Genomic DNA, 81,976 nt, shown 5'->3' with positions numbered 1-81,976 from the left:
GTAACGGCGATGGAGTGAGGGAACCCGACGCAGTCGGGCCGGATGATGGGGCAAGTTTTTTGGTTCCTTTTCACCGGGCTGGCGTTCCAGCGATTGGAAAAGGGACTCGCCCGGGTGGGCGAAACCAGAAACATCACCAGAGCTCGGCAATCAGCTGGACTCAAATCCTCTAGCAACACTTAACGCAGACAGAGCCAATTCATTCGCGGTGACCCGGGAACCGGGCCCTGCCGCTCCCCGGTCTCGGCGGGTCTTTCTTTGGGCGGCCGGGATGATGGGTTTCGCTGCGCTCTACGCCATCCTACGGGTCGTGTTGGGTGACTGAACGGCACGCGACGCCAGTGGTCGAGATGGAAACCCCCGACATCCGTGATGCGGCCCGCGATCCCGCCGGCTCATGGCTGTCGCCACTGGACAAGCGCCAAGGCCCAGCCATGCTGTTGGCTCGTCCCGCAGCCATTCGACAGGACTCTCCATGACCGACCTTTCCTCCTTCCCCATCACCCACAAGTGGCCCGCCCAGCATCCCGACCGCCTGCAGCTCTACTCGCTGCCCACGCCCAACGGCGTGAAGGTGTCGATCATGCTCGAGGAAATCGGCCTGCCCTACGAGGCGCACAAGGTCAGTTTCGACACCAACGACCAGCTGTCCCCCGAGTTCCTCTCCCTCAACCCCAACAACAAGATTCCCGCCATCCTCGACCCGGACGGCCCCGGCGGGCAGCCCCTGGCGCTGTTCGAGTCCGGCGCCATCCTGCTGTACCTGGCGGAGAAGAGCGGGCGGCTGATCCCCGATGACGCCGCCGGGCGCTACGAGGCCATCCAGTGGCTGATGTTCCAGATGGGGGGCATCGGCCCGATGTTCGGCCAGCTCGGCTTCTTCAATAAATTCGCCGGCAAGGACTACGAGGACAAGCGCCCGCGCGACCGCTACGTCGCCGAATCCAAGCGTTTGCTCGGCGTGCTCGACCGCCGCCTGCAGGGGCGCGAGTGGATCCAGGACGACTACGGCATCGCCGACATCGCCACCTTCCCCTGGGTGCGCAACCTGATCGGCTTCTACGAGGCCGGCGAGCTGGTGGGCATCGACGGTTTCGCCAACGTCACCCGGGTGCTGGAGGCCTTCCTCGCCCGCCCGGCGGTGGCCCGCGGGCTGAAGATTCCGGGGTGATCACCGCACCGCTTCCGGACGGTGCGCGCGCCGTCCGGGAAGACGTACACTGCCAAGCCCTACCCGGTTCCCCGCCCAAGCAGGTGCCAATGGACCCGAACACCCCCAAGCCCATCCACAGGCTGAACGAGCAAGGCTACGAGCTGCTGGTCAACGCCGTGGTCGACTACGCCCTGTACATGCTCTCGCCCGAGGGCGAGATCATCAGCTGGAACGCCGGCGCAGAGCGGATCAAGGGCTACAGCGCCGAGGAAGCCATCGGCCAGCACCTGTCGATGTTCTTCACCGAGGAAGACCGCGCGGCCAACCGCCCCGCCCATTTGATCGCCACCGCGCTCAATACCGGGCGTGCTCAGGACGAAGGCTGGCGGGTGCGCCGCGACGGCACGCGCTTCTGGGCCCTGGCGGTGATGGATGTGGTGCGCGACCACGACGGGCGGATCATCGGCCTGGCCAAGATCACCCGCGACATGACCGAGCGCCACGAGTCCGAGCTGCACCTGCAAGGCCTGCGCGCGCAGCTGTTCCAGGCGCAGAAGCTGGAAGCCCTGGGCCAGCTCACCGGCGGCATGGCCCACGACTTCAACAACCTGCTCACGGTGATCATCGGCGCCTCGGCGCTGGCCGGTCGCACCCAGGACCCCAAGCGCATCAAGGAACTGCTCGGCAGCATCCACGAGGCCGGCCTGCGCGGCAGCCACCTGACCCAGCACCTGCTCTCCTTCGCCCGCCAGCGCGACCAGCAACAGCAAGTGGTGCAGCTGGAAAACACCCTGCATTCGGCGCAGATGTTCTTCAGCCAGGCGCTGCCCAAGGGCATGACCCTGGAGCTGCAGCTGTGCCCGCCGCTGCACCCCATCCTGGTGGACCCGAGCCAGCTGGAGATGACTCTGCTCAACCTCATATTCAATGCCCGCGACGCCATGGAGCAGGACGGCAGCATCGTGCTGCGGGCGGAGAACCGCACCCTGACCGGCGAATGGGACGGGCTGACCGGAGAATTCCTGATCATCTCGGTGCGCGACAGCGGCAGCGGCATCCCGCCAGACGTGCTGCCGCGCATCTTCGAGCCCTTCTTCACCACCAAGGAGCTGGGCAAGGGCACCGGCCTGGGCCTGAGCCAGGCCTACGGCTTCGTGCGCCAGCATGGCGGCACCATACGCGTGGACAGCGAACCGGGGCGCGGCACCACCATGACCCTCTGCCTGCCGGCGCTGCTCTACCAGGCTCCCTGAAAGGTGCCGCCGCGCACAGGAACTACTTCAGAAGGCACGACTCTATCGCTGATAGTGACCCGACAGCGTAGAATCGGCGGGATCAAGGCCGACCCGCCCATGACCGGACGCAATGCGCAGTGCCGGCCAGCCAGGCTCCAGAGCAGGCACGTCGGCCCTCTCCAGCGAACATCCAGATGAGGCAGGCCAGAACTTGGAACAGCTAAAACGCCTTCAGAGCGGCATCGAGGGGCTGGATGCCCTGTTGAAGGGTGGCTTGGTTGCCGGCGCGTCCTACATCGTCCAGGGCCGTCCCGGATCGGGCAAGACCATCCTCGCCAACCAGATCGCCTTCAACCACGTGCGCGACGGCGGGCGTGTGCTGGTCGCCACGCTGCTGGCCGAAACCCATGAGCGACTGTTCCAGTTCCTCTCCACCCTGAGCTTCTTCGACGCCTCGCAGATCGGCGCGCAGATCCAGTTCGTCAGCGCCTTCGACACGCTGGAGAACGAAGGCCTGGACGAGGTGGTCAAGCTGCTGCGCCGCGAGATCAGCCGGCAGAAGGCCACGGTGCTGATCGTCGACGGCCTGCTCAATGCCCGCTCCAAGGCGGACACGCCGCTGGACACCAAGAAATTCATCGGTGAGCTGCAGGGCCACGCCGCCTTCGCCGGCTGCACTGTGCTGTTCCTCACCAGCGCCCGCCTCGACGACGGCAGCCCCGAGCACACCATGGTCGATGGCGTCATCGAACTGGGCGAAGAGCTGTTCGGTGCCCGCTCGGTGCGCCGTATCCAGCTGCGCAAGACCCGTGGCAGCGGTGCGCTGTCCGGCCTGCACGAGTGCGAGATCACCGACGACGGCCTGGTCGTCTACCCGCGCCTGGAAACCCTCTACAGCCGCCCCACGCACCCCGACAGCGCCGACCTGCAGCGCATCCCCAGCGGCATCGGTGGCCTCGACGCCCTGATCGACGGTGGCCTGGCACGCTCCTCGGCCACCCTGGTGATGGGCCCGGCCGGCGTCGGCAAGACCAGCCTCGGCATCAGCTTCCTCGCCCAATCCACCCCCGAGGAGCCCGGCCTGCACTTCGGCTTCTACGAGTCCCCCGAGCGCCTGCGCATCAAGGCACGCAGCATCGGCATCGACCTGCCGTCCCTGGAGGACAGCGGCGCCCTGCACCTGATGTGGCAACCCACCACCGAAGGCCTGCTCGACGGCCTCGGCGCGCGCCTGATCAAGACCGTGCTCGAGAAAGGCATCAAGCGCGTGCACATCGACAGCCTCGGCGGCATGGCCCGCGTTGCCAGCAACCAGTCGCGCCTGGTGGAGTTCTTCAGCGCCCTGATGAACGAGCTGCGCGCCCTGGGCGTCACCGTCCTCGCCACCTGGGAGATGCGCGACCTGTACAGTGCCGACATCAATGCCCCGGCACCGGAGCTGTCGAGCCTCGTCGATAACCTGGTGCTGATGCGCTACGTGGAAATGAACTCTGAACTGAAACGGCTGCTGTCCATTCTGAAGATGAGGGACAGCCGCTACGATCCGTCTCTGCTGGAGGTCGTTATCCATGACCATGGCATCGCACTCGACAAGGCGTTCAAGAACGCGACCGCCGTCATGTCGGGGGCGGCAACGCCCACTCTCGGCAACTGAAACACGCCAACCGGTCAGTGCCTAATGACAACGATCCTGGTAGTCGATGACGAGTATCTGATTGCAGACATCCTGGCCTTCGCGCTGGAGGATGAAGGCTACATGGTGGTCAAGGCCGGCAACGGCCGCAGGGGGCTGGAAGTTCTCGATCGCGAGCGCCCGGCCCTGGTCATCACCGACTTCATGATGCCGATCATGGATGGCCTGGAGTTCGCCCAGGCGATCCGTGCGCGCACGCAATCCCCGGACCTGCCGATTATCCTCATGAGCGGCGCCCAGGGCAGCGTCGGCCGCGACCGCGGCGACCTGTTCGCCGCCGTTTTCGACAAGCCCTTCGACATCAACGCCGTGATCGCCACGGTCGCGCAGCTGATCGGCCCCAGCGACGGCCAGGCCTGACACCCTCCGCTCCGTCCGCCGCCCATTGCCAGCGTCGCCCGTGTCCCGGAAACTGCCGGCTTTCAGCCCCAGCGGAGACCGCCGTGTCCACCCAAGAACTCGCCAGCGACCCCACCTGGGTCCAGATCTGCCAGGCCGTCGCCCTCGACCCGCAGCGCCGTTTCACCTCCCGCCAGGCCGTGCTGGGCAGCCCCGACGCACTCGAGGCCACGCTCTACCGCGCCGACCCGGACGATGATGACGCCGACGAAGAAGACCTCGGCGATGCCCGCGTACTGATCACCGGTGTCTTCCAGCCTCCCGCCGAATGGAGCGACAGCGAGCGCGAGGAATACTACGACGACAGCGACCCCGCGCAGTTCTTCAGTGCCCTGATCGAATGCATCGCCGCCCCCGCCAGCCGCACCTACTTCACCGCCGAAGCCGGCGACCAGGTGGCCGTGAACACTGCCGAGGGCGCCATCGAGATGTACTTCCTCTACGAAATCTTCGAAGACGAAGACGGCCACCACGCCGTACTCATCCGCGACACCGAAGCCTTCTTCTGAGGCGACGCAGCGGCGGCTTCAGGGCCGCCCTTTCGCGAATGAGTTCGCTCCCACAGGAGCCCCGGCGAGCCCGCGCGCAGACATTACCGACGCGCAGTTCGTAGGATGGGTAGAGCTCCGCGAAACCCATGCTGCCGACAGCCCCGCCCGAGCTCCCCTCCTCGTACGGTGCGCACCTACACCATCCAGCCCCGCCTCAAAACCTGTAGCTGTACTCCACCCGCATCTCGTTGTTGCGGCTCTCCGAGGCGATCTGCCCGTTGTAGCTGAGCTGCAGCTTGCCGTTCCGACCGATGTTCACCTCCACGCCGGCCTCGACTATGGCGGTGTCCTGGTCGATGGGCGTGCCCTGGGAGTTGAAGCCGCCGCCGGTCTCGCTGAAGGCCATGGAGGCTTCCGGGGTGTCGTCGCCGTAGGCGTGCTGCCAGCCCAGGCCTGCGCGCACCACCATGTCCGTTTCCTTGGCCAGGTTGATGTGCTTGGCCGCGCGTACGCCCAGGGTGCTGGTGGTGCTGTCTTCCTTCACCTTCGACTGCAGCCGCGCCACGCCGCCCTTCTCGTCGATGTCATCGGCCTCGTAGCGGGTGTGGGTCAGGTTCAGGTAGGGCTCGACGGTGGCCACGTCCAGGTCGAACAGATAGCCGGCCTCGCCGAACACCTGCCAGCTGCTGGCGTCGTAGTCGGCCTTGAGGTGATCGCTGAAACCGGGGAAGTCGATGTCGCGCTTGCTGTCCACTTGGTGCCAGCTGTAGAGCGCGCCGCCACGCAGGGTCAGGTCGCCTTCCTGGTAGCTGCTGTAGACGCCCAGGTGGTAGCTGTCGATGCTCAGGTCACTGTTGCGCGCATCCACCTTCACCGTGTCGTGGCTGTAGCCACCGGTGACACCGCCCCGCCATTTGTCGCTCAGGCGGCGGTCGTAGCCGAACATCATGCCGCTGGTGGAACGGTCGAGGCTGGCGCTGTTGTCGTCGCCATCCACCTTGCCCCAGCCACCCAGGGCATAGGCCCAGACCGAGTTGTCGCCATCGCCGTCGTCATCCAGGGCCAGGGGCATCAGCGGCATCGGGTTTTGCACCGAGCAGGTGCGCTGGCTGCTGCTCTGGCAGGTCTGGCGCATGCGCGCTTCCACCGCCTGGCGCACCATCAGGCTCTGGCTTTCCATGGCCGCCACCGAGCTGGCATAGGCCTCGCCGGAGAGCTGGTCGTAGGCATCCCGCGCCTGCTCGGCGTCGAGCCCGACGATGGCGTTGTACAGGGTGCCGCCACCGGCCTGCTCGATGGCCGCCGCCACCGCGCCCTGGTTCGGCGTCATCGCCACCGAGACCAGTCCCGTGGCGTTGCGCGCCAGGTCCAGGGTCACCGAATTGGCGCTGTAGTTCACCGAGGCCTGGAGGAAGGCAAAGCTGGGCAGCAGGGTCTGGTCGAAGGTGCCGTTCACGCCAGCGTCGGCGGTCAGCAGGGTCAGGGTGGTGGGCGCACCACCGTAGGCGACGTTTTGCACCTGCAAGGTGCCGCCGAGGTCGGCCACCTGAGTCACCGCCAGGCGGCTATTGTCCTGCGCGTTGAGGTTCAGCAGCAGGCGCGAAGTGGCCGCGCCGGTGTAGCTCCCGGTCACATTCAAGGTGCCGCTGCCGCCATAGCCAGGCGCCACGGTGCCGCTGCTGGCCAGGCTGCCGACGGTGCCGGTGCCGCCTACTTCAGCGCCCTGGGCCACGGCTACGGTGGCGTCCAGGCGATGGGTCTGGGCACTGGCGTCACCCACCAGTAGCGAGCCGGAATTCACCTGCACGGTGCCGGTGAAATGCTGGTTGTCGGTGATCAGCAGGGTGCCGCTGCCGTCCTTGATCAGGGTGCCGGCGCCCCACAGCATGCCGCCGAACACGCCGTCGCTGGCCTGGTTGAAGACCAGGGTGCCGTTGTTATCGATATCGCCCTGCAGGCTGGCGGTGCTGCCGCTCAGGGTGCCGGCGCTGATCAGGGTGCCGCCGGTGTAGCTGTTGGCGCCGGTTAGGGTCAGGTTGCCGCTGCCGGTCTTCAGCAGCGAGCCGGCCCCGGCGTAGATGCCGGCGTAGGTGCCGCTGCCGTTCTGGGCGAACTCCAGGGTGGTGCCGGCCGCGCCGACCACATTGCCCTGCAGGCTGCTGGTGTCGCCGCGCAGGGTGCCGCCCTGCAACGACGTACCGCCACCGTAGGTGTTGGCGCCGCTGAGCACCAGGGTGCCGCCGCCACGCTTGATCAGCGCACCGGTACCGGCGAGGGCCTGGTTGACGGTGAAGGTGTTGCCCGCGGCCTGGATATCGAAACCGCCGCCGTTGGCGCCCAGGGTGATGGTGCGGCCGGTGGATTGGTAACTGGTGCCGGCTACGCCGAGTACGCCGCCGTTGAGGGTCAGGCCGCCGCCGCTGGCGCCCAGGGCGCTGTCGTCGCTGACCTGAAGGGTGCCGCCACCGATGGTGGTGCCGCCGCTGTAGCTGTTGTTGCCGCTGAGCACCAGGGTGCCGGCGCCGGCCTTGACCAGCCCGGCGCTGCCGGCGATGTCCAGGCCCAGGCTGGCGCTGACGCCGTTGTCCACCAGGATGCGCGGCGCCCCGCCGGAGCCATCGGCGCTGGCCAGCAGCGAACCGCCGCTGCCCGCCACCAGCTGGTAGCCATTGGAGAGGAACTGCATGCCGGTGAAGGTCTGCGCGCCCTCCACCGTCACGGTGCCGCCGGTCCCGGCAAAGGCGGCGAAGTGCTCGTCCCAGCCATCGACGCTGTTGCCATTGGCATCGGTCCAGTTGCTCAGGCTGCTGTTCCAGGTGCCGGAGCCGCCATCGATCTGGTTGTTGCCGGTGCCGTCGCCGCCGTCCCAGAACTGGATTTCCCCGACGGTGCCCTGCAACAGAAGGTTGATCTGCCCGGCGATGGCGGTCTGCAGGGTGAAATCCCCGGCGCTGTAGCCCAGGGGCACGTTGCCATAGGTCAGGCCGTTGTCGGTGAGGTTGCCGCCGTAGCTGAACAGCCGATAGATGCCGGTGCCCAGGCCGCCGGCGTCGTTGATGTTGAGGGTGCCGTCCAGGGTCAGGTCGCCAGCCACGCTGATCAGGGTGGTGGGGCTGTTGGGCGTGCCCAGGTAGAAGTCCAGCTGGCTGCCGGCCACCAGGTCGAGGTCGCTGTTGAAGCTCAGCGGGGTCAGGTAGGTGCCCGCCACCAGGCGCGCGCCGTTATCGATGGTGACATCACCCGAAACCGAGCCACCGCCGCCCAGGGAACCGCCGGCGCCGATCACCAGGTCCGAGTTCAGGCTGCCTTCCACCAGCAGCGAGCCGCCGTTGATGTAGGTGCTGCCGCCGATGTTGCTGGTGCCGGTGAGGCTCAGGGCGCCGTTGCCCTGCTTGACCAGGTCGCCGTTACCGGACAGCCCGCCGGCATAGACGCCGTTGCCGCTCTGGTCGAACACCAGGGTGCCGCCGAGGTTGATCTGGATGTCGCCCTGCAGGCTGCTGCTGTCGCCGGTGAGGGTGCCGGCGTTGATGGTGGTGCCGCCGGTGTAGCTGTTGCCGCCACTGAGCAGCAGATTGCCGGTGCCATCCTTCACTACTGCGCCACTGCCGCTGATGCTGCCATTGAAGGTGCCGCTGGCGTTCTGGATGAAATCGATCAGGGTGCCGATGGCGGTGTCGATGTTGCCCTGCAGGCTGTCGCTGTTGCCGGCCAGGGTGCCCCCCTGCAGCGAGGTGCCGCCGCTGTAGCTGTTGTCGCCGGTGAGGGTCAGGGTGCCCGGGCCCTGCTTGACCAGGCCGCCGTTGCCGGTGATGTCGCCCTGCAGGGTGAGGTTCTGGCTGCCCAGGTCGGTGAGGGTGCCTTGCAGGCCGATGGCGTTGGTCAGCACCAGGTTGGGCGCGTTGCTGTCCAGCGCGGCATTGCCGGTCACCGTCAGCGCGCCGCTGCCCAGGGCGCTGTTGTCGCCCACCACCAGGGTGCCGCCGCCCAGGCTGGTGCCACCGGTGTAGGTGTTGGCATTGTTCAGCACCAGCACGCCGGGGCCGGACTTGACCAGGCTGCCCGCCCCACCGATGAGGCCATTGAGGGTCAGGTCGTGGCTGCCGGCGATGCCCATGGCACCGGCCAGGGTGATGGCGTTGCCCAGGGTCACGGCGGTATTGCTGTCCAGGCTGGTGCCGTTGGCGGCGATCAGCGCGCCGCTGCCCAGGGCGGTGTTGCTGCCCACCACCAGGCTGCCGCCATTGAGGTCGGTGCCGCCGCCATAGGTGTTGCTGCCGTTGAGCACCAGGGTGCCGGTGCCGTTCTTGTCCAGGCCGCCCGCGCCGCTGACGGTGCCATCCAGGGTCAGGTCGTGGCTGCCGACCAGGTTGAGGTCGCTGGCCAGGCTGATGGCGTTGAGCAAGGTCACCGCCGTGGTGCTGTCCAGTGCACCGCCGTTGACCAGCAGGGTGCCACTGCCGAGGGCGCCGTTGGCGCCTACCGCCAGGGTGCCGGCATTGAGGGTGGTGCCGCCAGCGTAGCTGTTGCCGGCGCCCAGGGTCAGGGTGCCGAGGCCGGACTTGATCAGTCCGCCGCTGCCGGTGACCACGCCGTTCAAGCTCAGGTTGTTGCTGCCGGGCAGGTTCAGGTTGCCCACCAGGTCCACGCCATTGGCCAGGGTCACCGCCTGCCCGGCATCCAGGCTGGTGCCGTCGGCGGTGTGCAGCACGCCGCTGCCCAGGGCGCCGTTGCTGTTCACCACCAGGGTGCCGGCGTTCAGCCAGGTGCCACCGCTGTAGCCGTTGCTGCCGGAGAGTTCCAGGGTGCCGCTGCCGGCCTTGACCAGGGAGCCGATGCCGCTCAGGGTGCCGGCCAGCCCCAGGTTCTGCGCACCGTTCACGGTGAGTGCACCGTTGAGCAGGATGGCATTGTCCAGCCCACCACCGTTGCCCAGGCTGAGATCGGCGCCGGCCTGCAGGGTACCGCCGGTGACGCTCAGGGCGCCGTTGCCAATGGCGTCGACATTGCCCAACACCAGGGTGCCGCCACCCAGGATGGTGCCGCCGCCGTAGGTGTTGATGCCATTGAGCACCAGGGTGCCGTTGCCCAGCTTGATCAAGCCGCCGGCGCCGGTGATGACCTGGCCGAGGGTGAAGACGTTGCCGGCATCGGCGATGTCCAGGGTGCCGCCCGCCGCATCCAGGGCGATATCACGGGCGGTGCCGGTGTAGCCGGTCCCGGTGATGCGCAGGGTGCCGCCGGCGAACTCCAGGTCGCCGCTGGCCGCGCCCAGGCGGGTGTCGGCATCCACCTGCACCACGCCGCCGCCGAAGCGGGTGCTGCCGCTGTAGCCGTTGTCACCGCTGAGGATCAGGGTGCCGCCATCGAGCTTGTTGAGCCGGCCGCTGCCGTCGATGTCCACCGCCAGGGTGGCGGTCAGCCCGCTGTTGACGCGCAGGTCGGTGGTGCCGCCGCTGCCATTCACCGCCACCAGGGCGCTGCCGGCATTGGCGCCGCTCAGTTGGTAGCCATCGGTGAGGAACTGCAGGCCGATGAAGTTCTGCTGGCCGTCGACGCTGACCACCAGCGGGCTGCCCACGCTGCCCTGCACCCCGCCGAACACGGCGAAGGTGTCCTGCCAATCGGTGGCGATGTTGCCGTTGCCATTGGTCCAGTTGGTGCCGGTGGTGCTCCAGGTACCGGCGCCGCCACCGATGCTGCCGGTGGGGCTGGTCTGGTTGCCGTTCCAGAACAGCACCTGGTTCGGTGCGCCCTGCACCAGTAGGTTGACCTGCTTGTTGAAGCCGGTCTGCAGCTCGTAGAAGTTGCTGGTCATCACCGGCGGCAGGCTGCCATAAGCCAGGCCGTTGTCGGTGAACTGGCCGTCGTAGGTGAACAGGGTGTAGACACCGAGGCCCATGGCACCGGCATCGGTGATGTTGAGGGTGCCGTCCAGGGTCAGGTCGCCGTTGACGTCGATCAGCGAGCCGCCGTTGGGCGCGCCCAGGTTGAGGTTCACCTGGGAGCCGCTGGAAAGCACCAGGTTGCCCACCGACAGGGTGCCGCGGGTCTGGTCGCCGGCGATGGTACCGCCGTTCACCGTCACGGTGCCGATCATGTTGCCGATGCCGCTGAGGGTGGCGCCGCTGGAGAGGTTGATGGCGCCGCTGGCCAGGGTGCCGTCCACCTGCAGGGTGCCGGCCTGGATGTGGGTGGGCCCGGTGAGCTCGCTGTTGCCGCTGAGCACCAGAGTGCCGGCACCGACCTTGTTCAGGGTGCCGGCGCCGTTAAGGGCCCCGGCGAACTGGCTGTTGCTGGCGCTGCCCAGGCTCAGCACCGAGGTGCCGGCGTTGGTCAGCTCCACGGTGCCGCTGCCGGTGAGGTTGGCCAGGGTTTCGGCACCGCCGATGCCCAGGGTCGCCCCACCGTCCACGCGCACCTCGTTGGCGCCGCTGACCACGCCGTTGCCGCTGGTCAGCAGGCTGCCGGCCAGCACGTCCACCAGGCCGGTGAAGGCGTTGCCATCCACCAGGGTCAGCACGCCGCTGCCGGACTTGGCCAGGGTGCCGCTGCCGGTGAGCAGGCCGGCATAGCTGCCGTTGCTGTTCTGGCTGAACTCCAGGCGCGCGCCGCTGGCGACATTGACGTCGCCCGGCAGGCTGACACTGGTGGCGTAGACAGTGCCGCCATTGACCAGGGTGCCGTCGCCGTAGCTGTTGGCGCCACCCAGGGTGAGGCTGCCGTTGCCTTCCTTGATCAGGGTGCCGGGGCCGGACAGCACACCGTTGAGGGTCAGGTTATTGCTGCCGGCCACCGTCAGGCTCAGGTCATTGGTGAAGAGGATGTCGTTGGCCATCACGCGCACGGCGCTGGCGTCGATGGAGCCGTTGCCCGTGACGGTGAGGCGGCCGCTGCCCAGGGCCAGGTCGTCGCCCAGCACCAGCAGGCCGTTGCTCAGGGAGGTGCCCCCTGCATAGCTGTTGGCGCCGTTCAGGTAGAGAGTGCCGGAGCCGCTCTTGATCAGCCCGCCAAGGCCGCTGATCAGGCCGTTGAGGCTGAGGTCGTCGGCGGTGTCGGTGGTCAGCTCGCTGCCGCTGGCGAGGGTGATGGCGTTGTTCAGGCTGAGGTTGCCGGTGCTGCTCAGAGTGGCGTCGGCGTTGACCGACAGCGCACCGGTGCCCAGCGCCGTGTCGGTGCTGATGCGCAGGTTACCGGCGTTGAGCTGGATGCCGTTGAAGTTGTTGTTGTTGCCGTTGAGTTCGAGGATGCCGCTGCTGTTCTTGATGAGCACGCCGGCGCCGCCGACGGTGCCATCGAGGATCAGGTCGTTGCTGCCGGTGAGGGTCAGGTCGCTGCCCAGGTAGAGGTCGTTGGCCAGCTGCAGGTTGCCGGTGCCGGTCAGCGACGAGGCGCCGAGGACCAGCAGCGCGCTGCTGCCCAGGGCGGCGTTGTTGCCCAGGGCCAGCGTGCCGCCATTGATCTGGGTCTGCCCGCTGTAGGTGTTGCTGCCGGTGAGCAGCAAGGTGCCGGTGCCGCTCTTGGCCAGGTTGCCGGTGCCGCTGATAGTGCCGCCGAGGGTGATGTCGCTGCCGCTGGCGGTGATCAGCGACAGGGTACGGTTGACCGCCAGGTCCACCGCGTTGGCCACGATGCGCAACCCGGCGGTGGCGTTGCCGAGGCTGGCGTTGCCGGTCACCGACAGGGTGCCGCTGCCCAGGGCGCCGTCGTTGCCCAGCAGCAGGCTGCCGCCGGCCAGGGTGGTGCCACCGGCATAGGTGTTGGCGGCGCCCAAGGTCAGGGTCGAGGTGCCCTGCTTGATCAGCGCGCCGGCGCCGTCGATGGCGCCGTTGAGTGCCAAGTCGTGGCTGCCCGGCAGGGTCAGGTTGGCGCCCAGGGTCAGGGTGTTGCCGAGGCTCAGCGCCTGGGTGCCATCAAGGCTGGCGGCGCCGCTGACCGTCAGGCCGCCGCTGCCCAGCGCAGCATCGTCCCCCAGTACCAGCTTGCCGGCGTCCAGGGTGGTACCGCCGCCGTAGCTGTTGGCGCTGCCCAGGGTCAGGGTGGCATTGCCCTGCTTGGTCAGCCCGCCGGTGCCGGCGATGGCGCCGTTGAGGGTGAAGTCGACGTTGCCCGGCAGGGTCAGCCCGGCGTTGAGCAGGATGCCGTTGGCCAGGGTGCGCGCGGCGCTGCCGTCCAGGGTCGTGGCGCCAGCCAGGGTGAGCAGGCCGCTGCCCAGGGCGCTGTCGCTGCCCAGCATCAACCCGCCGGCATTTACCGTGGTGCCGCCGGCGTAGGTGTTGGTGCCGTTGAGGGTGAGCAGGCCGGCGCCCGACTTGCTGAGGGCACCGTCGCCGCTGACCACGCCATCGAGCACCAGGCCATCGCTGGACGTAAGCGCCAAGGTGGCACCGGTACCCAGGCCGATGGCATTGGCCAGGCGGCTGACGCCGGCATCCACCAGCGCCGCGTTGCCGGTGACGCTCAGCGCCCCGGTGCCCAGGGCCAGGTCATTGCCCAGTGTCAGACTGCCGGCGCCCAGGCTGGTGCCACCGGCGTAGCTGTTGGCGCCGGAGAGGGTCAGGTCGCCGCTGCCAGCCTTGGTCAGGCCGCCCGCCCCGCTCAGGGGGCCGGAAAGGGTCAGGTCGAAGCCGCCGGCCAGGGTCAGCCCGGCGTTCATGCGGATGGCGTTGGCGAGAACGCGGTTGCCGGTGCTGTCCAGCAGGGTGGCCGCGTCCAGGGTCAAGGCGCCGCTGCCCAGGGCACCGTCGCTGCCCAGGCGCAGGGTGCCGCCGTCCACCACGCGGGTGCCGCCGGTGTAGCTGTTGCTGCCGGCCAGCACCAGGGTGCCGGTGCCGCGCTTGAGCAGGCTGCCGTCACCGCTGAGGGTGCCGCCCAGGGTCAGGGTGTCGCTGGTGCCGGTGAGGGCCGAGAGGCTGTGCCCCACGGCCAGGGCGATGGCGTTGGTCAGGCTGCGATCGCCATTGCTGCTGCCCAGGCTGGCGTCGCCGCTCACGCTCAGGGCACCGCTGCCCAGGGCGCCGTCGTCGCCCGCCAGCAGGGTGCCGCCGGCCAGGGTGGTGCCGCCGGCATAGGTGTTGGCAGAACCCAGGGTCAGGGTCGAGGCGCCCTGCTTGATCAGGCCACTGCCGCCGCTGATGACACCGGACAGGGTGAGGTCGCGGGTGCCGGGCAGGGTCAGCCCGGCATTGAGCACGATGCCGTTGGCCAGGCTCTGGCCGCCGCCGAATCCAGGCTGGAAGCACCACTGACGGTGAGCGCGCCGCTGCCCAGGCTGCCGTTGGCACCCAGCACCAGCGCGCCGCCCTGCAGGTCGGTGCCACCGCTCCAGGTGTTGGCGCCATTGAGGGTGAGCCGCCCGGCGCCTTGCTTGATCAGCTGCCCGGCGCCGTCGATCACGCCATTGAGAGCGGTGTCGTAGCGCCCCGCCAGGCTCAGGTTGGCGTTCAGGGTGAGGGCATTGGCCAGGCTCAGGGACGAGGCGGAGTCCAGTCTGGACGCACCGCTCACGATGAGCCCGCCACTGCCCAGGGCGCCATCGTTGCCCAGCACCAGGGCGCCGTCCTGCAGCTCGGTGATACCGGTGCGGGTGTTGACGCCGTTCAGGGTCAGCCGGGTCGAGCCCTGCTTGATCAGCCGGCCGTTGCCGCTGAGCACGCCATTGAGGGTGAAATCGACGTTGCCCAGCAGGCTCAGGTCGTCGTTCAGGGCGATGGCATTGCCCAGGGTGCGGGCGGCGCTGCCGTCGAGGTTGCTGGCGGCGGTCACGGTCAGCGCCCCGCTGCCCAGGGCGCCGTCGTTGCCCAGGCTGAGGGTGCCGCCGCCGAGGCCGAAGCCGCCGGCGAAGCTGTTGGCCTGGTTCAGCACCAGGGTGCCGGCGCCACTCTTGCTCAGGCCGCCGAGGCCGCTGACCAGGCCATTGAGGGTCAGGTCGCTGCTGGTCAGCAGGCTCAGGGTGGCACCGCTGGTGACACCGATGGCGTTGCCCAGGGTGCGGTTGCCGTTGACCCCGAGGGCTGCGTTGGCGGTCACCGCCAGGGCTCCCGTGCCGAAGGCCGAGTTGCTGCCCGCCACCAGGGTGCCGGCGTTGAGCTGAGTGCCGCCGCTGTAGCTGTTGGCACCGCTGAGCAGCAGGGTGCCGGCGCCGTTCTTGATCAGGCCGCCGTTGCTGCCGATGTTCTGGCTGAGGCTGAAGGTGTTGCCGGCGTCGACGATATCGAAGCCGCCACCACCGGCCTGCCAGGTGATGCCCCGAGCGGTGCTGGTGTAGCCGGTTCCGGTCACCCGCAGGATGCCGCCGTTGAAGGTCAGGCCGCCGGCGGCATCGCCCAGGGCTGCATCGCTGGCCACCTGCAGCACGCCCTCGCTGAGCAGGGTGCCACCGGTGTAGTCGTTGTTGCCGGTGAGGATCAGGGTGCCCAGGTCACGCTTGTTCAGCGAACCGCTGCCGGTGATGCGGGTGTTGATGGTCGCGGTGGCGGTGGGGTCCACACGCACCACCAGGCTGCTGCCCGCCGCGGCCAGGCTGCCGCTGCCATCGAGCACGTAGCCGTCGGTCATGAACTGCAGCCCGGTGGCGCTCTGCGGGCCCACCACGCTGACCGTGCCGGCGGTGCCGGTGAACACGCCGAAGCCGCTGTTCCAGACGCCCTGGCTGGTGCCGGCCTGGTTGGTCCAGGTCAGGCCGCTGGCCCAGATGCCGCTGCCGCCGCCGATACCCGGCGTGCCGTCGGCGCCGGCGTCCCAGAACGCCAGGCTGCTGCTGCCATCCTGCAGCACCAGGTTCACCAGGCCGCCACCGGCCTGGATAGTGGCCAGGTCGCCGAGCACCGAGGACGGCAGGGTGCCGATCTGCAGGCCGTTGTCCACCAGGGTGCCGCCGTATTCGATCAAGCGGTACACGCCCAGGCCGAAGTTGCTCAGGCCGCTGACGTTGAGGGTGCCGTCCAGGGTGAGGTTGCCGTCCACCCGCACCAGCGCCGAGTTTCCGGGCGCGCCGAGGCCGACGCTCAGGTGCGCGCCGGCATCCAGGTTCAGGCTGCCCACCTGCAGGGTCTGCCCCGCCAGGCCGTTGAGCGCGCCGCCGGATGCCACGTTCACCGCTCCGCCGATCACCCCGGTGCCGCCCAGGCTGCCGCCGTTGAGCACGTTCACCGCGCCGCCCAGGTTGCCGTTGACGTTGAGGGTGCCGCCGGACACCTGGGTCAGGCCGCTGAGGGTGCTGTTGCCGGTGAGGGTCAGGGCGCCGGTGCCGACCTTGGTCAGCCCGCCCGCACCGCCGATGGCGCCGGCGAACAGCGCGTTGAGGTTATCGCCGCCCAGGCCCAGGTTGGCACCGTTGCCGATGGTGACGGCGCCGCTGCCGGTGAGCGCGCCCATCACTTCGTTGCCGTTGACCTGCAGCGTGGTGCCGCTGCCCAGGTTGACCGCCAGGGTATCGGCCACCGCGTTGCCGCCGTTGAGGGCGAGGCCGCCAGCCTGCACATCCAGCCCACCGGTGAAGCTGTTGGTGCCGGAGAGGGTCAGCACGCCGCTGCCCAGCTTGGTAACCGCGCCGGTACCGGCGATGGCGCCGGCGTAGGTGCCGTTGAAGCCCTGGTCGATCACCACCTGGGCGTTGTTGAGGATGCTCGACACCAGGCCGCTGGCGTTGCCGCGCAGGATGCCGGCGTTGACGCTGAGGGTGCCGCTATAACTGCTCGGGTCGCCGGCGAGGATCAGCTGGCCGGCGCCGTTCTTGATGATCGCGCCGTTGCCGGAAAGCGGGCCGTCCAGGGTCAGGTCATGGCTGCCGGCCAGGGTCAGGTCGGCGCCGACGTTGATGGCATTGGCCAGCTCCAGCGCCGCGGTGCCATCGAGGCTGGCCGCGCCACTGACGTTCAGGGTGCCGCTGCCCAGGGCGCCATTGCGCCCAAGGATCAGCGCGCCGCCCCCCAGGTCGACGCCGCCGGCGAAGGTGTTGAGGCCCGAGAGGGTCAGGCTGCCGTTGCCCACCTTGGCCAGGCTGCCGCTGCCGGCGAGGTTGCCGGCCAGGGCCAGGGCGTGACCGGCGCTGTCCAGCGTCAGGGTGCTGCCCAGCTGTACGGCGTTGGCCAGGCTGTAGTCGCCGTTGACGCTCAGACGCGCGGCGCCTCCGACGTTCAGGGTGCCGCTGCCCAGGGCACCGGCGTTGCCCAGGGTCAGGCTGCCGGCGTTGAGGTTGACCCCACCGCTGAAGCTGTTGCTGCCATTGAGGGTGAGGTTGCCGGCACCGTTCTTCACCAGGTTGCCGACGCCGCTGACCACGCCGTTGAGCACCAGGTCCCGTGCGCCGGCCAGAGTCAGCCCAGCGCCCAGGGCGATGCCGTTGGCCAGGGTCAGGGCCTGGCTGGTGTCCAGGGTCGCCGCGCCAGTGACGTTCAGCGCACCGCTGCCCAGTGCGCCGTCGTTGCCCAGCAACAGGGTGCCGGCATTGAAGCCGACGCCGCCGCTGAAGCCGTTGTTGCCATTCAGGGCGAGCACGCCGCTGCCGGCCTTGCTCAGGCCGCCGCTGCCGTTCACCACGCCGTTGAGGGTCAGTTGCTGGTTGCCGTCGATGCTCAGCAGGCCGCCGAGGTTCACCGCATTGGCCAGGCTCACCGCCGTGCCGGCGGACAGGCTCGCCGCGCCGCCCACGTTCAGCGCCCCCGAGCCGAGGGCGCCGTTGTTGCCCAGCACCAGCCGCCCGGCGTTGAGGGTGGTGCCGCCGCTGAAGCCGCTGGCGCCGTTGAGGGTCAGGGTGGTGGTGCCGTTCTTCACCAGGCTGCCGCTGCCGTTGATCACCCCGCCCAGGGTCAGGTCGTTGCTGTCGGTGAGGGTCAGCACGTTACCCAGGCTGATGGCGTTGGCCACCGCCAGGGCACTGCTGGTATCCAGGCTGGCGGCGCCGTTCACGTTCAGCGTGCCGCTGCCCAGGGCCGTGGCGTTGCCCAGCAGCAGGGCGCCGGCATTGAGGGTGGTGCCGCCGCTGTAGCTGCTGGCGCCATTGAGGGTCAGGGTGGTGTTGCCGCCCTTCACCAGGCTGCCACTGCCGTTGATGGCGCCGTTGAGGGTGAGGTTGCTGGTGCCGGTCAGGCCGAGCGCGGCGTTGAGGGTGATGGCGTTGGCGATCACCCGGGCCGCAGCGCTGTCCAGGCTGGCGGCGCCATTCACCGTCAGGCGGCCGCTGCCCAGGGCCGAGTCGCTGCCCAGCACCAGGGAGCCCGCGGCCAGGCTGGTGCCGCCGCTGTAGCTGTTGTTGCCGCCCAGGGTCAGGCTGCCGGCACCGGTTTTCACCAGGCTGCCGCTGCCGCTGCCGCTGAGGTTGCCCGCCAGGCCCAGTGCGTGACCGGCGCTGTCCAGGGTGAGCGCCGCACCCAGTTGCACCGCGTTGGCCAGGCTGTAGTCGCCGCTGCCGGTGAGGGTGGCCGCACCGCCTACCGAAAGAATGCCGCTGCCCAGGGCCCCGGCGTTGCCGACGCTGAGGGTGCCGGCGTTGAGGGTCACGCCACCGGTGAAGGCGTTGGCCGCCCCCAGGCTGAGGGTATTGGTGCCGTTCTTCACCAGGCGCCCGCCGCCGCTGATGGCACCGTTCAGGCTCAGGTCGTTGCTGCCGCTCAGGGTCAGCGCATTGCCCAGGGTGATGGCGTTGCCCAGCGCCAGCGCCGCGCTGGTGTCCAGGCTGGCCGCCCCGGCGACGTTGAGGGCGCCGCTGCCCAGGGCACCGGCATTGCCCAGCACCAGGCCGCCGGCATTGAGGGTGGTGCCGCCACTGTAGGTATTGGCGCTGTTGAGGGTCAGGTTGGCGCTGCCGTTCTTCACCAGGCTGCCGGTGCCACTGACCACGCCGTTGAGGCTCATGTTGGCACTGCCACCCAGGCCAAGGGCGGCGTTGAGGGCGATGGCGTTGATCACCACGCGGTTGGCCAGGCTGTCGATGTTCGCCGCACCGGCCACGGTGACGGTACCGATGCCCATGGAGGCATCGCTGCCCAGCATCAGGGTGCCGGCGTTCAGCGTGGTGCCGCCGGAATAGCTGTTGAGTCCCGACAGGGTCACGGTGGTGTTGCCGTTCTTCACCAGCGAGCCGGTGCCGGCGATGGCCCCGGCGAGGCCGAAATCGGTGCTGCCATTGAGGGTCAGCGCGTTGTTCAGCAGCAGGCTGTTGCCGAGGGTCAGCGCCTGGCTGGCGGCCAGACTGGCCGCGCCATTGACGCTGAGCACGCCACTGCCCAGGCCGTTGGCGTTACCCACCAGCAGGCTGCCGGCGTTCAGCGCTACGCCGCCCTGGAAGCCGTTGGCACCGTTGAGCGCCAGGGTGCCGCTGCCGGCCTTGATCAGCGAGCCGGTGCCGCTGACGGTGCCGCCCAGGGTCAGGTTGGCCGTGCCGTTGAGGGTCAGTGCATTGCCCAGGGCGATGGCGTTGGCCACCACCCGCGAGGCCGTGGCGCTCAGGGTGCTGGCGCCGGTGACGCTGAGGCTGCCGCTGCCCAGGGCCTGGTCGTGGCCCAGCACCAGGCCACCGGCACTCAGCTGGGTGCCGCCGCTGTAGTTGTTGGCACCGGAGAGGGTCAGCGTATTGCTGTCGGTCTTGATCAGCGCGCCCGTGCCGTTGATCACCCCGGAGAGGCCGAAGTCCAGCGTGCCGCCGGTGGTCAGCCCACCCGCACCCAGGCTCACTGCATTGCTCAGCACCAGGCCCGCGCTGCCGGCCTGGATGCTGCCGCCATTGCCGGTGAGCACGCCGCTGCCAAAGGCGCCGGCGTTGTTGAAGATCACCAGGCCGCCGTTGAGCAGGCTGCTGCCGCTGACCGGCACGCCGCCCAGGGTCCAGGTGCCGCTGTTGACCCGCAGGCTGCCGAAGTTGATGTAGCGGGTGCCGTCGATCACGCCGCTGCCACTGATGCCGCTGCCGGTGCCGTTCACCGCGTTCTGCAGGATCAGCGTGTTGTTGCCGCCGGCACCGCCGTCGATCACCCCGGGCGCGGAGAAGCCCAGGCCGAGGCTGACGATGTTCAGCACGTTGAGGGCAGCGCTGCCGCCATTGCCCACCGAGGAACCGGTGACGGCGGTGAAGGTGTTGGTGCTGCCCGCCCCCAGGTTGACGCTGCCGTTGATCACCCCGCCATTGATGAAGTTGTTGCCGGCGGCGGAGGCCTGGAAGCCGACCCGGCCGTTCACCGTGCCGGTATTGACCATGTTCACCTGGCCGCCGCCATAGACCATCACCTGCGGCGTATCGGCCTGCAGCAACGTGACGTTGGCCAGGGAGTTGGCGCCGATGGTGCCGGCGTTATTGATGTTGGTGATCCCACCCGCGCCGTTCTGCACGCGCAGCGCGGTGCCGGAAAGCCCCAGCAGGTCGACGCTCAGGCCCACGGTGCCGTTGATCACCCCACCGGCCAGGTTGTTCACGGTGATGGTGCTGGCACTGGCATTGCCCATCACCACACCGTTGTTGAGCACCGACAGCCCCAGCAGGTTGGGGTTGATCAGCCCGGCATTGTTGAGGGTGACGTTACTGCCATTGAGGGTCAGCGCGATGCCCACCAGCCCGAGCAGGGCGGAGATCTGCCCGTTGCTGGTGACGTTGGTGGTGAGGCCACCCACGGCGCTGGCGAAAGGCAAGAGCGTGACGGGAGTGTCGCAGGTCACGGTGGTGCTGCCCAGGGGCAGGACGCAGGAGGCTTCGGCGGTACCCGCTGCCAACAGGAAGGGCAGCAGGAACAGGCAGGTGTACGGTGGCCGATTAACGGCGCGCATCCATGCGGCTTTATTGTTCAATTCCATCTGATACCCCGGCAGGGAAAGTCGACTTCCCGCGGACTGCCGGTGGACTGCTCAACTCACCTCTCGCGCTGCGTTTCCTGTTTGATTGGTCACATTCTCAACCTAGATAGGCTTTCCCCAAGCGCAAAGATTAATTGCGATCAGCGACGAGCGGTCACTTTGCCAGCATGGCAAAAAACGCTCTGGATCAAGCCCCCGTCCCGTTTCAAACGCCCGTCCCACAGGCCTTTCAGCGCCCCTTGCAGAACTGCAAAGCGGCCTTGCAGGGCTGTCCGTTCCGCTGGCGGCGGTTCACGGCAATCATGGCGCCGTGCTTTCGAAACAACCCCGAACGAACCGACACGACACCCATTAGAGAATCCCGAGGACACCACCATGAAACTGCAGACCAACCTGATCGCCGCCACCCTCGCCCTGTCCATCGGCAGCGCCTTCGCCGCCGGCAGCCCCGGCGTCGAACACAACACCCAGGCCTTCCTCGAAGCCCTCGAAGCCGGCAACGGCAAACCGCTGGAAACCCTCGCGCCGAAAGATGCCCGCGCCGTGCTGGTGGGCGCCCAGGCCGGGGTCAAGGTCGACCTCTCCGGCACCCGCGTCGAGAACAAGACCATCAGCATCAAGGGCCAGCCCCTGGAGCTGACCATCGTCCGCCCCGAAGGCGCCAAGGGTGACCTGCCGGTGTTCATGTTCTTCCACGGCGGCGGCTGGGTGCTGGGCGACTACCCCACCCACGAGCGCCTGATCCATGACCTGGTGGTGAACTCCGGTGCGGTGGCCGTGTACGTGAACTACACCCCCTCGCCCGAAGCCAAGTACCCCACCGCCATCAACCAGGCCTACGCGGCGACCCAATGGGTGGCCGAGCACGGCAAGGACATAGGTGTGGACAGCTCGCGCCTGGCGGTGGCCGGCAACAGCGTCGGCGGCAACATGGCGGCGGTGGTGGCGCTGATGGCCAAGGAACAGGGCACCCCGAAACTGCGCGCCCAGGTGCTGCTGTGGCCGGTGACCGACGCCAACTTCGAGACCGCCTCGTACAACCAGTTCGCCCAGGGGCACTTCCTCACCAAGCCGATGATGCAGTGGTTCTGGGACAGCTACACCACCGACCCGAAGCAGCGCGCCGAGATCCACGCCTCGCCGCTGCGGGCCACCACCGAGCAGCTCAAGGGCCTGCCGCCGACCCTGATCCAGACCGCCGAGTTCGACGTGCTGCGTGACGAAGGCGAAGCCTATGCCCGCAAGCTGGACGCCGCCGGCGTCGAGGTCACCGCCGTACGCTACAACGGCATGATCCACGACTACGGCCTGCTCAACGTGGTCAACCAGGTTCCGGCGGTGCGCTCGGCCATGCTCCAGGCCGGCGCCGAACTGAAGAAGCACCTGCAATAACCCACCCCGCCCACGCCCCCGGTCGCCATCCGCCTCCGGGGGCGCTCGCGCTTGCAGTCGGAGGCCCTCATGCACCCCGCCATCGCCCAGCCGGACGCCGCCCTGCTGACACCCGGGAACCACCTGCTGGTGCTGCTCGACCACCAGGCCCAGCCCGCCCTGGCCACCCGATCCCTCGACGCCATCAGCCTGCGCGACAACCTCGCCCTGCTGGCCAAGGCCGCCTGGCAGTTCGAGGTGCCGACGCTGATCAGCCGCCTCGACGCACCGGCCTTCGCCGGGGACCTGCTGGAGGAAATCACCGCCGTGTTCCCCGAACAGCCGGTGGTCAGCCGCCGCACCTTCAATGCCTGGGAAGACGCCGCCTTCATCGAAGGGGTCAACGCCATTGGCCGGCGCCGCCTGGTGCTGGCCGGGCTGTGGACCTCTACCAGCGTCACCGCCACCGCGCTCTCTGCGCTGGGCCAGGGCTTCGAGGTCTACCTGGTGGTGGATGCCGGCGGCGATGTCTCGCCCCTGGCTCAGGAGATGGCCCTGCAGCGCCTGCTGCAACGGGGCGTGCAGCCGCTCACCAGCCTGCAGTACCTGCTGGAGCTGCAGCGCGACTGGTCACGCACGGGCACCGCCGAGCGGCTACTGGATATCGCCCGCACCCACGCCGGCCCCTTGGGGTTGTGATGAGCTAGCCCGGCTTCAGCCCGGGAACGGCACATCACCGCGCAGGCGCGCCGCATCCCGCTCGAAGCATTCCGTCAGCCAGCGCGAGACCGCCTGGTAACGGCCGATGCGCCCGGCATCGCGGTGGCTCAGCAGCCACACCTCGCGGTGCAGCTCGGGCTCGGTGCCCAGGCGCCGCAAGCCGTGGCGCTCGCCCAGCAGGCAGGGCAGCAGCGCCAGCCCCATGCCGGTGGCGCAGGCCTGCACCAGGGTGCTCACGCTGCTCACCCGCAAGGGGCAACGCAGCGCTGGGGCCAGGTTGCTCAGCCACTTCATCTCCGGCATGCCGTCCAGCTCCTCGCCATAGGCCAGCCAGGGTTGCTCGCACCACTGCTCGCGGGTCAGCCCCACATGGCACTCGGCGCCATACACGGCGAAACCCAGGTCGCCGACCTTGCGCATCACCAGCGCGGCGTCGTCCTGGGGGCGCGCCAGGCGCAGGGCGAAATCCGCCTCGCGACGGGTGAAGGACAACGACTGGTTGGCCACCAGCAGCTGCAATTGCAGGTCCGGGTAGGTGCTGGCCAGGGCCGGCATGTGCTCCACCAGCCAGTGGCTGAAGAGGAAGTCGATGGAGGTCAGGCGCACCGCGCCGCCCACTTCGCTGGCCTCGCTGCGGGTGTCCAGCAGCATGCTCTGCACATCCCCCAGCACCCGCTCGGCATAGCTCAGGAACACCTGCCCCGCCTCGGTGGCGTGGTAGCGCGTGGTGTCGCGGATGAACAGCCGCGTCTGCAGGCTCTGCTCCGCCGCTGCCAGGCGCCGGCTCATGGTGGAGGGGTCGATGCCGAGGGACCGCCCCGCCGCACTCATGCTGCCGTGGCGGGCCAGCGCCAGAAGCAGGGGGATGTCGTTCCAATCGAAGTTCAAAGGGGCTCCAGAACCGGCCGCAGGTGGCCGGCCGCCCACGATATCAAGCCTCCCCCGTCGCCCCGCAAGGGGGGCGGTTGTATCGGTGTGACAAGATTTTCAACGACAGTCCGGGGAGGTCCGATCGCGAATGAATTCGCTCCCACAAGGGCGGCGGCGCTGCGCACCGCTTGGCGACTGACGTCGCCCCTACAAAAGCCCCACCCCCATGCGCGAGCATGAGCGCCGCCAGGAGCTTCGCGAGCAGAGCTCGCTCCTACAGGTTCAACGACTCAGCGACCGCGCCCGGCGAGCACGGCGGTGGCGCCCTGGGCCTTGCGGCAGTACCAGACCACGCGGCTGACGCCCCGGGTGATGGCGACATAGGCCAGGCGCAGGCTCTCGTCACGCATGGCCTGGTCGTAGCTGTTGCGGAAGAAGCCGCAGCGGGCATAGAGGGTGTTGCGCAGCGGGTGCGCCTCCGTGGGCAGGCAGTCGTCGACTATCACCGCCACCTCCGCCTGCAAGCCCTTGGCGCGGTGAATGCTGTAGGCCTTCACCGGCAGCGCCGGGTCCAGTTGCGCCTGGATGCTGCGCAGGGCTTCGTTGCGACGGCCGAGCAGGAGCACGGCGGTACGCTCGCCACTGCCACGCTCCTCGACATGGCGGCACTGGGCCTGGATGTCGGCGACCAGGTTCGGCAGCCCGGCGGCCAGGTCGAAGCCCTGCACCAGGCGCACGCCGTCCTCCGGCTGGGCCAGCTTCACCGCGCGGCTGCTCTTCTCCTGCTTGAAGGCGACGCCACCGAGTACCGCCTCGCCGTCGCGCACTACCGTTTCGATGGAGCGGTAGTTGGTTTCCAGCAAGAGCACCTTGCTCTTCTTCGCCTTGCCCTTGCCGGGGAAGTGGCGGTCGAAATCCATGAACAGCTCAGGCGAGCTGCCACGCCAGCCGTAGATGGACTGCCAGTCGTCGCCGATGGCCATCAGGCTCGGTGCCCGGCGCGAGCGTGCCAGCTGGCGGTGCACGGCCTGCAGCCACTGGACGATCTGCGGGGATATGTCCTGGAACTCGTCGATCAGCAGGTGCGTCAGCGGCTCCAGCAGCGCGGCGTCGAGGCTGCCGGCCGGCAGGCGCTGGGTGAGCTCGGCGAAGGCGTCGTTGAAGGTCATCGCGCCGCGCTCGCGCAACAGCGCCTGGAAGCGCGCCCAGAAGGGCTGCAGGGCTTCGATGAACAGTCGCTCCTGGGGCGGGCAAGTGAGCTTGGCCGGCTGCAACTGATCGATGCGCAGGCCGATGCTTTCGATGAACCCGGCCTGGGCATGGAAGGCTTCCGGCAGCGGCAGCGCGGTCAGCTCGCCGGCCAGGCGCAACGCATCACGGGGTGCCTGGCCGATGGTGGCGCCCTCCTCCTCCACCGGTTCGGACAGCCCCAGCAGGCGGTGCACCCGCTGGCGGAACCCGGCATCGGCGGCGTAGCAGGCCTGGTAGGCCTCCTCCAGCAGGCGCTGCTGGGCCGGGCGCAGGCGGCCGGCGGCGAGGGGATTGTCCGGCTCGGCGCTGGGGTCGCGGTCGTCCAGTTGCTCGAACCAGGCGGGGTTGCCCAGGGCCGCCTTGGCCAGCACGCCCATGGCCGAATGGAAGGTGCGCACGCACTGCCGCGCCTGGGCGGCGTCGAAGGTGAACTCCCAGAAGCCGAGCACCCGCTGCAGCTGGTCGCGCAGTTGCGCACAGGAGGCGTTGGTAAAGGAGATGACGGTGAGCTTGCCGGGCTCGATGCCCAGGTGGCAGAGCATGAACACCACGCGCAGCACCAGGGTGGTGGACTTGCCGGAACCGGCCCCGGCGAAGATGCGGGTGACCGGCGCGCGGCCGAGGATCATCGCCCACTGCTCGTCCGAAGGCGCAGCCACCACGCCAGCGGCCACGGCGGCGGCGACCTTCTCGCGCATGGCCTCGGCGGCACCGGCGCTTTGCCGCAGGGGGCCGCCGTAGATGCCGTCGTCCTGGACCTCAGCCGCCGGCGCAGCGACCCCGCCCGGTTCCTTGGGGGCGGATTTCTTGCCGCTCGAACGGCCCTTGGGCGTGCTGGTGGCACCCTTGCGGCCGCGCCCACGGGGCTTCTTCTGCGCCTGGGCGGCCATGGCCTGCGCAGCCTCGCGCTCTTCGCGCAGGTAGGCGGTGGTACGGGGGAAATAACGCGCCAGCGCTCCGGAGAGCAGCGACTTGTAGCGCTTGACGGCAGACAGCATCCAAAGGGTCCGGGAAAGCGAATAACGGGGCGCGATGATAAGGGCTTTGCCCCTGCGCCGTCAGTTGCTGGCCCCTGGCCAACCGGCGGCAAGGCCTTGCCCCGCGCCGGCAATGCGGCGCCGCGCACATTCCCGAGTAAAAGGCCGGAAGCCTTCTGCAGCGGGGCTTTCACGGATATGGCCCGATCCCTGCACCAAAGCGGCGCATCCTCTGCATCCAGGGAAAGGCCATGACCATCATCTCCAACAGCTCGCCGCTGGCGACCTACCTCGCCAGCGCCACCAAGCCGTCCACCACCGGCACCAGCGGTTCCACCTCCGGCACCACCACCGGCACCGAGGACAAGACGCCGCAGAAACCCGCCGATCCCATCGCCGAGCTGCGCCAGTTCGCCGCCAACCTGGTGGCCCAGGGGCGCGGCGGGCTGATGAACGCCATGGCCGGCAACACCAGCAACGTGCTGAGCAACGCCAGCGCCGCGACCAGGGCCGGGTTCAATGGCAGCAATGGCGCGCAGATGCAGCTGCCGGACGTCTCCACCATGGACCGCGACGACGCCGCCAAGATGCTGACCCAGGTGCAGAAGCTGCTCGACAAGGGCCTGGAAGGCGCCTTCTCCTTCGTCGGCGTGAACGGCGACAAGCAGACCAGCTCGCTGGAGACCTACCGCGACTGGCTGCAGGCCAAGGGCGGCATCAGCATCTACGCCTAGGCCTCAGCGCAGGGCCTCGGTCAGCAGCGGCAGGTAGCGCGGGTGCAGGGAGATGTCGTTGTGGCCCGCGCCGTCCAGCACCTCCAGCCGTGCCACGCCGGGGGCGAAGGCCGCCGCCAGGCGTTCGCTGCTGTCACGGGGGATGACCTGGTCGTCGCTGGCCAGCATCAGCAGCGTCGGCACGCGCAGGGCGCCGACGACATCCGCCGAGCGGTAGCGGTCCCGTAGCAACCCGCGCACCGGCGCCCAGGGGAAGCGTCCGGCGGCGACGTTCTCGATGCTGTCGTAGGGGGTGATCAGCACCAGCCGGCTCACCGGCCGCTTGCCCGCCAGTTGTACGGCGACGCCGGAGCCCAGGCTGCGCCCCACCAGCGCCACCTGCTCGTGGCGGTCGCGGATGTGGTCGTAGAGCAATTCGGCATCCCGCAGGATCAAGGCCTCCGACGGCTCGCCGGAGCTGCCGCCATAACCCGGGTAGTGCATCAGGTAGAGCGCGCGGTCGGGGAAGGCCTCAGCCAGTTGCTCCAGGTTCAGCGACACATCCTCGCCATTGCCACCGAAGTACAGCAGCGCCTGCGCGCCGGGCCGTGGCCGCACCGTGACCACCAGCCGCCCCTCTGGCACCGACAGCTCCAGGGTGTTCTCCGGCGCCTGCACCGCGCGGGGCTGGGGGAAGTAGAGGAGGTTGCGCTGGAACAGGAAGAGCGTGAAGCAGATGGCCAGGTAAAGCCCGGCGACGAGGGCGAGGGTTACGAGCAGGGTGCGCGTCATGGAGGGCTCCGAAGGTGTTCCCCCGCGCTGGGCGCGGGGGCGTTCTCAGCCTATCAGAAGCTGAAGTCCACCTTGGTCCACAGGGTGCGGCCGGGTTCCTTGATCGCCTCGGGCTCGGCGGGGAAACCGAAGCCGGCGTCACCGGCGAGGTTGAGGTGCTCGGCGTAGGCCTTGTCGAAGAGGTTGTCGACCCCGGCGCTGACCTTGATGTCGCGGGTCAGGCGGTAGGCGCCGTTGAGGGAGAACACCGCGAAGCCGCCGCTGCTGCCGAAGTCCTGCCCGACGACGTTGCCCTGCCCTTCGGCCACGCGATTCTGCGCGGCCACCACGCGCCACAGGGCGCCGGCGCTCCAGGCGCCCTGCTCGTAGGCCAGGCTCAGGCGCGCTTCCAGCGGCGGCATCTGCGGCAGCGCACGGCCGTCGGAACTGTTCTTGCCCCAGGCGTAGGCCAGGGTGCCGTCGGTCTTCCAGTTCTCGTCCAGGCGGTAGGCCGCGCCCAGTTCGCCGCCCATGATGCGCGCGTCGATGTTATCGGCCCGCGAGGTGTCGCCCATCATTCCCGGGGTGTAGGTGAAGAGGATGTAGTCGCGCACCTGGCCGACGTAGCCGGACGCCCAGGCTTCCAGGTCGCCCTCGCTGTACTGCACGCCGAAGTCCAGCTGGGTGGTCTTCTCCGGCTTGACCCCGTCGAAGGCGTTGCGCGAGCCGGCCGGGCCCTGGTTGGGCGAGTACAGCTCCCAGTAGTCGGGGAAGCGCTGCACATGGCCGAGGCCGGCATAGAGGGTGGTGGCGCTGTCCAGATCGTGCTCGTAGCGCGCGAAGCCGCTGGGCAGGGTGTCGGCGCGGGTGTCGCCGAAGGTCGGGTTGGCCATGCCCATCATGCCCAGGGTGCGGCGGTAGTCCTTGGCGTCGGAGCGGTCCAGGCGCGCACCGGCCACCACGCGGTCGCCCTCCTCCACGTACCAGGTCAGCTCGCCGAAGGCGCCGTAGCTGTGCATCAGCGCATCACGGCTGCGGGGGAACTGGTCGGCGTCGGTGAAGGTGCCGCTCATCATCGAATAGCGCGAGGCACGCTTGCGGTGCTCGCTGCGCATGGCGTCGAGGCCGGCCACCAACTCCACGTCGCTCCACTTGAAGGTGGCGGCCATGCGCGCGCCGAGGGTGCGGCGGTCCACCTGGGAGGCCATCGGCATGGGCATCGAGCTGCTCGGGTCGGGGTTGCGCAGGCGGAAGTTGTCCATCACGTGGTCGGCGTAGTTGTAGTAGACCTGCGCCTCCAGCTTGTCGAGCACGCCGCCGAGGTTGCTGCGCTCGAAGCGCAGGCCGAGGCTTTCGCGCAGGAACTGGCTGCCGTCCATGCCGCGCCCGGCGTAGCGGGACTCGCCGTTGCCACGCCCGGCGGAGAGCTCGACCAGGGTGTCGGCGTCCGGGGTCCAGCCGATGGCCACGTCGCCGTTCCACTTGTCCCAGCGCGAGGGCACGGTGTCGCCGTTGCCATCCTCGTAGTCGTCGGACTGGGAATGGTTGCCGGTGGCACGCAGGTAGCCGAGTTCGTTGCCCACGGCGCCGTCCAGCACGCGGTCGAAGCGGCCGTTGGAGCCGACCAGCAGGCTGGCATGGAGGCGGCTGCCCAGTTCGCCGAAACGCTCCGGCTCACGCTCGAACAATACGGTGCCGGCGGAGGCGCCCGGGCCCCAGAGCACGGTCTGCGGGCCCTTGATCACGGTGAGCTTGTCGAAGGTCTCCGGCGAGATATAGGAGCTGGGGGCATCCATGCGCCCCGGGCAGGCGCCGAGCATCAGGCCACCGTTGGTGCGCAGGTTGAGGCGCGAGCCGAACATGCCGCGCAGCACCGGGTCGCCGTTGGTGCCGCCGTTGCGGATGGCGGAGAAGCCGGGAATGGTCTTCAGGTAGTCGGCGCCGTCGCTGGCCGGCACCGGCTGCCGGGCCTCCTTCGGGTCGGTGACGATGGTCAGCGGCGAGCTCTGCTGCACCGCAGTGATGACGGTGGCGCTGACCTCGATCGGTTCGGCGGCGGGCGCGACGGGCGCCACGTGCTGCTCGTGGTCATGTTCATGGGCGACGGCGCCCGCGGCGAAGGCCAGGCCGGCGGCCAGGGCGAAGGCGTGGCGCCAGCGCAGGCGCGCGGCATCGGGCTGGAAGGTGAAGCGGCTGGAACGGCAGGGGACAGGCTGGTGCATGTGGATTCTTTCCATGATCTGAAATCGTTGGCGCCGTCACGCTCGGGCGACGGGCAGCTCGGGTCGGCGGCGTCAGCAGGACGGCCGCAGGCGCGGGGTTGTGATTTCAGAGGCAGGGAGAGGCGCGGGGATTGGCCGAGGGCCAGCAATAACGTGGGGGCGTGCGTGTGCGGCGGTCCCGGGGCGGGCGCGGAAGCTCACGGCGACGCTGGAGCCAGGACAGGCCGAGGAAGAAGAGGATGCCGAGGGTGACGGCGCTGCCCATCGGGCAGCTGAAACCGAGGCTGGAGAGCTGCGCCATGGCGCCGGACAGATCACCGTCGACGGAGGGCCCGTCGCTGCCGGTGGCCGAGCAGAAGGCGCCACCGAGCCCGCTGAGTTCCAGGCCCAATGCCTGGCCGTGGTGAATACCGCAGGCGAGCAGATTGAACAGGACGCAGGCATAGAGCATCCAGGCGATCAACGAGCGGTCGTGGCGGGCGGTTTTCATGGGCGGCGACTCTAGCACCGAAATTTCACGGCGAGAAAGCCGGCCCTTGTGGTGGATTGCCGCAGCCGATGTCGGATAGATCGCAGCAATCCGCTTGGCCGGAACGGCGTCACAACCGCTACAGTCGCACCTCCAATCCGCAGCGAGAACCCCGATGACCCGCCTCTACGATGCCCGCGGCAACCGCTATGTCGTCACCACGCCCGAAGCACTGCGCCAACTCGGTATCGCCGTGCCGCAGCAAGCCGCCGACGCGGCGCGGCAGCGTGCGCACTGGAGCGCCGCCGCCATCGAGGCCCTCTGCACCTGGCCCGAAGGCGAGCGACCACAAGGCGCCAAGGGCCATCGCTCGGACGGGCTGCTGGTGGGCCCCTTCGGTGACGCTTCGCCCTGGGACCTGCTGATCGTCAACACCGACGGCAGCCTGACCGAACGCAGCGGCAACGGCATGACCCTCTTCGCCCAGTCCCTGCTCGACGACGGCCAGGTCTTGCCCAACCAGGCCTTCGTCCTGCAGGTGCACCACGACAAGCCCGGCGGTGGCTCGCCGGTGGTCACGCCCATCGAGCCCGCCGAACGCGATGGGCACCCGGGTTTCTGGTTGCAGATGGGCGCACCGGGGTTCGGCCCCGAGTCGGTGGGTGCCGATGACGAGCATGTGGCCACCGCCGACTTCCACGGCCACCCGCTGAGCCGTGTCGACGCCCTGGCGCAGGTGAACCCCGAATGGCAGCGCAGCCAGTTCGTGCGCATCGGCAACCCCCACTGCGTGACCCTGCTGGACGACCCCGAAGCGCTGCCGACCATGCCCTGGCTGCGCGCCGCGGTGCCCCACGCGGCACTGGAGCGCATCGCCTACGCCGCGCCCATCGGTGCCGGCAACCCCTGCCCCGCCGGGGTCAACCTGCAATGGGCGGCACGGGCGGCGGATGGCGCCATCGAGGCACGGGTGTTCGAACGCGGCGAAGGGGCGACCGAATCCTCCGGCAGCAGCGCCTGCGCCGTGGCCAGTGCCGCCTGGAAGGCCGGGCTGGTGGCGGCCGGCGAGGTGCAGGTGCGCATGCCCGGCGGCACCGCGCCGCTGCGCCTGGAGCAACAGGGCGAGGCGCTGGTGGGCGTTTGGCTGTTCGGCGTGGGCACGCGGCTGGACGGCTGAGGCTCAGCCCGGCGCGGTGGCCTTGAGCCCGGCCAGCACCAGCTTCTGGTAGAGCTGCTCGCGCAGGCCGCTGGGCGTGTGCAGGTCCATGCGCTGCAGGTGGCGGGTGTAGTCGGCGGGCTCCGGCAGGTCGAACAGGGTGGCCATGCCCAGTTCGAGGATCTCGCTGAGCTTGAGCTTGCTCTTCAACCAGCGCAGGGCGCGCAGCAGGTCCTGTTCCTCGGGGCTGAAGTCGCAGCCCAGCGGGTATTCGGCGAACAGTCGGGGATGCTCGGCCTGCAGCGCCAGCAGGCGCCAGGGGGTGTTCTGCCGGTAGAGCGGGTCGAGAGTGAAGTCAGCGGGCAGCTTGCCGGCCTTCTGCGCCTCGGCGATCAGGCCGTCCTGGAAGCGCGAGTCGGCGATGCGCAGCAGCGCTTCGATCACCTCGGCGTCGCTCTTGCCGCGCAGGTCGGCGATGCCGTACTCGGTCACCACCAGGTCGCGCAGGTGCCGGGGAATGGTGGCGTGGCCGTACTCCCAGACGATGTTGGAGCTGGCCTCGCCGCCGGACTCACGCCAGCTGCGCAGCATCAGGATCGAGCGGGCGCCGTCCAGCTCGTGGGCCTGGGCGACGAAGTCGTACTGCCCGCCGACGCCGCTGAGCACGCGGCCGTCCTCCAGCTGGTCGGCGGCGCTGGCACCCAGCAGGGTGATGGTGAAGCAACTGTTGACGAAGCGCGCGTCCCGGCGCTGCAGGCGCTTGAGCTCTTCGTCGCCGTGCAGGCGGTTGACGTAGCTGATGGCGGTCATGGCGATGCGTGACAGCGGCTCGTCGCCCAGCTCGCGCAGGCGCTGGTAGAACGCCTCGGGGCCGAGGAAGAAGCCGCCATGGATCAGCACCCCGCCGCGCACCTGGCCGAGCTGCTCGACCAGGGCCGCGCGGGTGGCGGCGTCCTCCACATCAGGGCTGAGCCGGCGCCCATCACCCAGCAGCAGCTGGCCACCGTCGAGGCACACGGCCTCGCCGAGCAGGCCATGGCGCTGCAGCCAGGCGAGGCTTTCCCCATCCAATACGCGGGGCAGTTCGTCGAGCAGCCCATCGAGGTCGGTCACGGCGCCGTGGGGGTCCAGCACGCCGGCGTTGGCCAGGCGTTGCAGGCGCACATCGGGGTACACCGGGCGGCGCACCACGCCAGCCTCCAGCAGCACCAGCAGGCCGAGCAGGAACATCTCGCTGTTGGCGTAGAGCCCCTGGGCAAAGGGCGCCAGGCCGCCTTCGGCCTCCACCAGTGCTCCCCAGCGCTGGGGCACCTCCAGGGCGTCGAGCACCGCGCGGTAGCCGGCGTTATCCCCCTGGCGCGCCACCAGCGCGGCGGCCAGGCCGTCGGCCATGGCGCCGATGCCCACCTGCAGCGTGCCGCCGTCGCGCACCAGGGCGCTGGCGTGCAGGCCGATGGCATGGTCCTGCAGGCTCACCGGCATGTTGGGGGTGGAGAACAGGGTGCTGCGCTCGGGGGCGTCCAGCACCAGGTCGAACTCGTCGGCGTCGATCTCCGCATCGCCCGGCATATAGGGCAAGGCCTCGTGTACCTGGGCGACGGTGAGGATGGTTTCCCCCGCCGCGCGGCGACGGCGCAGGCGCGGCAGCAGGTCGAGGGTGATGTCGGGGTTGCAGCTGAGGCTGAAGCGCCCGGGGCTTTGCGGCCGCACGGCGACCATCTGCGCCACCAGGTTCAGGCCCTTGCGGTCGAGGTCCCGGGCCACCTGGCTGTAGTTGAGGCTGACGTAGCTCTGCTGGGCCAGGGGGTTGTCCAGCTGGCTGGCCGGCTGCAGGTAGAACTCCTCCACGCGGATATGCGCCGGCAGCTCGCCGCAACGCAGGTCGCTGAGGTAATCGAGTTCGAGGTAGTCGTCATACAGGCGACGCAGGAAGGGGCCGGAGAAACGCTGCTCCAGCTCGCTGGCCGGCTGCGGCTTGGCCAGGGACAGCGCGGTGTAGAGGGTCAGCTGACGCTCGGGCAGCGCCTTGACCCGCTGGTACAGCGCGTTGACGAAGCGGTTGGGCTTGCCCAGCCCCAGAGGGATGCCGAGGCGGATGGGGCCCTCGATCCGGCGCAGCACTTCATCCACGGCCTGTTCCAGCGAGCAGTTGGGCACCTGTCCTCTCCCTTGCAGATCGACGATGCAGGGTTGGACCGGCACGGCTGCGCTTTTACTCAACCCGTGGCGGGCTGCGATTCAAACGCTCGCTTGGATTGCGCTTTCCAGGAATTTTCAGGCAGCATCGACCGGGTGCTGGCATAGCACCTGCATTCTTACCAGCCCCAACCACCTACGCCGAGGCCTACTCATGCGCATCGTCCAAGCCACCCTGGAGCACCTGGACCTGCTGAACCCGCTGTTCGTCAAATACCGCGAGTTCTACGGCGAGCTGCCCTTCCCCGACTCCTCCCGCAAATTCCTCGAGAAGCGCCTGCGCCGCAAGGAGTCGGTGATCTACCTCGCCCTGGCCGATGACGACGACACCAAGATCCTCGGTTTCTGCCAGCTCTACCCGAGCTTCTCGTCCCTGTCGCTGAAGCGCGTGTGGATCCTCAACGACATCTATGTCGCCGAGGACGCCCGTCGCCAGCTGGTGGCCGACCGCCTGCTGCAGACCGCGAAGAAGATGGCCAAGGAAACCAACGCCGTGCGCATGCGCGTCTCCACCAGCGCCGGCAACGAGGTGGCGAAGCGGGTCTACGAGTCCATCGGCTTCCGTGAAGACAGCGAGTTCATCAACTACATCCTGCCGATCCACGAAGACTGATCCACCCGCCGGGCGCCCCTCGGGCGCCCAGGCCCCTCGCCACAGGCCGATGACCAGCGGCACCGTAACCCGCACCACCCGGTGCCGGGCGCCGGAGCCGCGGCCCTGTGCGCCCATCCAGCGGAAAACAATGGAAACAGTTGCAGCCTTCATGCTGGAACAGGTGGCGACGGATGCTCGCCGTTGTCACATCGCTTGCCCCTATAATGCCGCTCGCCCGGCAGAAGAGCCGCCGCCGCAGAATCGACAAGGCGCCCCATGGATTTCAACCTGCTCGACCTGATCCTCCATCTCGACGAATACCTGAACCTGTTGGTCAGCAACTACGGCACCTGGATCTACGCCATCCTTTTCCTGGTCATCTTCTGCGAGACGGGCCTGGTGGTGATGCCCTTCCTGCCCGGTGATTCCCTGCTGTTCATCGCCGGCGCCATCTGCGCCAACGGCGCCATGGACCCCATCGTGCTCGGCGCCCTGCTGATGCTCGCGGCGATCATGGGTGACAGCACCAACTACCTGATCGGGCGAACGACCGGCGAGCGGCTGTTCAACAAGCCCAATTCGAAGATCTTCCGCCGCGACTACCTGCAGCGCACCCACGAGTTCTACGATCGCCACGGCGGCAAGACCGTGACCCTGGCGCGCTTCCTGCCCATCGTGCGCACCTTCGCCCCCTTCGTCGCCGGCGTCGGCCGCATGCCCTACGGGCGCTTCCTGGCCTTCAGCGTCATCGGCACCATCCTCTGGGTCGGCGGCCTGGTGACCCTCGGCTACTTCTTCGGCAACGTGCCCTTCATCAAGCAGAACCTGTCCGTGGGCGTGGTCGTCATCATCCTGCTGTCTCTGGTGCCCATGTTCATCGGCGTGGTGCATCGCCACCTGCGCCCGGCCGACGCCAGCGACAGCACCGAGCGCCCGGGCTGAGCCCATGTGGTCCCTGCGCAACTGGCGCCGGCGCCGCACGCTGGCGCGCAACCCGGTCGCCGACACGCTCTGGGCCGAGGTGCGCCAGGCGCTGCCGATACTCGACGGCATCAGCGCCGAAGAAGACCAGCGCCTGCGCGAACGCAGCGTGCTGTTCCTCCACGACAAGCACCTGAGCCTGCTGGGCGACGTCCAGCTCGCCCCGCGTGACCGCCTGATCCTCGCCGCCCAGGCCCAGCTGCCGCTGCTGCACCTGGGGGAACTGGGCTGGTACCAGGGCTTCCACGAACTGGTGATCTACCCCGACGATTTCGTCAGCCCCCAGCGCCACCGCGACAGCGCCGGCGTCGTCCATGAATGGGACGCCGAGCACAGCGGCGAAGCCTGGCACCGCGGCCCGGTGGTGCTCGCCTGGCCCGGCGTGCAAGCCAGCGGCGGCTGGGAGGGCTACAACCTGGTGATCCACGAACTGGCGCACAAGCTGGACATGCTCAACGGCGACGCCAACGGCCTGCCACCGCTGCACCGCGACATGCGCCAATCCGACTGGGCCGAGGCCATGCAGGCCGCCTACGACGAAATGAACGCCCGCCTCGATGAAAACGAAGACGCCGAGCTGCCCATCGACCCCTACGCGGCGGAAGACCCGGCGGAGTTCTTCGCCGTCACCAGCGAGTACTTCTTCAGCGCCCCCGACCTGCTGCAGGCCGCCTACCCCGCCGTCTACACGCAGCTCGCGGCCTTCTACCGGCAAGACCCGGCCACGCGCCTGGCACGCCTGATCGACGAGCACCCGGACTATCGGAACACGACCAACGGATGAGCACGACGGCGTGGCGCCGCCCAATGAATGTGCATATAATCCGCCCACTTTTTTTGGCCCATTCCCAGGGAGTCGACCATGAGCTACAGCAAGATCCCGGCTGGCAAAGACCTGCCGAACGACATCTACGTCGCTATCGAAATCCCGGCCAACCACGCGCCGATCAAATACGAGATCGACAAGGACAGCGATTGCCTGTTCGTCGACCGTTTCATGGCCACCCCGATGTTCTACCCGGCCAACTACGGCTACATCCCCAACACCCTGGCTGACGACGGCGACCCGCTGGACGTGCTGGTCGTGACCCCGTATCCCGTCGCCCCCGGCGCCGTGATCCGTGCCCGTCCGGTCGGCGTCCTGCACATGACCGACGAAGCCGGCGGCGACGCCAAGCTGATCGCCGTCCCCCACGACAAGCTGTCCCAGCTGTACGTGGATATCAAGGAATACACCGACCTGCCGGCCCTGCTGCTGGAACAGATCAAGCACTTCTTCGAGAACTACAAGGATCTCGAGAAAGGCAAATGGGTCAAGGTCGAAGGCTGGGGCAATGCTGACGCTGCCCGCGCCGAAATCGTCAAAGCGGTTGCGGCTTACCAGAAGTGACTTGCGCAGGCTCTCTGAGGCAATGGCTGGTTCACGGCCCGCGTCTTTCGAGAGCCCTTCCACGGTAACCCCGTGGTAAAGACGATGTAAGAGAAAGCCCGGAGCAACTCCGGGCTTTCTCGTTTCTTGTCCCCATGAATCTCTCCAGACCGTCTCCCAAGCCCGCCGGGCCACAGCCACGGCGTTGCAGGCCACAAACCTGTGAGCCTGACCTGGAACAGGCCGCCCTCTTCCTCTAGCCACGCCGATTAGACTCGCGAGTGTCATGGACATTCACGCGGCTCACTAGGTGGCTTGATATGGACAGTGAAGAAAAGGCGATCCGGGATAACGCCATCGCCTTCGCCAAGGCGAACAAGAAACAGATCACCCGGCGCCTGACCAACCCTGAAATCTATCCTCCCGAAGACGATCCCGTTTCAGTGTTCATGGCGGGCTCACCTGGTGCCGGGAAGACGGAAGCCTCAATCGCACTGGTCAACCTATTCGCCGACACCCCCATCCTTCGCATCGACCCCGATGAACTTCGAAGTGAGTTCCAGGACTATGTCGGAGGCAATGCCTGGTTGCTTCAGGGGGCCGTCTCGATCCTGGTCGATAGAATTCTGGATGCCGCACTGGAGCAGAAGCAGTCGATGCTGCTCGACGGAACGCTGGCGAACGAGGAGCTAGCGATCAAGAACATCAGCCGGGCGCTGAAGAGAAAACGCTTCGTTCAGATTCTCTACGTTTACCAAGAACCCATGCTTGCCTGGCAGTTCGTCCAGGCCAGGGAAGCAACGGAGGGGCGAAGAATACGGCCAGAGCATTTCATCAGTCAGTTTTTCGCAGCGCGTGACGTGGTAAACGCCGTTAAGCTAAAGTTCGGCAAGGAAATACGCGTCGATTTACTACTGAAAAATAACGATAACTCAAGCCGGCTGTACAAAGCCGGGGTAGAAAAAATCGACTACCACATCCCGCAACGACATACGAAAGCGATGCTCGAAGAGATGCTGGGGATCAACCATGGAGCACATGATGGGCGAGACTAAAACCGCAGCGGACAAGGCCAAGAAATCGACAAGTGCGTTCTCGGATTTCATCCGAAATGCCAAGTCAGACGAAAAGAAACGCGTCTATGCGACGGTGCTTTCAGAAGCGTCCAAGCAGCAGAATGAAGTCATTGCAGCTGCCAAGGCCAAGGCTCTTTGAGTGCCACGCAATGCAAGCAGCCCCGCCCTGTGCGGGGCTTTTTCATCTTGATTGATCGGTTTTCCACAGGCTGAAACGCTGCAATCCCCTGTTGAAAGGCGTGACCAGCACGACATGTTTAGTCAGCCAACCCCGCGTCGAGTTATTTGTCCTGGGGCAATCCGGGAACTGGCGGCAGCAGAGCAGACTTGCTAAGATTCGCACCCGCTCAAGTGCTAACCCCTTGATGCCTAAAAGTTTCTAAAGGTGGTTGGGATTTACCAGAAGTAAACCCTGACACCCCCCTGAAAGCCGGCCACAAGCCGGCTTTTTTATTGCCTGCTCAGTGAGAGTCAGGCAAGTCATCGCTCCCCACGGAAGGAAGAGTCATGTCCGACGCATCGAAGATCATTGGATTTCTGCTCGTTGCAGCTGTCTCCATCTACTACGTCAAGGCGAAGACGGAGATCGAGCAAAGCTGGCCCAGGACGCAGGCGATAGTCACCGGCATGAAGGTGACCAGCTCGAAGGACCGAAGAGATCGGCGCGAGTACACGGCCACGCTGCTCTACAGCTATGAGGCACAAGGAACGCACCATTCCGCCGTCGACCTGAGCACTCCGTTTTCGCGAGAAAGCTCCGCAGAAGACGCAGCCCGTCGCTACCCCGTGGGTACGAAACTCGAGATCGCCTACGACCCGGAGCGCCCTGACCGCTCCCATGTCGTCCAGCCCGGCTTTTCCTCTGCAATTCAACTCTAGACGCGCGTCCGGCCGACGCGACGCGGTGTCCTGTCGGCAGTAGGGAAAGCCCGCCTGATGGAGAACGTTCCCATCTTCCATGGCTCAGGTTTCACCGGTCTCAATTCCCGGCCTGCGGCGAAGGATCGGAGCGGATTGTTACGCCATCCGAAAAAGCCCTTCTTCGGCACCTCGCTTTTTCCCCGGCGTGCCATGGTTTCTCATAGTGGCCATGAACCACCCGAAGAGGAAAACACCATGAAAGCCCTTGCCTGCGGCGCCACGGCGCTGCTGTTCGTGACCATCGCCAGCGGTGCCCACGCCAGCGAGTCGACCCAGGTCGAACCCTTCGTCTATGGCATGCACCTGGACGTGGCCAAGGTCGTGTCCATCGACGAGCCCCACCCGCTCACCTGCGAACTGGTGGAGGCGAAGATGACCTACGTCGACTCCCAGGGCGCGACCCATGCCGTGAGCTACACCAAGCAATCCGACGCCTGCTTCAACAGCTGAGCCCCCGCGCGATACGCCTCGCCCCACGGGCGAGCGGCCCCGGGGCCGGCCGGCGCATGATGGCCCCCACCTTTGCCTCGACGGCGCCCGCTGCGTAAGCTCCGCCCTTTTGCGCCGTTGCCATGACCCTCGCCGATATTCTCTTGCTGCTGCTCGCCGGCTTCGCTGCCGGCGGCATGAACGCCCTCGCGGGCGGCGGCACCTTCTTCTCCTTCCCCGCGCTGCTGGCTGCCGGCCTGCCGCCGGTGACCGCCAACGCCACCAATGCCGTGGCCCTGTGGCCCGCCAGTCTCGCCGCGAGTTGGGCGGCCCGTGACCAGTTGCGCCCGCTGGGCCGCTGGCTGCTGCCGCTGGTGGTGATCTCCCTGCTGGGCGGCCTGGGCGGTGGCCTGTTGCTGCTGGCCGGGGGCGACGAGGTGTTCCGCCGGCTGATCCCCTGGCTGCTGCTGGCCACCACCCTGCTGTTCGCCGCCAGCCCCTGGCTGAGCCGGCTGGTCAACCGCCAGCGCGAAGCCGGCGCCCTGCCCCGCCATGGCATCGCGGGCGGCATCGCGCATGCGCTGGTGGCGGTCTATGGCGGCTACTTCGGCGCGGGCATGGGCATCCTGCAGCTGGCGGCCTTCTCCATCGAAGGGCACCCGCTGCTGCGCGCCAATGCGCTGAAGAACCTGCTCTCCAGCACCATCTACAGCGTCGCCGTGGTCACCTTCGTGGCAGCGGGGCGGGTCAGCTGGGCGGAGCTGGCGGTGCTGTTGAGCGCCGCCAGTTGCGGCGGCTACGCCGGCGGCGCGCTGGCCAGGCGCCTGCCGAGCCGCTGGTTGCGCTGGCTGGTGATCGCCGTGGGGACGGGAATGACGGGTTACTACTTCATTACGGCGTAGGGTTCATCCTCACAGGCGTGTTTTCCACGTTCAACGAAGGGGATTCCGCCTCCTGCCGGAGCGACGGAAAAGCCCCGAAAACCATCCCGTTCATTTGCCCGCAAGGGCGCGGCTCTGCTAGTGTCCGCCCGTTCCGAACTGCCCTGAGATGCCCGCCATGGCCCGCAAGAAAGCCACCCCCGATTTCGAACAGTCCCTCGCCGACCTGCAAGCGTTGGTCGAGCGCCTGGAAAGCGGCGAGCTGTCGCTGGAAGACTCGCTCAGCGCCTTCGAGCAGGGCATCCGCCTGACCCGCGAATGCCAGGGTGCGCTGAGCCAGGCCGAGCAGAAGGTGCAGATCCTCCTGGAGCGCGACGGCGAGCTGGAAGAGGCCCCCTTCGAAGCGGACGAGCAGGCATGATCGCGGCCTACCAATCCCGCTGCCAGGCGCGTGTCGACGCCGCCCTGGAAACCCTGTTCGACGCCCCCCGCCCCGAGCTGCAACGCCTTTACGAGGCCATGCGCTACAGCGTCACCAATGGCGGCAAACGCGTGCGTCCGCTGCTGGTGTATGCGGCCTGCGAAGCCCTGGGTGGCGATCTCGACCGTGCCGACGGCGCTGCCTGTGCGGTGGAGCTGATCCACGCCTATTCCCTGGTCCACGACGACCTGCCGGCCATGGACGACGACGACCTGCGCCGGGGCAAGCCCACCACCCACAAGGCCTTCGACGAAGCCTGCGCCATCCTCGCCGGCGACGGCCTGCAGACCCTGGCCTTCGAAGTGCTGGCGGACCGCCGCCTCAACCCGCAGAACAGCGATGCGCGCCTGGCCATGGTCGGCACCCTGGCCCGTGCCGCTGGCCCCGCCGGCATGGTCGGCGGCCAGGCCATCGACCTCGGCTCGGTGGGCCTGCGGCTCGACCAGAAGGCCCTGGAAGTGATGCACCGGCACAAGACCGGCGCCCTGATCGAAGCCAGCGTGCGCCTTGGCGCCCTGGCCAGCGGCAATGCCGACGATTCATCGATGAAGTCCTTGCAGGCCTATGCCCAAGCCATCGGCCTGGCCTTCCAGGTGCAGGACGACATCCTCGACGTCGAGAGCGACACCGTCACCCTCGGCAAGACCCAGGGCAAGGACCAGGCCAGCGACAAGCCCACCTACCCCGCCCTGCTCGGCCTCGATGACGCCAAGGCCTACGCCCTGGAACTGCGCGACATGGCCCTGCACACCCTGCGCCCCTTCAGCGAGGCCGCCGAACCGCTGCGCGACCTGGCCCGCTACATCGTCGAACGACGCAGCTGATACGCCCCGGCCCCGCCAGGCCGGGGCCTTCCTGCCGGGCGTCCTACCCAAGCTTCAGCAACGCCCTACCCGCCTCCGCTGTTAACGTCGTCCAGGCCCTGCCCGACCCTCGGTCATCCAGCCTGGAGGCGACACATGAAGGCAATCGATATCCACGCGACACTCGAAGGCATCCGCAGCGGGCGGATCATGCCCCTGGAATACCCGGCCCAGGCGCTTACGCAACTGGTGCCCTTCCACCCCGGCGCGGGGGCCATCCATATCGGCAGCTTTTCCGGCGAGACGCCCTGGGAGCGCCACCCCGACGGCGACAAGCTGCTGCAGGTGCTGGAAGGCGAGCTGGACATCACCCTGCTCGCCGCCATCGGCCTATTGCAGGAGACGATCCGCGCCGGCTCCCTGCTGGTCGTGCCCCGTGGCCTCTGGCACCGGCTGCAGGGGCGCGACGCCGCCGTGCTGGCGGTGGTGCCGCGACACACCGAAAGCAGCACCCACTACCCGGCCCCGGCCAACCAGTCGGCCTGACCCCGGGCTGCCGGCCCGCCCCTCAGACGGGCTGGGCCAGCGCCTGGGCCGGCTCGTCGCGGCGCGCCTTGAGCAACCCCAGGCGAATCAGCAGCCAGGGCATCAGTGCGGCGACGAAGCCGCCCATCACCAAGCCACGGAACGCCTGCCAGGCCTGGCCATCGAGGGAGAAGGCAAAGCCGATGTGCTTGAGCCCCCACTGCAGGCCGATGAACGACAGCGCGCCGATGGTCGCCGCCAGCACCCGCCGCCAGGTCGCCACCTCCATGGAGAAGTCCAGGTGGCGATAGCCGTACAGCACCCCGATCATCAGTCCCGCCAGCAGCGGCACGTAGCTCGGCGGCTGGCCATGCCAGGTGAAATAGGCCAGGGCGGTGACCGCGATGATCAGCATCAGCAGCACCAGCGCCGGTATCTCGCGCCAACCCTGCCAGCGCTGCGCCAGGGCGAAGCAGCCCAGGGTCGCGGCCCCCAGCAGCGAGCCGCCGATCAGGTCCTCGACATCATGGGCGCCCAGGTACAGGCGGCTGAAGAGGATGCCCGCCACCAGGGTGCAGGCCAGCAGCCAGAACCACAGGCGGCGCACTTCCAGGGCCAGCCAGAACCAGATCACCACCGAGATCTGCGCGTGCCCGCTGGGCAGGCCGAAGCTCTCGCCCACCTCGTGGTCCATGCGCAGGGCGATGTCCGGGCGCGGGTCCTGCCAGTAATCCTTGAGCCAGGCGTTGAGCAGCGCGGTGATGGCCACCAGCACCAGCAGGCGGAAGAACACCGTGCGGTGCCAGGCCCAGTAGCCCAGGGGCAGGAAGAAGAGGATGAACTTCTCGTACCCCAGCAGGGTGAAGAAGCGCATCAGCGGCGTCAGCGCGTCGCTGCGCAAGGGCAGCACCCAGTCCAGGCTGTGCAGCAATTCGTTCATGGTCGTCCTTGAGGGCAGGGGAAGGTCGCCACAGATACTGCAGCCCGCGCCCGGCGGCAAGGTCCGATCAGGACAAAAGCCCTCACGACACGCGCAAGCTCCATCAGCCACCCTGAGAGAGGGGTATTCGTCAGGGCGAACATCGGTCCTGCAACGGGCGCGACTGTCTAGGATGAAGGCCATCCCGCGACACAACGACAAGACCAGCGCGAGGCCCCGATGAACCAAGACCAGTACCTGGCCACCCTGCGCCAGCTCCAGCACGACGCCTGGCCCACCGGCACCCCGCGCGAGCCGCAGCACCCCCTCGGCGAACGGCCGCTGACCGAATACCTGCGCGAATGGGCACGGCGCCAGCCGGGCAAGACCGCCCTGCACTTCTACGGCCACACCCTCGACTATGCGGAACTGGACCACCTCAGCGACCGCTGCGCCGCGCTGCTGGTGGAACTCGGCGTGCGCCCGGGGGACCGCGTCGCGGTGTTCATGCCCAACTGCCCGCAGTTGCACATCGCCTTCTGGGGCATCCTCAAGTGTGGCGCCGTGCATGCCCCGGTCAGCCCGCTGTCCAAGGGCCTGGAGCTGAGCTACCAGCTCAACGACAGCGGCGCCGAGGTGCTGCTGTGCTTCGACCAGTTGCTGCCGGTGGTGCGCCAGGTGCGTGGCGAAACCGCCCTGCGCCAAGTGGTCGCCACCAGCCTCAGCGAGCTGCGCCCGGCCACGCCGACCATCCCGGCGCCGGATCTGCTGTTCGCGCCCAAGGTCACGGGCGACGACTTCATCGACTTCTACCCCGCCCTCGCCGCCTGCAGCGCACCCACGCCTGCGCACCGCCCGCAGCTGGATGACATCGCCGCGCTGAACTACACCGGCGGCACCACCGGCCTGCCCAAGGGCTGCATCCACAGCCATGGCGACATGCTCTACACCTGCGCCAGCTTCGTGCCCACGGCGCTGGGCATGGACGAACACAGCATCACCCTCAACTTCCTCCCCGAGTTCTGGATCGCCGGGGAAAACGCCGGCCTGCTGTTCCCGGTGTTCGCCGGCTGCACCCTGGTGCTGCTGGCGCGCTGGGACGCCCAGGCCTTCATGGCCGCCGTGCAGCATTACCGCGTCAGCCACTGCGGCCTGCTGGTGGACAGCGCCGCCGAGGTGCTGGACCACCCCCGCGTGGGCGAATTCGACTTCGCCTCCCTGCGCCAGGTCGGCGCCATCTCCTTCGTCAAGAAGCTCACCCTCGACTACCGCCGCCGCTGGCGCGAGCTCACCGGCTGCACCCTGTTCGAATTCAGCTTCGGCATGACCGAAACCCACACCTGCGACACCTTCACCGCCGGCCTGCAGGACGATGACTTCGACCTGCGCGCCCAGCCCACCTTCGTCGGCCTGCCGGTGCCGGGCACCGAGTTCAAGGTCTGCGATTTCGACACCGGCGAGCTGCTGCCGCTGGGCAGCGAAGGCGAGCTGTGTCTGCGCTCGCCCTCCCTGCTCAAGGGCTACTGGCAGCGTCCCGAGGCCAGCGCCGAAGCCTTGCGCGGTGGCTGGCTGCACACCGGCGATCTCGGCGTGATCAGCGAGCAGGGTTTCATCCGCTACCTCGGCCGGCGCAAGGAGATGCTCAAGGTCAACGGCATGAGCGTGTTCCCCAGCGAGCTGGAAGCCCTGCTCGGCCAGCACCCGGCCATCCTCGCCAGCGCCGTGCTCGGCCGCCCGCACCCGGAGCGCGGCCAGCAACCCGTCGCCTTCGTCGTGCTCAAGCCGGGCAGCGACGAAACCGGCGCCAGCCTGGTCGAGTGGTGCAAGGCCTCCATGGCCATCTACAAAGTGCCGGACATCCGTCTGGTCGATTCCATGCCGATGACCGCCACCGGCAAGGTCAAGAAGAACGAACTGGAAGCATTGCTGTGAACCGAGCCATCACCCGCCTGCTGATCGCCAACCGTGGCGAAATCGCCATCCGCATCGCCCGTGCCGCCGCCGAGCTGGGCATCCCCAGCGTCGCGGTGTTCGCCGAGGACGACGCCGCCTCCCTGCACCTGCGCAAGGCCGACCAGGCCGTGGCGCTCAAGGGCCGTGGCGCGGCCGCCTACCTCGACATGCAGCAGCTGCTCGACGCCGCCCTGGCCAACGGCTGCGACGCCGTGCATCCGGGCTATGGCTTCCTCAGCGAGAACGCCGCCTTCGCCCGCCTCTGCGAAGGGGCCGGCGTGCGCTTCATCGGCCCGGCAGCCGACGCCCTCGACACCTTCGGCGACAAGGCCCGTGCCCGCGAACTGGCACAGCGCTGCGGCGTACCCCTGGCCGCCGGCAGCAACCGCGCCACCAGCCTGGAAGAGGCCCGCGCCTTCCTCGACAGCGGCCCCATCATGCTCAAGGCCCTGGCCGGCGGCGGTGGCCGCGGCATGCGCCCGGTGCGCGAGGCGGCCGAGCTGGAAGAGGCCTACGCGCGCTGCCAATCGGAAGCACGCGGCGCCTTCGGCAGCGACGCCCTCTACGTCGAGCGGCTGATCGAACAGGCCCGGCATATCGAGGTGCAGGTGGTCGGCGACGGTGAAGCGGTCAGCCACCTGTGGGAGCGCGACTGCAGCCTGCAGCGGCGCAACCAGAAGGTCATCGAAATCGCCCCCGCACCGGGGCTCGACCCGGCGCTGCGCCAGCGCATCCTCGACGCCGCCCTGACCCTGGCCGGCGCGGTTTCCTACCGCGGCATCGGCACCTTCGAATTCCTCGTCGACGACGCGCGCGGCGACTTCGTGTTCATGGAGGCCAACCCGCGCATCCAGGTGGAACACTGCATCACCGAGGCCGTCACCGGCGTCGACCTGGTGCAGGCACAGCTGCGCATCGCCGCCGGCGCCCGCCTCGCCGAGCTGGGCCTGGCGCAACCCGCCGCGCCACGGGGGGTTGCCGTGCAGCTGCGGGTCAACCTGGAAACCATGCAGGCCGACGGCAGTGCGCGCCCGGCCGGCGGCGTCATCAGCGCCTACGAGCCGCCCAGCGGCGCCGGCATCCGCGTCGACGGCTACGGCTACGCCGGCTACGCCACCAGCCCCAGCTACGACTCGCTGCTGGCCAAGGTCATCGTCCAGGGCGAGGACTTCCCCAGCGCCCTGCGCCGCGCCTACCGCGCCCTCTGCGAATTCCGCCTGGAGGGCGTGGCGAGCAACATCCACTTCCTGCAGAACCTGCTGCGCCGCCCGGAGCTGGCGGACAACCGCGTCAGCACCCGCTTCATCGAGCAGCACATCGCCGAGCTGCTGGCCCCGCAACAGACCGCCCACCCGCACCTGTTCGTCAGTGGCACCAGCGGCCAGGCCGCGCACAACGCCGTGGCCGACGTACCGGCCGGCTGCATCGCCCTGAACGCCCCCAGCCAGGGCGTGCTGGTGAGCCTGGACGTGGCCGAGGGCGACGCCATCGCCGTCGGCCAGGCCGTGGCGGTGCTGGAAGCGATGAAGATGGAATTCGTGGTCAAGGCCAGCCACAGCGGCATCGTCCGCGCCCTGCCGGTGGCCCCCGGCGACGCCCTGTTCGAAGGCGCCGCGCTGCTCTACCTGGAACCGGCAGAAGTGAGCGGCGATGCCGTGGCCAGCGAAGAAAGCATCGACCTGGCGCACATCCGCGCCGACCTCGCCGAGGTGCTCGAACGCCACGCCATCACCCGCGACGAGCGCCGCCCCGACGCCGTGGCGCGCCGCCGCAAGACCGGCCAGCGCACCACCCGCGAGAACCTCGACGACCTGCTCGACGCCGGCAGCTTCATCGAATACGGCGCCCTGGCCCTGGCCGCCCAGCGCCGCCGCCGTTCGCTGGAAGAACTGATCCAGCAAAGCCCGGCCGACGGCCTGGTGGCCGGGCTCGGCACGGTCAACGCCGCGCAGTTCGGCAACGAGGCCGCGCGCTGCATGGCCATCTCCTACGACTACACCGTGTTCGCCGGCACCCAGGGCGTGATGAACCACAAGAAGACCGACCGCATGCTCGGCCTCGCCGAACAGTGGCGCGTGCCGCTGGTGCTGTTCGCCGAAGGCGGTGGCGGCCGGCCGGGGGACACCGACTTCGTCGGCGTGGCCGGGCTGGATTGCCACACCTTCGTCGCCATGGCGCGGCTCTCCGGCCTGGTGCCGGTGGTGGGCGTCGTCTCCGGCCGCTGCTTCGCCGGCAACGCCGCGCTGCTGGGTTGCTGCGACGTGATCATCGCCACCCGCAACGCCAGCATCGGCATGGCCGGCCCGGCGATGATCGAAGGCGGCGGCCTGGGCAGCTTCAAGGCCGAAGAGGTCGGCCCCACCTCGGTGCAGGCCCCCAACGGCGTGATCGACGTGCTGGTGGAGGACGAAGCCGAAGCGGTGGACGTCGCCAAGCGCTACCTCTCCTACTTCCAGGGCACGGTCAGCGCTTGGCAATGCGCCGACCAGCGCGAGCTGCGCCATGCGATCCCCGAGAACCGCCTGCGCGTCTACGACATCCGCGCGGTGATCGGCCAACTGGCCGACGAGGGCTCGGTGCTGGAGCTGCGCCGCCAGTTCGCCCCGGGGATGATCACCGCCTTCATCCGCATCGAAGGCAAGCCCTTCGGCCTCCTGGCCAACAACCCCATGCACCTGGGCGGCGCCATCGACGCCCAGGCCGGCGACAAGGCCGCGCGCTTCATGCAGCTGTGCGATGCCTTCGACATCCCCATGGTCTCGCTCTGCGACACCCCCGGCTTCATGGTCGGCCCGGAATCGGAGAAGCACGCCACGGTGCGCCACGTCTCGCGCATGTTCGTCGCCGCCGCCAGCCTTTCGGTGCCCTTCTTCACCGTGGTGCTGCGCAAGGGCTACGGCCTGGGCGCCCAGGCCATGGCCGCCGGCAGCTTCCACTCCTCGATGTTCACCATCGCCTGGCCCAGCGGCGAGTTCGGCGCCATGGGCCTGGAAGGTGCCGTGCGCCTGGGCTTCGCCAAGGAGCTCGCGGCGATGGAAAACCTCGAAGAGCGGCAGAAGCTGTTCGACAAGATGGTCGCCAAGGCCTACCAGAACGGCAAGGCGATCAACATGGCCAGCTTCCTCGAGATCGACGCCGTCATCGACCCGGAAGAAACCCGCGCCTGGCTCCTGCGCGGCCTTAACACCGCCCCGAAACCCACCCCACGGGAAGGCCGCAAGCGCCCGTTCGTGGATACCTGGTAGGCCGAGCCAGCCCATCGCGAATGAATTCGCTCCCACAGTTCTGCACCGGGCTGGGCTGGGCTGGGCTGGGCTGGGCGTAGGGTAGATGGCGCTCTTTCCATCCACCAACGGGGCCCGGATCGACTCCGATGCCGAGCCCATAAAGCGCCACAAGGACTCGCCGGAAACACCGTGCGGCGGTGCGCACTGCACAGCCCTGCGTGGGAGCGGATTCATCCGCGAAAGGGCACGCAGTGCCCAACGCCCAAGCATCACACGGAAATTTCCCAAAGCCTCCGCAACCCCTTGTTCGCCTCCGCCCCGCTCCCTACGTTCACCCGGTCGCGGTCAATCCGCGACTGGGTTTAGCGACCCGTAACCACATGCGTGTTTTGCCTACGGTGTCGGCGGGAAACAACGGACGTTTCCCGTGGCACCGGTTTAGCGTGCGGTTTTCTAAACTGCACGCCCTCCATGGCAGACCGCACGGGGAGACCTTAGGGTCTGCCGGCCGTGGTCCGGTTCGCTAACCCCGTTGCGGTCTGCCACCCTTTCGTTTAGCGACGTAGGTGGCAGCTCCTTAACCGACCACGGGAGCTACACGATGCATGACGCCTACATCCCCACCACCTTCCTCCGCCATGACCGCCCCCTGCGCGGTGTGATGATCGACAACCAGCCCTGGTTCTCCACCTACGACTTCGCCCGCCTGCTGGGCCTGCACCATCCACAGGCCCTGCACCGCCGCCTCAAGCCACACGAAACCCGCCGCATCCGCCTGCACCGCCGCAGCGGTAGCGAAGAGACGATCGACGTGATGAACGAAGCCGGCCTCTACAAGGCGCTCATCCGCTTCGGCCACCCCGAATGCCAGCAGTTGGATGAGTGGCTCACCCGCGAGGTCATCCCCACCCTGCGCGACCAGCAAGACGCCCACACCCACGCCCCCCGCCGCGTATGGATCGGCTGGCAGAGCGAACGGCTGCTGTTGCTGGAATGGCAGGGCGAGTTGTGGATGCAGTGGGAGAAGGTGCCGCGTTACCTGGGGTTCTAGCGAGTACCAGGCTAATCCTCGGCAGCGTAGAGGCACCTTCGTAGGATGGCGTAGAGCGAAGCGAAACCCATCAACTCCGGGCACCGACCTGGCTCCAGTGCCGGGCCGGCAGCATGGGTTTCGCGGGGCTCTACCCATCCTACAAAGACACCGGGACACCGAGGCACCTCCGTAGGATGGCGTAGAGCGGAGCGAAACCCATCAATTCCGGGCACAGACCTGGCTCCGGTGCCGGGCCGGCAGCATGGGTTTCGCGGGGCTCTACCCATCCTACAGAGACACCGGGGCACCTAGGCGCTTCCGTAGGATGGCGTAGAGCGGAGCGAAACCCATCAGCCACAAGGTTTCAGGACGAATCGGTCACGCCCACCAGCCCCTGAGAGAGCACGGCGTTCTTAGGATGGACACGTCCATCCTCAGGCAAGGACGCCCGCCAATGACCGACTACCGCCGCGACCACACACCAGGCGCTACCTGGTTCTTCACCCTCAACCTGGCCGACCGCAGCAGCAGCCTGCTCACCGATCACATCGATCTGCTGCGGGCCAGCTTTCGCGCCGGCATGAAGCGCCACCCGTGGCGCATCGATGCCATCGTCATCCTCCCGGATCACCTGCACGCGCTGTGCACACTGCCACCCGGTGATGCCAACTACGGCCTGCGCTGGCGTCTGATCAAGAGCGGCTTCTCCCGGGCACTGCCCTATGGCGAGCCGCGCTCCGACAGCCGCAAGCACAAGGGCGAGCGCGGCATCTGGCAACGGCGGTTCTGGGAGCACCGCATCCGTGACGATAAAGGCTTCGCCCGCCATGTGGACTACATCCACCACAACCCACGCAAGCACGGGTATGTCGAGCGGGTGGTCGATTGGCCTTGGTCGTCCTTCCATCGCTACGTGAGGGAAGGCCTGCTGCCACAGGATTGGGCGGGGGGCGGAGAGGGGATGGAAGGCAGCATGGGGGAGCGGTGAAAGGACAGGCATCGACCATCAATGCATCTTCGTAGGATGGTGTAGAGCGAAGCGAAACCCATCAACTCCAGGCACAGACCTGGCTCAGGTGCCGGGCCGGCAGCATGGGTTTCGCGGTGCTCTACCCATCCTACGGCGGCGCTAATTCGTCTTCGTAGGATGGGTAGAGCTTGGCGAAACCCATCGTTGTTCAGTCGTAACCAATGCAGCGAAAGGGGAAACAAAAAAGGCCAGTCTCTCGACTGGCCTTTCTCTTATCTCACCCGATCACTCAGGAGTTGTTGCTCGGGAACGCGAACTGCGCGGCCTCGTGGCTGGCGCGTTGCGGCCAGCGCTGGGTGATGGCCTTGCGGCGGGTGTAGAAGCGCACGCCGTCCGGGCCGTAGGCGTGCAGGTCGCCGAACAGGGAGCGCTTCCAGCCGCCGAAGCTGTGGTAGCTGACCGGTACCGGCAGCGGCACGTTGACGCCGACCATGCCCACTTCGATTTCGTCGCAGAACAGGCGGGCGGCTTCGCCGTCGCGGGTGAAGATGCAGGTGCCGTTGCCGTATTCGTGGTCGTTGATCAGCTGCATGGCTTCTTCCAGGCTGCCGACGCGGACGATGCACAGCACCGGGCCGAAGATTTCTTCCTGGTAGATGCGCATGTCGGCGGTGACGCGGTCGAACAGGGTGCCACCGACGAAGTAGCCGTCTTCATGACCGGCGACGCGGTAGCCGCGGCCGTCCACCACCAGTTCGGCACCGGCAGCGACGCCGTCGTCGATGTAGCCGACCACCTTGTCGCGGGCGGCGGCGGTGACCAGCGGGCCCATGTCGAGGCCGCAGTTGGTGCCGGCACCGATCTTCAGGCCCTTGATCTGCGGGACGATTTTCTGCACCAGCGCATCGGCGATCTGGTCGCCCACGCACACGGCCACGGAGATGGCCATGCAGCGCTCGCCGCAGGAGCCATAGGCAGCGCCCATCAGCGCGCTGACGGCGTTGTCGAGGTCGGCGTCGGGCATCAGCACGGCGTGGTTCTTGGCGCCGCCCAAGGCCTGGACGCGTTTGCCGCGCTTGGTGCCTTCGGCATAGATGTATTCGGCGATGGGGGTCGAACCGACGAAGCTGATGGCCTTAACTTCCGGCGCTTCGATCAGGGCGTCCACGGCTTCCTTGTCGCCGTGCACCACGTTCAGCACGCCCTTGGGCAGGCCGGCCTGGTGCAGCAGTTCGGCGATGAGCAGGGTGGAGCTCGGGTCGCGCTCGGAGGGTTTGAGGATGAAGCAGTTACCGCAGGCGATGGCCAGCGGGTACATCCACAGCGGCACCATGGCGGGGAAGTTGAACGGGGTAATGCCGGCGACCACGCCCAGCGGCTGGAAGTCGCTCCAGGCGTCGATGTTCGGGCCGACGTTGCGGGTGTATTCGCCCTTGAGGATTTCCGGGGCGGCGCTGGCGTACTCGACGTTCTCGATGCCGCGCTTCAGTTCACCGGCGGCGTCTTCGATGGTCTTGCCGTGCTCTTCGCTGATCAGGCGGGAGATTTCCGCTTCGTTCTGCTCCAGCAGTTGCTTGAAGCGGAACATCACCTGGGCGCGCTTGGCCGGCGGGGTGTTGCGCCAGGCCGGGAAGGCAGCCTTGGCCGAGTCGATGGCCTGTTGCACGGTGGCGCGGCTGGCCAGGGCGACCTTGCGGGTGGATTCGCCGGTGGCCGGGTTGAACACGTCGGCCGTGCGGCCTTCGCCGGTAACGAGCTCACCGTGGATCAGGTGCTGGATGGTGCTCATGGTCATCTCTCTTGTAGGGCTTTGTCGGGGTGGTCCTGGGCGCGGGCAGCGGCTGCGCACCCGCCCTCTCCTCACGGGGAGAGGGGGGACGTCATTTGATTTCGGTTTCGATGAAGACGATTTCGTGGTCGCTGGCGTTGATCACATTGTGCTCGACGCCGGCCTTGCGGAAGTAGCTCTGCCCGGCCACCAGGGGCGCGCGTTTCTCGCCCTCCGGGGTTTCCAGCAGCAGGGTGCCGCCGGTCATGGGCACCACCACGTAATCGTGGCCGTGCAGGTGGCGACCGGTCTCGGCACCGGGGGCGAAGCGCCACTCGGTGACGATGACTTCGGCGTTGTCCACCTGCACGGTGGGCACGGCCTGGGGGCGTGCACTCATCAGTTGATGCCTTGCAGGGCCTGGCCGACGGCGTCGAATACGCGGTCGAGTTCTTCCGGCTTGGCGTTGAAGGTCGGCCCGAACTGCAGGGTGTCGCCACCGAAGCGAACGTAGAAGCCAGCCTTCCACAGGGCCATGCCGGCCTCGAACGGGCGGACGATGGCGTCGCCGTCACGGGGGGCCAGTTGCAGGGCACCGGCGAGGCCGCAGTTGCGGATGTCGACCACGTGCTTGGCACCCTTCAGGCCGTGGATGGCCCTCTCGAAGTGCGGGGCCAGGTCGGCGGCCTGCTGGATGAGGTTTTCCTTCTCCAGCAGCTCCAGGGCGGCGAGGCCGGCGGCGCAGGCGACCGGGTGGGCGGAGTAGGTGTAGCCGTGGGTGAACTCGACGGCGTATTCGGGCGTCGCCTGGTTCATGAAGGTCTGGTAGATCTCGCGGCTGGCGATCACTGCGCCCATGGGGATGGCGCCGTTGGTGATCTGCTTGGCCACGTTCATGATGTCCGGGGTCACGCCGAAGAACTCGGCGCCGGTGTTCTTGCCCATGCGGCCGAAGGCGGTGATGACTTCGTCGAAGATCAGCAGGATGTTGTTGGCGTCGCAGATTTCGCGCAGGCGCTGCAGGTAGCCCACCGGCGGCACCAGGGCGCCAGCGGAGCCGGCCATGGGCTCGACGATCACGGCGGCGATGTTCGACGCGTCATGCAGTTCGATCAGCTTCAGCAGCTCGTTGGCCAGCTCCACGCCGCCGGTCTCGGCCATGCCCTTGGTGAAGGCCAGGCCCGGTTGCAGGGTGTGCGGGAGGTGGTCGACGTCCATCAGTTGGCCGTACATCTTGCGGTTGCCGTTGATGCCGCCAAGGCTGGTGCCGGCGATGTTCACGCCGTGGTAGCCACGGGCGCGGCCGATCAGCTTGGTCTTGGTGGCCTGGCCTTTCAGGCGCCAGTAGGCGCGGGCCATCTTCACGGCGGTGTCGGCGCACTCGGAGCCCGAGCCGGTGAAGAACACGTGGTTCAGCTCGCCGGGCATCATCTCGACGATCTTCTCGGCCAGCTTGAACGACAGCGGGTGGCCGTACTGGAAGCCCGGGGAATAGTCGAGGGTGCCGAGCTGCTTGGCCACGGCCTCCTGGATTTCCTTGCGCGAGTGACCGGCGCCGCAGGTCCACAGGCCCGACAGGCTGTCGTAGATGCGACGGCCCTGGTCATCAATCAGCCAGCTGCCTTCGGCGGCCACGATCAGACGCGGGTCACGCTGGAAGTTGCGGTTGGCGGAGAACGGCATCCAGTGGGCGTCCAGCTTCAGCTGGCTGGCCAGGGAGGGGGTGGAGGTCTGCGGCATGTTCATTCTTGTCTGCCTCGCGATGGGGCGTGGGTTGTGGGGGAGAACCCGGTGGTTCTTGCAGTCGACATTGCCACGGGCATAAAGTCATGAAAATTCAACTTTTCATATCTTCAGATCACGGACCACTAAACTGATGAGCACCCGTCGCCCGGAAGCCCTGGCCCAGGTCAGCGACTTCGATATCCGCCTGCTGCGCATCTTCCGCAGCGTAGTCGAGTGCGGTGGCTTCTCCGCCGCCGAGAGCGTACTGGGCATCGGCCGCTCGGCCATCAGCCAGCAGATGAGCGACCTGGAGCAGCGCCTCGGCCTGCGCCTGTGCCAGCGTGGCCGCGCCGGCTTCGCCCTGACCGAGGAAGGCCGCGAGGTGTACCACTCCTCGCTGCAGCTGCTCAGCGCCCTGGAGAGCTTCCGCACCGAGGTCAACGGCCTGCACCTGCACCTGCGCGGCGAGCTGAACATCGGCCTCACCGACAACCTCGTGACCCTGCCGCACATGCGCATCACCCATGCCCTGGCGCGCCTCAAGGAGCGCGGGCCGGACGTGGTGATCAACATCCGCATGACCCCGCCCAGCGAGGTGGAACAAGGCGTGCTCGACGGCCGCGTGCACGTGGGCGTGGTGCCACAGACGGTGGCGCTGTCGGGGCTGGAGTACCAGCCCCTGTATGACGAGCGCTCGCTGCTGTACTGCGCCGTGGGCCACCCGCTGTTCTACGCCGACGACGCCCAGCTCAGCGATGCGCGCCTGAACGAACAGGAGGCCATCGCCCCCACCTTCCGCCTGCCGGCCGATATCCAGGCCCACTACCAGGCGCTGCATTGCACCGCGAGCGCCTCCGACCGCGAAGGCATGGCCTTCCTTATTCTCACCGGGCGCTACATCGGCTACCTGCCGGACCACTACGCCACCTTCTGGGTGCAGCAGGGCCGCCTGCGCGCGCTCAAGCCGAGCAAGCGCTTCTACGACCTCAGCCTCGCCACCGTGACCCGCAAGGGCCGCCGCCCGCACCTGGTGCTGGAGAGTTTCCTGGAGGCATTGGCTGCGACGGGCTGAAGACGTGTTCACCTGCAACACCGCCTGGTGGACCGGTGAAGCGGGGTCCACCCTACGATTCCGCGCGGGCCGAGCCATAGACCGTAGGGTGGACATCGCTCTTTATGTCCACCAGCGGAGCCGAACACCCGAGTGCAGCCGCAGCGCCGCTCGGTGGACCGGTGAAGCGGGGTCCACCCTACGAAACCGCATGCGCCGGGCAAGGCCTTGAACCTGTGTACGCCACGCCCAGCAATGAAGCGGGCGACACCGATTTGGTGCAGGAGAAACCCTTCGGTCATCCCCAGCGCAGCCGACGCGCCTATTCCGTAGCGCCCGCCAACCCTGGGCCTTGCAGGGTGGAAAGTGGAAAAACCTGCGCACCTGGTCAATTTTTTGCAATAGCCCGGCATCTGCCCCGGCGAGCCGCTCTGGTTCGCCGCCCCAACCTGCCGAGGCCAGCATGCACGCTGAAGAAGAACGCAACTCCGAACTCATCTACGGCCTGGACGACAAGCCGAAACCGCTGCTGGCGTTCTGCGCCGCACTGCAGCATGTGCTGGCCAGCTTCGTCGGCATCATCACCCCGCCGCTGGTGATCGGTGGCGCGCTGGGGCTGGGGGCGCACCTGCCCTACCTGATCAGCATGGCGCTGATGGTGTCCGGCGTCGGCACCTTCCTCCAGGCGCGGCGCCCATTCGGCATCGGCGCGGGGATGATCTGCCTGCAGGGCACCAGCTTCGCCTTCCTCGGTGCGGTGCTGTCGGCGGGCTTCCTGGTGAAGAGCCGCGGCGGCAGCCCGGAAGACATCCTGGCGATGATCTTCGGCGTGTGCTTCTTCGGCGCCTTCGTGCAGATCGTGCTCAGCCGCTTTATCGGCCACCTGCGCCGGGTCATCACCCCGCTGGTCACCGGCATCGTCATCACCCTGATCGGCGTCAGCCTGATCAAGGTCGGCATCACCGATATCGGCGGCGGCTTCAAGGCCCCGGACTTCGGCGCGCCGGGCAACCTGGCCCTGGGCGGCCTGGTGCTGGCGACCATCATCCTGCTGAACCGCTCAAGCAACCCCTGGGTGCGCCTGTCGTCCATCCTCATCGGCCTGGCCGTGGGCAGCGTGGCCGCCTTCTTCAGCGGCAAGCTGGTGCCCCAGGCGCTGCCCGACCTACCCCTGGTGAGCGTGCCGGTGCCCTTCAGGTTCGGCTTCAGCTTCGACTGGACGGCCTTCATCCCGGTGGCGCTGATCTACCTCATCAGCACCATCGAGACCGTGGGCGACCTGACCGCCAACTGCATGATCTCGCGCAAACCGTTCAAGGGCCCGGAATACGAGGCGCGGCTCAAGGGCGGGGTGCTGGGCGATGGCGTCAGCTGCATGCTGGCGGCCACCTTCAGCGCCTTCCCCAACACCACCTTCGCCCAGAACAATGGGGTGATTCAGCTCACCGGCGTCGCCAGCCGCCATGTCGGCCTGTACATCGGCGCCGTGCTGTTCGTGCTCGGCCTGTTCCCGCTGATCGGCGCGGTGCTGCAGCAGATACCCAAGCCGGTGCTGGGCGGCGCCACCCTGGTGATGTTCGGCAGCGTGGCGGCGGCGGGCATCCGCATCCTCGCCCAGGCGCCGCTGGACCGCCGCAGCCTGCTGGTGATCGCCGGTTCCTTCGGCGTCGGCCTGGGCATCGCCGCGCAACCGACCCTGCTGCACCAGATGCCGCAACTGGTGCAGAACCTGTTCGACTCGGCCATCACCTGCGGCGGCATCACCGCCATCATCCTGAGCCTGGTGCTGCCGGAAGAGAAACGCGCCAACCGGACGGACGGTGTCGCCGAGCGCGCCTGAACCACGCCGCGCCAGGCCCGGGGCGATGCCTGGCGCGGTGCACGGCACGAAAAAACCGACCCATCATGGTGCAGGCCCGACAAAACCTGTGGATAACCTGACCGCCGCAACAGTTTTGGCTTGTCGACCGCCCCGCGCTTGGGTTATCAGTGCATTCGCCCGCTTCCTGACCCCTCTGGATGACCTATGACTGTCCTGGTCCCCGCCCATAGCCCCAGCTCCACCGGCAAGCCTGCCGGCCGCATCCGCCAGAAGAACGAAGAGACCATCCTCGCCGCTGCCGAGGAGGAGTTCGCCAAGCACGGTTTCAAAGGCACCAGCATGAACACCATCGCCGTGCGTGCCGGGCTGCCCAAGGCCAACCTGCACTACTACTTCAGCAACAAGCTGGGGCTGTACGTGGCGGTGCTGAGCAACATCCTCGAACTGTGGGACAGCACCTTCAACACCCTGACCGTGGACGACGACCCCGCCGAGGCGCTGGCCCGCTACATCCGCGCCAAGCTGGAGTTCTCGCGGCGCTTCCCCCTGGCCTCGAAGATCTTCGCCATGGAAGTGATCAGCGGCGGCGCCTGCCTGGAAAAGTATTTCGATCAGGACTACCGCGACTGGTTCAAGGGCCGCGCGGGGGTGTTCGAAGCCTGGATCGCCGCCGGCAAGCTGGACCCGATCGACCCGACGCACCTGATCTTCCTGCTCTGGGGCAGCACCCAGCACTACGCCGACTTCGGCTCGCAGATCTGCCGCGTCAGCGGCCGCAAGCGCCTGACCAAGGACGACTTCGAAGTGGCCGCGCAGAGCCTCACCCACATCATCCTCAAGGGCTGCGGCCTGACCCCGCCGACACCCGCCAGCTGATGCCCTTCACCCTTGCCGCGCCCTGCGAATACCGCGAGGAAATCCGCAAGAGCCGCTTCATCGCCCTCGCCGCGCCGGTCACCAGCGCGGCCGAGGCGCAGGCCTTCATCGCCGGCGCCAGCGACCCCGCCGCCTCGCACAACTGCTGGGCCTGGAAGGTGGGCGCGCAGTATCGCTTCAGCGACGACGGCGAACCCGGCGGCACCGCCGGGCGCCCCATGCTCGCGGCCATCGAGGGCCAGGACATGGACCAGGTCGCGGTGCTGGTGATCCGCTGGTACGGCGGCATCCAGCTCGGCACCGGCGGCCTCGCCCGCGCCTACGGCGGCAGCGCCGCCAAGTGCCTGCAAGGCGGCGAGCGCCTGCCATTGCTGCGCCTGTCGCACTTCCGCTGCCACCTGGCCTTCGCCGAACTGGCACTGTTCAAGGCACGCCTGGCCGACTTTCAAGTGCAGCTCGAAGGCGAGGACTACGACGCCGAAGGCGCCTGGCTGCAACTGGCCCTGCCGGAGGCACAGCGGGAACCGCTGCAACGCCTGCTCGGCGACATCAGCCGTGGGCGCAGCCAGCTCGCCGCCATCGAGGACGACACGCCATGACCGGCAAGCTGCGCATCCACTCGCCGGCCATCCACTATTTCGACATGGTGCGCCGCTGCAACTCCATCCGCGAGGCGGCGCGCCGGCTCAACGTCGCCTCCTCGGCGGTGAACCGGCAGATCCTCAAGCTGGAGGACGAGATCGGCGCGCCGCTGTTCGACCGCCTGCCCGCCGGCCTGCGCCTGACCCCGGCCGGGGAGATCCTCACCCGCCACGTCACCGTGGTGCTGCAGGACGTCGAGCGGGTGCGCTCGGAGCTGGATGCCATGCAGGGCCTGCGCACCGGCCACGTGGAGATCGCCACCGTCGAAGGGGTGACCATCGACCTGCTGCCCCGGGTGCTCAAGGCCATGCATGAGCGCTACCCACGGGTCACCATCGGCGTCACCGCCATGGGCTCCCAGGCCATCCCCGAGGCGGTGCTGAGTGGCGCCGCCGACCTCGGCCTGGCCTTCTTCCTGCCCCGCAGCGCCGAGCTGCAACAGCTCAGCGTCGGCCACTTCCGCCTCGGCGCCATCGTGCCGCGCGGGCATGCGCTGGCCTCGCTGCACGAGGTGAGCTTCGCCACCTGCGCCGAGCACGGGCTGATCCTGGCCAAGCAGGAACTGTCCATCCACCACCTGCTCGGCCCGCTGCAGAAACGCCTCAACCTGCCCGGCAAGCCGGCGCTGGAAAGCAGCTCGGTGGAGCTGGCCCGGCAACTGGTGAAACGCGGCATGGGCGTGGCCTTCCAGACCCGCATCGGCATCGAGGCCGACCTCGAGGCCGGCGACCTGGTGCACCTGCCGCTGACCGACAACGGCGGCATCTTCAACGACCTCGGCCTCTACGTGCGCGGCGGCCGCTACCTGCCCGTGGCGGTGGATGCGCTGGCACGCCAGCTGACCGAGGAAATCACCCTGCGTGAGCGCGAAGAGCGGCCACCACCCCGCAGTGCGCCCGGCAACCGGCCGTAGGCCGCATTCCCGACTATCTTTTTCATGACCCTCCCCATCGGGCCTCTCGACGGGGCGCCCGGCTGCAGCCCGCGCGCTAGAGCCATCGGCTTTTGCGGTTTGTACACAATCCCGCTAAAGCCCTGAAAATACTGACTTTTGAGTCAATAACGTGATGCCGAATCGGCATCGGGATGCTCTACATTCTGTTCTTTGGTGATCAATCCGGATGTGCTGATACTGCGCCCCTCGGTGCCCGAGCCAAGGCATCGAGACCCCAGGAACAGGAGCCATAACAATGAAAAAAGCACTGCAGGGAGCCACGGTCGCTCTCGCCCTCTTCTCGGCCGGCGAAGCGGCCGCACTGGAATGGATGAACAACAGCGTCGGCTTCCGCTACGGCCAGCAGTTCACCAACCCGAACAACCCGAACAAGTTCGCCAAGCGCATCTACAGCTTCACCCACGCCAGCGGGTACCAGTACGGCAGCAACTTCTTCAACCTCGACGTCTTCCTCTCCGACAACCGCGACCCGCGCAAGGGCACCGACCACGGTGGCAGCGAGGTCTACGCGGTGTACCGCCACCAGCTGTTCGCTTCGCGGGTGTTCGACCAGAAACAGGGCGACGGCCTGATCAAGGACTACGCCTTCACCGCCGGCTTCGACGTCAACCGCAACAACAACCGCGCCTCCTCCAACAAGCGCGCCATCGTGTTCGGGCCGACCCTCAAGTTCAACACCGTCGGCGTGCTCGACCTGAGCCTGCTCTACTACCGCGAGCGCAACCAGACCGGCATCCCCGGCGCGCGCCACGAAGAGATGACCTTCGACGGCACCTACAACCTCAACCTCACCTGGCTGCGCCCCTTCCAGATCGGCGACCACGCCGCCAAGTTCCAGGGCTACATCAACCACGTGGGCGAGAAGGGCGAGGACTACAACAACAAAGACACCGCCGCCGAGACGCTGATGCGCACCTCGCTGATGGTCGCCGCGCGCCCGGGCAAGAACATCAAGCCCAACCTCTGGTTCGGCGTTGGCTACGAGTACTGGCACAACAAGTTCGGCGTCGACGGCGGCCGTGGCAGCCGCACCTCCACCCCGACCCTGAACATGGAATTCAGCTTCTGACCCGCCGCCCGGCGCCACTCGGTGCCGGGCCCTCCCCCCGCGACACGACTGCCCCCTGCTCCCGGGCTGAAGCCCGGGCTACCGGCTTCCCTGAGGCACGGGACTTCGTGGACCCCGCTTCACCGGTCCACCGTGCGGTGTCTCAGCCGTCCACACCGCCACGTCCCTTATCCCCACAACGTTGGGCCGCGCTGCGCTTGGCGCCAACCTACGGGAGTGTCCGGAATCCGCCTTGTAACCACCCACATAAAGCGTGGACAAGCCTGTGGATAACCTTTTGAGCAATCGCCCGGGGCGCCGCCGGCCGCCGCTTCGCCGGGGCTGCTCGTTTCGTGACCAGTGCGCGCGAGGCCCCGTGTCTACCGCGTAAGCACCTGAAGGGTCTAGCTTTATTTTCACCTGCCAGAAACCCGGGCGCCGGGATACCGGCGCGGTGCACCGCCATTGTCCACACGGGCCGTGGACATTCCTGTGGATAACCTTGGGAACAACTTCTCCGCGCCAGTGGCCACGGGCGCTGCGGGGCGGTGGTCGAAATTCGTCCAATAGCCGCTGCGCCATCGGGAGCCACGGTGCCCCGAAAGCGTGCAGGAAAATGCCCCGGCAATGCCCATCGACGGCCGCGTTTCCCCCGCTTCGCCCAGCCACGCGAGCCCGCGCGGGCCTTCCTGACCCGGTGGCCAGCTTTTTGCTTTGTCTGGCCAGCTCTCTTTCCGGGAAAGACCACGATGAACAGCCCCACTCCCCCACCGCGCCTGGAGATGCTCGGCATCACCAAGCGCTACCCCGGCTGCCTGGCCAACGACCGCGTCGACCTGCGCATCGAGCCCGGTGAGATCCACGCCTTGCTGGGCGAGAACGGCGCCGGCAAGAGCACGCTGATGAAGATCATCTACGGCGTGGTGCAGCCGGATGCCGGCGAGATCCGCTGGCAGGGCGAGGCGCTGCGCGTGCGCGACCCGGCCCAGGCCCGCGCCCTGGGCATCGGCATGGTGTTCCAGCACTTCTCCCTGTTCGAAACCCTGACCGTGGCCGAGAACATCGCCCTGGCCCTTGGGCGCGAGGCCGGCACACCCAAACAACTGGAGCCGCGCATCCGCGAGGTGTCCCAGCGCTACGGCATGGCTTTGGAGCCCGGGCGCCTGGTGCACGCGCTGTCCATCGGCGAGCGCCAGCGGGTGGAGATCGTCCGCTGCCTGATGCAGGACATCCGCCTGCTGATCCTCGATGAGCCCACCTCGGTGCTCACCCCGCAGGAGGCCGACGAGCTGTTCGTCACCCTGCGCCGCCTGGCCGCCGAGGGCTGCAGCATCCTGTTCATTAGCCACAAGCTGGGCGAAGTGCGCGCCCTCTGCCAGAGCGCCACGGTGCTACGTGGCGGCCGCGTCTCCGGCCACTGCGTGCCGGCCGAATGCAGCGACCTGGAACTGGCGCGGCTGATGGTGGGCGACGCCGAAGGCCTGGCCGCCAGTTACCCCAAGGCCAGCGGCGGCGCGCCCTTCCTCAGTCTGCTGGGGCTCGACTGGCATAACCCGGACCCGTTCGGTATGTCGCTGAAGCACCTCGGCCTCGATGTGCGCAGCGGCGAGATCGTCGGCATCGCCGGGGTCGCCGGCAATGGCCAGGACGAGCTGCTCGCCCTGCTCTCCGGCGAGCGCCGCCTGCCCGCCACCCAGGCCGGTGCCATCCGCTTCGCCGGCCAGCCGGTGGGCCAGTTGCCGCCGGACGCCCGCCGCGCCCGCGGCCTGGCCTTCGTCCCCGCCGAGCGCCTGGGCCACGGCGCGGTGCCGGACATGAGCCTGGCCGACAACGCCCTGCTCACCGGCTTCCAGCGCGGGCTGCTGAGCCGGGGCATGATCCGCCGCGGCCAGGTGCTGGCCTTCGCCAACGAGATCATCCAGCGCTTCGCGGTGAAGACCCCGGACGCCCACACCGCCGCCCGCAGCCTTTCCGGCGGCAACCTGCAGAAATTCATCCTCGGCCGCGAGATCCTCCAGCAACCGAAGCTGCTGGTGGCCGCCCACCCCACCTGGGGCGTGGACGTGGGGGCCGCCGCCGCCATCCACCGCGCGCTGATCGCCCTGCGCGATGCCGGCGCGGCGATCCTGGTGATCTCCGAAGACCTCGACGAGCTGTTCCAGATCAGCGACCGCATCGGCGCCCTGTGCAGCGGCGAGCTGTCGGCGCTCAAGCCCGTGGTCGCCACCAGCCCGCAGGAGGTCGGCCGCTGGATGGCCGGCCAGTTCGATTCGACCCAAGCCGCCTGAGCGCCCGGAGCCTTTCATGTTGCTATCCCTGGAACCCCGCACGCAGCAGTCGCGCGCGATGCTCCTGCTGTCCCCGGTGCTGGCCGGCCTGCTGACCCTGGCCTGTGGCTCGGCGCTGTTCGTCGCCCTCGGCCATGACCCGCTGGAAACCCTGCACGCCCTGCTGGTGGCGCCCATCAGCGACCTCTACGGCATCTCCGAACTGCTGGTGAAGGCGCTGCCCATCCTGCTCTGCGCCCTGGGCCTGGCGGTGGCCTACCAGGCGCGCATCTGGAACATCGGCGCCGAAGGCCAGCTGCTGCTGGGCGCCCTGGCCGGCAGTGCCGTGGCGGTGCACATCATCGACTGGGAAAGCCGCTGGGCCCTGGCCCTGGTGCTGGCCGCCGGCATGCTCGCCGGTGCCGCCTGGGGTGGCCTAGCGGCCTGGTTGCGCACGCGCTTCAACGCCAACGAGATCCTCACCACCATCATGCTCAACTACGTGGCCCTGAACCTGCTGCTCTATGCGGTGCACGGCCCGCTGAAGGACCCGGCCGGCTTCAACTTCCCCGAGTCGGCCATGTTCGGCGATGCCTCGCGCCTGCCGCCGGTGGTCGAGGACCTGCGCCTGCACATCGGCCTGTACTTCGCCCTGTTCGCCCTGGTGGCGGTGTGGGTGCTGCTGCACAAGAGCTTCCTCGGCTTCCAGATCAAGGTGCTGGGCCTGGACAAGCGCGCCGCCGGCTTCGTCGGCTTCCGCGAGAAGCGCCTGGTGTGGCTGGCGCTGCTGGTCAGCGGCGGCCTGGCAGGCCTGGCCGGCGTCGGCGAGGTCACCGGCCCCATCGGCCAGTTGGTGCCGCAGGTGTCGCCGGGCTACGGCTACGCGGCCATCACCGTGGCCTTCCTCGGCCGCCTCAACCCTTTCGGCATCCTCGTCGCCGGGCTGCTGATGGCGCTGCTCTACCTGGGCGGCGAGAACGCGCAGATGGCTCTCAACCTGCCGCAATCCATCACCCAGCTGTTCCAGGGAATGATGCTGTTCTTCCTCCTCGCCTGTGATGTGTTGATTCTCTATCGGCCACGCTTCGCGTGGAGCTACAAGCTTCAAGTGGCAAGCGCCAAGAAGAGTGCCACCGCATGAGTCACCCCCACACCCGTTCTTCAACTTGTAGCGTGCGGCTTGCCGCTCGAGGCTTCCTTCCATGGACATCGATCTAATCACCAACATCCTCTACGCCATGGTGCGCTGCGGCACGCCGCTGCTGCTGGTCGCCCTGGGCGAGCTGGTGTGCGAGAAGAGCGGCGTGCTCAACCTCGGCCAGGAAGGGATGATGCTGTTCGGTGCGGTGGTGGGTTTCATCGCCGCCATCAGCACCGGCAACCTGTGGCTCGGCGTGCTGCTGGCGATGGCCGCCGGCATGCTGCTGTCCGCCCTGTTCGCCCTGGTGGCCCTGGGCTGCAACGCCAACCAGGTGGCCACGGGCCTGGCGCTGACCATCTTCGGCATCGGCCTGTCGTCCTTCGTCGGCGCCGCCTGGGTGGGCAAGCCGCTGTCCGGTTTCGAGCCGGTGGCCATCCCGCTGCTCAGCGGCATTCCGCTGCTGGGCAAGATGCTGTTCAGCCAGGACCTGATGGTCTACCTGTCCTTCGCGCTGTTCGGGCTCATCGCCTGGGCGCTGCTCAAGAGCCGCATCGGCCTGGTGCTCCAGGCCGTGGGCGAGAACCCCGACGCGGCCAGCGCCATGGGCCTGCCGGTGCTGCGCGTGCGCACCCTGGCGGTGCTCTTCGGCGGGGCCATGGCGGGCATGGCCGGAGCCTACCTGTCCCTGGCGTACACGCCGATGTGGGCGGAGAACATGACCGCCGGGCGTGGCTGGATCGCCCTCGCCCTGGTGGTGTTCGCCAGCTGGCGGGTGTTCCGCGTGCTGCTCGGCGCCTACCTCTTCGGCCTGGCCAGCATCCTCCACCTGGTGGCCCAGGGCGTCGGCCTGGCCATCCCGGCCAACCTGCTGGCGATGCTGCCCTACGTGGCGACCATCCTGGTGCTGGTGCTGCTCTCCCGCGATGCCGTGCGCACCCGCCTGTTCGCCCCCGTGTCCCTGGGCCAGCCGTGGAAGGGTGGGCACTGACCTGAGATCACTCCCGGGCTGAAGCCCGGGCTACAGGGTTGGCCCGTGCGAAGCGTAGCCCGGACTTCAGTCCGGGAAGCCCAGGCACACGCACCCAATAAACGGCTACTCTTGCCGGTCTTCACATGCAGAGGACCGCACATGAGCAGCACACAAACCGCATTGATCATCGGCGCCTCCCGGGGCATCGGCCTGGGCCTGGTCAAGCAGCTGCAGGCCGCCGGCTGGCAGGTCACCGCCACCGTGCGCAACCCGCAGGGCGCCGGCGACCTGGCCGCGCTGGAGGGCGTCGAGGTGAAAACCCTGGACCTGGACAGCGTCGCCGGCCTGGAGACCCTGGCCGGTGAGCTGGACGGCCGCGCCTTCGACCTCATCCTGGTCAACGCCGGTGTCTACGGCCCGGTGCACCAGTCCGCCGTGCAGGCCACCGAGGCCGAGATCGCCCAGCTGTTCCTCACCAACGCCGTGGCCCCCATCCGCCTGGCCCAGCGCCTGCGCGACAACCTGCTGCCCGGCGGCACCCTGGCCTTCATGAGTTCGATACTGGGCAGCGTGGCCGGCAACGACGCCGGCGGCCTGTCGCTGTACCGCGCCAGCAAGGCCGCGCTGAATACCATGACCCGCAGCCTGGTGGCCGAATGGGGCGACGCTTCGCCCACGGTGCTGAGCCTGCACCCGGGCTGGGTGAAGACCGACATGGGCGGCGAGTCCGCCGAGATCGACGTCGGCACCAGCGTCCAGGGCCTGGTGCAGCAGATCGAGGCCTTCGCCGGTCGTGGCGGCCATCACTACATCGACTACCAGGGCCAGACCATTCCCTGGTGACGCACCAGCAGGCGGCGGGCAGCGCTCGCCGTGCACCATCCGCGCTCGCGGATGGTGTGCAACACCTGCTGCGAGGGGCCTGGCACGCGGCTTTGCGCGCGGCTTGTCCAGTTGGTCAATTTTTTGCAATCGCCTGGTCAGCCCACAGGGCACAGCAAAGAACAACAGACCAGGAGCCCCATCCACCATGTTCGATTCCAAGAAGAACCTGCTGCGCACGCTCGTCGCCGCCATCGGTTTCAGTGCCACCCTCGGCGTTTCCGCCGCCGACCCGCTGAAGGTCGGCTTCGTCTATGTCGGCCCCATCGGCGACCACGGCTGGACCTACCAGCACGAGGAAGGCCGCAAGGCGCTGGTGGCCAAGCTGGGCGACAAGGTCGAGACCAGCTTCGTCGAGAACGTCGCCGAGGGCGCCGATGCCGAGCGGGTCATCCGCAACATGGCCAAGGGCGGCTACGACCTGATCTTCACCACCTCCTTCGGCTACATGAACCCCACCGCCAAGGTGGCCAAGCAGTTCCCCAAGGTCACCTTCGAGCACGCCACCGGCTACAAGCAGGACAAGAACCTCGGTACCTACCTGTCGCGCTCCTACGAGGGCCGCTACGTCGGCGGCTACCTGGCGGCGAAGATGACCAAGAGCCACAAGATCGGCTACATCGCCTCCTTCCCCATCCCGGAAGTGATCCGCGACATCAACGCCATCCAGCTGGCCCTGAACAAGTACGACCCGCAGGCCGAGATCAAGGTGGTCTGGGTCAACTCCTGGTTCGACCCGGGCAAGGAAGCCGACGCCGCCAACGCGCTGATCGACCAGGGCGTGGACGTGGTCTTCCAGCACACCGACAGCCCGGCGCCGATCCAGGCCGCCGAACGCCGTGGCGTGTACTCCGTGGGCTACGCCTCGGACATGGCCCACTTCGGCCCGAAGGCCGTGCTCACCTCCATCGTCAACAACTGGGGGCCGCACTACATCCAGGCCGCCGAAGGCGTGATGGCCGGCACCTGGAAATCCCAGGACTATTGGGGCGGCCTGGCCGAGGACACCATCCAGCTGCCCATCAGCGACCTGGTGCCGGCCGACGTGAAGGCCGAGGCGGAGAAGATCATCGCCAGCATCAAGAGCGGCGAGTTCCACCCCTTCACCGGCCCGATCAAGGACCAGAGCGGCGCCATCAGGCTGGCCGACGGCGTGACCGCCACCAACGCCGACCTGGCCGGCATGAACTACTACGTCGAAGGCATCAAGGCGGAACTGCCGAAGTAAGCGAAGCCCCTCTCCCCCACCGGGGAGAGGGTGTTCTCCCACAGGATCCAAGGATCACCCGATGAACCAGCTCCCCATCATCGACATCGCCGCGCTCTACGGTGATGACCACCAGGCCTGGCAGCAGGTCGCGGCGCGCATCGACGCCGCCTGCCGCGACTGGGGCTTCTTCTACATCACCGGCCACGGCATCGCCTCCGCGCGCATCGAGGCGCTGCTGGCGGCGGCCAAGGCCTTCTTCGCCCAGCCCGAGGCGGAGAAGCTGAAGATCGACATCACCCGCACCGCGCACCATCGCGGCTACGGCGCCATCGCCACCGAGCAGCTCGACCCGAGCAAGCCGAGCGACCTGAAGGAGACCTTCGACATGGGTTTCCACATGGACGCGAACCACCCCGAGGTACTGGCCGGCAAGCCCCTGCGCGGCCCCAACCGCCACCCCGAACAGGCCGGCTGGGCGCCCTTGATGGAGCAGCACTACGCCGACATGCAGGCCCTGGCACAGACCCTGCTGCGGGCCATCGCCCAGGCCCTGGGCATCGACCGCGAATTCTTCGACCAGCGCTTCGCCGAGCCCATCAGCGTGTTCCGCATGATCCACTACCCGCCGCGCCACACCGCCAGCTCCGCCGAGCAACAAGGCGCCGGCGCGCACACCGACTACGGCTGCGTCACCCTGCTCTACCAGGACGACGCCGGCGGCCTGCAGGTGCAGGACGTGCGCGGCCAGTGGATCGACGCGCCGCCGATCGCCGGCAGCTTCGTGGTCAACATCGGCGACATGATGGCGCGCTGGAGCAACGACCGGTACAAGTCCACCCCGCACCGGGTCATCAGCCCCCTTGGCGTGCACCGCTACTCCATGCCCTTCTTCGCCGAACCGCACCCGGATACGGAAATCAGCTGCCTGCCCAACTGCTCCAGCGCCGACAACCCGCCGAAATACCCGGCGGTGACCAGCGCCGAGTACCTGCTTTCGCGCTTCGCCGACACCTACGCCTACCGCCGCGAAGAAACCGCCTGAGCGCCTGGGCGATTGCCGTTCGCCAGGGGCCGCCGGGTGGCCCCTGGGGCAACACCGTTCGGGCGGCTGCTCGGCGAAATCCTGTCCGGGAAGTTAAACTTGCAGGCGACCTTGCCTGATAACGAGAAACCACCATGTACGACTGGCTCAATGCCTTGCCCAAAGCCGAACTGCACCTGCACCTGGAAGGTTCGCTCGAGCCCGAGTTGCTGTTCGCCCTGGCCGAACGCAACAAGGTCACCCTGCCCTGGCACGACGTCGAAACCCTGCGCCGCGCCTACGACTTCGGCAACCTGCAGGAATTCCTCGACCTCTACTACGCCGGCGCCGATGTGCTGCGCACCGAGCAGGACTTCTACGACCTGACCTGGGCCTACCTGCAACGCTGCAAGGCGCAGAACGTGATCCACACGGAACCCTTCTTCGACCCGCAGACCCACACCGATCGCGGCATCCCCTTCGAAGTGGCGCTCAACGGCATCCGCCATGCCCTGGACGACGGCCGCAAGCAGCTCGGCATCAGCAGCGGGCTGATCCTCAGCTTCCTCCGCCACCTCTCCGAAGACGAAGCGCAGAAGACCCTCGACCAGGCGCTGCCCTTCCGCGACGCCTTCTTCGCCGTGGGCCTGGACAGCTCCGAGATGGGTCACCCGCCGAGCAAGTTCCAGCGCGTGTTCGACCGTGCCCGTGGCGAAGGCTTCCTCACCGTCGCCCATGCCGGCGAGGAAGGCCCGCCGGAATACATCTGGGAGGCCCTCGACCTGCTGAAGATCGAGCGCATCGACCACGGCGTGCGCGCCATTGAGGACGAGCGCCTGATGCAACGCATCATCGACGAGCAGATCCCCCTCACCGTCTGCCCGCTGTCCAACACCAAGCTCTGCGTGTTCGACCACATGAGCCAGCACAACATCCTCGACATGCTCGAGCGCGGCGTGAAGGTGACGGTGAACTCCGATGACCCGGCCTACTTCGGCGGCTACGTCACCGAAAACTTCTACGCCCTGCACGAACACCTGGGCATGAGCCAGGAACAGGCCCAGCGCCTGGCGCAGAACAGCCTGGATGCACGGTTGGTGAAGTAAAGGAAAAGGGCCGCGATGCGGCCCTTTTCATTTATCCCGTAGGTCGGGTGCAACCCGACAACTCCGCACGAAGGCTTCGCGGGTTTCACCCGCCCTACCAGGCGCGGGTGGCGGTCAGGCCGGGCGTTCGCTGCGCGGGGTGATGGCCCGCAGGATGCCGTTGAGCAGCACGCCATAGAGCGGCACGAACAGCACCAGGCTGACAGTGAGCTTGACGCCGTAGTCCACCGTGGCGATCTCCACCCAGTGCTCGGCCATGAAGGGGTTGTCGCTGTGCCAGAAGGCCACCGAGAAGAAGGTGAAGGTGTCCAGCAGGTTGCCGGCGATGGTGGAGACCACCGGGGCGATCCACCACTGGCGCATCTTGCGCAGGCGGTCGAATACCTGGATGTCGAGGATCTGCCCCAGCACGTAGGCGAGGAAGCTGGCCAGGGAGATGCGGGCGACGAACAGGTTGAACTCGCCCAGGGCGGCGAAGCCCTGGAAGGCCGCGTCCTGGAACAGCACGGAGACCACGTAGGAGGCCGCCAGCGCCGGCAGCATCACGCGGGCGATCACCTGGCGCGCGGCCTGCTTGCCGAGCAGGCGCACGGTCAGGTCGGTGGCGAGGAAGATGAACGGGAAGCTGAACGCGCCCCAGGTGGTCTGCCAACCGAACAGGGTCATGGGCAGCTGCACCAGGTAGTTGCTGGCGATGATGATCAGGATATGGAAGGCGATGAGGCCGGTCAGGGCGGGGCGCCAGACCGTGGGAAGAGCTGCGGGCATGGTGACTCACATCCTTTTTGCCGATGGGGTTAGGGAACCCATGTCGCAGCCCCATGGCCACGACGGCGCGCATTCTAACTTGACCCGCGCGTCAAAAAAAGACGTCGGCCCGGTGCTTTCGTCGGCGGCCCGGCCTCAGCCGTGCGCCAGCGCCTCGGCGTACACCGCCAGGCGGCCGCGCCCGCCGTTCTTGGCCTGGTAACAGGCGATATCGGCCTGGCGCAGCAGCTCGGCCGGCTCGCTGTTGCCGGCCCGGAGGGTGGCCAGGCCGACACTGGCGCCGACCTGGAAGACCTGCCCCTCCCACTCGAAGCGCAACGCCTGGATGTGCTCGATCAACCGTGCGGCGAGAATCTCCGCCTGGGCCAGGGGGCAGCTGCGCAAAATCATCGAGAACTCGTCGCCACCCAGGCGCGCCAGCAGGTCGCCGCTGCGCACCAGGTCCTGCATCAATCGCGAGATGCGCCGCAGCAGTTCGTCACCGGCGGCGTGGCCGGCGTTGTCGTTGACCTGCTTGAAGTGGTCCAGGTCGATGAAGAACAGCACGCTGTGCCCGGCGTTCTGCTCCACCTCGCGGCAGCTTTCCGCCAGGGCGTCTTCGAAAGCCGGGCGGTTGAGCAGCCCGGTCAAGGCATCGTGGGTAGCGGCGTAGCGCAGGTGCTTCTGCATGGCCCGCGCCTCGCTGACATCGGTGAACACCAGCACGCTGCCGAGCAGCTCGCCGTCGGCACTGCGCACCGGGGCCGCCTGGCCACGCAGGGCGATGAGGCCACCGGCGCCATGGCGCAGGGACGAGAGCCCGGGGATGCTTTCCACCGTGCCCAGCTCCAGGCAGGGCCGCACCGGGCTGGCCACCGGGCGCCCCTCTTCGCTTTCCAGGGGCAGCACGCGCTCGATGGCCTGGCCACGGGCCGCGGCGGTACTCCAGCCGCTGAGGCGTTCGGCCACCGGGTTGAGGAAGCGTACACGGCCGTCCAGGTCGGTGGTGATCACCCCGTCGCCGATGGAATTGAGCGTCACCTGCAGGCGCTCGCGCTCGTCGTTCAGGCGTTCGGTGAGCTCGCGCAACTGGGTCACGTCCCAGTTGGTGCCGATCATCCGGGTGGGCTTGCCCTCGGCGTCCAGGGCCAGGCTGCCGTGGCCACGCAAGGTACGGATATCGCCATTGGGCAGGGTGATGCGGAACTCCACGTCCAGCTGCACCAGGCCTTCGCGCACCCGCTGCAGCTCACGCTGCATGGCGTCGATGTCGCCGGGGTGGACGAAGCGTACCCACTCCTCGTAGCTCACCGGCCGCCCCAGCGGACGCAGGCCGTAGAGGCGGAACAGGCTGTCGTCCCAGATCATGTCGTCGCTGATCAGGTCCCAGTCCCAGACCCCCACGCCGCTGGCGCCGGTGGCCAGGGAATAACGCTGGGCCAGCTCGGCCAGTTCGGCCTCGGCGCGCTTGCGCCGGTCGATGTCCTCGATCTGCGAAATGAAATACAGCGGCCGCCCCTCGCCGTCGCGCACCAGGGATACCGCCAGCAGCGCCCAGACCTGGGAGCCGTCGCGGCGCTGGTAGCGCTTCTCCAGGCGATAGCTGTCGCGCCGGCCCTCGAGCATCTCGCGCACCAGCTCTAGGTCGTCAGCCAGGTCGTCGGGGTGGGTGATGTCCTGGAAGGTCAGCCCCATGAACTCGGCCGGGGTGTAGCCGAGCATCTCGCACAGGGCGCGGTTGACCCGTTGCCAGCGGCCATCGAGCCCCACCAGGGCCATGCCGATGGCCGAATGCTCCATGGCATCGCGGAAGCGCGCCTCGCTGGCCGCCAGTTCCCGCTGGCGCCGCCGGCCCTGCTCCACGGCGGCGGCCAGCAACAGGGGCGGCAGCAGCGACAGCAGCAAGGGCAGGTACAGGGTGACCTCCTGCCACAGCGGCGTTACCGGCGGCAGCTCCAGCCCGCCCATGGCGACCATCAGGCCACCGCTGAAGGAGGTCAGGGTCACCAGCAGCGCAGTGCCGGCGAAGGGCAGCCGCACCGCCGCCAGCAGCAGCGGCAACGACAGGTAAACGAAGGGCGAAGGCAGCAGGCGCAGGGCCACCAGGGTCACCAGCAGCACCAGCGGCACGTAGAAGAACAGCTCGTGGGGGCGCCTGGGTGAACGCAGCGAGTGCAGGCCGTGCTGCTGCAGCTGCACCGTCAGCGGCAGGATCGACAAGGTGCCCAGCACCGCGCCTTCGTACCAGGACAGCCAGACCCGGCCGAAGCCGGCATAGCCGATGCTCTGCACGATCAGCGCCCCCAGGGTGGAGCTGACCAGCGGCGGCACCATGGCCCCGAGCAAGATGAAGCGGAGGAAGGCCGACGGGCTGCGGCTCATGTTCAGCGCCACGCCGGTGCGGCGCAACAGGAAGGCGGCGAGCGCCATCTCCAGCATGTTGGCCGGCAGGAAGCTGGCGGACATGGCCAGGGTGTCGCCCATCAGTTGCCCGGCCAGCATATTGGCCACCAGCATCACGCCGAGCAGCGCCGGCCAGCGCCGCAGCGGCTGGGCCCAGAGGAAGGTGATGCCGAAGGCGTTGGCGTACCAGAGGGTGGCGATGGTGCCCGGCTGGCGCGCCAGCCAGACGGCGCCCAGGGCCAGCAGCAGGTAGCCGAGGAAGACCAGCAGCAGGGTCGCGCCGAAGCGCCCGGGCACGGCCGGGGCAGCACTCACGATCGTGCGCATCGGAAAGCGGATGGGGCGGGACGGCTGGTGACCACGGCTCATCTCCGGGCAGTCTGCGATTCGTCGGGGACGCTCCATCACAATAGCGAATGGCGCGCCCCGCACAACAGCTGGCTGTGACGCTCAGCGCGGCGCCTGGGCCACCCCCTGCCAGGGTGCGCCGAGCAGCAGTTCGCCGCAGCGCTGGCGGAGGAACGCGCGCAGCAGGTTCACCGGCTTGCTCAACTGGGCGCGATGGGGGCAGATCAGGTTCAGCGGCGTGGGCTCGCCGAGGTAATCCTCCAGGGCCAGCTGCAGGCGCCCGGCACGCACGTCGGCGGCCACGTCCAGCCAGGACTTGTACACCAGCCCCTGCCCCGCCACCGCCCAGCGCCGCACCACATCGGCGTCATCGCAGACCCGGTCACCGGCCACCGTGACCACCTGGCTGCGGCGCCCCTCGTGGAAGGTCCACTGGTCATGCACGCGACCACCGAGCAGGTACAGCAGGCAGTTGTGCCGGTGCAGTTCCTCCGGCGTACGCGGCCGGCCATGACGGGCGAAGTAGCCCGACGCACCACAGAGCACGCGGCGGTTGCCCGGGGCCAGGGGCAGCGCCACCAGGCTGGAATCCTCCGGCTCGCCGGAACGGATGGCGATGTCCACCGGCTGGCGGAACAGGTCGGCCACCTGGTCGCTGAGGAACAGGCGCACGCTGAGGCGCGGGTGCTCGGCCTGGAATTCGTCCAGCCAGGGCAGCAGCACGTTGCGGCCGAAATCCGACGGCGCCGAGAGCTGCAACAGCCCGCCGATGTCGCTCTTGCCGCCGGCCAGCTGCTGGCGCCCCTCATCCAGGCTCTGCAACGCGGCGCGGGCGTGCACCAGGTACTGCTCGCCCTCGGCGGTCAGGCGCAGGCTGCGGGTGGAGCGGGCGAACAGGCGGGCGTCGAGGCGCTGCTCCAGGCGCTTGAGGGCGGCGCTGGCCACGGCCGGGGAGATCTCCAGCTCGCGGGCGGCGGCGGAAAGGCTGCCACGGTCGGCGGTACGGACGAAGACGGTAAGGTCGTCGAGGCGCAGCATTTTCAAAAATCCTTTGAAAGACTGTCGTCTTCTAGCTGATTTTTCTTCGCTGCGAAATGGCTCAACCTATGCGCAATTAACCCCGGAGAAGCCGCCATGACCCCCTCGCTCCATCTGATCGCCCATATCGACGCCCTCCCCGGCCAGGCCGAGGCGGTGGAAGCCGCCCTGCGCGAGCTGGTGGCCGCCAGCCGCAGCGAACCCGGCTGCCTGCAGTACGACCTGCACCGCGACCGCGCCGACACGCTGCGCTTCGTCATGCTGGAAACCTGGCGCGACGCCGCCGCCCTGGAGGCCCACAAGGCCACCGCCCACTACCGCCATTTCGGCGATGCCCACGGCAGCCGCCTCAAGGGCGTCACCCTCACCCTTCTCGATCGCCTCGCCTGAACCCAGGAGCCCACGATGAAAGCCGTTGCCTATTACCAGTCCCTGCCCGTCGACCACGCCGATGCGCTGCAGGACGTCGAACTGCCCGCCCCCACCCCGGGCGCCCGTGATCTGCTGGTGGAGGTCCGCGCCATTTCGGTGAACCCGGTGGACACCAAGATCCGCCGCAACGTGCAGCCGGAGAACGGCCAGGCCAAGGTGCTGGGCTGGGACGTGGCCGGCGTGGTCAAGGCCGTGGGCAGCGACGTGACCCTGTTCCAGCCGGGCGACGAGGTGTTCTACGCCGGCGCCCTGACCCGTCCGGGCGGCAACGCCGAGCTGCACCTGGTGGACGAGCGCATCGTCGGCAAGCGCCCCCGGAGCCTGGACTTCGCCAAGTCCGCCGCCCTGCCGCTGACCGCCATCACCGCCTGGGAGCTGCTGTTCGACCGCCTGGGCATCGCCGAAGGCAAGGCCGACCAGGGCCAGAGCCTGCTCATCGTCGGCGCCGCCGGCGGCGTCGGCTCCATCCTCGTGCAACTGGCCCGCCAGCTCACCGGGCTGACCGTGATCGGCACCGCCTCGCGCCCGGAAACCCAGGCCTGGGTCCGCGAGCTGGGCGCCCACCACGTGATCGACCACAGCCAGCCCCTGGCGGCCGAGCTCAAGCGCATCGGCCTCGACAGCGTCACCCACGTCGCCAGCCTGACCCAGACCGACCAGCACCTGGAACAGCTGGTGGAAGCCCTGGCGCCCCAGGGCAAACTGGCGCTGATCGACGACCCGGCCGGCCTCGACGTGCTCAAGCTCAAGCGCAAGAGCATCTCGCTGCACTGGGAGTTCATGTACACCCGCTCGATGTTCGAAACCGCCGACATGATCGAACAGCACAGGCTGCTCAACCGCGTCAGCGAGCTGATCGACGCCGGCGTGCTGAAGACCACCTTCGGCGAACACTTCGGCCGCATCGACGCCGCCAACCTCAAGCGCGCCCACGCGCTGCTGGAAAGCGGCAAGGCCAAGGGCAAGATCGTGCTCGAGGGGTTCTGAGAGCCTCGCCTGCCAATGGGGTGTCCACCTGGACGCCCCATCGCGAATGAATTCGCTCCCACCGGCGGCGCTGCGCGCCGCTTGGCGACTGAAGTCGCCCCTACAGAAGCGCCGAGCCACCCTGCAAACGCCAGTGTCCGCCCGTAGGGAGTGCCGCGCGCACCGAGCAAGCCGATGCGCACCTCGCCATGACCATCGAGCAATGAAGGCGGGGCAGCAAACGCCACCTGCAGAACGACGATGACGAGCGACAAGCCTGGCGACAGCTGAGCCACAGGAAGCGGCCCAGCGCCCTCCGCCGAACGGTCTTCCGCCACCAGTCGGCAATTTGATCCGGGTCATTTTCTGTCATCTACCCGGGTCTACACTGGGGGCTCACTTTCTCAGGGAGAGGGCACCATGAACGTCATAGTCCGACCACTCCGTACCACCCAGGGCAACAGTTGGCAGGTCTGCATGGACCAGCATGCGGTGAGCTTCCGCAGCGAGGCCGAGGCGCAGCGCTTCGTCGCCACGCTGGAGGCGCGGCTCAAGGCGCCGCACGTCCTGCCCGAGCTGAAACAGCGGGCCGCGGGCTAGCCGAGCACCGACGGCTGGCCCCGGGTCAGCCGCCAGGTGATCAGCGACGCACACACGGCTCCGGCGCCGCACAGGCAGATCACCATCGCCACCGGCATCGCCGATCCATCGTGCAACACCCCCACCAGCGCGGCGGCACCCGCCGCCACGCTGAACTGCAGGCTGCCCATCAGCGCCGAGGCGCTGCCGGCATGGCGGCCCTGGCCGGCCATGGCGCTGGCCGAGGCGTTGGGGATGATGATGCCGAGGCTGGCGATGCAGCCGAACAGCGGCACCAGCAGCGGCCACAACTGCTCGGTGTGGGCACTGGCCACCGCCAGCAGCGCCAGCGCGCACGCCAGGTAGAACCACACCACCCGCCGCATCCAGTAGGCCGGCCCGCCGAAGCGCATCAACCAGGCGTTAACCTGGGCCACCAGGATGAAGCCCAGGGCGTTGCCGCCGAACAGCCAGCCGTAGTGCTCCGCCGGCACGCCGTAGAGCTCGATGAAGACGAAGGGCGAGCCGGCGATGTAGGCGAACATCCCCGCCATGGACAGGCCGCCGGTCATGGCGTAGCCGATGAACACCCCATCCCCCAGCAGGCGCTTGTACTGGCCCAGGGCACCGCGCAACGGCGGGCGCTCGTCGCCGCTGGTGAGGGTTTCCGGCAGCCAGAGGTAGACGCCGGTGAGCACCAGGGCGCTGAACAGGGTCAGCCCGAAGAAGATCGACGGCCAGCCGAACAGGTCCAGCAACAGGCCGCCGCCCAGGGGCGCGAGGATCGGCGCCAGGCCCATCACCAGCATCAGTTGCGAGAACACCTTGGCCGAGGCGATGGGGTCGCAGAGGTCGCGCACCACCGCCCGTGACACCACCATCCCCGCGCAGCCGCCCAGGGCCTGGACGAAGCGCGCGCCGATCAGCCATTCCAGGCTCGGCGCCAGGGCGCAGGCCACCGAGGCCAGGGTGAACAGGCTCACCCCCACCAGCAGCGGGAGGCGCCGGCCGAAGCGGTCGGCGATGGGGCCGTAGAGCAATTGCCCGATGGCCAGGCCGATGAAATAGGACGCCAGGCTCAGCTGCACGTGCTCCACGTCGGTGGAGAAGGCCTGGGCCAGCGCCGGGAAGCTCGGCAGGTAGAAGTCGATGGCCATGGGGCCGAAGGCACTGAGCGACCCGAGGATCAGCAGGATGCGGAAATTCATGGTTCACCTGAAAACAGGGCGCCGCCCCGAGGGCGGCGCCGTGGACTGCAAAAGACCGTGGAGCGATCGCGCGGTTCGATGTTCAGCGAGGCGGGCGCGTCACTCGGCGGCTGGTGCCTTCTTCTTGCGCCCCAGCCTGTCGGCGGCGGATTCCACCAGCAGATAGAACATCGGGATAAGGAAGGTTGCCAGCAAAGTGGCGGCAAGCATACCGCCAATCACCCCGGTGCCGATCGAATGTCGGCTCGCCGAGCCGGCGCCGGTGCTGATGGCCAGGGGCACGCAACCGAGGATGAAGGCCAGCGAGGTCATGACGATGGGCCGGAAGCGCAGCTTGGCCGCCTCCAGCGAGGACTCGAAGATGCCCTTGCCCTCCTCGCGACAGAGCACGGCGAACTCGATGATGAGGATGGCATTCTTCGCCGCCAGGCCGATCAGCGTCACCAGCCCCACCTGGAAGTACACGTCGTTGGACAGCCCGCGCATCCACACCGCGAGGATGGCGCCGAACACCGCGAAGGGCACCGCGGTGACCACGGCGATGGGCAGGGTCCAGCGCTCGTACTGGGCGGCGAGGATGAGGAACACCAGCACCAGGCCGAAGATGAAGGCCTTGCTGCCCGAGCCCTGGGTGGCCAGTTCCTGGTAGGCCGAGCCGATCCAGCCGATGCTGTAGTCCTCGCCCAGCACCTCGTCCGCCACCTCCTGCATGGCCGCCAGGGCCTGGCCGGAGCTGTAGCCCGGCGCCGGGCCGCCGAGGATCTTGGCCGCCGGGTAGACGTTGAAGCGCGCGTAGGAGTCCGGCCCGAGGATGCGCTGCACCCGCACCAGGGACGACAGCGGCACCAGGTCGCCGGAAGCCGAGCGCACGTAGACCTGGCTGAGGTCCTCGGGCTTGCGGCGGAACTCGGACTCCGCCTGCAGGCTGACCTGCCAGGTGCGCCCGTAGAGGGTGAAGTCGTTGACGTAGTAGCTGCCGAAGGTGGACTGCATGGCGGTGAACACATCGTTCACCGCCACCCCCAGGGCGCGGGCCTTGGTGCGGTCGAGGTCGACGTAGTACTGCGGCACGTTGGCGTTGAAGGTGGTGTTCACCCCCACCAGTTCCGGGCGCTTGGAGATGGCGCCGATGAACTTGGTGACCGTCTCTTCCAGCTGCTGGACGCTGCCGCCGGAGCGGTCCTGGATGTAGGCCTCGAAGCCACCGGTGGTGCTCATGCCGGTGATCGGCGGCGGGTTGAAGGTCATCACCACGCCGTCCTTCTGCCCGGCGCCCATGGCCATGAAGCTGGGTGGCAGGTTGCGCGCGTCCAGTTCGTCGGTGGTGCGCTCCTTCCAGTCCTTCAGCGGCACGAAGGACACCCCGGCGTTGCTGCGGGTGCCGAAGGTGAGCACGTCGAAGCCGGCGAAGGTGACCACGTCCTGCACCGCCGGGTGCTTCATCAGTTGCTCGGTCACCGCGCTGGTGACCTCTTCGGTGCGGGTCAGGGAGGCGGCCGGCGGCAGGAAGTAGGCGTTGATCACATAGCCCTGGTCTTCATCCGGCACCAGCGAGCCGGGCACCCGGCCGAACAGCACCACCATCAGCGCGATCATCCCGCCGAACAGCAGCAGGCCGATGACGCTGCGCTTGAGGAAGAAGCGCACGCCGGCGGTGTAGCCGTCGGTGGCGCGGTCGAAGAAGCGGTTGAACCAGCGGAACGGCGCCGCCGGCTCCTCGTGGGTGGGCTTGAGCAGCAGGGCGCAGAGCGCCGGTGACAGGGTCAGCGCGACGATGCCGGAGATCACCACCGACACCGCGATGGTGATCGCGAACTGCTTGTACATCTGCCCCGCCAGGCCGCCGAGGAAGCCCACCGGGACGAACACCGCGCAGAGCACCAGGACGATGGCGACGATGGGCCCGGTGACCTCCTCCATGGCCTTGATCGAGGCATCGCGCGGGCTGAGCTTCTCGGTGCGCATCACCCGCTCGACGTTCTCCAGCACCACGATGGCGTCGTCCACGACTATGCCGATGGCCAGCACCATGCCGAACAGGGTCAGCAGGTTGATGGAGAAGCCGAGCATGTACATGCCGGCGAAGGTGCCGATCAGCGACACCGGGATGGCCAGCACCGGGATCAGCGTGGCGCGCCAGTTCTGCAGGAAGATGAAGACCACCAGCATCACCAGCACCAGGGCCTCGACGAAGGTGTGGATAACCTCCTCGATGGAGACCTTGACGAACTTGGTGGTGTCGTAGGGGATCTTGTAGGCGATGCCGTCGGGGAAGCGCTTCTCCAGGCGCTTCATGGTGTTCTCCACCGCCTCGGCGGTGTCCAGGGCGTTGGCGCCGGGTTGCAGGTAGATGCCGAAGGCGGCGTTCTGCTGGCCGTTCAGCGAGGTCATCAGCGAGTAGTCCTGGGCGCCCAGCTCGACCCGCGCCACGTCCTTGAGCAGCAGGCTGGCGCCGGTGGAGTCGGTGCGCAGGATGACGCTCTCGAACTCCTTGGGTTCGGTGAAACGGCCCTTGGTGGTGACGGTGTAGGTGAAGTCCTGGGGCTGGTGCAGGGGCTGCTTGCCGAAGCTGCCGGCGGCGAACTGGGAGTTCTGTTCCTGGATGGCCTTGACCACGTCGCTGGGGGTCAGGTCGTACTGCGCCAGCTTGTCCGGCCGCAGCCAGATGCGCATGGAGTAGTCCTTGGAACCGAACTGGCTGGCGTCACCGACGCCGGGGATGCGCTTGAGCTCGTCGATCACGTTGATCAGCGCGTAGTTGCTGATGTAGATCGGGTCGCGGGAGTCATCCGGTGAGAACAGCGTGACCACCTGGAGGATGTCGGAGGATTTCTTCTCCACCTTCACCCCTTGCCGGCGCACCTCCTCGGGCAGCTTGGCCAGGGCGGCCTGGACCTTGTTGTTGACGTCGATGGTGGCCTGGTCCGGGTCGGTGCCCACCTGGAAGTACACGGTCAGGCTCATGGCGCCGTTGCTGTCGGAGTTGGACAGCTGGTAGATCATGCCCTGCACGCCGTTGATCTCCTGCTCCAGCGGCGCCGCCACGGTTTCGGCGATGACCTGGGAGCTGGCGCCCGGGTAGCTGGCGGTGACCGAGACCTGCGGCGGCAGGATCTCCGGGTACTGGGCGATGGGCAGCGCGCGCATGGCCGCGAGGCCGCCGAGGATGATGACGATGGAGATGACCGCGGCGAACACCGGGCGGTCGATGAAGAAGCGTGAGATCACGGCGGACGCTCCTCAGGATTGTTTCGGCTGGTCGGCGGGCTTGTCCTTCGCTTCGACGGCCTTGACCGGCGAATCGGGCCTGACCTTGGGCAGGCCCTCGACTATCACCCGGTCGCCTTCGGCGATGCCGGACTCGATGACCCAGCGCCCCTCGGAGGTGTCGCCGGTCTTGACCTCGCGCATGCGCGCCACGCCGTCCTTGTCCACCACGTAGACGAAGGTGCCGCGCGGCCCCTGGGCCAGGGCGCGCTCGGGCACGGTGATCGCCTTGGGCCGACTCAGCCCCTTGACCAGCACCCGCACGAACTGCCCGGGCAGCAGCTTCTGCTCGGGGTTGGGCACCACGGCGCGGGCACTGACGGTGCCGGTGCCGGTGTTGACGAAGCTGTCGGTGAAGTCGACGCGGCCTTCCAGCGGGTAGGTGGAGCCATCGCCGAACTTGAGCACGGCGGCCATCTTGCCGCCCTCGGGCAGGGTCAGCTTGCCGGTCTGCACGTCCTCGCGGATGCGCTCGGCTTCGGTGTCCGGGTAGCCGAAGTTGACGTAGATGGGGTCGAGCTGGGTGAGCTGGGTGAGCAGGCTGGAATTGGGATCACCGGCCACCACCAGGCTGCCCTCGGAGCGGGTTTCCTTGCTGGTCATGCCGGTGATGGGCGCCTTCACCGTGGTGTAGTCGAGGTCGATCTGCTTGGCCTGCACGTTGGCTTCGGCGGCCTGCACGTTGGCCTTGCTCTGCTCGAAGTTGGAGACGGCATTGTCCAGCTCGCTCTCGCTGGCGAAGCCCTTCTTCTGCAGTTCGCGGATGCGCTTGAGGTCGCGCTCGGTCTGGCGGTAGCGCGCCTGCTCCTGGGCCAGCGCGCCCTTGGCGCTGCCGAGGGCGGCCTGGTAGGTGCGCGGGTCGATGCGGAACAGCACCTGGCCGCGCTGCACCTTGCTGCCCTCCTGGTAGGTCCGCTCCTGAAGGATGCCGCTGACCTGGGCGCGCACTTCCACCTCGCGGTAGCCGGCGGTGCGCCCGGCGTATTCCAGGGTCATCGGCAGGGGCGCGGTCTTCACCGTTTCAACCAGCACCTCGGGTGGCGGTGGCGCCGCCTTGGCCGGGGCATCCGCCGCTTCGGCGACCGTGCCCAGGGACATCAGGCCGATAGCGAAGACGCGCAGCGAAAGGGTGAAAGAGGGTGAAAGCGGCATAGTGCGTCTCCATTCCATGACAGCGCCCGATTGGCAAAAACAGGAAACAGGTCAAGGCTGGATACATACGTTCACGCTTGTAAAAGCAGTATCCGACTGCAAAATCGGTAAACTCTGGCCCCCGAACAGAAGCCTAGACAGTATTCGTCCAACTGCTATGCGCAGAACCAAAGAAGAAGCGGAGAAAACCCGCAGCGATATCCTGGCTGCCGCCGAGGTGCTCTTCCTCGAGAACGGTGTCGCCCACACGTCCCTCGAGCAGATCGCCCGGGCGGCGGGCGTCACCCGTGGCGCCGTTTACTGGCACTTCCAGAACAAGGCCCACCTGTTCCACGAGATGCTCAACCAGGTGCGCCTGCCCCCGGAGCAGATGGCCCAGCGCCTGCACGGCGCCGAAGGCCGCGACCTGCTGCAGTCGCTGCTGGAGCTGTGCGTGGAGGCCATCACCAGCCTGGCCCTGGACGAGCAGCGCCATCGCATCTTCAACATCCTCCTGCACCGCTGCGAGTTCACCGAGGAACTGCGCGAGGCGGAGGATCGCCACAACGCCTTCGTCAATCAGTTCATCGACCTGTGCGAGGAGCTCTTCGCCCGCCCCGGCTGCGTCGAACGGCTGATGGACGGCCTCACCCCGCGCCTGGCCTCGCGCGCGTTGCACGCGCAAGTGATCGGGTTGTTCACCGACTGGACGCGCGACCCCGAGCTGTTCGATCCACAGCGCGAGGCCGGCATCCTGGTCGGCACCCTGTTCCGCGGCATGTTCCGCGACTGGGACCAGGGCGCCTGAGGACGGCTCAGGCCGCCGCTGCCTGGTAGCCCTCCTCGCGGATCGCCGCCAGGACCTCGTCCAGGGACAGCCGGCTGGCCACCCGCACCTCGCCGGCGCCCAGGTCCACCTGGACCTCCGCCGCCGGGTCGCGGGCCTGCAGCGACTGGGTGATGGCGCGGACGCAGTGGCCGCAGGACATGCCGCTTACCTTGAGAATCTGCATGGTTCAACTCCTGAGTTGATGGGTCTGGAATCAGTCTCGGGCTTGCCACGGTGGCAAGGTCAAGCGGGCCGTGATCCCCTACACTCAAGCCATGCCGTTCCGGAGTCGCCGCCATGTCCCCCAGCCGTTTCTGCCTGCTCGCCCTGCTCACCCTCGCCGGCCCCGCCAGCGCGCAATCCCCCATCGACTACAGCGTGCTGATCGTCACCCGCGAACGGGTCGAGCTGCCCACCAGCTGTGACGTCGGCCTGTACCTGCAGGACCAGCTCGCCGCGCGCCTGGTGCAGGGCGAGAGCATCGCCGTCAACCTGCAACCGGGCCCGGTTTCCATCCGCCTCGGCCTGCTCGGCCCCGGCCGCTGCAAACCCGGCATCGAGCAGCAGCGCCAGCAGTCCATCAGCCTGGAGGCTGGCGAGGTGCGCAAATACCGCCTGGCGATGAACACCTCCGGCCTGTACCTGACGCCGGCGCTGTCCAATCCCTGAACCAGGCCCCGGTCCCGGGCTGAAGCCCGGGCTACCCGCTGCGGTGGTGCCGGGCCATCGCGGATGAATCCGCTCCCACAAAAAAGCCTGTGCTCACAAGGGCGCCATGGGCGCCGAGTGGATCGCCGGGCGAATGAATTGGCTCTGTCTGCGTTAAGTGTTGCTAAAGGATTTGAGCCCAGCTGATTGCCGAGCTCTGGTGATGCTTCTGGTTTCGCCCACCCGGGCGAGTCCCTTTTTTC

The 81,976-nt window shown here is 68.0% G+C and carries 62 protein-coding genes; 43 read left to right on the top strand and 19 right to left on the bottom strand.

The genetic code is table 11. The annotated features are described in order from the left end of the window. The first annotated feature begins 475 nt into the window (after nt 1–475). From OEJ36_RS27025 to OEJ36_RS27005, 5 genes are all read left to right on the top strand, one after another. Nucleotides 476–1,171 carry a glutathione S-transferase N-terminal domain-containing protein gene (locus OEJ36_RS27025; protein WP_263404137.1) on the top strand — a complete coding sequence of 232 codons (696 nt, stop codon included), beginning with the start codon at nt 476–478 and terminating at the stop codon, nt 1,169–1,171. Between the two features lie 89 nt (nt 1,172–1,260). Beyond that, the gene (locus OEJ36_RS27020; protein WP_263404136.1) at nt 1,261–2,406 is read left to right on the top strand and encodes a two-component system sensor histidine kinase NtrB; all 1,146 of its coding nucleotides are present in this window, start codon (nt 1,261–1,263) and stop codon (nt 2,404–2,406) included. Between the two features lie 193 nt (nt 2,407–2,599). Beyond that, nucleotides 2,600–4,042: an ATPase domain-containing protein gene (locus OEJ36_RS27015; protein ID WP_263404135.1), complete on the top strand. Its 1,443-nt coding sequence runs from the start codon at nt 2,600–2,602 to the stop codon at nt 4,040–4,042. A 24-nt stretch (nt 4,043–4,066) separates the two neighbouring features. Continuing rightward, nucleotides 4,067–4,441 (top strand): response regulator, encoded by a 375-nt coding sequence (locus tag OEJ36_RS27010; protein ID WP_263404134.1) that lies wholly within the window; start codon nt 4,067–4,069, stop codon nt 4,439–4,441. A gap of 83 nt (nt 4,442–4,524) precedes the next feature. After that, complete coding sequence (locus OEJ36_RS27005; RefSeq protein WP_411861059.1) at nt 4,525–4,989, top strand: hypothetical protein; 465 nt, start codon at nt 4,525–4,527, stop codon at nt 4,987–4,989. A 196-nt stretch (nt 4,990–5,185) separates the two neighbouring features. Here the strand turns inward: OEJ36_RS27005 and OEJ36_RS27000 are convergent, their stop codons facing one another. Then, nucleotides 5,186–14,164, bottom strand: coding sequence for an autotransporter-associated beta strand repeat-containing protein (locus tag OEJ36_RS27000; RefSeq protein ID WP_263404133.1), 8,979 nt, complete (start codon nt 14,162–14,164; stop codon nt 5,186–5,188). Further along, a complete protein-coding gene (locus OEJ36_RS26995; protein WP_263404132.1) occupies nt 14,146–20,727 on the bottom strand; it encodes an autotransporter-associated beta strand repeat-containing protein in 6,582 nt (2,193 codons plus the stop codon). The genes OEJ36_RS27000 and OEJ36_RS26995 overlap by 19 nt, the downstream gene beginning before the upstream one ends. A 402-nt stretch (nt 20,728–21,129) precedes the next feature. Between OEJ36_RS26995 and OEJ36_RS26990 the strand changes: the two genes are divergently transcribed. After that, entirely contained in the window at nt 21,130–22,146 is a 1,017-nt protein-coding gene (locus OEJ36_RS26990) for an alpha/beta hydrolase (RefSeq protein ID WP_263404131.1), read from the top strand. A 69-nt stretch (nt 22,147–22,215) separates the two neighbouring features. Beyond that, entirely contained in the window at nt 22,216–22,824 is a 609-nt protein-coding gene (locus OEJ36_RS26985) for an isochorismatase family protein (RefSeq protein ID WP_263404130.1), read from the top strand. Between the two features lie 15 nt (nt 22,825–22,839). Here OEJ36_RS26985 and OEJ36_RS26980 read toward each other — a convergent pair whose 3' ends face one another. Next, a complete protein-coding gene (locus OEJ36_RS26980) occupies nt 22,840–23,733 on the bottom strand; it encodes a LysR family transcriptional regulator (protein ID WP_263404129.1) in 894 nt (297 codons plus the stop codon). A gap of 272 nt (nt 23,734–24,005) precedes the next feature. Further along, complete coding sequence (locus OEJ36_RS26975; protein WP_263404128.1) at nt 24,006–25,964, bottom strand: DEAD/DEAH box helicase; 1,959 nt, start codon at nt 25,962–25,964, stop codon at nt 24,006–24,008. 230 nt (nt 25,965–26,194) lie between these two features. Here OEJ36_RS26975 and OEJ36_RS26970 point away from each other — a divergent pair, with 230 nt between their 5' ends. Continuing rightward, nucleotides 26,195–26,677, top strand: coding sequence for a hypothetical protein (locus OEJ36_RS26970; RefSeq protein ID WP_263404127.1), 483 nt, complete (start codon nt 26,195–26,197; stop codon nt 26,675–26,677). 3 nt (nt 26,678–26,680) lie between these two features. Here the strand turns inward: OEJ36_RS26970 and OEJ36_RS26965 are convergent, their stop codons facing one another. From OEJ36_RS26965 to OEJ36_RS26955, 3 genes are all read right to left on the bottom strand, one after another. Continuing rightward, the gene (locus OEJ36_RS26965) at nt 26,681–27,448 is read right to left on the bottom strand and encodes an alpha/beta hydrolase (RefSeq protein ID WP_263404126.1); all 768 of its coding nucleotides are present in this window, start codon (nt 27,446–27,448) and stop codon (nt 26,681–26,683) included. A gap of 53 nt (nt 27,449–27,501) precedes the next feature. Then, on the bottom strand, nt 27,502–29,649 hold the full coding sequence (locus OEJ36_RS26960) for a TonB-dependent copper receptor (protein ID WP_263404125.1): 2,148 nt from the start codon (nt 29,647–29,649) through the stop codon (nt 27,502–27,504). 106 nt (nt 29,650–29,755) lie between these two features. Then, nucleotides 29,756–30,139 (bottom strand): DUF2946 family protein, encoded by a 384-nt coding sequence (locus OEJ36_RS26955; RefSeq protein ID WP_263404124.1) that lies wholly within the window; start codon nt 30,137–30,139, stop codon nt 29,756–29,758. 154 nt (nt 30,140–30,293) lie between these two features. Here OEJ36_RS26955 and OEJ36_RS26950 point away from each other — a divergent pair, with 154 nt between their 5' ends. Next, entirely contained in the window at nt 30,294–31,295 is a 1,002-nt protein-coding gene (locus OEJ36_RS26950; RefSeq protein WP_263404123.1) for a diaminopimelate epimerase, read from the top strand. A gap of 3 nt (nt 31,296–31,298) precedes the next feature. Here the strand turns inward: OEJ36_RS26950 and OEJ36_RS26945 are convergent, their stop codons facing one another. After that, nucleotides 31,299–33,431: an acetyl-CoA hydrolase/transferase C-terminal domain-containing protein gene (locus OEJ36_RS26945; protein ID WP_263404122.1), complete on the bottom strand. Its 2,133-nt coding sequence runs from the start codon at nt 33,429–33,431 to the stop codon at nt 31,299–31,301. Nucleotides 33,432–33,624: 193 nt separating this feature from the next. On the opposite strand from OEJ36_RS26945, the gene OEJ36_RS26940 reads away from it, so the two are divergent. From OEJ36_RS26940 to OEJ36_RS26885, 12 genes are all read left to right on the top strand, one after another. Next, the gene (locus OEJ36_RS26940) at nt 33,625–34,083 is read left to right on the top strand and encodes a GNAT family N-acetyltransferase (protein ID WP_263404121.1); all 459 of its coding nucleotides are present in this window, start codon (nt 33,625–33,627) and stop codon (nt 34,081–34,083) included. A 258-nt stretch (nt 34,084–34,341) separates the two neighbouring features. After that, a complete protein-coding gene (locus OEJ36_RS26935) occupies nt 34,342–35,007 on the top strand; it encodes a DedA family protein (RefSeq protein ID WP_263404120.1) in 666 nt (221 codons plus the stop codon). Between the two features lie 4 nt (nt 35,008–35,011). Then, nucleotides 35,012–35,830 carry a zinc-dependent peptidase gene (locus OEJ36_RS26930; RefSeq protein ID WP_263404119.1) on the top strand — a complete coding sequence of 273 codons (819 nt, stop codon included), beginning with the start codon at nt 35,012–35,014 and terminating at the stop codon, nt 35,828–35,830. Between the two features lie 78 nt (nt 35,831–35,908). After that, the gene (ppa, locus tag OEJ36_RS26925) at nt 35,909–36,436 is read left to right on the top strand and encodes an inorganic diphosphatase (protein ID WP_021216753.1); all 528 of its coding nucleotides are present in this window, start codon (nt 35,909–35,911) and stop codon (nt 36,434–36,436) included. Between the two features lie 299 nt (nt 36,437–36,735). Next, complete coding sequence (locus tag OEJ36_RS26920) at nt 36,736–37,470, top strand: zeta toxin family protein (protein ID WP_263404118.1); 735 nt, start codon at nt 36,736–36,738, stop codon at nt 37,468–37,470. Further along, on the top strand, nt 37,457–37,630 hold the full coding sequence (locus tag OEJ36_RS26915) for a hypothetical protein (RefSeq protein ID WP_263404117.1): 174 nt from the start codon (nt 37,457–37,459) through the stop codon (nt 37,628–37,630). The genes OEJ36_RS26920 and OEJ36_RS26915 overlap by 14 nt, the downstream gene beginning before the upstream one ends. Nucleotides 37,631–37,998: 368 nt before the next feature. Beyond that, complete coding sequence (locus tag OEJ36_RS26910) at nt 37,999–38,370, top strand: DUF3592 domain-containing protein (RefSeq protein WP_263404116.1); 372 nt, start codon at nt 37,999–38,001, stop codon at nt 38,368–38,370. A gap of 237 nt (nt 38,371–38,607) precedes the next feature. Then, the gene (locus tag OEJ36_RS26905) at nt 38,608–38,862 is read left to right on the top strand and encodes a DUF2790 domain-containing protein (RefSeq protein ID WP_263404115.1); all 255 of its coding nucleotides are present in this window, start codon (nt 38,608–38,610) and stop codon (nt 38,860–38,862) included. A 122-nt stretch (nt 38,863–38,984) separates the two neighbouring features. Continuing rightward, the gene (locus tag OEJ36_RS26900; protein WP_263404114.1) at nt 38,985–39,743 is read left to right on the top strand and encodes a sulfite exporter TauE/SafE family protein; all 759 of its coding nucleotides are present in this window, start codon (nt 38,985–38,987) and stop codon (nt 39,741–39,743) included. A gap of 157 nt (nt 39,744–39,900) precedes the next feature. Further along, nucleotides 39,901–40,143 carry an exodeoxyribonuclease VII small subunit gene (locus tag OEJ36_RS26895; RefSeq protein ID WP_173180093.1) on the top strand — a complete coding sequence of 81 codons (243 nt, stop codon included), beginning with the start codon at nt 39,901–39,903 and terminating at the stop codon, nt 40,141–40,143. Continuing rightward, nucleotides 40,140–41,027, top strand: a complete 888-nt coding sequence (gene ispA, locus OEJ36_RS26890) for a (2E,6E)-farnesyl diphosphate synthase (protein WP_021216766.1) — start codon at nt 40,140–40,142, stop codon at nt 41,025–41,027. Before OEJ36_RS26895 ends, ispA begins: the two co-directional genes overlap by 4 nt. A gap of 135 nt (nt 41,028–41,162) precedes the next feature. Beyond that, nucleotides 41,163–41,552, top strand: coding sequence for a cupin domain-containing protein (locus OEJ36_RS26885; RefSeq protein WP_263404113.1), 390 nt, complete (start codon nt 41,163–41,165; stop codon nt 41,550–41,552). A 22-nt stretch (nt 41,553–41,574) separates the two neighbouring features. Here the strand turns inward: OEJ36_RS26885 and OEJ36_RS26880 are convergent, their stop codons facing one another. Continuing rightward, nucleotides 41,575–42,471: a phosphatase PAP2 family protein gene (locus OEJ36_RS26880; RefSeq protein ID WP_263404112.1), complete on the bottom strand. Its 897-nt coding sequence runs from the start codon at nt 42,469–42,471 to the stop codon at nt 41,575–41,577. 219 nt (nt 42,472–42,690) lie between these two features. On the opposite strand from OEJ36_RS26880, the gene OEJ36_RS26875 reads away from it, so the two are divergent. The 4 genes from OEJ36_RS26875 (at nt 42,691) to OEJ36_RS26860 (ending at nt 49,651) form a co-directional block, all read left to right on the top strand. Beyond that, on the top strand, nt 42,691–44,382 hold the full coding sequence (locus OEJ36_RS26875) for an AMP-binding protein (protein ID WP_263404111.1): 1,692 nt from the start codon (nt 42,691–42,693) through the stop codon (nt 44,380–44,382). Continuing rightward, nucleotides 44,379–47,648 carry a carboxyl transferase domain-containing protein gene (locus OEJ36_RS26870; protein WP_263404110.1) on the top strand — a complete coding sequence of 1,090 codons (3,270 nt, stop codon included), beginning with the start codon at nt 44,379–44,381 and terminating at the stop codon, nt 47,646–47,648. The genes OEJ36_RS26875 and OEJ36_RS26870 overlap by 4 nt, the downstream gene beginning before the upstream one ends. A 583-nt stretch (nt 47,649–48,231) precedes the next feature. Then, nucleotides 48,232–48,681, top strand: coding sequence for a Bro-N domain-containing protein (locus OEJ36_RS26865; protein ID WP_263404109.1), 450 nt, complete (start codon nt 48,232–48,234; stop codon nt 48,679–48,681). A 436-nt stretch (nt 48,682–49,117) separates the two neighbouring features. Next, nucleotides 49,118–49,651, top strand: a complete 534-nt coding sequence (locus OEJ36_RS26860) for an REP-associated tyrosine transposase (RefSeq protein WP_263404108.1) — start codon at nt 49,118–49,120, stop codon at nt 49,649–49,651. A 271-nt stretch (nt 49,652–49,922) separates the two neighbouring features. On the opposite strand, the gene OEJ36_RS26855 is transcribed toward OEJ36_RS26860, so the two are convergent. The 3 genes from OEJ36_RS26855 to OEJ36_RS26845 form a co-directional block, all read right to left on the bottom strand. Beyond that, a complete protein-coding gene (locus OEJ36_RS26855) occupies nt 49,923–51,422 on the bottom strand; it encodes a CoA-acylating methylmalonate-semialdehyde dehydrogenase (RefSeq protein ID WP_263404107.1) in 1,500 nt (499 codons plus the stop codon). A gap of 91 nt (nt 51,423–51,513) precedes the next feature. Then, complete coding sequence (locus OEJ36_RS26850; protein ID WP_043243760.1) at nt 51,514–51,801, bottom strand: cupin domain-containing protein; 288 nt, start codon at nt 51,799–51,801, stop codon at nt 51,514–51,516. Continuing rightward, entirely contained in the window at nt 51,801–53,147 is a 1,347-nt protein-coding gene (locus tag OEJ36_RS26845; RefSeq protein WP_263404106.1) for an aspartate aminotransferase family protein, read from the bottom strand. Before OEJ36_RS26845 ends, OEJ36_RS26850 begins: the two co-directional genes overlap by 1 nt. A 130-nt stretch (nt 53,148–53,277) precedes the next feature. Here OEJ36_RS26845 and OEJ36_RS26840 point away from each other — a divergent pair, with 130 nt between their 5' ends. The 13 genes from OEJ36_RS26840 to OEJ36_RS26780 all read left to right on the top strand — a co-directional run bounded on the left by OEJ36_RS26840 (nt 53,278) and on the right by OEJ36_RS26780 (nt 68,117). Further along, nucleotides 53,278–54,198 carry a LysR family transcriptional regulator gene (locus tag OEJ36_RS26840; RefSeq protein WP_263404105.1) on the top strand — a complete coding sequence of 307 codons (921 nt, stop codon included), beginning with the start codon at nt 53,278–53,280 and terminating at the stop codon, nt 54,196–54,198. A 442-nt stretch (nt 54,199–54,640) separates the two neighbouring features. Then, on the top strand, nt 54,641–56,017 hold the full coding sequence (locus OEJ36_RS26835; protein WP_263404104.1) for a uracil-xanthine permease family protein: 1,377 nt from the start codon (nt 54,641–54,643) through the stop codon (nt 56,015–56,017). Between the two features lie 186 nt (nt 56,018–56,203). Beyond that, the gene (locus OEJ36_RS26830; RefSeq protein WP_021216784.1) at nt 56,204–56,875 is read left to right on the top strand and encodes a TetR/AcrR family transcriptional regulator; all 672 of its coding nucleotides are present in this window, start codon (nt 56,204–56,206) and stop codon (nt 56,873–56,875) included. After that, the gene (locus OEJ36_RS26825) at nt 56,875–57,474 is read left to right on the top strand and encodes an IMPACT family protein (protein ID WP_263404103.1); all 600 of its coding nucleotides are present in this window, start codon (nt 56,875–56,877) and stop codon (nt 57,472–57,474) included. The genes OEJ36_RS26830 and OEJ36_RS26825 overlap by 1 nt, the downstream gene beginning before the upstream one ends. Then, entirely contained in the window at nt 57,471–58,430 is a 960-nt protein-coding gene (locus tag OEJ36_RS26820) for a LysR family transcriptional regulator (protein WP_184489573.1), read from the top strand. Before OEJ36_RS26825 ends, OEJ36_RS26820 begins: the two co-directional genes overlap by 4 nt. A 277-nt stretch (nt 58,431–58,707) precedes the next feature. Beyond that, complete coding sequence (locus tag OEJ36_RS26815) at nt 58,708–59,541, top strand: nucleoside-binding protein (protein WP_263404102.1); 834 nt, start codon at nt 58,708–58,710, stop codon at nt 59,539–59,541. Nucleotides 59,542–60,269: 728 nt separating this feature from the next. After that, a complete protein-coding gene (locus OEJ36_RS26810; RefSeq protein ID WP_263404101.1) occupies nt 60,270–61,808 on the top strand; it encodes an ABC transporter ATP-binding protein in 1,539 nt (512 codons plus the stop codon). 16 nt (nt 61,809–61,824) lie between these two features. Then, entirely contained in the window at nt 61,825–62,928 is a 1,104-nt protein-coding gene (locus OEJ36_RS26805; protein ID WP_263404100.1) for an ABC transporter permease, read from the top strand. Nucleotides 62,929–62,989: 61 nt separating this feature from the next. Further along, nucleotides 62,990–63,916 (top strand): ABC transporter permease, encoded by a 927-nt coding sequence (locus tag OEJ36_RS26800; protein WP_263404099.1) that lies wholly within the window; start codon nt 62,990–62,992, stop codon nt 63,914–63,916. A 141-nt stretch (nt 63,917–64,057) separates the two neighbouring features. Continuing rightward, the gene (locus OEJ36_RS26795; RefSeq protein WP_263404098.1) at nt 64,058–64,741 is read left to right on the top strand and encodes an SDR family oxidoreductase; all 684 of its coding nucleotides are present in this window, start codon (nt 64,058–64,060) and stop codon (nt 64,739–64,741) included. A gap of 187 nt (nt 64,742–64,928) precedes the next feature. Then, on the top strand, nt 64,929–66,008 hold the full coding sequence (locus OEJ36_RS26790; RefSeq protein ID WP_263404097.1) for a BMP family ABC transporter substrate-binding protein: 1,080 nt from the start codon (nt 64,929–64,931) through the stop codon (nt 66,006–66,008). A 61-nt stretch (nt 66,009–66,069) separates the two neighbouring features. Then, a complete protein-coding gene (locus tag OEJ36_RS26785) occupies nt 66,070–67,032 on the top strand; it encodes a 2-oxoglutarate and iron-dependent oxygenase domain-containing protein (RefSeq protein ID WP_263404096.1) in 963 nt (320 codons plus the stop codon). A gap of 134 nt (nt 67,033–67,166) precedes the next feature. Then, entirely contained in the window at nt 67,167–68,117 is a 951-nt protein-coding gene (locus OEJ36_RS26780; protein WP_263404095.1) for an adenosine deaminase, read from the top strand. A gap of 114 nt (nt 68,118–68,231) precedes the next feature. On the opposite strand, the gene OEJ36_RS26775 is transcribed toward OEJ36_RS26780, so the two are convergent. From OEJ36_RS26775 to OEJ36_RS26765, 3 genes are all read right to left on the bottom strand, one after another. Further along, a complete protein-coding gene (locus tag OEJ36_RS26775) occupies nt 68,232–68,885 on the bottom strand; it encodes a 7-cyano-7-deazaguanine/7-aminomethyl-7-deazaguanine transporter (protein ID WP_263404094.1) in 654 nt (217 codons plus the stop codon). A 135-nt stretch (nt 68,886–69,020) separates the two neighbouring features. Then, on the bottom strand, nt 69,021–71,582 hold the full coding sequence (locus tag OEJ36_RS26770; protein WP_263404093.1) for a PAS domain S-box protein: 2,562 nt from the start codon (nt 71,580–71,582) through the stop codon (nt 69,021–69,023). A gap of 135 nt (nt 71,583–71,717) precedes the next feature. Continuing rightward, complete coding sequence (locus OEJ36_RS26765; RefSeq protein ID WP_263404092.1) at nt 71,718–72,653, bottom strand: LysR family transcriptional regulator; 936 nt, start codon at nt 72,651–72,653, stop codon at nt 71,718–71,720. A gap of 96 nt (nt 72,654–72,749) precedes the next feature. On the opposite strand from OEJ36_RS26765, the gene OEJ36_RS26760 reads away from it, so the two are divergent. The 3 genes from OEJ36_RS26760 to OEJ36_RS26750 all read left to right on the top strand — a co-directional run bounded on the left by OEJ36_RS26760 (nt 72,750) and on the right by OEJ36_RS26750 (nt 74,651). Beyond that, nucleotides 72,750–73,043, top strand: coding sequence for a putative quinol monooxygenase (locus OEJ36_RS26760; RefSeq protein ID WP_263404091.1), 294 nt, complete (start codon nt 72,750–72,752; stop codon nt 73,041–73,043). A 15-nt stretch (nt 73,044–73,058) separates the two neighbouring features. Beyond that, nucleotides 73,059–74,072 (top strand): zinc-binding alcohol dehydrogenase family protein, encoded by a 1,014-nt coding sequence (locus tag OEJ36_RS26755; RefSeq protein WP_263404090.1) that lies wholly within the window; start codon nt 73,059–73,061, stop codon nt 74,070–74,072. Between the two features lie 399 nt (nt 74,073–74,471). Further along, nucleotides 74,472–74,651 carry a hypothetical protein gene (locus OEJ36_RS26750; RefSeq protein ID WP_021217162.1) on the top strand — a complete coding sequence of 60 codons (180 nt, stop codon included), beginning with the start codon at nt 74,472–74,474 and terminating at the stop codon, nt 74,649–74,651. On the opposite strand, the gene OEJ36_RS26745 is transcribed toward OEJ36_RS26750, so the two are convergent. From OEJ36_RS26745 to OEJ36_RS26735, 3 genes are all read right to left on the bottom strand, one after another. Then, nucleotides 74,648–75,838 carry a multidrug effflux MFS transporter gene (locus OEJ36_RS26745; protein ID WP_263404089.1) on the bottom strand — a complete coding sequence of 397 codons (1,191 nt, stop codon included), beginning with the start codon at nt 75,836–75,838 and terminating at the stop codon, nt 74,648–74,650. The two genes, OEJ36_RS26750 and OEJ36_RS26745, sit on opposite strands and share 4 nt — an antisense overlap. A 99-nt stretch (nt 75,839–75,937) precedes the next feature. Then, a complete protein-coding gene (locus OEJ36_RS26740) occupies nt 75,938–79,066 on the bottom strand; it encodes an efflux RND transporter permease subunit (protein ID WP_317891606.1) in 3,129 nt (1,042 codons plus the stop codon). 12 nt (nt 79,067–79,078) lie between these two features. Beyond that, nucleotides 79,079–80,257 (bottom strand): efflux RND transporter periplasmic adaptor subunit, encoded by a 1,179-nt coding sequence (locus tag OEJ36_RS26735; RefSeq protein ID WP_411861058.1) that lies wholly within the window; start codon nt 80,255–80,257, stop codon nt 79,079–79,081. Between the two features lie 157 nt (nt 80,258–80,414). On the opposite strand from OEJ36_RS26735, the gene OEJ36_RS26730 reads away from it, so the two are divergent. Then, nucleotides 80,415–81,044 carry a TetR family transcriptional regulator gene (locus OEJ36_RS26730; protein WP_021217166.1) on the top strand — a complete coding sequence of 210 codons (630 nt, stop codon included), beginning with the start codon at nt 80,415–80,417 and terminating at the stop codon, nt 81,042–81,044. 7 nt (nt 81,045–81,051) lie between these two features. Here the strand turns inward: OEJ36_RS26730 and OEJ36_RS26725 are convergent, their stop codons facing one another. After that, nucleotides 81,052–81,249: a heavy-metal-associated domain-containing protein gene (locus tag OEJ36_RS26725; RefSeq protein ID WP_043244619.1), complete on the bottom strand. Its 198-nt coding sequence runs from the start codon at nt 81,247–81,249 to the stop codon at nt 81,052–81,054. Nucleotides 81,250–81,362: 113 nt separating this feature from the next. On the opposite strand from OEJ36_RS26725, the gene OEJ36_RS26720 reads away from it, so the two are divergent. After that, nucleotides 81,363–81,734: a hypothetical protein gene (locus tag OEJ36_RS26720; protein WP_052351372.1), complete on the top strand. Its 372-nt coding sequence runs from the start codon at nt 81,363–81,365 to the stop codon at nt 81,732–81,734. Nucleotides 81,735–81,976 lie beyond the last annotated feature (242 nt).

The organism is Pseudomonas sp. PDM13 (assembly GCF_025685765.1).
In the GTDB taxonomy this organism is placed as follows: domain Bacteria; phylum Pseudomonadota; class Gammaproteobacteria; order Pseudomonadales; family Pseudomonadaceae; genus Metapseudomonas; species Metapseudomonas solani.
The sequence above is the reverse complement of the archived record's forward strand: the minus strand, read 5'-3'. Positions and strand labels throughout refer to the sequence as shown.

Bases quoted from the DNA above. Each gene is read 5' to 3' on its own strand.
- OEJ36_RS27025 (WP_263404137.1), top strand. From the start codon at position 476: ATGACCGACCTTTCCTCCTTCCCCATCACCCACAAGTGGCCCGCCCAG.
- OEJ36_RS27020 (WP_263404136.1), top strand. From the start codon at position 1,261: ATGGACCCGAACACCCCCAAGCCCATCCACAGGCTGAACGAGCAAGGC.
- OEJ36_RS27010 (WP_263404134.1), top strand. From the start codon at position 4,067: ATGACAACGATCCTGGTAGTCGATGACGAGTATCTGATTGCAGACATC.
- OEJ36_RS26995 (WP_263404132.1), bottom strand. From the start codon at position 20,727: ATGCGCGCCGTTAATCGGCCACCGTACACCTGCCTGTTCCTGCTGCCC.
- OEJ36_RS26990 (WP_263404131.1), top strand. From the start codon at position 21,130: ATGAAACTGCAGACCAACCTGATCGCCGCCACCCTCGCCCTGTCCATC.
- OEJ36_RS26985 (WP_263404130.1), top strand. From the start codon at position 22,216: ATGCACCCCGCCATCGCCCAGCCGGACGCCGCCCTGCTGACACCCGGG.
- OEJ36_RS26975 (WP_263404128.1), bottom strand. From the start codon at position 25,964: ATGCTGTCTGCCGTCAAGCGCTACAAGTCGCTGCTCTCCGGAGCGCTG.
- OEJ36_RS26970 (WP_263404127.1), top strand. From the start codon at position 26,195: ATGACCATCATCTCCAACAGCTCGCCGCTGGCGACCTACCTCGCCAGC.
- OEJ36_RS26965 (WP_263404126.1), bottom strand. From the start codon at position 27,448: ATGACGCGCACCCTGCTCGTAACCCTCGCCCTCGTCGCCGGGCTTTAC.
- OEJ36_RS26960 (WP_263404125.1), bottom strand. From the start codon at position 29,649: ATGCACCAGCCTGTCCCCTGCCGTTCCAGCCGCTTCACCTTCCAGCCC.
- OEJ36_RS26955 (WP_263404124.1), bottom strand. From the start codon at position 30,139: ATGAAAACCGCCCGCCACGACCGCTCGTTGATCGCCTGGATGCTCTAT.
- OEJ36_RS26950 (WP_263404123.1), top strand. From the start codon at position 30,294: ATGACCCGCCTCTACGATGCCCGCGGCAACCGCTATGTCGTCACCACG.
- OEJ36_RS26940 (WP_263404121.1), top strand. From the start codon at position 33,625: ATGCGCATCGTCCAAGCCACCCTGGAGCACCTGGACCTGCTGAACCCG.
- OEJ36_RS26935 (WP_263404120.1), top strand. From the start codon at position 34,342: ATGGATTTCAACCTGCTCGACCTGATCCTCCATCTCGACGAATACCTG.
- OEJ36_RS26930 (WP_263404119.1), top strand. From the start codon at position 35,012: ATGTGGTCCCTGCGCAACTGGCGCCGGCGCCGCACGCTGGCGCGCAAC.
- ppa (WP_021216753.1), top strand. From the start codon at position 35,909: ATGAGCTACAGCAAGATCCCGGCTGGCAAAGACCTGCCGAACGACATC.
- OEJ36_RS26920 (WP_263404118.1), top strand. From the start codon at position 36,736: ATGGACAGTGAAGAAAAGGCGATCCGGGATAACGCCATCGCCTTCGCC.
- OEJ36_RS26915 (WP_263404117.1), top strand. From the start codon at position 37,457: ATGGGCGAGACTAAAACCGCAGCGGACAAGGCCAAGAAATCGACAAGT.
- OEJ36_RS26910 (WP_263404116.1), top strand. From the start codon at position 37,999: ATGTCCGACGCATCGAAGATCATTGGATTTCTGCTCGTTGCAGCTGTC.
- OEJ36_RS26905 (WP_263404115.1), top strand. From the start codon at position 38,608: ATGAAAGCCCTTGCCTGCGGCGCCACGGCGCTGCTGTTCGTGACCATC.
- OEJ36_RS26900 (WP_263404114.1), top strand. From the start codon at position 38,985: ATGACCCTCGCCGATATTCTCTTGCTGCTGCTCGCCGGCTTCGCTGCC.
- OEJ36_RS26895 (WP_173180093.1), top strand. From the start codon at position 39,901: ATGGCCCGCAAGAAAGCCACCCCCGATTTCGAACAGTCCCTCGCCGAC.
- ispA (WP_021216766.1), top strand. From the start codon at position 40,140: ATGATCGCGGCCTACCAATCCCGCTGCCAGGCGCGTGTCGACGCCGCC.
- OEJ36_RS26885 (WP_263404113.1), top strand. From the start codon at position 41,163: ATGAAGGCAATCGATATCCACGCGACACTCGAAGGCATCCGCAGCGGG.
- OEJ36_RS26880 (WP_263404112.1), bottom strand. From the start codon at position 42,471: ATGAACGAATTGCTGCACAGCCTGGACTGGGTGCTGCCCTTGCGCAGC.
- OEJ36_RS26875 (WP_263404111.1), top strand. From the start codon at position 42,691: ATGAACCAAGACCAGTACCTGGCCACCCTGCGCCAGCTCCAGCACGAC.
- OEJ36_RS26865 (WP_263404109.1), top strand. From the start codon at position 48,232: ATGCATGACGCCTACATCCCCACCACCTTCCTCCGCCATGACCGCCCC.
- OEJ36_RS26860 (WP_263404108.1), top strand. From the start codon at position 49,118: ATGACCGACTACCGCCGCGACCACACACCAGGCGCTACCTGGTTCTTC.
- OEJ36_RS26855 (WP_263404107.1), bottom strand. From the start codon at position 51,422: ATGAGCACCATCCAGCACCTGATCCACGGTGAGCTCGTTACCGGCGAA.
- OEJ36_RS26850 (WP_043243760.1), bottom strand. From the start codon at position 51,801: ATGAGTGCACGCCCCCAGGCCGTGCCCACCGTGCAGGTGGACAACGCC.
- OEJ36_RS26845 (WP_263404106.1), bottom strand. From the start codon at position 53,147: ATGAACATGCCGCAGACCTCCACCCCCTCCCTGGCCAGCCAGCTGAAG.
- OEJ36_RS26840 (WP_263404105.1), top strand. From the start codon at position 53,278: ATGAGCACCCGTCGCCCGGAAGCCCTGGCCCAGGTCAGCGACTTCGAT.
- OEJ36_RS26835 (WP_263404104.1), top strand. From the start codon at position 54,641: ATGCACGCTGAAGAAGAACGCAACTCCGAACTCATCTACGGCCTGGAC.
- OEJ36_RS26830 (WP_021216784.1), top strand. From the start codon at position 56,204: ATGACTGTCCTGGTCCCCGCCCATAGCCCCAGCTCCACCGGCAAGCCT.
- OEJ36_RS26825 (WP_263404103.1), top strand. From the start codon at position 56,875: ATGCCCTTCACCCTTGCCGCGCCCTGCGAATACCGCGAGGAAATCCGC.
- OEJ36_RS26820 (WP_184489573.1), top strand. From the start codon at position 57,471: ATGACCGGCAAGCTGCGCATCCACTCGCCGGCCATCCACTATTTCGAC.
- OEJ36_RS26815 (WP_263404102.1), top strand. From the start codon at position 58,708: ATGAAAAAAGCACTGCAGGGAGCCACGGTCGCTCTCGCCCTCTTCTCG.
- OEJ36_RS26810 (WP_263404101.1), top strand. From the start codon at position 60,270: ATGAACAGCCCCACTCCCCCACCGCGCCTGGAGATGCTCGGCATCACC.
- OEJ36_RS26805 (WP_263404100.1), top strand. From the start codon at position 61,825: ATGTTGCTATCCCTGGAACCCCGCACGCAGCAGTCGCGCGCGATGCTC.
- OEJ36_RS26800 (WP_263404099.1), top strand. From the start codon at position 62,990: ATGGACATCGATCTAATCACCAACATCCTCTACGCCATGGTGCGCTGC.
- OEJ36_RS26795 (WP_263404098.1), top strand. From the start codon at position 64,058: ATGAGCAGCACACAAACCGCATTGATCATCGGCGCCTCCCGGGGCATC.
- OEJ36_RS26790 (WP_263404097.1), top strand. From the start codon at position 64,929: ATGTTCGATTCCAAGAAGAACCTGCTGCGCACGCTCGTCGCCGCCATC.
- OEJ36_RS26785 (WP_263404096.1), top strand. From the start codon at position 66,070: ATGAACCAGCTCCCCATCATCGACATCGCCGCGCTCTACGGTGATGAC.
- OEJ36_RS26780 (WP_263404095.1), top strand. From the start codon at position 67,167: ATGTACGACTGGCTCAATGCCTTGCCCAAAGCCGAACTGCACCTGCAC.
- OEJ36_RS26775 (WP_263404094.1), bottom strand. From the start codon at position 68,885: ATGCCCGCAGCTCTTCCCACGGTCTGGCGCCCCGCCCTGACCGGCCTC.
- OEJ36_RS26765 (WP_263404092.1), bottom strand. From the start codon at position 72,653: ATGCTGCGCCTCGACGACCTTACCGTCTTCGTCCGTACCGCCGACCGT.
- OEJ36_RS26760 (WP_263404091.1), top strand. From the start codon at position 72,750: ATGACCCCCTCGCTCCATCTGATCGCCCATATCGACGCCCTCCCCGGC.
- OEJ36_RS26755 (WP_263404090.1), top strand. From the start codon at position 73,059: ATGAAAGCCGTTGCCTATTACCAGTCCCTGCCCGTCGACCACGCCGAT.
- OEJ36_RS26750 (WP_021217162.1), top strand. From the start codon at position 74,472: ATGAACGTCATAGTCCGACCACTCCGTACCACCCAGGGCAACAGTTGG.
- OEJ36_RS26745 (WP_263404089.1), bottom strand. From the start codon at position 75,838: ATGAATTTCCGCATCCTGCTGATCCTCGGGTCGCTCAGTGCCTTCGGC.
- OEJ36_RS26735 (WP_411861058.1), bottom strand. From the start codon at position 80,257: ATGCCGCTTTCACCCTCTTTCACCCTTTCGCTGCGCGTCTTCGCTATC.
- OEJ36_RS26730 (WP_021217166.1), top strand. From the start codon at position 80,415: ATGCGCAGAACCAAAGAAGAAGCGGAGAAAACCCGCAGCGATATCCTG.
- OEJ36_RS26725 (WP_043244619.1), bottom strand. From the start codon at position 81,249: ATGCAGATTCTCAAGGTAAGCGGCATGTCCTGCGGCCACTGCGTCCGC.
- OEJ36_RS26720 (WP_052351372.1), top strand. From the start codon at position 81,363: ATGTCCCCCAGCCGTTTCTGCCTGCTCGCCCTGCTCACCCTCGCCGGC.